Origin of the sequence: Agromyces humatus (assembly GCF_021228295.1) — a bacterium.
Classification (GTDB): Bacteria; Actinomycetota; Actinomycetes; order Actinomycetales; family Microbacteriaceae; genus Agromyces; species Agromyces humatus.
The window spans coordinates 339,766-455,108 of the sequence record NZ_JAJQPD010000001.1 but is presented as its reverse complement, the minus strand read 5'-3'; the positions used below and the strand labels follow the sequence as shown (position 1 = coordinate 455,108).

99 protein-coding genes, 1 pseudogene and 1 riboswitch (1 of these 101 running past the window's edge) are annotated in these 115,343 nt (G+C 69.6%); of the genes and pseudogenes, 60 read left to right on the top strand and 40 right to left on the bottom strand.

The window, feature by feature from the left end:
• The 5 genes from LSF15_RS02080 to LSF15_RS02060 form a co-directional block, all read left to right on the top strand.
• A protein-coding gene (locus tag LSF15_RS02080; RefSeq protein WP_232496859.1) for an ABC transporter permease crosses the window boundary here: on the top strand, positions 1-942 show its 3' portion. 18 nt of this gene lie to the left of the window's left edge; only the last 942 of its 960 coding nucleotides appear in the window; the start codon falls outside the window, past its left edge; its stop codon occupies positions 940-942.
• On the top strand, positions 939-1,811 hold the full coding sequence (cobA, locus tag LSF15_RS02075; RefSeq protein WP_232496858.1) for a uroporphyrinogen-III C-methyltransferase: 873 nt from the start codon (positions 939-941) through the stop codon (positions 1,809-1,811). Before LSF15_RS02080 ends, cobA begins: the two co-directional genes overlap by 4 nt.
• Positions 1,812-1,878: 67 nt before the next feature.
• Positions 1,879-3,291 (top strand): FAD-dependent oxidoreductase, encoded by a 1,413-nt coding sequence (locus tag LSF15_RS02070; protein WP_232496857.1) that lies wholly within the window; start codon positions 1,879-1,881, stop codon positions 3,289-3,291.
• Positions 3,288-3,629 carry a ferredoxin gene (gene fdxA / locus LSF15_RS02065; protein ID WP_232496856.1) on the top strand — a complete coding sequence of 114 codons (342 nt, stop codon included), beginning with the start codon at positions 3,288-3,290 and terminating at the stop codon, positions 3,627-3,629. Before LSF15_RS02070 ends, fdxA begins: the two co-directional genes overlap by 4 nt.
• A gap of 116 nt (positions 3,630-3,745) precedes the next feature.
• Positions 3,746-4,099, top strand: coding sequence for a hypothetical protein (locus LSF15_RS02060; protein WP_232496855.1), 354 nt, complete (start codon positions 3,746-3,748; stop codon positions 4,097-4,099).
• 53 nt (positions 4,100-4,152) lie between these two features.
• Here the strand turns inward: LSF15_RS02060 and LSF15_RS02055 are convergent, their stop codons facing one another.
• Positions 4,153-4,578, bottom strand: coding sequence for a four-helix bundle copper-binding protein (locus LSF15_RS02055; RefSeq protein ID WP_232496970.1), 426 nt, complete (start codon positions 4,576-4,578; stop codon positions 4,153-4,155).
• A 189-nt stretch (positions 4,579-4,767) separates the two neighbouring features.
• Positions 4,768-6,135, bottom strand: a complete 1,368-nt coding sequence (locus LSF15_RS02050) for an MFS transporter (RefSeq protein WP_232496854.1) — start codon at positions 6,133-6,135, stop codon at positions 4,768-4,770.
• Positions 6,136-6,443: 308 nt separating this feature from the next.
• Between LSF15_RS02050 and LSF15_RS02045 the strand changes: the two genes are divergently transcribed.
• Positions 6,444-6,893 (top strand): DUF2269 family protein, encoded by a 450-nt coding sequence (locus LSF15_RS02045; RefSeq protein WP_232496853.1) that lies wholly within the window; start codon positions 6,444-6,446, stop codon positions 6,891-6,893.
• A 42-nt stretch (positions 6,894-6,935) separates the two neighbouring features.
• Here the strand turns inward: LSF15_RS02045 and ribH are convergent, their stop codons facing one another.
• From ribH to LSF15_RS02020, 5 genes are all read right to left on the bottom strand, one after another.
• Positions 6,936-7,403 carry a 6,7-dimethyl-8-ribityllumazine synthase gene (gene ribH / locus LSF15_RS02040; protein ID WP_232496852.1) on the bottom strand — a complete coding sequence of 156 codons (468 nt, stop codon included), beginning with the start codon at positions 7,401-7,403 and terminating at the stop codon, positions 6,936-6,938.
• Positions 7,400-8,698, bottom strand: a complete 1,299-nt coding sequence (gene ribA, locus LSF15_RS02035) for a GTP cyclohydrolase II (RefSeq protein ID WP_232496851.1) — start codon at positions 8,696-8,698, stop codon at positions 7,400-7,402. Before ribA ends, ribH begins: the two co-directional genes overlap by 4 nt.
• Positions 8,695-9,360, bottom strand: coding sequence for a riboflavin synthase (locus LSF15_RS02030; protein WP_232496850.1), 666 nt, complete (start codon positions 9,358-9,360; stop codon positions 8,695-8,697). Before LSF15_RS02030 ends, ribA begins: the two co-directional genes overlap by 4 nt.
• Before the next feature lie 11 nt (positions 9,361-9,371).
• Positions 9,372-10,457: a bifunctional diaminohydroxyphosphoribosylaminopyrimidine deaminase/5-amino-6-(5-phosphoribosylamino)uracil reductase RibD gene (ribD, locus tag LSF15_RS02025; protein ID WP_232496849.1), complete on the bottom strand. Its 1,086-nt coding sequence runs from the start codon at positions 10,455-10,457 to the stop codon at positions 9,372-9,374.
• Between the two features lie 72 nt (positions 10,458-10,529).
• Positions 10,530-10,675, bottom strand: a riboswitch (FMN riboswitch).
• Between the two features lie 61 nt (positions 10,676-10,736).
• The gene (locus LSF15_RS02020; RefSeq protein ID WP_232496848.1) at positions 10,737-11,723 is read right to left on the bottom strand and encodes a sugar-binding transcriptional regulator; all 987 of its coding nucleotides are present in this window, start codon (positions 11,721-11,723) and stop codon (positions 10,737-10,739) included.
• A gap of 153 nt (positions 11,724-11,876) precedes the next feature.
• On the opposite strand from LSF15_RS02020, the gene LSF15_RS02015 reads away from it, so the two are divergent.
• From LSF15_RS02015 to glpK, 3 genes are all read left to right on the top strand, one after another.
• Positions 11,877-13,634, top strand: a complete 1,758-nt coding sequence (locus LSF15_RS02015) for a glycerol-3-phosphate dehydrogenase/oxidase (RefSeq protein WP_372459877.1) — start codon at positions 11,877-11,879, stop codon at positions 13,632-13,634.
• Between the two features lie 229 nt (positions 13,635-13,863).
• Positions 13,864-14,637, top strand: a complete 774-nt coding sequence (locus LSF15_RS02010; RefSeq protein ID WP_232496847.1) for an MIP/aquaporin family protein — start codon at positions 13,864-13,866, stop codon at positions 14,635-14,637.
• Positions 14,638-14,699: 62 nt separating this feature from the next.
• The gene (gene glpK / locus LSF15_RS02005) at positions 14,700-16,214 is read left to right on the top strand and encodes a glycerol kinase GlpK (protein WP_232496846.1); all 1,515 of its coding nucleotides are present in this window, start codon (positions 14,700-14,702) and stop codon (positions 16,212-16,214) included.
• Positions 16,215-16,380: 166 nt separating this feature from the next.
• Here glpK and LSF15_RS02000 read toward each other — a convergent pair whose 3' ends face one another.
• Genes LSF15_RS02000 through sdhC form a run of 9 tightly spaced genes read right to left on the bottom strand, consistent with a single transcriptional unit; the run spans position 16,381 to position 24,379 of the window.
• Complete coding sequence (locus LSF15_RS02000) at positions 16,381-17,136, bottom strand: HAD family hydrolase (protein ID WP_232496845.1); 756 nt, start codon at positions 17,134-17,136, stop codon at positions 16,381-16,383.
• Positions 17,133-17,711, bottom strand: a complete 579-nt coding sequence (locus LSF15_RS01995; RefSeq protein ID WP_232496844.1) for a GNAT family N-acetyltransferase — start codon at positions 17,709-17,711, stop codon at positions 17,133-17,135. Before LSF15_RS01995 ends, LSF15_RS02000 begins: the two co-directional genes overlap by 4 nt.
• A gap of 1 nt (position 17,712) precedes the next feature.
• Positions 17,713-18,723 (bottom strand): tryptophan--tRNA ligase, encoded by a 1,011-nt coding sequence (trpS, locus tag LSF15_RS01990; protein ID WP_232496843.1) that lies wholly within the window; start codon positions 18,721-18,723, stop codon positions 17,713-17,715.
• 32 nt (positions 18,724-18,755) lie between these two features.
• On the bottom strand, positions 18,756-19,595 hold the full coding sequence (locus LSF15_RS01985; RefSeq protein WP_232496842.1) for an exodeoxyribonuclease III: 840 nt from the start codon (positions 19,593-19,595) through the stop codon (positions 18,756-18,758).
• 10 nt (positions 19,596-19,605) lie between these two features.
• Positions 19,606-20,886 carry a YihY/virulence factor BrkB family protein gene (locus LSF15_RS01980; RefSeq protein ID WP_232496841.1) on the bottom strand — a complete coding sequence of 427 codons (1,281 nt, stop codon included), beginning with the start codon at positions 20,884-20,886 and terminating at the stop codon, positions 19,606-19,608.
• A gap of 27 nt (positions 20,887-20,913) precedes the next feature.
• The gene (locus LSF15_RS01975; protein ID WP_232496840.1) at positions 20,914-21,672 is read right to left on the bottom strand and encodes a succinate dehydrogenase iron-sulfur subunit; all 759 of its coding nucleotides are present in this window, start codon (positions 21,670-21,672) and stop codon (positions 20,914-20,916) included.
• Between the two features lies 1 nt (position 21,673).
• On the bottom strand, positions 21,674-23,482 hold the full coding sequence (gene sdhA, locus LSF15_RS01970) for a succinate dehydrogenase flavoprotein subunit (RefSeq protein ID WP_232496839.1): 1,809 nt from the start codon (positions 23,480-23,482) through the stop codon (positions 21,674-21,676).
• Positions 23,483-23,489: 7 nt separating this feature from the next.
• Positions 23,490-23,942, bottom strand: coding sequence for a succinate dehydrogenase hydrophobic membrane anchor subunit (locus LSF15_RS01965; RefSeq protein WP_232496838.1), 453 nt, complete (start codon positions 23,940-23,942; stop codon positions 23,490-23,492).
• 14 nt (positions 23,943-23,956) lie between these two features.
• The gene (gene sdhC, locus LSF15_RS01960) at positions 23,957-24,379 is read right to left on the bottom strand and encodes a succinate dehydrogenase, cytochrome b556 subunit (RefSeq protein WP_232496837.1); all 423 of its coding nucleotides are present in this window, start codon (positions 24,377-24,379) and stop codon (positions 23,957-23,959) included.
• A gap of 181 nt (positions 24,380-24,560) precedes the next feature.
• Between sdhC and LSF15_RS01955 the strand changes: the two genes are divergently transcribed.
• The 10 genes from LSF15_RS01955 (at position 24,561) to LSF15_RS01910 (ending at position 36,051) form a co-directional block, all read left to right on the top strand.
• Entirely contained in the window at positions 24,561-25,682 is a 1,122-nt protein-coding gene (locus LSF15_RS01955; protein ID WP_232496836.1) for a mannose-1-phosphate guanylyltransferase, read from the top strand.
• Positions 25,683-25,715: 33 nt separating this feature from the next.
• Positions 25,716-26,777, top strand: a complete 1,062-nt coding sequence (locus tag LSF15_RS01950) for a BMP family lipoprotein (protein WP_232496835.1) — start codon at positions 25,716-25,718, stop codon at positions 26,775-26,777.
• 254 nt (positions 26,778-27,031) lie between these two features.
• On the top strand, positions 27,032-28,123 hold the full coding sequence (locus LSF15_RS01945; RefSeq protein ID WP_232496834.1) for a BMP family lipoprotein: 1,092 nt from the start codon (positions 27,032-27,034) through the stop codon (positions 28,121-28,123).
• A 166-nt stretch (positions 28,124-28,289) separates the two neighbouring features.
• Positions 28,290-29,807 carry an ABC transporter ATP-binding protein gene (locus LSF15_RS01940; protein WP_232496833.1) on the top strand — a complete coding sequence of 506 codons (1,518 nt, stop codon included), beginning with the start codon at positions 28,290-28,292 and terminating at the stop codon, positions 29,805-29,807.
• Positions 29,804-31,186, top strand: a complete 1,383-nt coding sequence (locus LSF15_RS01935; protein WP_232496832.1) for an ABC transporter permease — start codon at positions 29,804-29,806, stop codon at positions 31,184-31,186. The genes LSF15_RS01940 and LSF15_RS01935 overlap by 4 nt, the downstream gene beginning before the upstream one ends.
• Positions 31,183-32,472 carry an ABC transporter permease gene (locus tag LSF15_RS01930; RefSeq protein ID WP_232496831.1) on the top strand — a complete coding sequence of 430 codons (1,290 nt, stop codon included), beginning with the start codon at positions 31,183-31,185 and terminating at the stop codon, positions 32,470-32,472. The genes LSF15_RS01935 and LSF15_RS01930 overlap by 4 nt, the downstream gene beginning before the upstream one ends.
• A gap of 58 nt (positions 32,473-32,530) precedes the next feature.
• Entirely contained in the window at positions 32,531-32,950 is a 420-nt protein-coding gene (locus LSF15_RS01925; RefSeq protein WP_232496830.1) for a cytidine deaminase, read from the top strand.
• Positions 32,947-34,248 (top strand): thymidine phosphorylase, encoded by a 1,302-nt coding sequence (locus LSF15_RS01920; RefSeq protein ID WP_232496829.1) that lies wholly within the window; start codon positions 32,947-32,949, stop codon positions 34,246-34,248. The genes LSF15_RS01925 and LSF15_RS01920 overlap by 4 nt, the downstream gene beginning before the upstream one ends.
• 161 nt (positions 34,249-34,409) lie before the next feature.
• The gene (locus tag LSF15_RS01915) at positions 34,410-35,522 is read left to right on the top strand and encodes an adenosine deaminase (protein ID WP_232496968.1); all 1,113 of its coding nucleotides are present in this window, start codon (positions 34,410-34,412) and stop codon (positions 35,520-35,522) included.
• Between the two features lie 64 nt (positions 35,523-35,586).
• Positions 35,587-36,051, top strand: coding sequence for a PTS sugar transporter subunit IIA (locus LSF15_RS01910; RefSeq protein ID WP_232496828.1), 465 nt, complete (start codon positions 35,587-35,589; stop codon positions 36,049-36,051).
• 126 nt (positions 36,052-36,177) lie between these two features.
• Here the strand turns inward: LSF15_RS01910 and LSF15_RS01905 are convergent, their stop codons facing one another.
• Positions 36,178-37,899 carry a phospho-sugar mutase gene (locus LSF15_RS01905; RefSeq protein ID WP_232496827.1) on the bottom strand — a complete coding sequence of 574 codons (1,722 nt, stop codon included), beginning with the start codon at positions 37,897-37,899 and terminating at the stop codon, positions 36,178-36,180.
• A 21-nt stretch (positions 37,900-37,920) separates the two neighbouring features.
• Positions 37,921-38,748, bottom strand: coding sequence for a purine-nucleoside phosphorylase (locus LSF15_RS01900; protein WP_232496826.1), 828 nt, complete (start codon positions 38,746-38,748; stop codon positions 37,921-37,923).
• 84 nt (positions 38,749-38,832) lie between these two features.
• On the opposite strand from LSF15_RS01900, the gene LSF15_RS01895 reads away from it, so the two are divergent.
• The 4 genes from LSF15_RS01895 (at position 38,833) to LSF15_RS01880 (ending at position 43,589) form a co-directional block, all read left to right on the top strand.
• On the top strand, positions 38,833-40,263 hold the full coding sequence (locus LSF15_RS01895) for an NAD(P)H-quinone dehydrogenase (protein ID WP_232496825.1): 1,431 nt from the start codon (positions 38,833-38,835) through the stop codon (positions 40,261-40,263).
• Between the two features lie 227 nt (positions 40,264-40,490).
• A complete protein-coding gene (locus LSF15_RS01890; protein ID WP_232496824.1) occupies positions 40,491-41,525 on the top strand; it encodes a TRAP transporter substrate-binding protein in 1,035 nt (344 codons plus the stop codon).
• Between the two features lie 119 nt (positions 41,526-41,644).
• Complete coding sequence (locus LSF15_RS01885; protein WP_232496823.1) at positions 41,645-42,268, top strand: TRAP transporter small permease; 624 nt, start codon at positions 41,645-41,647, stop codon at positions 42,266-42,268.
• A 4-nt stretch (positions 42,269-42,272) separates the two neighbouring features.
• Positions 42,273-43,589, top strand: a complete 1,317-nt coding sequence (locus LSF15_RS01880) for a TRAP transporter large permease (RefSeq protein WP_232496822.1) — start codon at positions 42,273-42,275, stop codon at positions 43,587-43,589.
• Positions 43,590-43,733: 144 nt separating this feature from the next.
• On the opposite strand, the gene LSF15_RS01875 is transcribed toward LSF15_RS01880, so the two are convergent.
• The 3 genes from LSF15_RS01875 to LSF15_RS01865 form a co-directional block, all read right to left on the bottom strand.
• A complete protein-coding gene (locus tag LSF15_RS01875; RefSeq protein WP_232496821.1) occupies positions 43,734-44,804 on the bottom strand; it encodes a LacI family DNA-binding transcriptional regulator in 1,071 nt (356 codons plus the stop codon).
• Positions 44,805-45,124: 320 nt separating this feature from the next.
• The gene (locus LSF15_RS01870; RefSeq protein ID WP_232496820.1) at positions 45,125-46,894 is read right to left on the bottom strand and encodes an acetyl/propionyl/methylcrotonyl-CoA carboxylase subunit alpha; all 1,770 of its coding nucleotides are present in this window, start codon (positions 46,892-46,894) and stop codon (positions 45,125-45,127) included.
• Between the two features lie 176 nt (positions 46,895-47,070).
• Positions 47,071-47,721 carry a Maf family protein gene (locus LSF15_RS01865; RefSeq protein ID WP_232496819.1) on the bottom strand — a complete coding sequence of 217 codons (651 nt, stop codon included), beginning with the start codon at positions 47,719-47,721 and terminating at the stop codon, positions 47,071-47,073.
• A gap of 46 nt (positions 47,722-47,767) precedes the next feature.
• Here LSF15_RS01865 and LSF15_RS01860 point away from each other — a divergent pair, with 46 nt between their 5' ends.
• From LSF15_RS01860 to LSF15_RS01845, 4 genes and pseudogenes are all read left to right on the top strand, one after another.
• Positions 47,768-49,111 carry a class I SAM-dependent RNA methyltransferase gene (locus LSF15_RS01860; protein ID WP_232496818.1) on the top strand — a complete coding sequence of 448 codons (1,344 nt, stop codon included), beginning with the start codon at positions 47,768-47,770 and terminating at the stop codon, positions 49,109-49,111.
• Positions 49,112-49,118: 7 nt separating this feature from the next.
• Positions 49,119-49,828 (top strand): annotated as a pseudogene (locus LSF15_RS01855) (response regulator transcription factor).
• Entirely contained in the window at positions 49,815-51,059 is a 1,245-nt protein-coding gene (locus LSF15_RS01850) for a sensor histidine kinase (RefSeq protein WP_232496817.1), read from the top strand. The pseudogene LSF15_RS01855 and the gene LSF15_RS01850 overlap by 14 nt, the downstream one beginning before the upstream one ends.
• Positions 51,056-52,102 carry a DUF8320 family protein gene (locus LSF15_RS01845; RefSeq protein WP_232496816.1) on the top strand — a complete coding sequence of 349 codons (1,047 nt, stop codon included), beginning with the start codon at positions 51,056-51,058 and terminating at the stop codon, positions 52,100-52,102. Before LSF15_RS01850 ends, LSF15_RS01845 begins: the two co-directional genes overlap by 4 nt.
• Before the next feature lie 224 nt (positions 52,103-52,326).
• On the opposite strand, the gene LSF15_RS01840 is transcribed toward LSF15_RS01845, so the two are convergent.
• Both LSF15_RS01840 and LSF15_RS01835 read right to left on the bottom strand, forming a co-directional pair.
• Positions 52,327-52,578: an acyl-CoA carboxylase subunit epsilon gene (locus LSF15_RS01840; RefSeq protein ID WP_232496815.1), complete on the bottom strand. Its 252-nt coding sequence runs from the start codon at positions 52,576-52,578 to the stop codon at positions 52,327-52,329.
• Positions 52,579-52,588: 10 nt separating this feature from the next.
• Positions 52,589-54,187 carry an acyl-CoA carboxylase subunit beta gene (locus LSF15_RS01835; protein WP_232496814.1) on the bottom strand — a complete coding sequence of 533 codons (1,599 nt, stop codon included), beginning with the start codon at positions 54,185-54,187 and terminating at the stop codon, positions 52,589-52,591.
• Positions 54,188-54,294: 107 nt separating this feature from the next.
• On the opposite strand from LSF15_RS01835, the gene LSF15_RS01830 reads away from it, so the two are divergent.
• From LSF15_RS01830 to LSF15_RS01820, 3 genes are all read left to right on the top strand, one after another.
• A complete protein-coding gene (locus LSF15_RS01830) occupies positions 54,295-55,158 on the top strand; it encodes a biotin--[acetyl-CoA-carboxylase] ligase (protein WP_232496813.1) in 864 nt (287 codons plus the stop codon).
• Positions 55,159-55,165: 7 nt separating this feature from the next.
• Positions 55,166-55,729: a PH domain-containing protein gene (locus LSF15_RS01825; protein ID WP_232496812.1), complete on the top strand. Its 564-nt coding sequence runs from the start codon at positions 55,166-55,168 to the stop codon at positions 55,727-55,729.
• A 136-nt stretch (positions 55,730-55,865) separates the two neighbouring features.
• On the top strand, positions 55,866-56,699 hold the full coding sequence (locus LSF15_RS01820; RefSeq protein ID WP_232496811.1) for a DarT ssDNA thymidine ADP-ribosyltransferase family protein: 834 nt from the start codon (positions 55,866-55,868) through the stop codon (positions 56,697-56,699).
• Here the strand turns inward: LSF15_RS01820 and LSF15_RS01815 are convergent.
• Positions 56,657-57,232 (bottom strand): GtrA family protein, encoded by a 576-nt coding sequence (locus LSF15_RS01815; protein WP_232496810.1) that lies wholly within the window; start codon positions 57,230-57,232, stop codon positions 56,657-56,659. The genes LSF15_RS01820 and LSF15_RS01815 overlap by 43 nt on opposite strands.
• Positions 57,233-57,296: 64 nt before the next feature.
• On the opposite strand from LSF15_RS01815, the gene LSF15_RS01810 reads away from it, so the two are divergent.
• The gene (locus tag LSF15_RS01810) at positions 57,297-58,448 is read left to right on the top strand and encodes a 5-(carboxyamino)imidazole ribonucleotide synthase (RefSeq protein WP_308188400.1); all 1,152 of its coding nucleotides are present in this window, start codon (positions 57,297-57,299) and stop codon (positions 58,446-58,448) included.
• A gap of 262 nt (positions 58,449-58,710) precedes the next feature.
• On the opposite strand, the gene LSF15_RS01805 is transcribed toward LSF15_RS01810, so the two are convergent.
• Complete coding sequence (locus LSF15_RS01805; protein ID WP_232496808.1) at positions 58,711-58,995, bottom strand: GIY-YIG nuclease family protein; 285 nt, start codon at positions 58,993-58,995, stop codon at positions 58,711-58,713.
• A 523-nt stretch (positions 58,996-59,518) separates the two neighbouring features.
• On the opposite strand from LSF15_RS01805, the gene purE reads away from it, so the two are divergent.
• Positions 59,519-59,986 carry a 5-(carboxyamino)imidazole ribonucleotide mutase gene (gene purE, locus LSF15_RS01800; RefSeq protein WP_232496967.1) on the top strand — a complete coding sequence of 156 codons (468 nt, stop codon included), beginning with the start codon at positions 59,519-59,521 and terminating at the stop codon, positions 59,984-59,986.
• Positions 59,983-61,353, top strand: coding sequence for an LCP family protein (locus LSF15_RS01795; protein ID WP_232496807.1), 1,371 nt, complete (start codon positions 59,983-59,985; stop codon positions 61,351-61,353). Before purE ends, LSF15_RS01795 begins: the two co-directional genes overlap by 4 nt.
• Before the next feature lie 6 nt (positions 61,354-61,359).
• Here LSF15_RS01795 and LSF15_RS01790 read toward each other — a convergent pair whose 3' ends face one another.
• On the bottom strand, positions 61,360-62,496 hold the full coding sequence (locus tag LSF15_RS01790) for a glycosyltransferase (protein WP_232496806.1): 1,137 nt from the start codon (positions 62,494-62,496) through the stop codon (positions 61,360-61,362).
• 148 nt (positions 62,497-62,644) lie between these two features.
• Between LSF15_RS01790 and LSF15_RS01785 the strand changes: the two genes are divergently transcribed.
• The 5 genes from LSF15_RS01785 (at position 62,645) to LSF15_RS01765 (ending at position 69,811) form a co-directional block, all read left to right on the top strand.
• On the top strand, positions 62,645-63,595 hold the full coding sequence (locus LSF15_RS01785; protein ID WP_232496805.1) for a glycosyltransferase: 951 nt from the start codon (positions 62,645-62,647) through the stop codon (positions 63,593-63,595).
• A complete protein-coding gene (locus LSF15_RS01780) occupies positions 63,592-64,422 on the top strand; it encodes a glycosyltransferase (RefSeq protein WP_232496804.1) in 831 nt (276 codons plus the stop codon). Before LSF15_RS01785 ends, LSF15_RS01780 begins: the two co-directional genes overlap by 4 nt.
• Before the next feature lie 156 nt (positions 64,423-64,578).
• Positions 64,579-66,813 (top strand): LGFP repeat-containing protein, encoded by a 2,235-nt coding sequence (locus LSF15_RS01775; protein ID WP_232496803.1) that lies wholly within the window; start codon positions 64,579-64,581, stop codon positions 66,811-66,813.
• Positions 66,814-66,860: 47 nt separating this feature from the next.
• A complete protein-coding gene (gene galE, locus LSF15_RS01770) occupies positions 66,861-67,856 on the top strand; it encodes a UDP-glucose 4-epimerase GalE (RefSeq protein ID WP_232496802.1) in 996 nt (331 codons plus the stop codon).
• A complete protein-coding gene (locus LSF15_RS01765; RefSeq protein WP_232496801.1) occupies positions 67,853-69,811 on the top strand; it encodes a DUF6541 family protein in 1,959 nt (652 codons plus the stop codon). The genes galE and LSF15_RS01765 overlap by 4 nt, the downstream gene beginning before the upstream one ends.
• An 18-nt stretch (positions 69,812-69,829) precedes the next feature.
• Here LSF15_RS01765 and LSF15_RS01760 read toward each other — a convergent pair whose 3' ends face one another.
• Both LSF15_RS01760 and LSF15_RS01755 read right to left on the bottom strand, forming a co-directional pair.
• The gene (locus LSF15_RS01760; protein WP_232496800.1) at positions 69,830-70,261 is read right to left on the bottom strand and encodes a DUF2304 domain-containing protein; all 432 of its coding nucleotides are present in this window, start codon (positions 70,259-70,261) and stop codon (positions 69,830-69,832) included.
• Between the two features lie 3 nt (positions 70,262-70,264).
• On the bottom strand, positions 70,265-70,966 hold the full coding sequence (locus LSF15_RS01755; RefSeq protein ID WP_232496799.1) for a glycosyltransferase family 2 protein: 702 nt from the start codon (positions 70,964-70,966) through the stop codon (positions 70,265-70,267).
• A gap of 72 nt (positions 70,967-71,038) precedes the next feature.
• On the opposite strand from LSF15_RS01755, the gene LSF15_RS01750 reads away from it, so the two are divergent.
• The 10 genes from LSF15_RS01750 (at position 71,039) to LSF15_RS01705 (ending at position 82,929) form a co-directional block, all read left to right on the top strand.
• On the top strand, positions 71,039-71,650 hold the full coding sequence (locus LSF15_RS01750; RefSeq protein WP_232496798.1) for an acyltransferase: 612 nt from the start codon (positions 71,039-71,041) through the stop codon (positions 71,648-71,650).
• The gene (locus LSF15_RS01745; RefSeq protein ID WP_232496797.1) at positions 71,643-72,743 is read left to right on the top strand and encodes a DegT/DnrJ/EryC1/StrS family aminotransferase; all 1,101 of its coding nucleotides are present in this window, start codon (positions 71,643-71,645) and stop codon (positions 72,741-72,743) included. Before LSF15_RS01750 ends, LSF15_RS01745 begins: the two co-directional genes overlap by 8 nt.
• The gene (locus LSF15_RS01740) at positions 72,743-73,729 is read left to right on the top strand and encodes a Gfo/Idh/MocA family protein (RefSeq protein ID WP_232496796.1); all 987 of its coding nucleotides are present in this window, start codon (positions 72,743-72,745) and stop codon (positions 73,727-73,729) included. The genes LSF15_RS01745 and LSF15_RS01740 overlap by 1 nt, the downstream gene beginning before the upstream one ends.
• 10 nt (positions 73,730-73,739) lie before the next feature.
• Positions 73,740-74,933 carry a glycosyltransferase family 4 protein gene (locus LSF15_RS01735; RefSeq protein ID WP_232496795.1) on the top strand — a complete coding sequence of 398 codons (1,194 nt, stop codon included), beginning with the start codon at positions 73,740-73,742 and terminating at the stop codon, positions 74,931-74,933.
• Positions 74,930-76,387, top strand: a complete 1,458-nt coding sequence (locus LSF15_RS01730) for a glycosyltransferase (RefSeq protein ID WP_232496794.1) — start codon at positions 74,930-74,932, stop codon at positions 76,385-76,387. The genes LSF15_RS01735 and LSF15_RS01730 overlap by 4 nt, the downstream gene beginning before the upstream one ends.
• Positions 76,384-77,598: a glycosyltransferase gene (locus tag LSF15_RS01725; protein ID WP_232496793.1), complete on the top strand. Its 1,215-nt coding sequence runs from the start codon at positions 76,384-76,386 to the stop codon at positions 77,596-77,598. The genes LSF15_RS01730 and LSF15_RS01725 overlap by 4 nt, the downstream gene beginning before the upstream one ends.
• A gap of 135 nt (positions 77,599-77,733) precedes the next feature.
• Complete coding sequence (locus LSF15_RS01720; RefSeq protein WP_232496792.1) at positions 77,734-79,545, top strand: ABC transporter ATP-binding protein; 1,812 nt, start codon at positions 77,734-77,736, stop codon at positions 79,543-79,545.
• A complete protein-coding gene (locus LSF15_RS01715) occupies positions 79,542-80,636 on the top strand; it encodes a glycosyltransferase family 2 protein (protein WP_232496791.1) in 1,095 nt (364 codons plus the stop codon). The genes LSF15_RS01720 and LSF15_RS01715 overlap by 4 nt, the downstream gene beginning before the upstream one ends.
• A complete protein-coding gene (locus LSF15_RS01710) occupies positions 80,633-81,781 on the top strand; it encodes a glycosyltransferase family protein (RefSeq protein WP_232496790.1) in 1,149 nt (382 codons plus the stop codon). Before LSF15_RS01715 ends, LSF15_RS01710 begins: the two co-directional genes overlap by 4 nt.
• Positions 81,778-82,929 carry a glycosyltransferase family protein gene (locus tag LSF15_RS01705; protein WP_232496789.1) on the top strand — a complete coding sequence of 384 codons (1,152 nt, stop codon included), beginning with the start codon at positions 81,778-81,780 and terminating at the stop codon, positions 82,927-82,929. The genes LSF15_RS01710 and LSF15_RS01705 overlap by 4 nt, the downstream gene beginning before the upstream one ends.
• Here LSF15_RS01705 and wecB read toward each other — a convergent pair.
• Entirely contained in the window at positions 82,892-83,968 is a 1,077-nt protein-coding gene (wecB, locus tag LSF15_RS01700; RefSeq protein WP_232496788.1) for a non-hydrolyzing UDP-N-acetylglucosamine 2-epimerase, read from the bottom strand. The two genes, LSF15_RS01705 and wecB, sit on opposite strands and share 38 nt — an antisense overlap.
• Before the next feature lie 104 nt (positions 83,969-84,072).
• Between wecB and LSF15_RS01695 the strand changes: the two genes are divergently transcribed.
• On the top strand, positions 84,073-85,290 hold the full coding sequence (locus tag LSF15_RS01695; protein WP_232496787.1) for a glycosyltransferase family protein: 1,218 nt from the start codon (positions 84,073-84,075) through the stop codon (positions 85,288-85,290).
• Here the strand turns inward: LSF15_RS01695 and LSF15_RS01690 are convergent, their stop codons facing one another.
• Positions 85,291-86,466, bottom strand: a complete 1,176-nt coding sequence (locus tag LSF15_RS01690) for an acyltransferase family protein (RefSeq protein WP_232496786.1) — start codon at positions 86,464-86,466, stop codon at positions 85,291-85,293.
• Positions 86,467-86,517: 51 nt separating this feature from the next.
• Here LSF15_RS01690 and LSF15_RS01685 point away from each other — a divergent pair, with 51 nt between their 5' ends.
• The 5 genes from LSF15_RS01685 (at position 86,518) to LSF15_RS01665 (ending at position 94,080) form a co-directional block, all read left to right on the top strand.
• On the top strand, positions 86,518-87,600 hold the full coding sequence (locus LSF15_RS01685; protein WP_232496785.1) for a glycosyltransferase family A protein: 1,083 nt from the start codon (positions 86,518-86,520) through the stop codon (positions 87,598-87,600).
• A 65-nt stretch (positions 87,601-87,665) separates the two neighbouring features.
• Positions 87,666-88,967 carry a nucleotide sugar dehydrogenase gene (locus LSF15_RS01680; protein ID WP_232496784.1) on the top strand — a complete coding sequence of 434 codons (1,302 nt, stop codon included), beginning with the start codon at positions 87,666-87,668 and terminating at the stop codon, positions 88,965-88,967.
• The gene (gene glf / locus LSF15_RS01675) at positions 88,964-90,115 is read left to right on the top strand and encodes a UDP-galactopyranose mutase (RefSeq protein WP_232496783.1); all 1,152 of its coding nucleotides are present in this window, start codon (positions 88,964-88,966) and stop codon (positions 90,113-90,115) included. The genes LSF15_RS01680 and glf overlap by 4 nt, the downstream gene beginning before the upstream one ends.
• Positions 90,116-90,195: 80 nt before the next feature.
• Positions 90,196-92,118, top strand: coding sequence for a cell wall-binding repeat-containing protein (locus LSF15_RS01670; RefSeq protein ID WP_232496782.1), 1,923 nt, complete (start codon positions 90,196-90,198; stop codon positions 92,116-92,118).
• Between the two features lie 129 nt (positions 92,119-92,247).
• The gene (locus LSF15_RS01665) at positions 92,248-94,080 is read left to right on the top strand and encodes a cell wall-binding repeat-containing protein (protein ID WP_232496781.1); all 1,833 of its coding nucleotides are present in this window, start codon (positions 92,248-92,250) and stop codon (positions 94,078-94,080) included.
• A 60-nt stretch (positions 94,081-94,140) separates the two neighbouring features.
• On the opposite strand, the gene LSF15_RS01660 is transcribed toward LSF15_RS01665, so the two are convergent.
• Entirely contained in the window at positions 94,141-96,057 is a 1,917-nt protein-coding gene (locus tag LSF15_RS01660; protein ID WP_232496780.1) for a glycosyltransferase, read from the bottom strand.
• Positions 96,058-96,109: 52 nt separating this feature from the next.
• A complete protein-coding gene (locus LSF15_RS01655) occupies positions 96,110-97,393 on the bottom strand; it encodes a lipopolysaccharide biosynthesis protein (RefSeq protein WP_232496779.1) in 1,284 nt (427 codons plus the stop codon).
• A 115-nt stretch (positions 97,394-97,508) separates the two neighbouring features.
• Between LSF15_RS01655 and LSF15_RS01650 the strand changes: the two genes are divergently transcribed.
• Both LSF15_RS01650 and LSF15_RS01645 read left to right on the top strand, forming a co-directional pair.
• Entirely contained in the window at positions 97,509-99,068 is a 1,560-nt protein-coding gene (locus LSF15_RS01650) for a class I SAM-dependent methyltransferase (protein ID WP_232496778.1), read from the top strand.
• Positions 99,065-99,268 carry a hypothetical protein gene (locus tag LSF15_RS01645; RefSeq protein ID WP_232496777.1) on the top strand — a complete coding sequence of 68 codons (204 nt, stop codon included), beginning with the start codon at positions 99,065-99,067 and terminating at the stop codon, positions 99,266-99,268. Before LSF15_RS01650 ends, LSF15_RS01645 begins: the two co-directional genes overlap by 4 nt.
• Positions 99,269-99,323: 55 nt before the next feature.
• Here the strand turns inward: LSF15_RS01645 and LSF15_RS01640 are convergent, their stop codons facing one another.
• Genes LSF15_RS01640 through LSF15_RS01615 form a run of 6 tightly spaced genes read right to left on the bottom strand, consistent with a single transcriptional unit; the run spans position 99,324 to position 107,143 of the window.
• Positions 99,324-100,712 (bottom strand): bifunctional cytidylyltransferase/SDR family oxidoreductase, encoded by a 1,389-nt coding sequence (locus LSF15_RS01640; protein WP_232496776.1) that lies wholly within the window; start codon positions 100,710-100,712, stop codon positions 99,324-99,326.
• Entirely contained in the window at positions 100,709-101,416 is a 708-nt protein-coding gene (locus LSF15_RS01635) for an ABC transporter ATP-binding protein (RefSeq protein WP_232496966.1), read from the bottom strand. Before LSF15_RS01635 ends, LSF15_RS01640 begins: the two co-directional genes overlap by 4 nt.
• Positions 101,417-101,438: 22 nt before the next feature.
• Positions 101,439-102,308, bottom strand: coding sequence for an ABC transporter permease (locus tag LSF15_RS01630; RefSeq protein ID WP_232496775.1), 870 nt, complete (start codon positions 102,306-102,308; stop codon positions 101,439-101,441).
• A 56-nt stretch (positions 102,309-102,364) separates the two neighbouring features.
• Positions 102,365-103,642 carry an O-antigen ligase family protein gene (locus LSF15_RS01625; RefSeq protein WP_232496774.1) on the bottom strand — a complete coding sequence of 426 codons (1,278 nt, stop codon included), beginning with the start codon at positions 103,640-103,642 and terminating at the stop codon, positions 102,365-102,367.
• Positions 103,639-105,048 (bottom strand): O-antigen ligase family protein, encoded by a 1,410-nt coding sequence (locus LSF15_RS01620; protein ID WP_232496773.1) that lies wholly within the window; start codon positions 105,046-105,048, stop codon positions 103,639-103,641. The genes LSF15_RS01625 and LSF15_RS01620 overlap by 4 nt, the downstream gene beginning before the upstream one ends.
• Positions 105,049-105,058: 10 nt before the next feature.
• Positions 105,059-107,143, bottom strand: coding sequence for an acyltransferase family protein (locus LSF15_RS01615; protein WP_232496772.1), 2,085 nt, complete (start codon positions 107,141-107,143; stop codon positions 105,059-105,061).
• 161 nt (positions 107,144-107,304) lie between these two features.
• Here LSF15_RS01615 and LSF15_RS01610 point away from each other — a divergent pair, with 161 nt between their 5' ends.
• Positions 107,305-108,363, top strand: coding sequence for a class I SAM-dependent methyltransferase (locus LSF15_RS01610; protein ID WP_232496771.1), 1,059 nt, complete (start codon positions 107,305-107,307; stop codon positions 108,361-108,363).
• A gap of 143 nt (positions 108,364-108,506) precedes the next feature.
• Here LSF15_RS01610 and LSF15_RS01605 read toward each other — a convergent pair whose 3' ends face one another.
• Positions 108,507-109,010 carry a hypothetical protein gene (locus LSF15_RS01605; protein WP_232496770.1) on the bottom strand — a complete coding sequence of 168 codons (504 nt, stop codon included), beginning with the start codon at positions 109,008-109,010 and terminating at the stop codon, positions 108,507-108,509.
• Between the two features lie 39 nt (positions 109,011-109,049).
• Here LSF15_RS01605 and LSF15_RS01600 point away from each other — a divergent pair, with 39 nt between their 5' ends.
• Positions 109,050-109,553, top strand: coding sequence for a glycosyltransferase (locus tag LSF15_RS01600; protein ID WP_232496769.1), 504 nt, complete (start codon positions 109,050-109,052; stop codon positions 109,551-109,553).
• An 18-nt stretch (positions 109,554-109,571) separates the two neighbouring features.
• Positions 109,572-112,760: a glycosyltransferase gene (locus tag LSF15_RS01595; RefSeq protein WP_232496768.1), complete on the top strand. Its 3,189-nt coding sequence runs from the start codon at positions 109,572-109,574 to the stop codon at positions 112,758-112,760.
• Between the two features lie 16 nt (positions 112,761-112,776).
• Here the strand turns inward: LSF15_RS01595 and LSF15_RS01590 are convergent, their stop codons facing one another.
• The gene (locus LSF15_RS01590) at positions 112,777-113,955 is read right to left on the bottom strand and encodes an acyl-CoA dehydrogenase family protein (RefSeq protein WP_232496767.1); all 1,179 of its coding nucleotides are present in this window, start codon (positions 113,953-113,955) and stop codon (positions 112,777-112,779) included.
• A gap of 104 nt (positions 113,956-114,059) precedes the next feature.
• Between LSF15_RS01590 and manA the strand changes: the two genes are divergently transcribed.
• Positions 114,060-115,298 carry a mannose-6-phosphate isomerase, class I gene (gene manA / locus LSF15_RS01585; protein ID WP_232496766.1) on the top strand — a complete coding sequence of 413 codons (1,239 nt, stop codon included), beginning with the start codon at positions 114,060-114,062 and terminating at the stop codon, positions 115,296-115,298.
• Positions 115,299-115,343: the final 45 nt, after the last annotated feature.

Below are 115,343 nucleotides of genomic sequence, written 5' to 3'. Positions count from 1 at the left end.
ATCGAGACCGCCGACACCGAGGCATCCGCACCGGGTCTCGATACGCTCGCTGACGCTCGCCACTCGACCGACGACGACCACAACGACCTCCGCAGCCTCGAGGCCGGCCTCGACCGGCTGCAGACCGCCCCCGAGCGCCGGCCCAGTGCGTGGCGCCGCTTCACCACGAGCGTGCTGCCGCCCATCGTGTTCGTCGTCGCGCTCGTCGCCGCGTGGCAGCTCTACGTCGTGATCGCCGAGCCACGTCCCGACATCGTGCCGGGGCCGCTCGGCGTGGTCGCGGCGATCACGCAGGCCTGGGAGGCCGGGCGCCTGCAGGAGGCCGTCGTCACGAGCCTCGAGCGCGGCGTCTTCGGCTTCCTCATCGCGGTCGCGATCGGCACCCCGCTCGGCCTGCTCCTCGCCGAGGTGAAGCCGCTGCGGCGTGCGGTCGGTCCGATCATCTCGGGCCTGCAGGTGCTGCCGTCGGTGGCGTGGGTGCCCGCGGCGATCATCTGGTTCGGCCTGACGGATGCGACGGTGTACTTCGTCGTGCTCATGGGCGCGACACCGTCGATCGTGAACGGCCTCATCTCCGGAGTCGACCAGGTCCCGCCGCAACTGCGGCGGGTGGGCACCGTGCTCGGCGCAGGCCGTTGGCGGCTGGCGACCCACGTCGTCCTTCCGGCGTCGCTGCCCGGCTACGTCGCGGGCCTCAAGCAGGGCTGGGCGTTCTCGTGGCGGTCCCTGATGGCTGCCGAGATCATCACGACGGGTGGCGCGATCGGCTTCGGCCTCGGCTCGATGCTCGACCAGAGCCGCACGCTCGCGGACCTCGCGGGTGTGCTCGCGACGATCCTCGTGATCCTCACGATCGGCATCCTCATCGAGCTCGTGTTCTTCGCCCCCCTCGAGCGCCGGATGCTGCGCCGCCGCGGCCTGCTCGTGGAGCGTGGGCGATGAGCGGGTCTCGGCGGGCTGAGGAGGCGCGCAGCGCCGCCTCGAAACCGAATGCTGCACGTCCCGGTTTCGACACGCGCGCTGGCGCGCGCTCCTCAACCCGCGGAACGGTCACGCTCGTCGGCGCCGGCCCCGGCGACGCCGGACTGCTCACGATCCGCGGCCTGCGCGCTCTCGAGGCCGCCGACGTGATCGTCGCCGATCGGCTGGGCGCTCGCGGCGTGCTCGACGGCCTCGCCGCGGAGGGCGTCGTGATCGGCGCCGAGGTCGTCGACGTCGGCAAGCTCCCCGGCCACCACGCCGTGCCGCAGGACGCCATCAACGAGCTGCTCGTGACCCTCGCCCGCGACGGCCGCCATGTCGTGCGCCTCAAGGGCGGCGACCCGTTCATCTTCGGCCGCGGCGGCGAGGAGGTCGCGTTCTGCCGCGACCACGGCGTCGACGTCGAGGTGGTGCCCGGCATCACGAGCGCGATCTCGGTGCCGGCGATCGCGGGCATCCCGCTCACGCACCGCGGCCTCGCCACGACGTTCACCGTGGTCACCGGCCACGACCAGATCCAGGCGCTCGGCGGAGGACGCGACCACACGGTCGTGCTGCTCATGGGCATCGGCACGCTCGCGAATTCCGCGATCACCCTCGGACGAGGCGAGCGCGGCGCCGACTGCCCCGTCGCGATCATCGAGGACGGCTACGGACCCGCGCAGCGGGTCACCGTCGGCACGCTCGACACGATCGCCCTGCAGGCCGCGCGCCGTGGCATCCGATCGCCCGCCGTCGTCGTGGTCGGCGACGTCGTGACCCTCAGCCCGTATGCGCCACCCTCGCTGGTTGAGGAGGCGCCCCGGCGCCGTCTCGAAACCCGCCGATGAGGTTTCGAGACGGTCGCTCCGCTCCCTCCTCAACCCGCTCAGCCACCCACCGAAAGGCCCCGCAACCATGACGCTCTCCCTCCGTGTCGCGATCGTCGGCGCCGGTCCCGCCGGCATCTACGCCGGAAACATCCTCAATCGCCAGGTCGCCGAGGCCCGCGGAGAGGTCGCGATCGACCTGTTCGAGTCCCTGCCCGCACCGTACGGCCTCATCCGCTACGGCGTCGCACCCGACCACCCCCGCATCAAGGGCATCGTCAACTCGTTGCACGAGATGCTCGACGCGGGCACGATCCGGCTCATCGGCAACGTCGAGGTCGGCCGCGACGTCACGGTCGACGAGCTTCGCGAGCGCTACGACGCCGTGGTCTTCGCCACCGGTGCCCTGAAGGACGCCCCGCTCGACATCCCCGGCATCGACCTGCCCGGCTCCTACGGCGCGGCCGACCTGGTGGCCTGGTACGACGGGCACCCCGACGTACCGCGCGAATGGCCGCTCGAGGCCGAGCAGATCGCGGTCATCGGCAACGGCAACGTCGCGCTCGACGTTGCTCGCGTGCTCGCGAAGCACCCAGAGGACCTGCTGCCGACGGATGTCCCGGCGAACGTCGTCGCGGGCCTCGAGGCGTCGCCCGTGACCGACGTGCACGTGTTCGGCCGCCGTGGCCCGGGTCACGTGAAGTTCACGCCGATCGAGCTGCGCGAGCTCGGCGAAGTGCCCGATGTCGACGTGATCGTCTACGACGACGACTTCGAACGTGCCGCGGGCGACCCGCACGCTGAGCAGCTGCACGCCTCGAACAACCAGGTGAAGGTCATGACCCGCACCCTCAACGGTTGGCGCAAGCCCGCAGACCGGGTCTCGACCGCATCGCGGCGCCTGCACCTGCACTTCCTGCACTCGCCCGTCGAGGTGCTCGGCGACGGGCGCGTCGAGGGAGTGCGGTTCGAGCGCACGCGCCCCGTGGGCAACGGCTCGGTCGCGGGCACCGGCGAGTTCGTCGACGTGCCGGTGCAGGCGGTCTACCGTGCCGTGGGTTACGCGAGCTCCCCGCTCCCGGGCGTGCCGTTCGACGAGTCGAAAGCGGTCATCCCCAACGACGGTGGTCGGGTGACGGATGCCGCAGGCTCGCCCATCCCGGGCGTCTATGCGACCGGCTGGATCAAGCGCGGCCCAGTGGGCCTCATCGGCCACACGAAGGGCGACGCGCTCGAGACCATCACGAACCTGCTCGCCGATGCCACGGCCGGCGCGCTGCCCGCGTCTGCCGTCGAGGCGGCGGGCGGCGACGAGGTGCTCGAGCTCCTCGAGGCCCGCGAGGTGCACTACACGACGTGGGCGGGTTGGCTCGAGCTCGACGCGCACGAGCGCGCCCTCGGCGAGGCATCCGACGCCCCGGTCGTACGCGAGCGCGTGAAGGTCGTGCCCCGCGACGAGCAGGTGGAGATCTCGCGCGCCGGTTCCCTGGTCGGCTCGTGACCTACGTCATCGCGCTGCCGTGCGTCGACGTCAAAGACCGTGCCTGCATCGACGAGTGTCCGGTCGACTGCATCTACGAGGGTGAACGCTCGCTCTACATCCACCCCGACGAGTGCGTCGACTGCGGTGCCTGCGAGCCGGTCTGCCCGGTCGAGGCGATCTACTACGAAGACGACCTGCCCGAGATGTGGGCCGACTACTACAAGGCGAACGTCGAGTTCTTCGAGATCTCGACGGGCTCGGTCCCGGCGGTCGGCTCGCCCGGCGGCGCCGCGAAGGTCGGCGTCATCGCCATGGACCACCCCGTCATCGCCGCCCTGCCGCCGCAGGCGCACTGACCCTGCGCGGGGTCTCGACGGCACTGAAGCGGCGCACTGTTGCCGCGTGTGACGGCGGCCGCGACATCCGTTCGGCGCGAGCGTATCGTGGCGGAATCGAACCACGAGGAGCCATCATGTCGCACCGCGAGCCGCACGCCGCCACCGAGCCCCGCACGGGCACGGTCATGGGCATGCGCGGCTGCGAGTCGGCGACCGACTGCTCGAGCGACCGGCCCGGGCACGGGCTCCACGCGATGCAGCGACGACTCGCCGCGACCACGTCGAGCAAGTGGGTCGACGGATTCGTCGCGTCGACCGACGATGCGGGGTTCGCGACGGTCGCCGACTTCGACGGCGGCACGGTGCAGCGCGTCTGGCACCACGACGCGTTCGCCGGCGCATTGCGGGTCGGCGACCCGGTCGCCGTGCACGCGATCTACGGCGTGCTCGCCCGGGGCGCCGAGCGCTTCAGCGTCGCGTACGCCTGAGCGCGGGTCTCGAGACGCGTCGCCTTCGGCGGCGCTCCACGACCAGCGGAGCCTCACGCCACCGGCATCGCCTCGCTCATCGAGCCCATCATCTTCTCGAGCGCCATGGCCGCCTGGTCGCATGCCATCGCGCACATGCGGCAGTGTTCGCTCATCTCGGCGTGCATCATGCACTCGGCAGAGCATGCGCGGCACATCATGATCGTCGTCTGCATCATCGACGACATCACCGCCAGGTCCATGCCGTTCATGCGCAGCATCATGCGCATCATCGTGTCGCACATGTCGGCGCAGTTCGAGCACATGGCGGCGCACCGGCCCATGCCCTCGCCCGCGTCGGCGTCGGCGCACATGATGCACGCCTGCGCGCACGCGGAGAGGGCCTCGAGACACTCCTGCATCATCGCCGGATCCATGCCCTTCATCGGCATCTCCGACGACGACATGGCGCCCTTCATCATGTCCATCGTCATGTTCATCTGCACGCTCCACTGCTCTGGGCGGCCCAGCGTCGACGGTGCCGGCGGAGGACTCGGCAGCCCCTGATGCGGCCATGCTACGCCGCAGTCCTCGGCCCCAGAAGGGGCCCGTGTGACGTTCTCGTGAAGTTGCGCCGTCAGACGAGGGGCGGGATGTCGCGACATCCGGCCCCTCGTCTCGAACCGCACTCAGGCGTTCATGTCGACATCCTTCGTCTCCTTCGAGACGAGGAGTGCGATGAGCGTGAGCACCGCCATCACCGACAGGTAGATGCCGACCCAGAACGGGCTGCCGCCACCGGCCTGCCAGAGCGCCACCGCGATGAACGGGGCGACCGCGGCGCCGAGGATCGACGACACGTTGTACGAGATGCCCGAGCCCGTGTACCGCACGTTCGTGGGGAACAGCTCGGGCAGCAGCGCGCCCATCGGCCCGAACGTCAGCCCCATGAGCGAGAAGCCGACGACGAGCCAGAGCATGACGCCCCAGAACCCGGCGCCGAGCAGCGGCACCCACAGCAGGCCGAACGCGATGATGCCGAGCGTGACCCAGATGAGCGTCTTGCGGCGACCCCAGCGGTCGGCCCATGGGCCCGACACCAGCGTGAAGATGCCGAAGAACACGACACCGCCGATGAGCATCAGCACGAACGTGGTGTACGAGTAGCCGAGTCCGGGCAGTGCGCCCTCGGCGGCTTCGATCGGCGCCCGGCCGTACGACAGCGAGAACGTGGTCATCAGGTAGAAGAGCACGTAGGTGGCGAGCATGAAGAACGTGCCGAGGACGAGCTGCTTCCAGTGGTTCTTGAACACGCTCGCGAGGGGCAGGCGCGTGAGCTTGCCCTGCTTCGACGCGTTCGAGAAGGCGGTCGACTCGACCAGGCGCAGGCGCACCCAGAGGCCGACGACGACCATGACGACCGAGAACAGGAACGGGATGCGCCAGCCCCAGTCGAGGAACGCCTGCGACGGCATCGAGGGGTCGTCGGAGGGGAGCATCGCCGCGATGACGAGGAACAGGCCGTTGGCGATGATGAAGCCGATCGGTGCTCCGAGCTGCGGGAAGGTGCCGAACAGCGCGCGCTTGCCCGCCGGCGCGTTCTCGGTGGCCACGAGCGCGGCGCCCGACCACTCGCCGCCGAGGGCGAAGCCCTGCGCGATGCGCAGGATGACGAGGAGCAGTGGCGCGAGCCATCCGACCAGCGCGTACGTCGGCAGCACGCCGATCAGGAACGTCGCGATGCCCATGGTGAGCAGCGCTCCGACGAGCGTCGCCTTGCGACCGTGCTTGTCGCCGAGGTGGCCGAAGATGACGGCGCCGAGCGGACGCGCGATCATCGCTGCGCCGAAGACGGCGAACGACGAGAGCAGCGCGGTCGTGGCGTCGCCCGTCGGGAAGAACAGGTGGGGGAAGACCAGCACCGCGGCGGTCGCGTAGACGTAGAAGTCGTAGAACTCGATCGTCGTGCCGATGAGGCTCGCGAGCGCGACGCGGCTGCGCGGATTGGCGGGTGTGGCGGTGACTGGTGCGGCCGGGGCCGCGGTTGGTGCAGACATTGCTGGCGAAGACTCCAAGAGGGGTGCGAAAGAACGCTGCGCCCCGAGGCACGTCGGTCGGGCGTTCGAACCGGAGGCAGTGCAGGAATCGTCGCTTGTGGCAACCTCTCCACCGTACGCGGCACCGGGTCGGGCGGGGCCGATGTCGGGTGCACGGTGCGGTGAGCGGCTGCCTCGGTGCGGTGAACGGCGCATCGCCGGTCGAGTGGCGAAGCCGATCGCGATCCGACGGGGCCGAGAACGGCGACGTGCCGGATCGATCGAAGGTTCGATGCGACGCCGGATGCCGCGTGGCTAGGCTCTATGGCATGGATACCCTGATCTCGATTCTGCACGTCACCACGGCCGTCTTCATCGTCGGGCCGATGGCGATACTGCCCATGACCGCGATGCGCGCGGTGCGTGCCGGCAACGGAGGTCAGGTCGCCGTGCTCGCGAAGTCGACCATGGTGTTCAGCTGGCTCTCGCTCATCGTGTTCCTGCTCGGCTTCGGGGCGATGGGCATGGCCGACGAGGAGTTCGGGCTCACGTTCACGACGCCGTGGATCCTCTGGTCGATCATCCTCTACGTGATCGCGTTCGCACTCAGCGTGTTCCTCGTGGTCCCGTCGATGCGCAAGGCCGCCGAGGCGCTGTCGGGCGACGCCGGATCGGGCGGGGGCGCGGCTGCGGCCGGCTATCCGGCCATCGCGGCCGGCAGCGGCATCGTGTCGTTGCTGCTCGTCGCGGTGGTCGTGCTCATGGTCTGGAAGCCGTAGTCACGCCCTCGCGCGGAACGCCGGGTGCGGGCGCCGCAGGAATCACCCGACCGAGCGCAGTGCGCGGGCGGTCGCGATCGCCGCTTCGGCGGCCTCGCGGCCCTTGTCCTCCTTGGAGCCGGGCAGTCCGGCACGATCGATGCCCTGCTGCTCGTCGTCGAGGGTGAGCACCCCGAAGCCGACCGGCTTGCCCGTGTCGAGGGCGACACGGGTCAGCCCGTCGGTCGCCGCCGCCGACACGTACTCGAAGTGCGGGGTGCCGCCGCGGATGATCACGCCGAGCGCGACGACCGCGTCGGCGCCCGCCTCGAGGGCGGCCTTCGACACGACGGGCAGCTCGAAGCTGCCGGGCACGCGCACGAGCGAGAACGACGCGCCCGACGCCTCGAGCGTGCGGGTCGCTCCGGCGATGAGCGCGTCGGTGATCTGGTCGTGCCAGCTGCCGGCGACGATCACGACCGAGAGGCCGCGGCCGTCGACGTCGAGTTCGGGGGATCCTGCTCCGCTCATGATGCGTGTCCTTCCAGGAGGGTCTCAGCCGCGGCGTCCGCGAGCTGCTGGTCGTCGATCGTGTGGCCCATGCGATTGCGCTTGGTCTCGAGGTACCCCGTGTTGACGTCGACCACGCCCACCACGAGCGGCAGCCGCTCGACGACGTCGATGCCGTGCGCCTCGAGCTGGCGCACCTTCTCGGGGTTGTTCGTCAGCAGCCGCACGCGGTCGATGCCGAGGTCGGCGAGGATCCCGGTCGCCGCGCTGTAGTCGCGTGCGTCGATCGGCAGGCCCAGCGCCAGGTTGGCGTCGAGCGTGTCGAGGCCGTCCTCCTGCAGGCGATACGCCCGCAGCTTGTTGATGAGCCCGATGCCGCGACCCTCGTGGCCGCGCAGGTAGACGACCACGCCGCCGGTGCGCTGGATCGTGTCGAGCGCGGTATCGAGCTGCGGCCCGCACTCGCACTTGAGCGATCCGAACGCCTCGCCGGTCAGGCACTCGGAGTGCACCCGCACGACCGCGCCGGCGGGATCGGCGGCCGGATCGCCCGCGATGATGGCGACATGGTCGGCCCCGGTGCTGCGGTCGCGGTAGGCGCGCACGGTGAACTCGCCGCGGTCGGTCGGCAGGGTGGTCTCGACCTCGAACGCGACGGGCGAGGATTCGGGCACGATCGCGGCCGCGGCATCGGCCCAGGGATCGCGACCGGTGTCGCGCAGCCAGTCGACGAGTGCCGCCACGGTCGTGACGGGCAGCCCCGCGCGCTCGCCGAGCGCGATGAGCGCGGGCAGCCGCATCATCTCGCCGCTGTCCTCGACGAGTTCGCCGATGACGCCGACGGGTGACAGGCCGGCGAGGCGCATGAGGTCGACCGTGGCCTCGGTGTGACCGGCGCGCTCGCGCACGCCGCCGTCGACGGCGCGCAGCGGCAGGATGTGCCCGGGGCGCTGCAACGAGTCGGGCGTCGAGGCCGGTTCGGCCAGCACGCGCAGGGTGTGCGCGCGGTCGGAGGCGCTGATGCCGGTCGTGGTGCGGTCGGCGGCGTCGACCGAGATCGTGTAGGCGGTCGAGCGCGGGTCTTCGTTGCGCTCGGTCATGAGCGGCAGTTCGAGCCGGTCGGCGACCGAGTTCGGCATCGGCGCGCAGAGGTAGCCGCTCGTGTGGCGCACCATCCACGCGATCCATTCCTGGGTCGCGAACTGCGCCGCCATGATGGCGTCGCCCTCGTTCTCGCGTCCCTCGTCGTCGGCGACGATCACGGGCTTGCCCGCGCGCAGGGCGTCGAGGACCTCGGGAATGGTTGCCAGGCTCATTCGGCACCTCCGGTGCTGTGGATGGAAGACGGGATCTCGACCGACTCGGTGCCGAGGCGGCCGGCGAAGCGCAGCATGCGCTCGACCTGGCGCGCGAGGATGTCGGTCTCGATGTTCACGCGGTCGCCGACGACGCGGTCGCCGAGGGTGGTGGCGCTGAGGGTCTCGGGGATGAGCGACACCTCGAACCACGACCCGTCGGGTTCGTCGCCGATCGCGCTCACCGTGAGTGAGACGCCGTCGACCGCGATCGACCCCTTGTCGACGACGAGCGGCGCGTGCATCGCATCGAGCGAGAAGCGGATGACCCGCCACGCGTCGCCCGGACGGATCTCGAGCACCTGCGCCGTGCCGTCGATGTGGCCCTGCACGATGTGTCCGCCGAGCCGGTCGCCCACCTGCGCGGCGCGCTCGAGGTTCACCGCGAGCCCCTCGCCGGCGCCGTCGAGCGTCGACATCGCGAGCGTCTGGGCCATCACGTCGGCGGTGAAGCCCTCGGTGTCGAACTCGATGACGGTGAGGCACACGCCCGAGACCGAGATCGAGTCGCCGTGCTTCACGCCCTCGACGACGAGCGGCCCGCGGACGCTCAGGCGCGCGGCGTCGTCGGTTCGCTCGACGCGCGTGATGGTGCCACGCTCCTCGATGATTCCGGTGAACATGTCGGTTCCTCTCAACGGTGCTGGTCGGGGCCGGGATCGAGTCGCGCGGGGCGCGAATCGGTGTCTGCGGCCTGTTTCGGGTGCGCGACGAGCAGTACGTCGTCGCCGAGTCGTTCGATGCTGGTGAAGTCGAAGCGCTGCGCGCCGTCGATGGATGCGATGCCGAGGTCGCCGAGCGCGAGCCGAGGGCCGCCGAGCAGGGCGGGTGCGAGGTAGACGAGCAGTTCGTCGACGAGGCCGGCTGCGATGAAGGCGCTCGCGAGCGTCGGCCCGCCCTCGATGAAGAGCGATCGGATGCCCCGCCGCTGCAGTTCCTCGAGATCGGCGGTCAGGTCGGTGCCGGTGAAGAACATGGGCGCGTGCGGGTGACGGGTGATCGACGCGTCGGCGGGCACGGCGCGCCGGCCGAACACCACGGGCGTTGGCTGCGCGTCGTAGAACTGGCCGCCCGGATCACGCGCGGTGAGCGCGGGGTCGTCGGCGAGCACCGTTCCCGTGCCGACCGCGATGGCGTCGGCGCGGGAGCGGCGGCGGTGCACGTCGGCCCGCGCGGCCGGACCGGTGATCCACTGGCTCGTGCCGTCGGCCGCTGCGGCGCGACCGTCGAGGCTCGACGCCCATTTCACGATGACCCGGGGGCGGCGGTTGCGGGCGGCGAACAGCCAGTCCTCGAGCAGGGCCTCGGCCTCGTCGACGAGTACGCCGCCGGTGACCGCGACGCCCGCGTCGCGCAGGCGTTGCGCACCGCCCGCTGAGTGGTCGCCGGGGTCGGCCACCGCGTACACGACGCGGGCGACGCCGGCCTCGACGAGGGCCTCGGCGCAGGGGCCCGTGCGCCCGGTGTGATTGCAGGGCTCGAGGGTCACCACTGCGGTGGCGCCCTCGGCGGCACCCGGCGCCAGCTTCGAGAGCGCGTCGACCTCGGCGTGGGCCGTGCCGGCTCCACGGTGCCAGCCCTCGGCGATGACGTCGCCGGCGTGCGAGAGGATCACGCAACCGACCCTCGGGTTCACCCCGCGTGAGGGGCCGCGCGTGGCGAGCTCGAGCGCGCGGCGCATCGCCGCGGCATCCGCCATCGTGTGCGCTCCCGTGGTCATCCCTCGTCCTGTCTTCAGGTCTCCGGGGATGCTCGGCGCAGCCGAACAGGTCGACGACGCTGCGCGTCGCCGACACGTGCCGCCTCCCATCCGGACTTTCACCGTCGGTACCGGAATTCCACCGGTTCAACTGCACGCGCCCGATCTCTCGATCGAACGCACCCAGCTCGCGGACTGTAACCGCCGGTTCGGAATTACACCGACCCCGGAGCACGTTTGTCGTGTCGATTCTACGTCAACGCGTGCGACGGCGAAGTATTCCCGCGTCGCCGCGAGTCATCAGGCACGTGACTCGATCAGGGCGCGGGCCGTGCCCTCGTCGACGATGAGGTCGGTGATGAGCCCTGCGGCGAGCGCGCCGCGCAGGCTGTCGAGCTTGGCCTTGCCCGAGACCACGCAGACCCGGCGCGGGGCACGACGCAGCACCGAGAAGTCGGGTCCGGTCGCACGTTCGTTCAATGCGATGCCGTCGGTCGTGCCGTCGGCGCGATAGAACACCGTGGCGACGTCGCCGACGGCGCCGTCGCGGCTGAGCGCCTCGTAGTCGGCTCGTTCGAGGTATCCGCCCTGGTAGACGTGACTGGGAACCTCGGCGAACGGGGAGCCGAGGCCGAACAGGGCCACGTCCATGCGGCTCTGCAGGTCGAGCAGACGCCGAGTCGAGCGTTCGCGCCAGAACGCCCGCCTCGTCTCGGGGTCGTCGAAGAATGCCGGAACGGGGAATTGCTGCACCCGGGCGCCGAACGCGTCACCGAACCGTCGCAGCAGTTCGCTCGCGTAGAGGATTCCGGTGGTGCGCACGTTCCCGGCGCCGTTGAGCTGCACGATCTCGGTGTTGTGCGTCGCCTTCGGGACGAGGTGGCGACTCATGGCCGTCATCGTGGATCCCCACGCGACGCCGATCGTCTGGTTCGAGTCCACGTACTGGCCGAGAATCCGTGCAGCCGAGAGGGCGACACGGTCGAGGCGGTCGACGTCGCTCGCATGGTCGGGCACGGGCACGACCTGCGCATGCACCTCGTGGCGTTCGAGGATCTCCTGCTCGATGCGGCTCGGCAGGTCGAGCGGCGAGTGGATCGAGATCTCGACAAGTCCGCTCGCCCGGGCATGGCTCAACAGGCGTGAGATCGAGGATCGCGAGGTGTGCAGCTCGTGCGCGATCGCATCCATCGTGAGGTCCTGCATGTAGTAGAGGTGCGCCGCACGCAGCGCGTCGCGCATCCTGCCCGACACGGTTCCGGGCTCGCCCGGCTCGTTCTCGATCATCTTCGTCTCCGTTGCACGTATGTGCACACGGCTTGCAATAGCGTGCGCGCATGCACACCATGTATTCATCCACACCGGACCCGTCCGGCGCAAGCCGGCCGCGGCCGATGGATTCGCATTCGAGTACCCACCCGCATCGAGAAGAGGACAGCGATGTCTGCGAACCCCACGACCATGCAGCGACACGACCGCGGCGGTGCCCCGCGCCTCCGACCCGAGGTCGCCGACCTCCGCGACCGGCCCACCGCCGACGTGGTCATCATCGGTGCCGGCATCAACGGCATCGCGACCTTCCGCGACCTCGCGCTGCAGGGCGTCGACGTGGTGCTCGTCGAGCGTGACGACTTCGTGTCGGGCGCGTCGTCGGCCTCGTCCCACATGATCCACGGCGGCATCCGCTACCTCGAGAACGGCGAGTTCCGGCTCGTCAGGGAATCCGTGCAGGAGCGCAATGCCCTCATCCGGATCGCGCCGCACTACGTCAAGCCGCTCGAGACGACCGTGCCGATCTTCTCGACCTTCTCGGGCATCGTCTCAGCGCCGCTGCGCTTCCTGACGCACCGGCAGGGCAAGCCCACCGAGCGCGGCGCCGCGCTCATCAAGGCCGGCCTGACCATCTACGACGCCTTCTCGCGCGACGGGGGAGCCGTGCCCCGCCACCGCTTCCACGGCCGCACCCGATCGCTCGCCGAACTGCCGGCGCTCAACCCCGAGGTGAAGTACACCGCGACCTACTTCGACGCGAGCATGCACGACCCGGAACGGCTCGCCCTCGACGTGCTCTTCGACGGTCTCGTGACTGGCCCCCACGCGCGGGCCGCCAACCACCTCGAGGCCGTCGGGCTCGATGCCGACGGTGTGCGGGTGCGTGACGGGATCACGGGCGAGGAGTTCGCGATCGCCGCGGACGTCGTCGTCAACGCGTCGGGACCCTGGACCGACCTCACGAACGCGCAGCTCGGTCGCGCGTCGCGGTTCATGGGCGGCACGAAGGGATCGCACATCGTGCTCGAGCACCCCGAGCTGCTCGCGGCGACCGCGGGGCGCGAGATCTTCTTCGAGCACGAGGACGGACGCATCGTCCTCATCTACCCTCTGAAGGACCGCGTCATGGTCGGCACGACCGACCTCGACCACGACATGCGCGAGCCCGCGGTGTGCACCGACGACGAGGTCGACTACTTCCTCGAGCTCATCGCGCACGTTTTCCCAGCCATCAGCGTCGAGCGGTCGCAGATCGTCTACCGATTCTCGGGCGTCCGCCCGCTGCCGCGTCACGACGACACCCAACCCGGTTTCGTGAGCCGCGACTACCGCATCGAGCGGGCGGATGTCGCGGAGCGGCCGGGCACCACGCTGCTGAGCCTCGTCGGCGGCAAGTGGACCACGTTCCGAGCCCTCGCCGAGCATCTGTCGGACGAGGTCCTGGGGCTCCTCGGGCGGGAGCGTGTGCGTTCCACGAGGGGACTCGCGGTCGGTGGCGGTGCAGGGTACCCGGCGACCGACGACGCCCGTCGCGTGTGGATCGTGTCGCACGGCGATGAGGTCGGCAACGCCCGCGCCGAAGCGCTCCTCGAGCGGTACGGCACCCGCGCCGCAGACCTCCTCGGCGAGGTCGAAGGTGCCGAGGACCTCGCGCTCGAGCACCACGCCGGATACACCCGCGGCGAGATCCAGTGGCTCGTGCGCAACGAGCGCGTCGTGCACCTGCTCGACCTCGTGCAGCGCCGCACCAGCATCGCGTTCACCGGCACACTGACCGCGCCGCTCCTCGACGAGCTCGCCGACCTCGTCGCCGCGGAACTCGGGTGGGACGACGCACGTCGTGCCGCCGAGGTCGCGGAGGCGCGTCGCGTGCTCGCCGAGCGCCACGGCGTCGCGCTCGCCCAGCTCGAGATTCCGGTGGGTTGAGGAGCACCCGACGAAGGAGGACGCGTCTCGAAACCCTCGCCCACAGGCCGGCGGGTCTCGAGACGCTCCTGCGTCGCTCCTCGACCCACGCCCGAATCTGCACGGATGTGCACCCTGAACGGCCTGATCCGGCCCCGATAGCCCGGTAGCTTCATCGGGGCCGGCCAAGTCCGGTGCTCTCGGCGGGCGGAAGCGACATCCGCCCGCTCACTCTCGAAGGAAGGTCAACGTGGACAATCTCGGAATCGTGTTCCTCTCGGAACTCGTCGGCACGGCGCTGCTCGTGCTGCTCGGCTGCGGCGTCGTCGCCAACGTCGCGCTCGCGAAGAACAAGGGCTTCAACGGCGGGTTCCTGATGGTGAACTTCGGCTGGGGCCTCGCGGTGTTCGCCGGCGTCATCGTCGCCTACGCGTCGGGCGCGCACATCAACCCCGCCGTCACGCTCGGACTCGTCGCGAACGGTGCCACCGAGTTCGGCAACCCGGCGTTCGGCGCCGTCGTTCCGGTCGGCGTCGTCTCGGTGCTGACCTACATCGGAGCGCAGCTGCTCGGCGCGTTCCTCGGCGCCGTCGTGGCCTGGCTCGCCTACAAGCAGCACTTCGACGCCGAGCCCGAGCCCGCGAACAAGCTGGGCGTGTTCTCGACCGGCCCCGCCATCCGCTCGTACGGCTGGAACCTCGTCACCGAGATCATCGGCACCTTCGTGCTCGTCTTCGTCGTCATCGGCTTCGGCCGCCAGGGCGACGCCTCGGGCCTCGCCGCGCTCGGCGCCCTGCCCGTCGCACTGCTCGTCATCGGTATCGGCGCGTCGCTCGGCGGTCCGACCGGGTACGCGATCAACCCCGCCCGCGACCTCGGTCCGCGCATCGCCCACGCCGTCCTGCCCATCGCGGGCAAGGGCGGGTCGGACTGGGCCTACGCGTGGGTTCCCGTCGTCGGTCCGATCATCGGCGGACTGCTCGCCGGCTGGGCCGCGATTCCGCTGCTGCCGCTCCTCGGCTGAGTCGCGGCATCCGCTCACCATCACCGCTCACCACCCATTCACTGAAGCAACGGAGTTCTCAGATGGCTGACTACATCCTCGCGATCGACCAGGGCACCACCTCGTCGCGCGCGATCATCTTCGACAAGGCAGGGTCGATCGTCTCGACCGGCCAACTCGAGCACCAGCAGATCTTCCCCCGGGCAGGCTGGGTCGAGCACGACCCGGCCGAGATCTGGCGCAACACCGGGGAGGTCATCGGCCAGGCGCTCGGCAAGGCCAACCTCACCCGGCACGACATCGCCGCGGTCGGCATCACGAACCAGCGCGAGACCGCCGTGGTCTGGGATCGCACCACCGGCGAGCCCGTGTACAACGCGATCGTCTGGCAGGACACCCGTACGCAGGCGATCGTCGACCGGCTCGCGACCGACGGCGGCGTCGAGCGGTTCAAGCAGCAGGTCGGCCTGCCGCTCGCGACCTACTTCTCGGGCACGAAGATCGTCTGGATCCTCGAGAACGTGCCCGGCGCACGCGAGAAGGCCGAGGCGGGCGACCTGCTGTTCGGTACGACCGACACGTGGGTGCTCTGGAACCTCACCGGCGGTGTCGAGGGCGGCGTGCACGCGACGGATGTCACGAACGCGAGTCGCACGATGTTCATGGACCTCGAGACCCTGCAATGGGACGACGAGATCCTCGCCGCGTTCGGCGTGCCACGCTCGATGCTCCCCGAGATCCGGTCGTCGTCCGAGGTCTACGGCGTCGCGAACGAGCACTCGCTGCTGCGCGAGACGCCGATCGCCGGCATCCTGGGCGACCAGCAGGCCGCGACCTTCGGCCAGGCCGCGTTCGACGCGGGCGAGGCCAAGAACACCTACGGCACCGGCAACTTCCTGATCTTCAACACCGGCGAGGAGATCGTCCACTCGAAGAACGGCCTGCTCACCACCGTCGGGTACAAGCTCGGCGAGCAGCCGGTGCACTACGCGCTCGAGGGATCGATCGCGGTGACGGGGTCGCTCATCCAGTGGCTGCGCGACAACCTCGGGCTCATCTCGTCGGCGGCCGAGGTCGAGGAACTCGCGAAGTCGGTCGAGGACAACGGCGGCGCATACTTCGTGCCGGCGTTCTCGGGGCTCTTCGCCCCGTACTGGCGCCCCGACGCGCGCGGCGCGCTCGTGGGCCTCACGCGCTACGTGAACAAGGGGCACATCGCACGTGCGGCGCTCGAGGCGATCGCGTTCCAGACGCGTGATGTGGTGGAGGCGGTGAACGCCGACGCGGGGATCGACCTCACCGAGCTGCGCGTCGACGGTGGGGCGACCGCCAACGACACCCTGCTGCAGTTCCAGGCCGACATCCTCGGGGTGCCCGTCGTGCGACCGGTGGTCGCCGAGACCACGGCACTCGGCGCGGCCTACGCCGCCGGTCTTGCGGTGGGCTTCTGGTCGAACCTCGACGACCTGCGCGCGAACTGGCAGGAGGACCGTCGCTGGACGCCCTCGATGGAGGCGGGCGAGCGCGAGCGTCTCGACCGCAACTGGAAGAAGGCCGTCTCGAAGACCCTCGATTGGGTCGACGACGACGTCGCATAGGATCTCACCGCACGTACGGTGAGGGGGCGGGTCGGTGCGCATGGGGGTGCGCCCGACCCGTTCTCGTCGCGCTGTGCGCTGTGCGCTGTGCGCTGTCCGACCGCAGCGCGCCCCGCGGCCCCGCGTGCCGCGCCCGCCGTCCGGCTGCGCGTGCCGCGCCCGCCGATCAGACGGCGAAGCGCTCGGCGAGGAGCGGCGCGAGTTCGGTGAGCGAGGCGATCTCGACGACGCCGACCGACGCTGCCGACTCCGCTTCATCGTCGGCCATCGCCGCGCCCGAGCGATTCAGCCACACGCCGAGGAGCCGTGCCGCGGCTGCGCCGATGGCATCGGTCACGAGCCGGTCGCCGACATAGGCCGCGGCGCTGACGGGCGCGTCGGCCTCGAAGCGCGCGATGGCGAACTCGAAGATGCCGGGGTCGGGCTTGGCGATGCCGACATCGCCCGAGGCGATGACATGGCCGAATCGGTCGAGGATGCCGAGCCGCTCGAGCTTCGCCCGCTGGAAGTCGAGCTCACCGTTCGTGATGATGCCGAACCGCACGCCCGGCAGCGCGTCACCGATGGCGTCGAGTGCCGGGAGCGCGTCGTCGTGCAGCGACCACGACTCGCGATAGCGCTCGAAGTAGCGGGCGAACCACGCGCCCGCGGCGAGCTCGTCGAGTTCTTCACCGTGCGCGAGCGCGAAGTCGCGTGCTCGCGCCCTGCGCTGGCCCTCGAAGGTCAGCCGGCCCGCCAGATAGGCGTGGTAGTGCTCCTCTTCGAGATCGTGCCAGAGCTGTTGCGCCCGGGCGTGCTCGGCCTCGTATGCCCGTTCGGTCATATGCAGCGCGATGCCCGCGTCGACGGCGGCGCGATGTGCCATGAGGGTGTCGTCGAGGTCGAACAGCACGATCGGCGACCCCGCGGCGGCGCCCGTCATCGGGTGCGCCCGAGGATCGGCTCCCAGCTCGCGTACGCGTCGGGGTCGGCGACGGCTCGGCGCTCGGCGCACCAGCCCGCGAGGGTCGCGCCGTCGCGGCCGGGAACGGTGCTGTCGGCAGGCGTCGTGCGACGGAATCCCGCTGCGCGCGCCACCATGGCCGACGCGATGTTGCCTTCGTTCGCCCGCCAGAGGACGACCTCGAGGCCGCGCTGGCCGCCGTCGAGCGCCCACTCGCACACGGCATTGGTCGCCTCGGCCATGTAGGCCGAACCGCGGTGCTCGGCGCCGAGCCAGAATCCGAGCTCGCCGCGCTCGGCGCGCAGGCTGATCACGCCGATGAGCGGCGCGCCGTCGGCGGTGCGGACGGCCCAGGTCAGTTCGGACCCGGACTCCCACGCGGCGGGGACGTACTCGGTGAGGAACCCACGCGCATGCTGCTCGGTGTACGGCCAGGGTGTCGTGAGGACTCGCTCGAAGAGCGGGTCTTGACAATGCCGGGTGACCGGCCCGATGTCGCGTTCGACCGGGAGGTCGAGCACGAGTCGCGCCGTGCGCAGGGTCACCGGAAGCATGTCAGCCCCGACGCACGAAGCCGACACGGTCGTAGACCTCGCGCAGGATGCGCTCCGCGCGCGCGCTCGCGCGCTCGGCACCGACCGCGAGCAACCGGTCGAGCTCGGCAGGGTCTTCGAGCAGCTCGAGCGTGCGGGCACGGATCGGCGTGAGCCGGTCGACGACGACCTCGGCGAGCTCCTTCTTGAGGTCGCCGTACCCGCGGCCGGCATAGCGCTGCTCGAGGTCGGCGATGGACTCGCCCGTCGTCGCCGCGTAGATGTCGAGCAGGTTCGAGATGCCGGGCTTCGTCGCCGGGTCGTACCGGATGTCGCGCTCGGTATCGGTGACGGCGCTCTTGAACTTCTTCGCCGTGACCGCGGGGTCGTCCATGAGCTTCACGAGACCCGCCTCTGAGGCCGCCGACTTCGACATCTTGGCCCTCGGCTCCTGCAGGTCGTAGATGCGGGCCGACTCTTTGGGGATCAGCGCCTCGGGCACGACGAACGTCTCGCCGAAGCGCGAGTTGAAGCGCCCAGCGAGGTCGCGCGTGAGCTCGAGGTGCTGGCGCTGGTCGTCGCCCACGGGCACGAGCTCGGTTCCGTAGAGCAGGATGTCGGCTGCCATGAGCACGGGGTACGTGAACAGGCCGACCGTGGTGGCGTCGGCGCCCTGCCGTGCCGACTTGTCTTTGAACTGCGTCATGCGGCTCGCCTCGCCGAAACCGGTGATCGTGCCGAGCACCCACGCCAGCTCGGTGTGCGCCGGGACGTGCGACTGCACGAACAGCGTCGAGCGCTCGACGTCGACGCCCGCGGCGATGTACTGCGCGGCCGTGCGACGGACGTTGTCGTGCAGCGCCTTGGGGTCTTGCGCAACGGTGATCGCATGCAGGTCGACGACGCAGTAGATGGGGTCGTACTCGTCTTGCAGGGCGACCCAGTTGACGAGCGCGCCGAGGTAGTTGCCGAGGTGGAGCGAGTCGCTCGAGGGCTGCATGCCCGAGAAGACGACCGGGGGGATGGAGGTCATGTGTTCAGCGTCCTAATGCGTGGGAGGGATGGTCAGATGGCGTAGTCGACGACGACCGGGGAGTGGTCGGACCATCGCTCGTCGTAGGCCGCGGCACGGTCGACCGTGTACGTCTTCACGGTCGCGGCGAGTGCCGGTGACGCCAGGTGGTAGTCGATGCGCCACCCGGTGTCGGTGTCGAACGCCTTGCCGCGCATCGACCACCACGTGTAGGGGCCGTCGACCTCGCCCGCGGACCTGCGGCCGACGTCGACCCAGCCGAGGCCCGCGCCCGCGTTGTAGTCGGGTGCGTCTTCGGCACCCACGAACCGGTCGAAGTACTCGCGCTCGCGCGGCAGGAAACCGGCCTTCTTGACGTTGCCCTTCCAGTTCCTGATGTCGAGCGTGCGGTGGCCGACGTTCAGGTCGCCGACGATGACCGCGAGCTCGGCGTGCTCGACGAGCCGCGGCATGCGCGCTTCCATCGCATCGAGGAATCGGTACTTCTCGACCTGCTTGGGCGTGCCGTCTTCACCCGAGTGCACGTAGGCCGACACGACCGTGAGCACCCGCCCGCCCACCTCGTAGTCGGCTTCGAGCCAGCGGCCGGCGCTGTCGAAGTCGGGGGCGCCGAGTTCGACCCGATGGATGTGGGCGCGGTTGCGGCTCGCGATCGCGACGCCGGCGCGACCCTTCGCGGTCGCGGGATCGTGCAGGATGTCCCAGTCGTCGCCGAGCAGGCCCTGCAGATCTTCGATCGACGCGCGCACCTCTTGCATGGCGAGGATGTCGACATCGCGAGCGGCCAGCCACTCGCCCATGCCCTTTCGGAACGAGGCGCGCACCCCGTTGACGTTGACGCTGGCGAGACGGAGGGGCTTCGCAGAGGGCATGCATTCGATCCTAGGGGAGGCCTCCGACGTGCTTTCGCGGCGGTTCGGCGGGTGCGGATGCCTCGAGCTCGGCGAGTTCGGATTCGGCCCGGTCGAGGCGACGCTTCGCCGCGAACCGCCCCATCCAGTTCGCGGCGGCCGCGTCGGCGGCGGCCTCGCGAACGCGCACTCGCGCCGCCGTGACGAGCGCCTCCTGCTCGCGCTCGAGCTGTTCGGCGGCGAGCTGCTCGGGGGTCACCTTGCGCAGCGACTCATGGGCATCGGCGGCCTCGACGGCGATCCAGCTCGCCGCGACCAGGATGATGATGCTCGTGATGCGGAACCAGAGCAGCATTCCGATGAACACGGCGAACGTCGCGAGCAGCGGGTTGGTGGAGGCCCGGCCGAGCAGGAACCCTCCGAGCAGCTGCAGTGCCGACAGCGCCGCCGAACCCAGCAGCGAGCCGACCCACACGCGCCGCCACGGCATGGCCGCTCCCGAGAGGAACCGGAACATGACGGCGAGGGCCAGCGTGTCGATCGCGAACACGACGAGGAACGCGCCGGCCTGCACGAGGAAGTCCGACCAGCCAGAGCCGCTGTCGAGCCCCACGAGTCCGAGCAGCCAGTCGAGGAACGACGTCGTCGCGACCGACAGGCCCGTGGCGATCAGGAGGATCGTGCCGAACGCCAACCCTGCGAGGAAGTCCCGCGCTTTCAGCAGCACGTAGGCTCGCGTGTCCTTCGGCAGTCCGAAGATGCTGCGCACGGCGGTTCGCGCGTAGGTGATCCACGCGATGGCCGTCCAGATGAGGCCCGCGAGGGCGACGGCGCCGGTCCAGCCGAACAGGCTCGTGCTCTGGGTGGCGATCTCGGTGAGCTCGTCGGTCGTGAGCACGCCGGTCGGACCGATGAGCCCGGGCGCGTAGGTGTTGAGCAGCGTCACGAACGCGTCGAGCGTCGCCTCATTGCCCGTCAGCCAGATTCCCGCGACCGCGAGCACGACGTACAGCGCCGCGAAGATCGCGAAGAGCGCCTGGTAGCTGAGCCCCGACGAGAGGATGAACCCGTTCTGGTACAGGAAGTGGCGCCACACCCGCACGGGGAACAGCGAGAGCGTCTTCTGCGTGATGGTGCCGACCGTGCTGATCGGCTCCTCGAAGCGTTCACGGATGGGCTCGGTGAACGCGTTGAATCGCTCTTTGGCCGACGCGGCGGGTTCGGCACCGTCGGGTGCCGCAGCGGATGCCGCGGGCGGCGCCTCGAGCGGGCGACCGTGGTCGCCCGACCGGCTCCCCGTGCGCTCGCTCACGCTGCCTCTCCCGCCGAGCGCGGAAGCCTACGGCTTGCCGCGCATGACGGCCTGCTTGACCTCGGCGATCGCCTTCGTGACCTCGATGCCGCGCGGGCATGCGTCGGTGCAGTTGAAGGTCGTGCGGCAGCGCCACACGCCCTCGGTGTCGTTGAGGATGTCGAGGCGGGTCTGTGCGTTGTCGTCGCGCGAGTCGAAGATGAAGCGGTGCGCGTTCACGATCGCGGCGGGGCCGAAGTACTGGCCGTCGGTCCAGAACACGGGGCACGACGAGGTGCACGCGGCGCAGAGGATGCACTTGGTGGTGTCATCGAAGCGGGCGCGCTCAGCGACCGATTGCACGCGCTCCTTGCCCGGCTCAGGGGCGCTGTTCGAGACCAGGAACGGCTGAACGTCGCGGAAGCTCGCGAAGAACGGCTCCATGTCGACGATGAGGTCCTTCTCGAGGGGCAGGCCCTTGATGGCCTCCACGTAGATCGGCTTCGAGATGTCGAGGTCCTTGATGAGCGTCTTGCAGGCCAGCCGGTTGCGGCCGTTGATGCGCATCGCATCGGAGCCGCAGATGCCGTGCGCGCAGGAGCGGCGGAACGTGAGCGAGCCGTCCTGCTCCCACTTGATCTTGTGCAGCGCGTCGAGCACGCGGTCGGTGGCGTACATCTCGACGTCGAAGTCCTGCCAGCGCGGCTCGGTGTCGACATCGGGGTCGAAGCGGCGGATCAGGAACGTGACGGTGAACGACTGGACCGCGGCTTCGGTCGATCGGGCCTCGAGCGTTGCAGTGCTCACGTCAGTACTTCCTCTCCATCGGCTGGTAGCGCGTCACGACGACCGGTTTCCAATCGAGCCGGATGTGGTCGGCCGCATCGGACGAGTGCGCATCGCCCGAGAGGTAGGCCATCGTGTGCTGCATGTAGTTGGCGTCGTCGCGGTCGGGGAAGTCGTCGCGCATGTGGCCGCCGCGGCTCTCTTTGCGATTGCGCGCCGAGTACACCACGACCTCGGCGAGGTCGAGCAGGAACCCGAGCTCGACCGCTTCGAGCAGGTCGGTGTTGAACCGCTTGCCCTTGTCGTGCACCGCGATGTTCCGGTAGCGCTCGCGCAGGCCGGCGATGACCTGCGTGACGTGGGCGAGCGACTCGTCGGTGCGGAACACCTGGGCGCTCTTGTCCATCTCGTCCTGCAGCTCCTTGCGGATCGTGGCGATGCGCTCGGTGCCGTCGGAGTCGCGCAGCTGCGCGAGCAGGTCGCGCACGGCGCGGGCGGGATCGTCGGGCAGGGGGGTGAAGTCGACGGTCTTGACGTATTCGACGGCATTGTTGCCCGCGCGCTTGCCGAAGACGTTGATGTCGAGCAGCGAGTTGGTGCCGAGGCGGTTCGAGCCGTGCACCGAGACGCAGGCGCACTCGCCCGCCGCGTAGAGGCCGGGAACGACCGTGGTGTTGTCGCTGAGCACCTCGGCCTTGTTGTTGGTGGGGATGCCGCCCATGGCGTAGTGCGCGGTCGGCATCACCGGCACCGGCTCGAAGACCGGGTCGACGCCGAGGTACGTGCGCGCGAACTCGGTGATGTCGGGGAGCTTCGTCTCGAGCACCTCGGCGCCGAGGTGGGTGCAGTCGAGGTAGACGTAGTCCTTGTGCGGGCCGGCGCCGCGGCCCTCGGCCACCTCTTTCACCATGCAGCGGGCGACGATGTCGCGTGGTGCCAGGTCTTTGATGGTGGGGGCGTAGCGCTCCATGAAGCGCTCGCCCGAGGCGTTGCGCAGGATGGCGCCCTCGCCCCGCGCGCCTTCGGTCAGCAGGATGCCGAGGCCGGCGAGACCGGTCGGGTGGAACTGGAAGAACTCCATGTCCTCGAGGGGCAGGCCCTTGCGCCAGATGATGCCGACGCCGTCGCCGGTGAGCGTGTGCGCGTTCGAGGTGGTCTTGTAGATCTTGCCGAAGCCGCCCGTGGCGAAGATCACGGCCTTCGCCTGGAAGACGTGAAGCTCGCCGGAGGCCAGGTCGTAGGCGACGACGCCCGACGGCTTCTGGACGCCGTCGACCTCGGTCATGACGAGGTCGAGCACGTAGTACTCGTTGAAGAAGTTGATGCCGAGCTTGACGCAGTTCTGGAAGAGCGTCTGCAGGATCATGTGACCGGTGCGGTCGGCCGCGTAGCAGGCTCTGCGCACGGGCGCCTTGCCGTGGTCGCGGGTGTGACCGCCGAACCGTCGCTGGTCGATCTTGCCCTCAGGGGTGCGGTTGAACGGCAGGCCCATGTTCTCGAGGTCGATGACCGCGTCGATCGCCTCTTTCGCGAGGATCTCGGCGGCGTCCTGGTCGACGAGGTAGTCGCCGCCCTTGACGGTGTCGAACGTGTGCCACTCCCAGCTGTCTTCCTCGACGTTGGCGAGCGCGGCGGCCATGCCGCCCTGCGCCGCACCGGTGTGCGACCGGGTGGGGTACAGCTTGGAGATGACCGCGGTCTTCGCGCCGGGGCCCGCCTCGATCGCGGCACGCATGCCGGCTCCGCCGGCGCCCACGATGACGATGTCGAACTGATGGTGGTGGACGCCGTCGATGACCTGGGTCTCGGCGTCGGCGGTCTGGGTGTTCACGGATCTCCTATGCGGAACAGAACGAGGGGAGCAGGTCGGCCGCGTCGGCTGCGACGGGCGGGCACGGGTCGAAGGTGAAGACCACGAGCGTGCCGAGGACGATGAGCACGGCCGCGGCCGCGAACAGCGCGCCCTTCAGCACCTTCTGCACCGTTCCCGGGTTCGTGTAGTCGTTCACGATCGTGCGCATGCCGTTGGCGCCGTGGATGAGTGCCAGCCAGAGCATCAGCACGTCCCACCACTGCCAGAACGGGTCGGCCCACTTGCCGGCGACGAAGCCGAAGTCGATGGCGCTGACGCCGTCGCCCACGATGAGGTTCATGAACAGGTGGCCGAAGATGAGCACGATGAGCACGACGCCCGAGGCGCGCATGTAGATCCAGCCCCACTTCTCCCAGTTGGTGCCGCGCTTGCGCGCGGGCCGTGCCGGGCTCCGGGGTGCTTCGATGGTGTTCGTCACTGTCGTTCCCCGTACTAGTGGCTGAAGACGTTGATGAGGTGCCGCGGCGTGAAGGCGAGCATCGTGATGAGCCAGAGCGCGACGACGATGTAGAAGAGCACCTTCTGGTTGCGCGTGGCCCACGACCAGAAGTCGACGAGGATGATGCGCAGCCCGTTGAAGGCGTGGAACACGATGGCGCCGACCAGTGCGACCTCGCCGAGGCCCATGATGGGCGTCTGGTAGGTGCCGATCACGGCGTTGTACGCCTCGGGGCTCACTCGCACGAGTGCCGTGTCGAGGATGTGCACGAGCAGGAAGAAGAAGATGGCGACACCCGTGATGCGGTGCAGCACCCATGACCACATGCCCTCGCGACCGCGGTAGAGCGTGCCGCCCGGCTTCTCTTTCGCCGGCTTCGCGGGTGTGACCAGGGTTCCTGCCGAGTTCTCTGGCATGAACAACCCTCCCTGGGATGAATCCTGCCCGGCTCGAGCGGGCATCTGGGGGCGCAACGGCCCGATCCCGAGTGTAGTCCGACGTTCCGGACCGCGGCGCCCCTGTGGTCCGCCTGATGTCTTGACGTCGAGACATCCATGCCGTCGACGGAGGTGCGCCGACGCCCGCTATCCTGAGCGGATGCATCTGGACCAGCCTCTCGACCGGTTCTACGCGGTCATCCCCGCGGGCGGCGTCGGCTCCCGCCTCTGGCCGCTCTCCCGTGCCGACGCGCCGAAGTTCCTGCACGACCTGACCGGCTCCGGGCAGACCCTGCTGAAGGACACGTGGGACCGGCTCGCTCCGCTCTCGGGCGAGCAGCGCATCATGGTCGTCACCGGCCGCGCCCACCGCGCCGCGGTCGAAGCCCAGCTCCCCGGGCTGTCCGACGCGAACATCGTGCTCGAGAGCGAGCCGCGCGACTCGACGGCCGCGATCGGCCTCGCCGCGGCGATCCTCGAGCGCCGCGAGCCCGGCGTGATCATCGGCTCGTTCGCCGCCGACCACGTGATCTCGGGCGATGCGCTCTTCCGGCAGGCCGTCACCGAGGCGGTCGCCGCCGCCGCCGCCGGCTACATCGCCACGATCGGCATCACCCCGACCGAGCCGGCGGTCGGGTTCGGGTACATCGAGTGCGGCGCGGCGCTCGACATCGCCGGAGCCGAACACGCCGAGGCGGTGTCGAGCTTCGTCGAGAAGCCCGACCTCGCGACGGCCAAGCGCTATCTCGCCGGCGGACGACACCTCTGGAACGCCGGCATGTTCATCGCCCGCGCCGACACGTTGCTCGCCGAGATCGCCCGCAACAAGCCCGAGCTGCACGCGGGGCTCGTCGAGCTCGCGGCCGCCTGGGACGACCCGGCGACCCGCGGCCCGGCCGTCGACCGCATCTGGCCGAGACTCGAGAAGATCGCGATCGACTACTCGGTCGCCGAACCGGCGGCGGCGGCCGGCCGCCTCGCCGTCATCCGCGGCCACTTCCAGTGGGACGACGTGGGCGACTTCGCCTCGCTCGCGAAGCTCAACACCGCCGGCCGGTCGGGCGAGCTCGCGATCCTCGGCGAGAACGCTCGCGTGCTCGCCGACGCATCCAGCGGCATCGTCGTGAGCCGGTCGAAACGGGTCATCAGCCTCATCGGCGTGCACGATATCGTCGTGGTGGACACGCCCGACGCGCTCCTCGTCACAACGAGCGAGCACGCGCAGCGGGTGAAGGCGGTCGTCGACGCCCTGCGGCTCGGCGGCTCGAGCGACGTGCTGTAATTCAGCATCCCGGCGGAGAGAACGAGGTAGCGGATGTCCCAGGGTCGGCGTTTCTCCGTCGGGGCCGTGCTGGTCGCGACATCCGCACTCCTCGTCTCGTGCGCACCCGCGCCCGACGCCGGCGACGGGGTCGCTGCATCCGAGACCTGCGTACGCATGGTGACGAATTCGGGCGGTCTCGAGGACCGCTCGTTCAACCAGTCGACGTGGGAGGGGCTGCAGGCGGCCGAGGCGGAGTTCGGCGTCGAGGCCGAGGCGCTCGTCTCGACCGGCGAGACCGACCTCGCCCCCAATGTCGAGCAGGCCGCCGGGTCGGGCTGCGAGCTCGTCGTCACGGTCGGGTTCGAGCTGGCCGAGTCCACGCTCGACCAGGCCGGCAAGAACCCCGACCTCGCGTTCGCGATCGTCGACGAGATCGTCGAGGCGCCGAACGTGAAGCCGGTCATCTTCGACACCGCGCAGGCGTCGTACCTCGCCGGCTACCTCGCGGCGGGGGTGTCGAAGACCGGCGTCGTCGCCACGTTCGGCGGCGGCAACCAGCCGCCCGTGACCCTGTTCATGGACGGCTTCGTCGACGGCGTCGCCGAGTACAACGAGGTGCACGGCACCGACGTGCGCGCACTCGGCTGGGACAAGGCGACGCAAGACGGGGCGTTCACCGGCGACTTCGAGGACATCAACAAGGGCAAGGCGCTGAGCGAGGGGTTCATCGACCAGGGCGCCGACGTGATCCTCCCCGTGGCCGGGCAGGTCGGCGAGGGGGCGGCGTCGGCCGCCGTCGAGCGCGGCGGGGTCTCGGTGATCTGGGTCGACAGCGACGGCTACGAGACCCTGACCGAGGCGTTCCGGCCCGTGGTCCTCACGAGCGTGCTGAAGAACACGCAGGACGCGATGGTCGAGATCGTCGGGGACGTCGTCGACGACTCGTTCGTGAACGAGCCGTACGTCGGCACGCTCGAGAACGGCGGCGTCGAGATCGCGCCGTACCACGACCTCTCGTCGCTCGTCTCGGCCGAACTCGACGCCGAGATCGAGGGGCTGCGGGCGTCGATCATCGCCGGCGACATCGTGGTCGAGTCGCCGAGCACGCCCTGAGCGAGCGCCGGTCGAGGAGCGCGAAGCGCGCATCGAGACCCTGACGTGCGAGGTCTCGATACGCCGTTGCGCGGCTGCTCGACCAGCGAGACCCCCGTTCGAGGGGCCTCCGTCCTGCTCATATGAGCAGAAGATCGCGTCTTCATAACCATTGGGCTTCACCGGCGCAAACCACGATGGCGCGCGATGCAACTTTCGGTAACGTGACCACAACGCCCCCGGACCGATGGGGCTGCAGGACTTTGGAGGACACTGTGAAGGTCATGACCAAGAAGGCGGCCCTCGGCGGGCTCTCGCTGTTGGGCGCAGCCGTGCTGCTCGCCGGCTGTGCGTCGGCCCCCGAGGAAACGACTGAGACCGGGGCTGCCGTACCCGACTTCCAGCCGTGCATGGTGTCCGACGCCGGCGGCTTCGACGACAAGTCGTTCAACCAGCTCAGCTTCGAGGGTCTCACGCAGGCATCCGAAGAGCTCGGCGTCGAGCCGATCACGGTCGAGTCGCAGGCCGAGACCGACTACGCGCCGAACCTCGTCAGCCTCGTCGACCAGGGCTGCGACCTGATCGTGACCGTGGGCTTCGCCCTCTCGGCCGCCACGGTCGAGTCCGCGCTCGCGAACCCCGACCTCGAGTACGTCATCATCGACGACGCGGCCGACAACGACTTCAACGGCGAGATCGACGCGCCGAACATCAAGCCGATCCTCTTCGACACGGCGCAGGCGGCGTTCCTGGCCGGCTACGCGGCGGCCGACTTCACGACCACGAACACGGTCGGCACCTTCGGCGGCATGAACTTCCCGACCGTGTCGATCTTCATGGACGGCTTCAAGCAGGGCGTCGACTACTACAGCTCCGAGAAGGGCAAGGCAGTCACGGTCCTCGGCTGGGACGGCACCGACGGCCTCTTCACCGGTGGCTTCGAGGCCAACGACACCGCTCGCCAGACCGCGCAGAGCCTCATCGACCAGAACGTCGACGTGCTGCTGCCCGTCGGCGGCCCGATCTACCAGTCGGCCGCTGCGGCCATGCGCGAGGCCGGCCGCGACATCGCGATGATCGGCGTCGACGCCGACTTCACCGAGACCGACCCGTCGGTCGCCGACCTGATGCTGACCTCGATCCTCAAGGGCATCGACGTCGGTACCTACGAGGCCGTGCTCGCCGCGGGCAACGACGAGTTCGACCCGACCCCGTTCATCGGCACGCTCGAGAACGAGGGCGTGGGCGTCGCACCGTTCCACGACTTCGAGTCGCAGGTCTCCGACACGCTGCAGGGCGAGCTCGACGACCTGCGGGCCGCGATCATCGCGGGCGACGTGACGGTCAACTCCTACCTCGCGGGCTGAGTCGAGGGCATGCGAGCGGGGAGGTCGGCGGCTGCCGGCCTCCCCGCTCCGCGTGTCGGGCCACGCGCTCGGGTATCGACCCCACATCTGAGCATGCGACATCCGACACGTTCAACATTCGCGCAGCGACTGCAACGGATGCAGTCGAATCACTAGGATCGGGAACATGAAGCTCCAACTTCGCGGCATCACGAAGCGTTTCGGAAGCTTGGTCGCGAACGACCACATCGACCTCACCGTAGAGGCTGGAGAGATCCACTGCCTGCTGGGTGAGAACGGTGCCGGCAAGTCCACGCTCATGAACGTGCTCTACGGCCTGTACCAGGCCGACGAGGGCGAGGTGCTCCTCAACGACGAGGTGCAGCACTTCGAGGGCCCTGGCGACGCGATGGCGGCCGGCATCGGCATGGTGCACCAGCACTTCATGCTCATCCCCGTCTTCACCGTCGCCGAGAACGTCATGCTCGGCAACGAGTCCACCCGGGCGGGCGGCCTGCTCGACCTGCCTGCCGCACGGGCGAAGGTGAACGAGATCGCGGCGCGGTTCGGCTTCCACGTCGACCCCGACGCGCTCGTCGAAGACCTGCCGGTCGGCGTGCAGCAGCGCGTCGAGATCATCAAGGCGCTCTCGCGCGACGCGAAGGTGCTCGTGTTCGACGAGCCGACCGCCGTGCTCACGCCGCAAGAGACCGATGAGCTGATGGCGATCATGCGGCAGCTCAAAGCCGAGGGCAAGTCGATCGTGTTCATCACGCACAAGCTGCGCGAGGTGCGCGAGGTCGCCGATCGCATCACCGTGATCCGCCTCGGCAAGGTCGTCGGCGAAGCCTCGCCGACCGCGTCGAACGCCGAGCTCGCCTCGCTCATGGTCGGTCGCGCCGTCGAGCTCACCGTGCAGAAAGACGAGCCCAAGCTCGGCGACGACGCGCTCGTGGTCGATCACCTGACGGTCGTCGATCCCATCGGGCAACTCGTCGTGAACGACGTGAGCTTCACGGTGCGTCGCGGCGAGATCCTTGCCGTCGCAGGCGTGCAGGGCAACGGCCAGACCGAGCTCACCGAGGCGCTGCTGGGGTTGGCGCACCACGTGCAGGGGTCGGCCGTGCTCGACGGCACCGAGCTCGTCGGCCAGAGCGTCCGCAACATCCTCGAGTCGGGCGTCGGCTTCGTGCCAGAAGACCGCACCGAAGACGGCCTCGTCGGCGAGTTCACGATCGCCGAGAACCTCATGCTCGACCGCAGCGAATCGCCGCCGTTCGTTCGCGCCGGCAACCTGCAGCGCTCGCATCTCGCCGACTTCGCGCGCGAGAAGGTCGAGGAGTTCGACATCCGCACCCAGGGCATCAACGAATACGTGCAGCGACTGTCGGGCGGCAACCAGCAGAAGGTCGTGCTCGCTCGTGAGCTCAGCCGCGACCTCAGGCTCCTCGTCGCCGCGCAGCCGACCCGCGGCGTCGACGTCGGCTCGATCGAATTCATCCATAAGCGCATCGTGGCGGCCCGCGACAGCGGCGTACCAGTCGTCGTCGTCTCGACCGAGCTCGACGAGGTCGCGGCGCTCGCCGATCGCATCATGGTCATGTACCGCGGTCGCATCGTCGGCATCGTCCCCGGTGACACCCCCCGCGACGTCCTCGGCCTCATGATGGCCGGAGAAGTCCCCGCAGAAGGAGCCGCCGCATGAGCGACCCCCAGCCGCCGAAGGGCGACGCCCCCGGCGCGAACGAACCCGACGCCGACGTCGCCATCGAAGAGCCCGCCGCAGCCTCGCCCGAGGGCGGCACCGCGACCGACGACGTCCGCGCGACCGCATCAGGGCCCGGCATTCCGGCCGAGCCCGGCGAGGTCCAGCCGCCGTCGAAGTGGCAGACCATGCTGCGCCAGATCGCCACCGGCAATGCGATCATCTCGGTGCTGGCCGTGGTGCTCGCCCTTCTGGTGGGGGCGATCATGATCGCGTTCACCGACGAGCGCGTGCAGGCGGCGAGCGGCTACTTCTTCGCCCGGCCGGGCGACACCCTGCTGGCCATCTGGGAGTCGGTGGCGGGCGCGTACTCCGCCCTCTTCCAGGGATCGGTCTACAACTTCCGTCGTGACGACTTCCTCGCCGGCATCCGCCCGCTGACCGAGACGCTCACGTTCGCGACCCCGCTCATCGCCGGTGGACTCGGCGTGGCCCTCGCGTTCCGCGTCGGCATGTTCAACATCGGTGGTCGCGGCCAGATGCTGATCGCGGCATCGGTCGCCGGCTGGATCGGCTTCGGCTTCGACCTGCCGTGGGGCATCCACATGATCGTCGCTCTCATCGGCGGCCTCGTCGGCGGCGCGCTCTGGGCCGGCATCGCCGGACTCCTCAAGGCCCGCACCGGCGCCCACGAGGTGATCGTGACGATCATGCTCAACTACGTCGCCTTCTACCTGGTGTCATGGATGCTGCGAACCCCCGGCCTGCTGCAGGCGCCGGGCTCGTCGAACCCCAAGACCCCGGCGATGAACCCGAACGCGGTCTTCCCCGACCTCCTGGGCCCGCAGTTCAACCTGCACTTCGGATTCATCCTCGCGATCCTGGCAACGATCGTCGTGTGGTGGATCCTCAGCCGCTCGAGTCTCGGGTTCAAGTTCCGTGCCGTCGGCATCAACCCCAACGCGGCACGGGTCGCGGGCATCAACGTGAAGGGCATGTACTTCTACGCGATGCTCATCTCCGGAGCGCTGCTCGGCCTCGCGGGCGTGAGCCAGGTGCTCGGCACGGTCACCACCGGATTCACCGCGGGCATCGACGCGGGCATCGGCTTCGACGCCATCACGGTCGCCCTGCTCGGCCGCTCGACCCCGTGGGGCACCTTCGCCGCCGGCATCCTCTTCGGCGCGTTCAAGGCCGGCGGGTTCTCGATGCAGGCGGCAGAGGGTGTGCCGATCGAGATCGTGCTCGTCGTGCAGTCGCTCATCGTGCTCTTCATCGCGGCGCCGCCGCTCGTGCGCACGATCTTCGGGCTGCCCCAGCCCGGCTCCAAGCCGAAACGATCACGCAAGCCCGACACGAAGGGGGTGAAGGCGAAGTGAGCAGGACCGTAGAGCACCACCGCGTCGCGCCGCAGCCCGACGCCCTCGCCACGACCGTCGTGACGAGCTGGAAGGCCCCGATCGCCTTCGCGATCTTCACGCTCATCGCGCTCGCCCTCGCGGTGTTCGCGCCTCGGCCCGGCGAGACGACCTACCGGTGGTCGCGCGAGACCGACGCCATCCAGGTGCCCGACCTCACCGTGCCCGCGATGCAGGCGCTGTGGGCGGTCGTCGCGCTGCTCGCCGTGAGCACGCTGTACTCCGTGCTGCTCGTGCGTTCGAAGCGCCGCGTCCCGCTTTGGCTCATCGTCGTCTTCGCGCTCCTCTTCATGTTCGGCTTCCTCACCTGGGCGGGTGCCGGCTCGTCCCTGCCGATGATCGGCCTGCTGTTCGGGTCGCTGAGCCTCGCCGTTCCGCTCATCTACGGCTCGCTCGCGGGCGTCATCGGCGAGCGCGCCGGCGTGGTGAACATCGCCATCGAGGCCCAGCTCCTCTCCGGCGCGTTCACCGCCGCGGTCGTCGCCTCGATCACCGGTCAGCCGTGGCTGGGACTCATCGCGGCGATGGTCGCCGGCATGCTCGTCGGCATGGTGCTCGCCGCGTTCGCGATCAAGTACTTCGTCGACCAGGTCATCGTCGGCGTCGTGCTCAACGTGCTCGTCGTCGGCCTCACGAGCTTCTTCTTCTCGCAGGTGCTCGCACCGAACGCGGCCGCGCTGAACACGCCACCGAGGTTCGACCGGCTGCACATCCCGGTGCTCGGCGACATCCCGATCATCGGTCCGGTGTTCTTCCGTCAGACGATCATCGTCTACCTCATGTACATCGCGGTCGCCCTGGTGTACATCGGCCTCTTCCACACGAGGTGGGGCCTGCGCGTTCGGGCCGTGGGTGAGCACCCGCAGGCCGCCGACACCGTCGGCATCAGGGTCAACAGCACGCGCTTCTGGAACGTCGCGCTGGCCGGGGCGATCGCCGGACTCGGCGGCACCTTCTTCACGATCGGCTCGGGGATCGCGTTCAATAAAGAGATGACCGCGGGTGCGGGCTTCATCGCCCTCGCCGCCGTGATCTTCGGGCAGTGGGATCCGATCAAGGCGACGCTGGCGGCGCTGCTGTTCGGCTTCGCGTCGAACCTGCAGAACACGCTGTCGGTCATCGGTTCGCCGGTGCCGAGCGAGTTCATGCTCATGTTGCCGTACGTCGTCACGATCTTCGCCGTTGCCGGGCTCGTCGGAAAGTCGCGCGCGCCGGCCGCCGACGGCAAGCCGTACATCAAATCCTGACGGGCGGCCCCGGCCACGGGGCATCCGTCGCACCGATCGCCTGAACGGGAGCAGAACCATGACCGCAACGGATCCGATCGACTGGGCAGACCTGCGCGAGCGCGCGCGCGAAGCCATGGCGAAGGCGTACGTGCCGTACTCCGAGTTCCCGGTCGGTGCGGCCGCCGTCGTCGACGACGGGCGCGTCGTGAGCGGGTGCAACGTCGAGAACGCGTCGTACGGCGTGACGCTGTGCGCCGAGTGCTCGCTCGTATCGGCGCTCATCATGTCGGGCGGGGGCCGGCTCGTGGCGTTCACGTGCGTCGACGGCCACGGTGCCACGCTGATGCCGTGCGGCAGGTGCCGGCAGCTGCTCTACGAGCACTCGGCCGAGGGCATGGTGCTCGACACCGTCTCGGGCTTCAAGACCATCGACGAGGTGCTGCCCGACGCGTTCGGCCCGCGCCAGCTCGCCGACTACCGAGGAGACCACGCATGAGCGCCATCGAAGCCTTCGACGCCGTCGACCTGATCCGCGCGAAGCGCGACGGTCGCGAGCTCGAGACACCCGAGATCGACTGGCTCGTCGACGCGTACACCCGCGGCTACGTCGCCGACGAGCAGATGTCGGCGATGACCATGGCGATCTTCCTCAACGGCATGTCCCGACGCGAGATCCGCGACCTGACCATGGCGATGATCGCGAGCGGCGAGCGCATGGACTTCTCGGGGCTCGGCAAGCCGACGAGCGACAAGCACTCGACGGGCGGGGTCGGCGACAAGATCACCCTGCCGCTGATGCCGCTCGTGGCGTCGTTCGGCGTGGCAGTGCCGCAGCTCTCGGGCCGCGGGCTCGGGCACACCGGGGGCACGCTCGACAAGCTCGAATCGATCCCGGGTTGGCGGGCCGACCTCACCAACGACGAGATGTTCGCACAGCTGCGCGACGTCGGCGGCGTCATCTGCGCCGCGGGTGCGGGCCTCGCCCCCGCCGACAAGAAGCTCTACGCACTGCGCGACATCACGGGCACCGTCGAGGCGATCCCGCTGATCGCGTCGTCGATCATGTCGAAGAAGATCGCCGAGGGCACGGGCGCGCTCGTGCTCGACGTGAAGTTCGGATCGGGGGCCTTCCTCACCGACATCGAACGCTCCCGCGAGCTCGCACGCACGATGGTCGAGCTCGGCGAAGACGCGGGGGTCGCGACCTCCGCCCTGCTCACGAACATGAACGTGCCGCTGGGGCTCACGATCGGCAACGCCAACGAGGTGCGCGAGTCGGTCGAGGTGCTCGCCGGCGGCGGGCCCGCCGATGTGCGCGAACTCACGATCGCGCTCGCGCGCGAGATGCTCGACCTCGCCGGGCAGCCCGACGCCGACGTCGAGTCGGCCCTCGACGACGGCCGGGCCATGGACACCTGGCGGCGCGCGATCGCGGCCCAGGGCGGCGACCCCGACGCCGCACTGCCGGTCGCCCGTGAGCAGCACGTCGTCACCGCCGACCGCGACGGCGTGCTCGTCGAGCAGCAGGCACTGCCGTTCGGCATCGCCGCGTGGCGACTCGGCGCGGGCCGCGCGCGAAAAGAGGACCCGGTGCACCACGCCGCGGGCATCGACCTGCACGCGAAGCCGGGCGACACGGTGCGCAAGGGCGAGCCGCTGTTCACGCTCCACGCCGACGACGCCGCGCGCTTCGGCCGCGCGCTCGAGGCCGTCGACGGCGCTTGGCGCATCGGCGCGGCAGGCGACCCCGTCGACGACGGCGGGCCGCTCATCGCCGACCGCATCACCCGCTGAGCGCGTGTCGATCGAGCAGTGAGCTCCGGCGAGCGTATCGAGATTCCGCAACAGGTCTCGATGCGCTCGTTCCTCGCTCCTCGACCGACGCGCCGCGTCATTGCTTCGAGAATGCCGAGACTTCGCGGCGTCCGTGTCGCTATCGTTGAGTCGTGAACACGATTCCGACGGAGTACCGGCTCGAGGGCGACGGCGCCGACATCCAGACGCTGCCGAAGATCTCGCTGCACGATCACCTCGACGGCGGGCTCCGCCCGCAGACGCTCATCGAGCTCGCCGACGAACTCGGGCTCGAGGTTCCCGCCGCCGATGCCGAAGCGCTCGGTGCGTGGTTCACCGAACAGTCGAACTCGGGCTCGCTCGTCGAGTACCTGAAGACGTTCGACCTGACGACGGCGGTCATGCAGACCCGTGCGGGCCTCAGTCGCGTGGCTCGCGAGTTCGTGCAGGACCTCGGCGCCGACGGTGTCATCTACGGCGAGATCCGCTGGGCACCCGAACAGCACCTCGCTCGCGGCCTGAGCCTCGACGAGGCGGTCGAGTCCGTGCAGGCGGGCATCGAGCAGGGCCTCGACGACGTGCAGGCCCAGGGGCACCGCATCCGCGTCGGCCAGCTCGTCACCGCGATGCGGCACAACGACCGCGGACTCGAGATCGCCGAACTCGCCGTGCGCCACCGTGAGCGCGGCGTCGTCGGCTTCGACATCGCCGGCCCCGAGGCCGGCTTCCTGCCGAGCCGGCACCGCACGGCCTTCGACTACCTTGCGGGCCAGTTCATGCCGGTGACCATCCACGCGGGCGAGGCAGACGGGCTCGAGTCCATCCGCAGCGCCCTGCTCGACGGCCGCGCGCTTCGACTCGGCCACGGCGTGCGCATCGCCGAAGACCTCGTCATCGAGCGTCAAGACGACGAGAACACGTACGTCTCGCTCGGCCCGATCGCCCAATGGGTGCGCGACCGCGAGGTCGCGCTCGAGACGAGTCCGTCGTCCAACGTGCAGACCGGTGCCATCGCGGCATGGGGCGACGAGCTCGTGGATCACCCGTTCGACCTGCTGTACCAGCTCGGGTTCCGGGTCACGGTGAACGTCGACAATCGCCTGCAGAGCGGCACGTCGCTCACGCGCGAGCTCGCGCTGCTGGCCGACGCGTTCGGGTACGACCTCGACGACTTCGAGACCTTCCAGTTGAACGCCGCAGCGTCGGCCTTCCTCCCGCTCGACGACCGCGAAGAACTCGCCGAGCTCATCCAAGACGGCTTCGACGAGGCCTGAACCCCGCCGAACGACGCATGCCGCGACCCGGCTCGCATCCGACCGCCGCGTGAATGGACTCCAGATGACCTTCCCTCCGCTGGCCGACGCCGCGATCATGCTGGGCGCGCACGCGACCGATTGGCGTGACGCCGTGCGCCTCGCCGGGCGTGCGCTGAGGTTGTCGGGTTCGACGCGGGCCGAGTACTCCGACCGCATGATCTCGGTCATCGAGGAGTTCGGCGCGTACGTCGTCATCGCGCCGGGCCTTGCGCTCGCGCACGCGAGGCCGGGGCCCGACGTGCGCCGCGAGGGGCTCGCGGTCGTCACCCTGGCCGAGCCCGTGGCGTTCGGACACCCGCACAACGATCCTGTGCGGGTCGTCGTGGGGCTCGCCGTCGCGAACGCCGAAGACCATGTCGCATCCGTGGCGTCGCTCGCCAACGTCTTCAACGACGGCGGAACGGTGGCGCGGCTTGCGCGCGCGACGACCGCGGCCGAGGTTCGCGGCCTGCTGGGCATCGGTTCGAGCGGCGAGACCGCAGTCTAAGGATCACGCTCCGCGCCACTTCTGCATCCTCTGCGCCATTCGAACTGGCGCGCAGCCCGTCGAAGTGGCGCAGACATCGCACCAGCGGAGCTGCCGAGCAGCCGAACAGCAATTCCGGTCGACGGGCTACTCGACGAGTTCGCGCATGCCTGCGTCGAGCGCGGCGACCGCAGCGGATGCCGCAGCTCGCCGCTCGGCCACCGTTCCGTCGACCGAGACGGCGTCGATGTAGACCTTGAGCTTCGGCTCGGTGCCGCTGGGGCGCACCATGACTCGTGCGCCGCCCTCGAGCACGATGCGCAGCACGTCTGACGGCGGAAGGGCGCCGAATCCGTCGGCGAGGTCTTCGATGCGCTCGACCCGGATGCCGCCGACCGAGGCCGGCGGTTCGGTGCGCAGGCGCGCCATGACCTCGCCGATGCGCGAGAGGTCGGTGACCCTGATCGAGACCTGGCCCGAGGCGTGGCATCCGAATCGCTCGACGAACTCGTCGAGGTGGTCGGCGACCGTTCGGCCCTCGGCCTTCAACTCGGCGGCGAGCGTGAGGAACGCGAGCCCGGCCGAGATGCCGTCTTTGTCGCGCACGGTGCCAGGGTTCACGAGGTAGCCGAGGGCCTCTTCGAAGCCGAAGACGAGGCCGGGGGCGCGCGAGATCCACTTGAAGCCCGTGAGCGTCGCCTCGAAGTCGAGGTCGTGTGCCCTCGCGACCGCCTCGAGCCCGGGCGACGAGACGATCGAACACGCCAGCGCCCCGTTCGCGCCGGAGTCGCCGGGCGCGTCGGCGGCGCGGCGGGCAGCTTGCCAGCCGAGCGTCAGCCCGACCTCGTTGCCGGTGAGGCGCCGGTAGCCCTCGGTGGCGGCGGAGTCGGGAATCGCGATCGCGAGCCGATCGGCGTCGGGGTCGTTCGCGACGATGAGCTCGGCGTCGACGGCGCGGGCTCGTTCGAAGCTGAGGTCCATGGCACCCGGCTCTTCGGGGTTCGGGAACGCCACCGTGGGGAAGGCCGCGTCGGGAGCGATCTGCTCGTCGACGAGCGTCGGCGTCTCGAAGCCTGCCGTCTCGAGCACCCGCGACATCGTCTGCCAGCCCACGCCGTGCATCGCCGTGTAGACGACCCGCGGCTGCGCGGCGGGTGCCGCGCCGGTCGGCGAGGCCACGAGTGCCGTCTGCCGCACGTACTCGTCGATGACCGACTCTGCCGCCGTCCAGAATGTGCCGCGCGGCAGGTCGGGGACGGCTCGGGTCTCGGCGATGCGGGTGATGTGCGCGGCGATCTCGGCATCGGCGGGGGCGACGATCTGCGAGCCGTGGTCGTCGCCGCCGAGGTAGACCTTGTAGCCGTTGTCGTTCGGCGGGTTGTGCGAGGCGGTGACCATGACACCGGCCGACATGCCGAGGTGGCGCACGGCGAACGCGAGCACCGGTGTCGGCAGCAGGCGGGGGAGCAGCACGGCACGCAGGCCCGCGCCCGCCATGATCTCGGCCGTGTCGCGAGCGAACACGTCGGAGTTCTTTCGGCCGTCGTAGCCGACCACGATCGACGGCGTCGAGCCGGGCGTCGCCCGCTCGACGAGATAGGCCGCGAGTCCCGCGGCCGCCTGGGCCACGAGCACACGGTTCATGCGGTTGGGCCCCGCGGCGATCGCACCGCGGAGGCCGGCGGTGCCGAAGGCGAGGCGGGTGTCGAAACGGTCGGCGAGGTCGGCGGATGCCTCAGGGTCGCCGCCGCGCACCGCCACGATGATCGCGGCGAGTTCGTCACGCGTCTCGGGGTCGGGGTCTTGGGCGATCCACGCCTCGGCGAGGGCGACGCGCTGCGCGTCGCGGGGGTCGATGTGCTGCGACATCCGCTGGTCCCTTCCGATCGCCTACAGGGCCGCGACGATGTTCGCGAGCAGCCGGGTGATGACCGGCTCGGCGGCCTGACCGGCCTCGATGACCTCGCCATGGCTCAGCGGCGTCTGCTGGATGCCGGCGGCGAGGTTCGTGATCAGCGACATGCCGAGGATCTCCATGCCGGCCTGACGCGCGGCGATGGCCTCGAGCGCGGTCGACATGCCGACGATGTGACCGCCGATGGCCTTGGCCATCTGCACCTCGGCGGGCGTCTCGTAGTGCGGTCCGCGGAACTGGCAGTAGACGCCCTCGTCGAGCGTGGGCTCGATCGAGTGGGCGAGGTCGCGCAGTCGCTTCGAGTATAGGTCGGTGAGGTCGATGAACGTGGCGCCCTCGAGCGGCGAGTCGGCCGTGAGGTTGATGTGGTCACTGATGAGCACCGGAGTGCCGGGCGTCCAGTGCTCCTTGATGCCGCCGGCGCCGTTGGTCAGGATCATGACGGATACCCCGGTGGCGGCGGCCGTTCGCACCGAGTGAACGACCCGGCGAACGCCGTGGCCCTCGTAGTAATGGGTGCGGGCGCCGATGACGAGCGCGCGCTTGCCGCTCGGCAGCAGCACCGAGCGCAGCGTGCCGACGTGCCCTTCGAGTGCCGGCTTCGAGAAGCCGGGCACCTCGGTGGCCGCGATCGTGTGCGTGGTCTCGCCGATGAGCTCGGCGGCACGGCCCCAGCCGCTGCCGAGGGTGAGGGCGACATCGTGATGGTCGACACCGGTGAGTTCGGCGATCTTCGCGGCCGCCTCGGCGGCGATGGCGAAGGGGTCTGCATTGGGGTCGTCGAGCGGGTTCGCGTCGTGCATCACACCACTCTAGGGCGCAGCGGATGTCGCGGCGCGGTCGTGCTCGAATGCGGGCGGCGGTGCCGGGACTGACAGAATGTGAGCATGGCCTACGAGTTCGAGCGCACACAACGCATTGCCGTCCTCGGAGGAGGGCCCGGCGGGTACGAGGCCGCGCGCGCGGCCGCGCAGCTCGGAGCCGAGGTGACGCTCATCGAACGTGCCGGGGTCGGCGGTGCCGCGGTGCTCACCGATGTGGTTCCGTCGAAGTCGCTCATCGCGACGGCCGAGGCCTCGAACGCGGTCAAGGAGGCAGGCGATCTCGGCGTGCAGTTCTTCGCGAAGGGGTCGGGCGACAAGGCGGTCAAGCCCGAGGTCGCCATCAACCTCGCTGCGGTGAACAAGCGGCTCCTCGGTCTCGCCGCCCAGCAGTCCGACGACCTGCGCAGCAACCTGCTCGAAGCGGGCGTGCGCCTCGTGCAGGGCGAGGGGCGCCTCGACGGGCCGAACGCGGTCATCGTCTCGACAGCCAGGGGCGGCACCGACTTCGATCGCATCGAGGCCGACACGCTCGTCATCTCGGTCGGCGCGAGCCCGCGAGTGCTGCCGACGGCCGTCCCCGACGGCGAGCGCATCCTCACGTGGACCCAGCTCTACCAGCTCGAGCGGGTGCCCGAGCATCTCATCGTCGTGGGTTCCGGAGTCACGGGCGCCGAGTTCGCGTCGGCGTACCGCGCGCTCGGAGCCAAGGTGACGCTCATCTCCAGCCGCGACCAGGTGCTTCCGGGTGAAGACCAGGACGCGGCATCCGTCATCGAGAAGGTCTTCAAGCGCAACGGCATGAAGGTCCTGAACAAGTCGCGCGCCGAATCGGTCGTGCGCGACGGCGACTCGGTGGTCGCGACCCTCACCGACGGACGCGAGGTGCGGGGCAGCCACTGCCTGATGGCGGTCGGCTCGGTGCCGAACACCGCCGACCTCGGCCTCGAGGCCGCCGGCGTCCAGCTCGCCGAGAGCGGACACATCCGCGTGAATCGTGTCGCCCGCACCTCGATGCCGAACATCTACGCCGCCGGCGACTGCACGACGTTCGTGCCGCTCGCCTCGGTCGCGTCGATGCAGGGGCGCACGGCCGTGTTCCACGCGATGGGAGACATCGTGAACCCGCCCGAGAATCGCAACATCACCTCGAACATCTTCACGCAGCCCGAGATCGCCACGGTCGGCTGGACCGAGAAGGAGATCGACGAGGGCGTCGTTCCGGGTGTGGTCTACAAGCTGCCGCTCTCGTCGAACCCTCGCGCGAAGATGATGGGCATCCGGGACGGCTTCGTCAAGCTCTTCGCCTCCAGCGGCTCGGGCGGCATCATCGGCGGAGTGATCGTCGCGCCGAAGGCCTCCGAGCTCATCTTCCCGCTCGCGCTCGCGATCGAGCACCGCCTCACGGTCGACCAGTTCGCCGAGGCGTTCCCCGTCTACCCGTCGCTCACGGGCTCGCTCACCGACGCCGCCCGCGCCATGCACATCGTGCGCTGAACCGCGCCCTCGCGCTCCCGCCGGGGTCGGCGGACAACATTTGGCAACTGGTTGCCAGCGCGGTGACCGCTGCGTAGATTGATGCAGTCGAGAGGCCTCATGGGCGCTCGGCGACATCACACAGCACATCGCGCCCGACCGGGCGCGCAACGCCGCATGCGACCCCCGACGGCCACCCGAGACTCGGCCGGCACGGTGTTCGTCTGCCATGCAAAGGAGCATCAGGAATGAAGATCACACGTCTGTTGCAGGCCTCCGCGATCGTCGGAGTGGCGGCGCTCACCCTGGCCGGGTGCGCCGGCAACTCGGGAGGCGCCGGCGAGGCGACCGACGGCGGCAACGTCGAGCCCACGACGATGAAGCTCGCCCTCAACCAGACGCAGGAGCACCCCTCGTTCATCGCGCTGCAGGCCTTCGGCGAAGAGCTCAGCGAGGCCACCGATGGCCGCTGGAACATCGAGGTGTACCCCGACTCCCAGCTCGGCGACCAGGCCGAGTACATCCAGTCCGTGAAGGACGGCGTGATCGACCTGGCGATCGTCTCGGCCCCGCAGCTCGAGAACGTGAACGACGACTTCGTCATCTTCAGCCTTCCCACCGTGTTCGACTCGATCGACCACCAGATGTCGGTGCTGAGCGACGACGCGGTGGTCGGCGACGTCTACGCGTCGCTCGAGGAGAGCGACAACATCACCGTCGTCGGCGGACTGACTCAGGGCGCCCGCAGCAGCTACACCAAGGACAGCATCGCCGACACGCCGGCCGACCTCGCGGGCAAGAAGATCCGAGTTCAGGAGAGCCCGGTCTTCATCTCGATGATCAACGCGCTGGGCGCATCGCCCACCCCGATGGCGTTCTCCGAGGTCTACACCGGCTTGCAGTCGGGCGTCATCGACGGCGCCGAGAACAACGAGATCTCGTACTTCACCCAGAAGCACTACGAAGTCGCGCCGTTCTTCTCGTACACGCGTCACCTGATCGGTGCCGACTTCCTCATCAGCAACACCGACACGCTGGCTGAGATGTCGGAGGAGGATCGCGCCGCGTTCGACGAAGGCTGGACGACGGCCTGGGAGAACCACACCGACCTCTGGAAGACCGAGACCGAGGAAGCCATCGCCGGTGCCGAGGCCGGCGGCGCGACCTTCGAAGAGGTCGACGGCGAGGCGTTCACTGAGGCGCTGACGCCCCTGCTCGACGAGTTCATCACCACGGACTCGCAGCAGACGCTCTACGACGCGATCCGCGCGTCGGGCGAGTAGATCCCGCTGCACCACCGACGAGGGCGCCGATGGTCGATGACCACCGGCGCCCTCGCGCGAGACCGCCCGAAGGCGTGCGCACTTACGACAGCTCCCTCAGGGAACCAACGGAGGACAACGTGAACACCCAACCACTGGATCCCGGCGAGAATCCGCCGGGCGGGAATCCGCCCGCCGATGCCGAACCTTCCGATTCGGCCGGACCCGCCCGCTGGGGCGGCCTCCTCACGGTGCTCGGGTTCATTCGCCGAATCCTCGACCGAGTGCTGGCGGTGCTCTGCATCATCGCGTTCGTGGCGCTCGTCGCCATCGTCTCGTGGCAGGTCTTCACCCGCGAGATCCTCAACAACTCCGCGCCATGGACCGAGGAGGCCGCTCGCTACACCTTCATCGTGCTGGCGGTGCTGGCCGCCGCGTACGTCTTCTCGGAGCGGGGTCACATCGCGGTCGAGATGCTCGTCGAGAAGCTCCCCCTCGGCGTCCAGAAGGTGATGGGCATCGTCATCGAGCTGATCGTCATGATCTTCATCCTGCTCGTCTTCATCATCGGCGGTTCGCGCGTCGCGGAGAACGCCTGGAACCAAGACATCGCGACCCTTCCCCTGAGCGTCGGCCAGGTATACCTAGTGCTTCCGATCGCCGGGGTCATCATCCTCTTCTTCTCCCTGGCACACATCATCGGCATCCTCGCCGGAGCTGAGAAACCGGTGCCCGAATTCGACGAGAACGCAGAGGCGATCTGAGGCCATGGACACCAACACCATCATCGCCGTCGTCGTCCTGGTGGGCGGCATCGCCGTCGGCATCGCCATGGGCCTTCCCGTCGCCGTCGCCATGGGCCTGCCATCCGTGCTTGCCATCGTCATCCTGTTGGATGTCGAGGGCGCGGCACTCACCGGCGCGCAGCGCATCTTCGCCGCCAGCAATAGCTTCGCCCTGCTCGCGATCCCGTTCTTCATCCTCGCGGGCGGTCTGATGAACACCGGCGGCATCGCGTCGAGGCTTATCGACCTGGCGCTCGTGGTCGCCGGCCGGCTGCCGGCCTCGCTGGCCCAGACGACCGTCGTCGCGAACACCCTGTTCGGTACGGTGTCGGGCGCTTCGGTGGCTTCGGCCGCCGCCGTCGGCACAGTGCTGTCACCCCGGATGCGCAAGGAGGGCTACGACCCCGCGTTCGCCGCCACCGTCAACGCCGCAGCCTCGCCGACCGGTATGCTCCTTCCCCCGAGCAACACGTTCATCGTGTACTCACTGGTGTCGGGCACCTCGATCGCCGCGCTGTTCATGGCAGGTGTCGGCCCGGGGCTCCTGTGGGCGCTCGTCTGCGTCCTCATAGTGGCCCTGTACGCGCGCAAACACCCCGAACTGCGTGCCCCCGGGCCGCGGCCGACCTTGCGCCAGGCGCTCGTCGTCTTCCTGAAGGCGCTCCCCGCGTTGCTCATGATCGTCGTCGTGATCGGCGGCATCCTCGTCGGCATCTTCACCGCCACCGAGTCGGCCGTGATCGCCGTGCTCTACTCCTTCGCGCTGGGCCTCGTGCAGCGCACGCTGCCGCTGAAAGCGCTCCCGAAGATCATCCTCGAAGCTTCGAAGGTCACCGGCATCATCATGCTCCTGATCGGAGTGTCGGGAATCCTCGGCTACGTGCTCGCCTTCGCGCAGATCCCGCAGCTCGTCACCGCGGGCCTGCTCGGCCTGACCGACAATGTCGTGATCATCCTGCTCATCATCATGGTCGTGCTGCTGCTCGCGGGCACCGTCATGGATCCGACCCCGGCGATCCTGATCTTCACGCCGATCTTCCTGCCCGTGGTCACCGCCCTCGGCGTCAGCCCGATCCACTTCGGCGCGATGATGGTCTTCAACATGTGCCTCGGCAACATCTCGCCGCCGATCGGCAACAACCTCTTCGTGGCCGCCCGAGTCGGCAATGTGCGGATCGAAGCGGTGATGGGGCGCATCTGGCCGTTCTTCTGGGCGCTCTGCATCGGCCTGCTCCTCGTCACGTTCGTGCCGGCGATCTCGACCTGGTTGCCGACGACGCTCGGGTTGATGCAGCCGTGACGCTCCGCCATTGATCAGGTGACGAAGCGCGGCCGGGCAGTGATGCCCGGCCGCTCCGTCGCTGTTCGCGCGATCTCGTCGTGTGCCCGACCTCGTCGGGTGCGTCAGGCAGAACCGTCGTGCGTCAGGCAGAACCGCCGTGCGTCAGGCCGCGCGTTCGCCCGAACCTGGAGCGTTCGAGTCCCGTCGGGCGCGCGGGGCGGTCGAGGACCGCACCACCAGTTGCGCGGGCAGCCGAGTGGGACGCACCGCGCCAGGGGCGTCGGGGCGACCAGGACGAGCGGCGGCGATCTGACGCATGAGCGTGCGGACGGCCTGCCCGCCGAGGTGCGGCAGGGGTGCCGCGATGCTCGTGAGCGGCAGGTTGCTGAAGCCGGCGGCGGTGTTGTCGAAGCCGATGACGCTCACATCGTCGGGCACGCGCACACCGAGGCGCGAGAGGCCGCTCACGAAACCGACGGCGATGAAGTCGTTGAAGGCGATGACGCCGCTGGTCATCTGTTCGGCGAAGGTCGACGCCGCCGCCATGCCGGCGGCCTGGGTGGGCGCGATCGGCCCGATGCGACGCGCGCGCAGGCCGAGACGCTGTGTCTCGACCTTGAAGGAACGCCACCTCATGCCGTCGGACCACGAGGCCTCGGGGCCGGCGAGATAGGTCAGTTCCCGGTGGTCGAGCGCGGTCAGGTGCTCGACCGCCTGCCGCATGCCGTCGGCGCTGTCGGTGAGCACGCTTGCGACATCGGTCATCGCGCGGTTGAGCACGACGGTGGGACGCTGCTTGGCGGCGACCCGGATCGATGAGTCGGGGAGCAGCGAGCCGGCGAGGATCACGCCGTCGACGACGGGGATCAGGCGGTTCACCGCCGCTCGCTCGGCGTCGGCTGAGAGCCCTGCGTCGGCGACGACCAAGGTGTACCCCGCCGCGATCGCGGCGGCCTTCGCGCCTCGGATGACCTCGATGAAGAATCGGTCGGGCACGGTCGGCACGACCATCGCGAGCAGGGCGGTCTGCGAGGTCGGCAGCGCTCGGGCCACCGTGTTCGTGCGGTATCCCATCTCAGCGGCGACCCGCCGGATGCGGTCGGCGGTCTCGACGTTGACACGGCCGGGACGTGAGAAGGTGCGCGACACCGTCGAGGCTGCGACTCCGCACGCCCGGGCGACATCGTAGATCGTCGGGCTCGTCGAGTTCGATGCATCCTGCTCGTCGGCCATATGTTTCAGCGTACGTGTGTTCGATAGTTTTGGCAACCGATTGTCGGCCCGTGGGAGCGGGGGCGCGCAGGCGGCGGCGAACTTCGCCGCCCCAGCGTGATCATCTCGTTCGACCTCGCGGCCGTCGGCATTCGTGCTGGTGGGTCTCGGCATCGTCGTGCTTCGGCGCTCTCGTCCCGACCTGCCCCGCGGGTTCCGCGTGCCCGCCGCTCGCGGATCGGACTGGACCGTGTGAGCGAGGTCGACCTGCCCACGCCGCAGGGCGCGCTGTGATCTGATCGCCGCGCCGTGCGCCGCGGTTCGCGTGCGCGTGGCGAGTCTCAGGCGTCGGTGATGGCGAGCAGCAGGTGGCCGCTCGAGACGGTGGCCCCGGCCTCGGCGTTGACGGTGCCGACGACGCCGTCCTTGTGCGCGACGATGGGCTGTTCCATCTTCATGGCCTCGAGCACGAGCACCAGGTCGCCCTTGACGACCTTGTCACCCTCGGTGACCGCGACCTTCACGACCGTCGCCTGCATCGGCGCCTTCACGGCGTCGCCGGTGCCGGTGTCGACCGAGTGCGCCGCGGTGCGGCGGCGCGGAGCGGGTCCGGCGGTGCGAGTCGCGGAGGTGCCGCCGGCGAGCCGCTTCGGAAGGCTGACCTCGACGCGACGGCCGGCGACCTCGACGACCACGTTCGCGCGCGCGGCGGCACCCGACGCCTCTTCGATCTCGCCCGACCACGGCTCGAGCTGATTGTCGTACTCGGTCTCGATCCAGCGGGTGTAGATCGAGAAGGGCTCGTCGCCGTCGGGTGCGAAGGCCGGATTGCGCACGATGTCGCGGTGGAAGGGCAGTACGGTCGGCAGCCCGGCGACCTCGAACTCGTCGAGTGCACGGCGGGCGCGCTCGAGCGCGTCCTTGCGGGTCGAGCCGGTGACGATGAGCTTCGCGAGCAGCGAGTCGAATGCGCCCGAGATCTCGTCGCCCGAGGCGACGCCCGAGTCGATGCGGATGCCGGGACCGCCCGGAAAACGCAGCTGGTGCACTGGGCCGGGCGCGGGGAGGAAGTTGCGGCCCGGGTCTTCACCGTTGATGCGGAACTCGATCGAGTGGCCGGTCGCGACGGGGTCGGGGTAGTCGAGCACGCCGCCCTCGGCGAGTCGGAACTGCTCGCGCACGAGGTCGAGTCCCGTGATCTCTTCGGAGACGGGATGCTCGACCTGCAGGCGGGTGTTCACCTCGAGGAACGAGACCGTGCCGTCCTGCCCGATCAGGAACTCGCAGGTTCCGGCACCGACGTAGCCGACCTCTTTGAGGATGGCCTTGGACGCCTCGTAGAGCGCACGGTTCTGCTCGTCGGTGAGGAACGGTGCGGGCGCCTCTTCGACGAGCTTCTGGTGCCGGCGCTGCAGTGAGCAGTCGCGGGTCGAGACGACGACGACATTGCCGTGCTGGTCGGCGAGGCACTGGGTCTCGACGTGGCGCGGCTTGTCGAGGTACTTCTCGACGAAGCATTCGCCGCGGCCGAATGCCGCGACGGCCTCGCGGGTCGCCGAGTCGAACAGCTCGGGCACCTCGTCGCGGGTGCGGGCGACCTTGAGGCCGCGTCCGCCGCCGCCGAACGCGGCCTTGATCGCGACGGGCAGGCCGTGCAGGTCGACGAACTCGAGCACTTCCGAGGCGTCGGCGACCGGGTTGAGCGTGCCCGGCGCGAGCGGCGCGCCGACCTTCTCGGCCACGTGCCGTGCCGAGACCTTGTCGCCGAGGCGCTCGATGGCTTCGGGGGAGGGGCCGATCCAGATGAGGCCTGCGTCGATGACGGCCCGAGCGAAGTCGGGGTTCTCGGCGAGGAAGCCGTACCCGGGGTGCACCGCGTCGGCGCCCGAGCGGCGCGCGACCGAGAGCAGCTTGTCGATGACGAGGTAGGTCTCGGCACTCGTGACGCCATCGAGGGCGTACGCCTCGTCGGCGAGCTTGGCGTGCCGTGCGTCGCGATCCTGGTCGGCGTACACGGCGACGGAGCCGAGACCGGCGTCGCGTGCGGCGCGGATGACGCGGACGGCGATCTCGCCACGGTTGGCGATGAGGACCTTGGTGATGCGCGGCATAATCGTCAAGCCTATTGGCCGGGCCGGGCACACCTTTGGGTGACCCCCACAAAATGAACGCGAGACTCTTGAGGTCGGCGACAATCGCGTGTTGAGGAGCGTCCGACGAAGGAGGGAAGCGTCTCGAACCCGGTAGCGCGGCGGATGGGTGTCGAGACGGTCGCTTCGCTCCCTCCTCAACCCGCTTGGTCGCGACGGTTCCAGAGCGACGGCCAGTCGCCGCCGAGTTCGCGCACGAGGTCGCGCAGCGTCGAGAGCGAGAGCCCGACGACGGTCGACGGGTCGCCCTCGACGCGGCGGATGAACGGCCCTCCGAGGCTGTCGATCGTGAACGCCCCGGCGACGAGCAACGGCTCTCCGGACGCGATGTACGCGTCGATCTCGGCCTCGTCGAGTGCGGCGAAGCGCACCGTCGCGACATCCGCTCGCCCGACGGCGCCGCGCACCCGGCCGCCACGGTGGTCGATGAGCCAGTGTCCCGACCAGAGATCGCCGTGCGCGCCGTTCTGCGCGAGCCAGCGCGCCTTGGCGACCGCGGCGGTGTGCGGCTTGCCGTAGATCGACCCGTCGACGACGAACGCCGAGTCGCCGCCGAGGATGAACCCGTCGATCGGCTCACCGCCGGGCGAGGTGCCGATGAGGGCCTCGGCCTTCGCCTGGGCGAGCAACTGCACCATGTCGGGCGGCGAGAGTGGCCCGGCGACCGCCTCGCGCGCCGCCACCGCAGCCTCCTCATCGACCCCCGGCGGCACCGCGACGGGCTCGACGCCCGCGGCGCGGAGCGTCTGCAGGCGGGCGGGCGACGTGGAGGCGAGGTACAGGCGCATGTCCCCATCCTGCCCCGCTCGCGCGGCGCTGTGGAATGCTCGAACCATGGCACAGTCCCGTCGACCCCGCCGCGTCCCCCGCACCGGAGGTCGCGGCGGTACCCAGCGGCCCGAGCCGAAGCCGCCCAGCACCGATGGGCCGGTCGTGACCCTCGACGTCGAGCGCGTCGCCCACGGCGGCATCTTCGTCGCCCACCACGAGGGGCGGGTCGTGTTCGTCGCCGACGCGATCCCCGGTGAGCGCGTCGTCGCGCGCATCTTCGATCAGTCGAAGGACCGGTTCTGGCGGGCCGAGACCATCGAGGTGCTCGAGGCGTCGCCCGACCGTCGCCGGCATGTCTGGGCGGAGGCGTCGGTCGAGCGCGCTCCCGAGCACCGCGCCGGCGGCGCCGAGTTCGGCCACGTCGAGATCACCCGCCAGCGCGCGTTGAAGGCCGAGGTGCTCGTCGATGCGCTCGCGCGGTTCGGCGGTGTCGAGCGCGACGTCGTCGTCGAGCCGGTCTCCGCATCGCTCGCTCCCGACGTCGACCTCGACGCCGGCACCGGATGGCGCACTCGCGTGCGCCTGCACGTCGCCGCCGACGGCTCGGTCGGGCCGTACGCGGCCCGCAGCCACACGGTCGTCCCCGTGGCATCCCTGCCGCTCGCCGTGCCCGCCCTCACCGCCCTCGCCCCGCTCGGCGAACGGTTCGCGGGCGCTCGCGCGGTCGACCTGATCGCTCCCAGCGTCGGCGACGCCGCGCTCGTGGTCGTCGACGACGAACGGATGCCCCGTGCCCCGCGCCCGACGATCGTCGAGCGGGTCGGCGACCGTGACTTCACGCTCGACCGCGACGGCTTCTGGCAGGTGCACTCCGGCGCCGCGGCCACGCTGACGTCCGCCGTGCACGACCTGATCGATGCCGAGGGCTTCGATCCGCGCGCGGCGAACCACGACCTCTACGGGGGCGTCGGACTGCTCGCCGCCGCGGTTGGCGACCGCTTCGGCGATGCCGTGCGCATCACCTCGGTCGAGTCGGACGCCCGTGCGACCGAGCATGCCGGGGCGAACCTCGCCGACTGGGTCGGCGCCCGAGCCGTCACGGCGCGCGTCGATCGATACCTCGACGAGCTCGCGACATCCGCCGGACGCGCCGAGCTCACGCGACTCGCCGACGCGACCATCGTGCTCGATCCGCCGCGCTCGGGTGCCGGCCGCGCGGTCGTCGACCGGCTCGCCGAGTTGCGGCCGCGTCAGCTCGTCTACGTCGCCTGCGACCCTGTCGCGCTCGCGCGCGACGTCGGTCTGCTGCGGGCGCACGGCTACGAACTCGAGGCGCTGCGGGCGTTCGACCTCTTCCCGAACACGCATCACGTCGAGGCCGTCGCGCGCCTGCGCGCTATCGTGTGAGACGAACGTGAAGGGGGGCCGCGTGGCAGACGCGAACGACCGCACGGGCGAAGGCACCGCGGCGACGGTGGCGATCGTCGACGATCACGAGGCCGTCCGACTCGGGCTCCGTGCGGCGTGCGAGGCGGCGGGGTATCGCGTCATCGCGACACACCCGACGTCGTCCGCCTGCTCGGTACGCTCGACGGTCAGCGATGCGATGTGGTCGTGCTCGACCTGTCGCTCGGCGACGGCACCTCGGTGACCGAGAACGTGCGGTCGGTGCTCGCCACCGGCAGCGCCGTGCTCGTGCACAGCATCGCCGATCGCGTGGCTGCGGTGCGCGAGTCCCTCGCGGCGGGTGCGGCGGGGGTCATCCCGAAGTCATCGCCGATGTCCGACGTGATCCGCGCCATCGCGACGGTGGCCGGTGGCGGCGTGCTCAACAACGTCGAGTGGGCGAGCGCGATCGAGGCCGACAGCGATTTCGCGCGCGCACAGCTCGGGCGTCGTGAACGCGACGTGCTGCATCTCTACGCGTCGGGATTGCCCCTGAAGCTCGTGGCGTCCCAGCTCGGCATCGCCCATTCCACGGCGCGCGAGTACCTCGACCGCATCCGGGCGAAGTACGTCGAGGTCGGGCGGCCGGCGCCGACGAAGGTCGACCTGCTGCGTCGGGCCGTCGAAGACGGGATCCTCCCGGGCCTCGACACCGAGGGTGGAGATGCCCGCCGCTGAATGGCTCGTGCCGCGTATCGTGCGGCGCCGAGCCACCGTGACGAGCGGCCAGGTCGAGACGATCTTCGCGCGGGCGCTCGGGCTCTTCGGGCTCGTGTTCGGGGCGCAGACGGTGCCGCTCGCACTGCAGGAGGTCGACGCCCTCGTCCCCGGCTCGGGTGCTGCGCTGATGGCAGTGCTCTACGGGGCGATCGTCGCGCTCGCGGTGGCGACCGTCACGAAGGTCGCGGTGCGTGTCGCCTGCCTGGGCTTCGCCGCGATCTATGCCGCATCGCTCGTCACATGGCCGTTCCTCGTCGTCGACCCGGCGGCCCTCGACGATTCGCCGCCATGGCTGTACTACCTCTGCACCGTCGCGACGACGGCCGCAGCACTCGCCCTTCGGCCGCTCTGGGCGGCTGCCTACACCCTGGTCGTTCCGGCGGTCTACGGCGTGATCCGGCTCACGCCGGCCGGCGGCGAAGCCGATCCGCTGCTCGCCGTGCTCGACGCGCTCTACGCGGTCGTGCTCGGCGTGGTCGTCCTCGCGATCGTCATCATGCTGCGGCAGGCCGCCGTCGAGGTCGACACGGCGCAGGAGGCCGCGCTCGAGCGGTACGACGTGGCCGCCAGGCAGCACGCCACCGAGATCGAGCGGGTCAAGGTCGACGCGCTCGTGCACGACAGCGTGCTCACGACGCTGCTCTCGGCGGCCGCGGCGACCACCTCCGATCAGCAGTCGCTCGCCGCGCGCATGGCACGCGACGCACTGCTGCGGCTCGACGAGGCCGGCGCCACGGGCGCGAGTGCGCTCGACCAGGTGGGACTGCCGGTGCTCGTGCGCCGCCTGCGCGCCGCGTTGACGACGTTCAACACGCCGTTCATCGTGCGAGTGGTGAACGCCGGTGGCGTCGAATTGCCCGTCGACGTCGTCGACGCGCTCTACACGGCCTCGGTGCAGGCCATGGTCAACAGCCTGCAGCACGCCGACGAACCCGGGCGACGGGCTCGTCGCGAACTCCGGGTCCGCGGAGTGCGAGCCGGCGGGTGCGTGATCGAGGTCTCCGACGACGGCGTCGGCTTCGATCGCGCGGCGGTACCGGCAGAACGCCTCGGGCTGCGCGTCTCGATCGAGGAGCGCATGGCGAACGCGGGCGGCAGCGCGCGCATCGAGTCGCAGCCCGGTCGAGGCACCACCGTGACGGTGGCCTGGCCCGTGGGAGCGGCCGGCAGCGCGGGGGACGACGCATGATCACGATCCCGCGCTGGCTGCTGCTCCTGCTCGGTGCGCTCTTCTCGAGCTACCACGTCGTGCTCGGCATCTACTCGCTCGACATCCCGGTCTCGCCGTGGCCGGCCGTGGCAGCGCTCGCCGTCTACACGCTCGCCACCGTGCTGAGTCTCTGGCCGGGCAAACGGGTGCGCATGCCCGACTGGCTCGCCGCGTTCGACCTCGCCGTCGCGATCGTGCTTCCGCTGCTCGTCACGAGCCAGCTCGATCCCGACGTCGACAACGGGTACGCCACCTGGTACGCCGCGGCCGTGGGCACCCTCATGACCATCGCCGCGGCGCGCCGGCAGCTCCTCGTGGCGTGGGTGGGGGTGATCGCGCTCGCCGTGCAGACGGTCGTGTGGGCGGGGCCGCTCGCGCTCGCGGTGCTCGGCGTGATCGGCAGCATCGTCTGGGTCGCGATCGCGCACACGCTCACGAGCGCCCTGACGAGCGCCGGCCGTGAGACCCGTCGCTACGCGCAGGCGGAGCGCGAGGCTGCCGCGTGGCAGGCCGCCCAAGACGCGCACCTGTTCGAGGGCCGCATGCGGCTGAACCAGACCGAGCGGCTCGCTGCACCGATGCTGCGCCGCATCGCCGACCGCGACGGACGTCTCACCGACACGCAGCGCGACGAGTGCCGCACGCTCGAAGCCGCGATCCGCGACGAGATCAGGGGGCGGATGCTGCTGACCGACGGCGTTCGCACCGAGGTCCGGCGTGCGCGTGAGCGCGGCATCGTCGTCACGCTGCTCGACGAGGGCGGCATCGACGATCTCGACGAGGCCGCGCGCGACCGCGTGCTCTCGCACCTGGCCGAGGCGATCGCGGCATCGAACGCGGACCGCATCATCGCGCGCACCGCGGCCGCCACCTCACCCGCGGCGGTCACCGTGGTCGGGTTGGTCGACCCGTCCGACGACGCTACCGAGACCGACGAGGCCGAGGTCGAGCTCTGGCTCGAGATCCCGCGCGTGCATGTACCCGGCGATGCCGAGGCGACGTCGGCGAAGGCGGGGGAATGAGAGAGGGGGACCGATCCCCGATCGGTCCCCCATCAAGCCCGAGCCACGGCGACAACCCGAATATCGCCTTGGCTCGCCCCCAACAGCCACCGGTACCCGACCGGCGGCGGTGGCGACTCACAAGGAGCCTGCATGACCATCATGCAGCGCGCGGTGCGCGCGCGCCTAGTCAGCATTTCGGGGGACACGCGGGTCCCCCTCGCACGGGCGTGCGCAACAGGGGGTCAGCGACCGGAGCGCACCCAGCGACCGGGTCCGACCTCGATCGGCCGGCGCATCGCGCCGCTGCTGCGCACCCACGGGGCGCGACCGGGTTCATCGACGGATGCCGCGACGGCGGCGGCCTCGTCGACGGACGCGAGGATCACCGCGGTGACGGCGGCGGCCTCCTCGTGGCCGATGTTCCGGCTGATGATGCGCAGGTCGGCTGAGCGCTGATCGGCGCCGGGCTCTGGAGTCTCGCTCGGGTCTGACACGTCGGGCTCCTTAAAGCGGGATGTTCCCGTGCTTCTTCTGCGGCAGGCTCGCACGCTTGGTGCGCAGGTTGCGCAGCGCCTTGACCACGGCCACGCGGGTGGCGGCCGGCTCGATGACGCCGTCGAGCTCGCCGCGTTCCGCCGCGAGGAACGGCGATGCGACGTTGTAGGTGTACTCGTTCGCGAGCTTCGTGCGCACCGCGGCCACGTCTTCGCCGGCGTCTTCGGCGCGCTTGATCTCACCGCGGTACAGGATGTTCACCGCACCCTGGCCGCCCATGACCGCGATCTCGGCGGTCGGCCACGCGAGGTTGATGTCGGCGCCCAGCTGCTTCGAGCCCATCACGATGTAGGCGCCGCCGTAGGCCTTGCGGGTGATGACGGTGACGAGCGGCACGGTCGCCTCGGCGTATGCGTAGAGCAGCTTCGCGCCGCGGCGGATGACGCCGGTCCATTCCTGGTCGGTGCCGGGCAGGTAGCCGGGCACGTCGACGAGCGTGAGGATCGGCAGCGAGAACGCGTCGCAGAACCGCACGAACCGGCTCGCCTTCTCGCCGGCGGCGATGTTGAGCGTGCCGGCCATCTGGCTCGGCTGGTTGGCGATGATGCCCACCGATCGGCCCTCGATGCGGGCGAAGCCCACCACGATGTTCGGCGCGAACAGCGGCTGCACCTCGAGGAAGTCGCCGTGGTCGACGATGCCCTCGATGACCGAGTGCATGTCGTACGGCTGGTTCGGCGAATCGGGGATGACCGTGTTCAGTCGACGGTCGTCGTCGGTGATCTCGAGCTCGACCTCCGAGTCGAACACCGGGGCATCCGTCATGTTGTTGTCGGGCAGGAACGAGACGAGCGTGCGCGCGTAATCGAGCGCGTCGGACTCGTCGCTCGCGAGGTAGTGCGCGACACCCGAGATCGTGTTGTGGGTGAGCGCCCCGCCGAGCTCCTCCATGCCGACGTCTTCGCCCGTGACGGTCTTGATGACGTCGGGGCCGGTGACGAACATCTGGCTCGTCTTGTCGACCATGATCACGAAGTCGGTGAGCGCGGGGGAGTACACGGCGCCACCGGCGGCCGGGCCGCACACGATCGAGATCTGCGGGATGACCCCTGAGGCCGCGGTGTTGCGGCGGAAGATCTCGCCGTACTTGCCGAGCGCGACCACACCCTCTTGAATGCGCGCGCCGCCCGAGTCGAGGATGCCGATGATCGGCACGCCGATCTTGAGCGCGAGCTCCATGACCTTGATGATCTTCTCGCCCGCGACCTCGCCGAGCGACCCGCCGAAGATCGTGAAGTCCTGCGAGTACACGGCGACCTGGCGGCCGTGGATGGTGCCGGTGCCGGTGACGACGGCGTCGCCGTAGGGGCGCTTGGACTCCATGCCGAACGCGTGCGTGCGGTGACGCACGAACTCGTCGAGCTCGACGAACGAGCCGGGGTCGAGCAGCTCGGCGATGCGCTCGCGGGCCGTCATCTTGCCCTTGGCGTGCTGCTTCTCGATCGCCGCCTCGCCGCTCGCCGTCACCGCTTCGTGGTAGCGCAGCTTGAGGTCGGCGAGTTTGCCGGCGGTCGTGGAGAGGTCGGGGCCGTCAGTCGCTTCGGTCACGCCGTTCACTCTACCGGCGAGGATCCGGCCCGCTTCGTTGAGGGATTCCACAAAGGCGGCCCGGCCATTCGTGATGTCCTGTCGCTCCTGCTGGGTAGGGTGATGCCATGGAATGGCAGCGATCGCGCGCGGCGGTGCCGCGCTTCGAGTTCCTGACCGAGGCGGGATCGACGAACGACGAACTGCGCGAGGCGGCGAGCGGTGCGGATGCCGCATCCTGGCCCCACGGCTCGGTCATCGTCACCGACAACCAGACGCACGGCCGCGGCCGGCTCGGTCGCAGCTGGCTCGCGCCGACGGGCAAGACCCTCGCGATCTCGCTGCTGCTGCGCCCCGAGTCGCCCGAAGGCGAGCCGTTCGCGGCCGACGCCTACGGGTGGATTCCGCTCATCGCCGGTGCCGCCATGACCGAGGCCGTTCGGCGAGCGGTCGACGCGGCATCCGCACTCGACGACGATCGCGACGACGACGACGAGAGCGGCGGTCTCGAGGTCGAGCTCAAGTGGCCGAACGACGTGCTGGTCTCGGGCTTCAAGATCTGCGGCATCCTCTCCGAGCTGCTGCCCCCCTCGACGGGGGCGGCGACCGGTGCGGTCGTGGTGGGCGCGGGCCTCAACCTCACGCTCGACGAGCACGACCTGCCGACCCTCACGTCGACCTCGCTGCTGCTCGCGACCGGCCGGGCACCCGACGCCGACGCGGTGCTCGCCGACTACCTCGCGGGATTCCTCGAGCTGTTCCGCGTCTTCGCCGAGGCGGGCGGCGATGCCGTCGCGAGCGGGATCGACCGCCGGGTGAGCGCCCTCTGCGGCACCCTCGGCAGCGATGTGCGCGTGGAGCTCCCCGGCGAGCGTGAGCTGCTCGGCCGTGCCGAGCGACTCGATCGCGACGGCCGGCTCATCGTCGTCGATCGCGAGAACGGCGAGCCGCAGGCCGTCGCCGCCGGAGACGTGACCCATCTGAGGTATTAATGAGCGTATGACGAGTGCCTCGACGCCCGGCCCGGCCGCGCCGCCCGCGCATCCGGCGGAGCGGGTCGTCGCTCGCGTGCGCCGTCATGCCCGGGTCCTGATCCTGCCCGCACTGCTGCTCATCCTCGTGGCCGGGGCGACCACCTACGCCGTCGGCATCCTCGGCGAGGCGTGGCAGCAGCTCACGGCGGTCGGTGCGGCGTTGTTCGTGGTGCTGCTCGGCTGCCTGCTGCCGTTCCTCGCCTGGCTCACGCGTCGCGCGACGATCACCACGCGCCGGCTCATCCTGCGCAGCGGCATCTTCGTGCGCGTGCGCGAAGAGGTGCTGCACAACCGCGCCAACGACGTGACCGTGCGGCGCACGTGGGGCCAAGGCGCGTTCGGCTCGGGCGACGTGCGCATCGACATCGGCCGCGAGCGCCCCGTGGTGCTGAAAGACGTGCCCAAGCCCGACCTCGTGCAGGCGGCCCTGCACGAACTCATCGAAGACGCGCACGCCACGTTCACCGAGCGGCACCGCGCATCGCAGCAGATCATCGACGGCGACACGGTCGCATGGGGCCGCCGCTGACGCGTGCGGTCGCAGCCCGGCCCGAGCGGCGGGCCGATCCGCCGGGTCGCACGCCCAGCGGGCCCCCGGCCTGAGCGCGTAGTGTGGTGGGTTGGGCTCGCGCATCCCGAGCGCGTCCCACGATGAAGGGTTCCACTTGGCCGACGAATGCATCCACGGTTTCGAAGACGGCATGTGCGCCATCTGCTTCCCGCCCAAGGAGCCGGCGCCGAAACCCGTCGCCGCCCCGAAGCCGCGCGGATCTCGCGCGGGTGTCCGCGCCGCTCGGCCGGCCGCGCGGGTTCCTGGCGCGCCGCACCCTTCGGCCGACGCGGCGATCGACGCCAAGGCGATGCGCATCTACCATGTCACCCACCTCGACAACCTCGGCCGGATCCTCGGGTCCGGTGCGCTCCTCGCCGACGCCGCCGACCCGGGCGCGCGACCCGAGGTCGACATCGCCGCTCCAGCGGCACGTGAGTTCCGCCGGGCGGCGGAGGTCAGCGGCACCGACGCGGTCGTCGCCGACTACGTGCCGTTCCTGCTCACTCCCGACGCCCACGTCTGGGACGCGGTGCGCACCACGACCCCCGACCCCCGACTCGACGCCGCGGCCGTCGAGCGACCCGCCGCCGACTACGTCATCTTCGTGAGCTCGGTCGGCGTCGCGCTCGGTGCACGCACCGAGGTGCTCGGCGAGGTGGTGCTCAGTGACGCCGACGCGGCCGTCGCCGGTGCCCGCACCGCGGCCGAATGGCCCGAGATCGAGCGGATGCTCCGTCGCCTCGCACGTGACGACGACGGGTCGGCGATCGCCTCGGCGGAGTTGCTCGTACGCGAGGCGCTGCCGATCGAACGGGTCTCGCTCATCGCCGTCTCGAACGAGAAGGTCCGCGATCGCGTCCGCGACGCGCTGCGCGCCGTGGGTCTGCGTACCCGCGTCGCGGTCTACCCGCCGTGGTTCCTGCCGGGCACCGACGCCGCCGAGTGACGTTCGGCGGCGGGCTCCTCGAAGAGCGTGCGCTGCGCCTCTTCGACGCGCGCGAGGTTCGACAGCCCGTCGGCCCGGTGGTGGCCGAAGACCCAGTAGCGGTACAGCACGAAGCGGAACGCGGTGCCGAGCGCGAGTCCCACGACGTTCGTCGAGATGTTGTCGGCGACGAGGCTCGTGTATCCGAGCAGGTGATGACTGACCCAGAGGCAGATGAGCGCGATCGCCATGCCGCCGAGCGACACGATGACGTACTCGGCGAACTCGCGGAAGTAGTTGCGCCGACGATGCTTCCGGAAGGTCCAGTAGCGGTTTCCGAGCCAGTTGAAGATGATCGCGACGCTCGTCGAGATGACCTTGGCGCCGATCGCGGACTGGGCCCAGTTGTCGTCGCCGAAGACGCCGAGCCGCAGCAGGTTGAAGAGCGTCACGTCGATGACGAGGCCGATGAGCCCCACGATGCCGAACTTCACGGCGTATGCGAGCAGGCCGTTCCACAGTCGAGAGGCGACGCTCGCGAGGGTCGTGGACACCGGGACATCCTATGCCGTGCCGCCCGGCCTAGACTGAATCCGGCGCCGCATTCGGCGCCGAACGGTGGCGAATGGGGTACCTGAGGTGCGGGTCGGTGTGATCGGCGGCGGACAGCTGGCTCGAATGATGATTCCCGCGGCGATCGAGCTCGGGGTCGAACTGCGGGTGCTCGCCGAGCAGGGCGGCATGTCGGCCGAGCTCGCTGCCGACCGGGTCGGCGACTACACCGACACGGCGACGGTGCTCGACTTCGCGCGCGGTGTCGACGTGATCACCTTCGACCACGAGCACGTGCCGCAGGACGTGCTGCACGCGCTCGTCGACGCGGGGGTGCGCGTGCACCCCGGGCCCGACGCGCTGCGCTTCGCCCAAGACAAGCTGCTCATGCGCGAGCGGCTCTCCGAGCTCGGCCTGCCCGTGCCCGACTGGGCCAGGGTCGAGACGCTCGGCGAGCTCGACGACTTCATCGCCGGTCACGGGGGAGCGGCGGTCGTGAAGACCCCGCGCGGCGGGTACGACGGCAAGGGCGTCCGCGTGGTGCGCAGCGGCGCTGAGGTGGCCGAGTGGTTCGCCACGATCGCAGAAGACGGCCGGTCGGGCGCCTTGCTCGTCGAGGAGCTCGTGGACTTCCGGCGTGAACTCGCGCAGCTCGTCGCGCGTCGGCCGAGCGGCGAGGTCGCCGCCTGGCCGGTCGTCGAGACGCTGCAGGTCGGCGGCGTGTGCAGCGAGGTCATCGCGCCCGCGCCGCGGTCGGCCGGCAAGCTCGCCGACGTCGCGGCCGATGTCGCACTCACGATCGCCGAGGGACTCGGCGTCACCGGGGTACTGGCGGTCGAGCTCTTCGAGACCACCGACGACCGCATCCTCGTCAACGAACTCGCCATGCGACCCCACAACAGCGGGCACTGGTCGATGGACGGGTCGACGACCGGTCAGTTCGAACAGCATCTCCGTGCGGTGCTCGACCTGCCGCTCGGCGGCACGGGCAGCTACGGCGAATGGTCGGTCATGGTCAACGTGCTCGGCGGCCCCGTCGAGGGGTCGCTCACCGATCGCTACGCCGAGGCGATGGCGGGACATCCGACCGTGAAGGTGCACAACTACGGCAAGGCGCCGCGACCCGGCCGCAAGATCGGCCACGTCACGGCCACCGGCGACGATCTCGACATGGTCGTCTACGAGGCGCGGGCCGCGGCGGCGTTCTTCCAGGACTGACCCACGAGGTGGGTTGAGGAGCGACGTAGAACGTGGGTTGAGGAGCGACGTAGGAGCGTCTCGAAACCTCGTGGGTTGAGGAGCGACGCAGAACGTGGGTTGAGGAGCGACGTAGAACGTGGGTTGAGGAGCGACGTAGGAGCGTCTCGAAACCTCGTGGGTTGAGGAGCGACGTAGGAGCGTCTCGAAACCTCGTGGGTTGAGGAGCGACGCAGAACGTGGGTTGAGGAGCGACGTAGGAGCGTCTCGAAACCCGGGTGCCCTAACCCCGTCGCGCACGGCTGCTCAGCCGGGCGAGCTTTGCCGTCTCGCCGCTGATGAGCGCCTCGCGTTTGCGCCGGCTCCATCCCTGCACCTGCTTCTCGCGGGCGTACGCATCATCGATGCGGCCGTACTCCTCGACGTAGACGAGTTCAACGGGGAGCCGCGTGCTCGTGTACGAGCGGACGGCGCCGGCTGCATGCTGTTCGAGCCTTCGTTCGAGGTGACGGGTGCTCCCGACGTAGTAGCTCGCATCACTGCATCGAAGGATGTACATGTGGGCCATGAATCGAGTCTGCGCATCGCTGCGCTCGCGCCGGCGCGTCGCGTTCGATTGGTGGATCAGGGTGGTTGGGGTGAACGTGGGGAGGAGGAGTTGAGGACCGGAGCTTCGAGATGCTCGCAGTCTTCGACCCGCGAGGGTTTCGAGACGCTCCTGCGTCGCTCCTCAACCCACGCTCCTGCGTCGCGCCTCGACCCGCGAGGGTTTCGAGACGCTCCTGCGTCGCTCCTCAACCCACGACCCGCGTCGCGCCTCGACCCGCGAGGGTTTCGAGACGCTCCTGCGTCGCTCCTCAACCCACGTCCCGGGTCGCGCCTCGACCCGCGAGGGTTTCGAGACGCTCCTGCGTCGCTCCTCAACCCACGTCCTGCGTCGCTCCTCAACCCACGACCCGCGTCGCGCCTCGACCCACGCCTTGCGTAGCTGCTACCTCCGTGTGCGGCGGGGCTGCGGCGATCTCACAGCGCCCGGCCGTACACTCGATCAAGTGACTGAGACGAACACCAGCCCGCTCGTCGGCGTCGTCATGGGTTCCGACTCCGACTGGAACGTCATGAGCGAGGCCTCGGCCCTGCTCGACGAGTTCGGGGTCGCCCACGAGGTCGAGGTCCTCTCGGCGCACCGCACGCCCGAGAAGATGATCGCCTACGGCAAGCAGGCGTCCGCGCGCGGCCTCAAGGTCATCATCGCCGGCGCCGGCGGCGCCGCCCACCTGCCCGGCATGCTGGCCTCGGTCACGACCCTGCCGGTCGTGGGCGTCCCCGTGCCGCTCTCGCGCCTCGACGGGCTCGACTCGCTGCTCTCGATCGTGCAGATGCCCGCCGGGGTGCCCGTCGCGACCGTGTCGATCGGCGGCGCGAAGAACGCCGGCCTCATCGCGGTGAAGATCCTCGCGACCGCCGACGCGTCGCTCACCGACGCGCTCGCCGCCTATGCCAGCGACCTCGCGGCCCTCGTCGAGCAGAAGAACGAACGGCTGAAGCACTCCCGATGAGCCTCGCCGCCAGCCCGATCCGCTACCCCGACGTCGCCTCACGGTCGCTGATGACCCGTCGCGGGTGGTGGCTCGTCGTGCTCAACTTCCTGATCCCCGGTTCACCGCAGGTGCTGGCCGGCAGTCGTCGGCTGGGCAGGTTCGGGCTCGGCGCCACGCTCGTGCTCTGGGTGCTCGCCGTCGTCACGCTCGTGGTGTGGCTGCTCTGGCCCGCCGTGGTACTCACCGTGGTCTCGATGTCGTGGACGCTGTGGATCGTCGCCGCACTCCTCGCGTTCTATGCGGTGGTGTGGGTCATCCTCACGCTCGACACGCTGCGCCTGGTGCGCATCGTGAAGACGGCGCCGTCGGCGCGCGGGTGGATCGCCGGACTCACCACCCTCGTGCTGGTCGTGCTCTCGGGCTCGGCCGCCTACGGCGCCTATCTCGCCACGACCGCGAGCGGGTTCCTCAACTCGGTGTTCATCGCGGGCCCCACCGAGCCGCCCGTCGACGGGCGATACAACATCCTGTTGCTCGGCGGCGACTCGGGGCCCGACCGCGAGGGCATGCGACCCGACAGCATGTCGGTCATCTCGATCGACGCCGACACCGGGCAGGCGGTGACCATCGGCCTGCCGCGCGATCTCGAGTACGTGCCGTTCCCCGCGGACTCGCCGCTCGCCGCCGTCTACCCCGAGGGTTACGGGGCCATCGACGGCTGCAACGTCGACGTCTGCCTGCTGAACTCGATCTACACCGAGGTCGAGCTGAAGAGCCCCGAGATGTACCCGAACGCCGTCGACGAGGGCTCCGAGCCCGGCATCGAGGGCATGCGCGACGCGGCCGAGGGCATCACCGGGCTCGAGATCCAGTACTACGTGCTCATCGACATGCAGGGCTTCGAGCAGCTCATCAACGCGCTCGGCGGCGTCGACATCAACGTTGAGACGCGCATCCCGATCGGCGGCGACGAAGACAACAACAACGTCGACGGGTGGATCGAACCGGGCCAGCAGCACCTCAACGGCTATCACGCGCTGTGGTACGGCCGTGCGCGCTACGGCGTCGCAGGCGGCGATTACGAGCGGATGGCCCGCCAGCGAGTGCTGCAGGAGGCGATCCTCACCCAATTCACGCCGACGAACGTGCTCGGCAAGTTCCAGGAGGTCGCGAGCGCGGGCGCCGACACGGTGAAGACCGACATCCCGCAGTCGATGCTCGGCTATTTCGCGAGCCTCGCGATGAAGACGAAGGAACTGCCCATGACGCATGTCGAGCTCGTGCCCGACAACGGCGTCGATCCCACGGATCCCGACTGGGAGTACATCGCGTCGCTCATCGATGCGGCGCTCGCGCCCCCGGCGACCGAGGAACCGGCCGGCTGACGGTCGTCAGAGGTCGGCGTGCAGCTGCCACACCCGCTCGGCCGAATCGCGCCAGCTGAACGCGCGGGCCCGGTCGGTGCCGGCCACCGACATGCGGTCGGCGAGGTCGCTGTGCTCGACGACGGTCGTGACGGCGCCGGCGAGCCGGTCGACGTACCCGCCGGTGCCGACGGGAACGCTCATGCCGGCGTCGCCCGACACCTCGACGTATGCGGGGGTGTCGGAGTGGATCACGGGGACGCCGAGGCTGAACGCCTCGATGAGCGACGTGCCAGCGCCCTCTTCGTGGCTCGGTGCGATGAACGCGGTGGCGCCGGCGAGCACGGCTGCGAGGCCGGCGGGGTCGCCCGCTTCGATCGCCTGGACGCGGCTCGGCGCGACCCCTGCCTCTTCGGCGACCGCGGCGAGGTGGAGCTCGCCCCAGGTCTCGGGGCCGATGACGACGATCGGGATATCGGGCACCCCGGCCCGGCCGAGCGCCTCGAGCAGGTCGACGACGCCGCTGCGGGGCTCGAGCGACCCGACCGTGACGAGGTAGTCCTTGGGCAGGCGCAGCGCCTGCACGCGGGCGGCGGCGTCGGCCTGCAGCTTGAGTCCGGGGCGCGGTGCGGTGCCGATGACCCTCACGCGGTCGCCGAAGTCGGCGACCATCGCGAGGCGTTCGGCCAGCGCGTGGGTGGGCACCACGACGGCATCGGCGTGCTTGCGGGCGCGCTTCATCATGCCCTTGTGCCAGGCCACCGTGGCGGAGGTGAGCGACTCGGGGTGGGTCCACGCGAGCAGGTCGTGCACCGTGACGACGGTCTGGTCGAGGCCGGCCTCGCGGTCGTGTCGCCGCAACGGCGCGAAGAGTCCGGGAGCGTGGACCATGCCCCCGCCCGGCGAGGTGGTGAGCCCGAACTGCCACGCGGCCGCGAGCTCGCGGCGCGCGAGGCTCGTCTTGTAGAGGCCGGAGAGCCCGGGGAACCGGCGCATCAGCGCGTCGTAGTCGGTCGGCGGGGATGACGAGACGATGCCTTCGACGTCGCAGCCGGGGGGTGCCGTCGCGATGAGGGCCCCGGTCAGGGCCTCGGTGTACCGGCCGAGCGGGCCCGGCGCCGGGGCGACGACCTGGTCGACGACCATGCGAAGCGTCGTGGGCATGCCCCTCCTTCGAGTGTCGTGGTGTCGGGTTCCCAATCTAGCCGTCCGGCCGTCGGTGAAAGCCCTGAGTGCGGTGCCCTGTGGAGAGTCGGCCGGCCCGGACAGGGCAAGATAGGGGAGAGCCTTCCCCACCCTTCTGCGAGAGTCGATGAGTCCGTCACCTGAGCCAGCGCGCGTCGTCGCGGTCGTCGTCGCCTACAATCGCGCCGAGCTGCTCGCCGAGGTGCTCGCATCGCTCGCAGCCCAGCGCACCCCGCTCACGCGGGTCGTCGTCGTCGACAACGCCTCGACCGACGGCTCGGCCGAGGTCGCGCGCGCCGCAGGCGAGCTCGTGGACCTCGTCTCGCTGTCGCGCAACACCGGCGGTGCCGGCGGCTTCGCCGCAGGCATGGCCGTGGCGCTCGCCGACCACGAGCCCGACTGGCTGTGGCTCATGGACGACGACACCGTGCCCACCGAAGGCGCGCTCGCCGAACTGCTCGCGGCGGTCGAGGGCACCGACGCCGTCGTCGCGGGCTCGCGGGTCGTCTGGCACGACGGCAGCGAGCACCCCATGAACACGCCCCGCCAGAAGCCGTTCGTCTCGCGCGACGAACGCATCGCCGCGGCCCGCCACGGAGGCATCGCGATCCGCAGCACGTCGTTCGTGTCGATGCTCGTCCGCGCCGACGTCGTCCGAGAGATCGGCCTTCCCATCGCCGACTACTTCATCTGGAACGACGACTTCGAGTACTCCACGCGCGCCCTGCGCGGGCGGCGGGGCATCCACGTGCCCGCGTCGGTGGTCGTGCACAAGACCAAGGTGCTCGGGTCGACCGACGCCGACCCGGGGCCGCGGTTCTACTACGAGGTGCGCAACAAGCTCTGGATGTTCCGGCGTTCGTCGAGCCTCTCCACGGGCGAGAAGGTGCTGTACGGCGCCTCGAGCGTGCGCCGGTGGATGCGGGCGATCGCCCGCTCGCACGAGCGCCACGTGCTGCGCGACGGCTGGAAGCGCGGGTACCGTGACGGCACCCGCACGCGGCCGCGGCCCAACGCCATGGCGCTCGCGGGGCTCGGTCGCGCATCCGACGCCGTGCAACGGGTGGAGCCGTCGTGAGCGACGGGTTCGCGCTGCTGATGCCCGTCTACCGCGGCGACGATGCCGCGCACTTCGCCAAGGCGTTCTCGTCGAGCGTCGACGAGCAGTCGCTGAAGCCGTCGCAGGTCGTGCTCGTGCAAGACGGGCCGGTCGGCGACGACCTCGCCGCCGCGATCGACCGTGTCGTCGAGGCGAGCCCGGTTCCCGTCACCCGTCACGTCATCGACGAGAACGTCGGGCTCGCCCGAGCGCTGTCGATCGGGCTCGAGCTCGCCGAGCACGAGATCGTGGCCCGCATGGACGCCGATGACATCTCGCTGCCCGAGCGGTTCGCGAGGCAGCTGCCGGTCATCGACGCCGGCGTCGACCTGGTCGGCACCGGCATGTTCGAGTTCCTCGACGACGGCGGGGCCATCGTCGGGCGGCGCACCCCTCGCACCGGACACGACGAGATCGCGCGCTACGCGCGGTTCCACGACCCGTTCAGCCACCCCACGGTGATGTACCGCAAGTCCGCCGTCGCTCGGGCGGGCGGCTATCAGCCCCTCGGGCTGATGGAGGACTACTGGTTGTTCGCGAGGATGATCGACGCCGGGGCATCCGTCGAGAACATCCCCGACCCGCTCGTGATGTACCGCGTCGGCGCCGGGGCGTACGCCCGCCGCGGCGGGCGAGCGCAGTGGCGCAGCGAACTCGCGCTGCAGCGCGCGCTGCGGGGCATCCGCTTCACCACGCGGTGGGAGTACCTGCGCAACGTGACCGTGCGCGGGGTGTACCGGTTCGTTCCCGAGCGCTTGCGCAAGGTCGCCTACCGGCGGCTGATCGCGGGGCGCGCGCCGAGCTGACAGCGGGCGAGACCGCGTCGACCGGGCCGACGGGGTGCGTGATGACTCGCGGACGCCGATCCGCGGCGCGCGGTGCGAACGACTGCGGCCGCGACCGATTGCTCTTACCATGGTGCCGTTGCGCCAGCCGACGGCGCATCGGTTCGGGGGCTCGGCATGAACGGCGCGCGGAGGTGGTTGGGGGCGGTGCTGGCTGCGCTGCTCATCGTCGGGGGCGTCGGTCTCAACGCTACCGTGTCACCGGCGACGGACGCATCGGCGGCCGACGGACGCGATTTCAACCCCGGCATGATCATCAGCGACGCCGTCTTCTACGACAGCAGCACGATGACGGTCGCGCAGATCCAGTCGTTCCTGAACGCGCGGGTGCCGACGTGTCGCGTCGGATACGTCTGCCTGAAGGACTACCGACAGACGACGACGTCGCAGCCCGCCCGCAGCGAAGGATGCGCGGCCTACGCCGGCGTCGCGAACGAGAGCGCCGCGCAGATCATCTCCAAGGTGGCGCGGGCCTGCGGCATCAACCCGCGTGCGTTGATCGTGCTGCTCGAGAAGGAGCAGGGACTCGTCAGCGACACGTGGCCATCGGCCCGCCAGTACCGGTCGGCGACCGGGTACGGATGTCCCGACACCGCCGCCTGCGACACCGCATACTACGGCTTCTTCAATCAGGTGTACCAGGCGTCGTGGCAGTTCAAGAAGTACCGGGCCAGGCCCGCGGGACGTGCCTACCAGGCCGGACGGACGAACACCATCCTGTGGCATCCGAACGCCGGCTGCGGCTCGTCGCAGGTGTACATCCAGAATCAGGCGACCGCCGGGCTCTACCTCTACACGCCGTACCGGCCGAACGCGGCCGCGCTCGCGAACCTCTACGGCACCGGCGACGCATGCTCGAGTTACGGCAACCGCAACTTCTGGCGCATGTTCACCGACTGGTTCGGGTCGGCGAACGCTCCCGTCGTCGATCCCCGGCTCGCCGCGCTGTTCGCGTCGACGGGTGGGGCGGGCGGAATCCTCGGGCCCGCGACCGACCCGCCGGTGAACTACGCCGACGGCGGCGTCGGACAGGAGTTCCAGAAGGGCTGGGCGTACTGGTCCTCGCCGACCGGCGCGCACCGCACGGCGGGTTCCATCGGCAAGTCCTTCATCGCGCTCGGAGGACCTCCGGGAACACTCGGCTATCCCCTGACCGACCCGAGGGGCGAGCCGAGGTCCGGCTCGAGCCAGGCCTTCCAGCGGGGATCGCTGTACTGGTCGCCGACGACGAGCATCCACCTCGTGTCGGGCAGGATCCTCAATTCGTACGTCGCCCTCAACGGTCCGTCCGGCGTGATGGGGTTCCCGCTCGATCGCATTATCGGCGGGCCGAACAACGGCATCGGCCAGAGTTTCGTGGGCGGATGGCTGTGGGCCTCGCCGACGACGGGCATCCACCGGGTCTCGGGGGCGATCGCGAGGTCGTACCAGGCACTCCAGGGGCCCGCGGGCACGCTCGGCTACCCGATCGCCGCCCAGAAGGCGGGGAGCGGCGACTGGGTGCTGCAGTCGTTCGAGCGAGGCGTGCTGTACCACTCGCCCACGGGGGGCACCCATTTCGTGCTCGCCTCGATGCACAGCGGATACGCGAGCCTCGGCGGCGCGGGGGGCGCGCTCGGCGCACCGGTCGACAGCACGAGGTCGTACGCCGACGGGCAGGGCCAGCGATTCCGCAACGGCTGGCTGTACTGGTCGGCGGCGACCGGGCACGACCAGACGGTCGGTCGGCTCGGCGCATCGCACTGGGCACTCGGCGGGGCCGGCGGCCTGCTCGGCTATCCGGCGGCCGCGCAACGCGCCGAGCCGGGCGGGGGACTCAGCCAGCAGTTCACCCGTGGCGCGCTGTACTCGTCGCCGACCAAGGGCATCCACTACGTCTCGGGCGCACTCAACGGGGAGTACCAGCGGCTCGGGGGTGTCGGCGGAACCCTGGGACATCCGCTCGACAGCACGAAGACCTACGCGGGCGGCGCGACGCAGCGCTTCGAACGGGGGTGGCTGTCGTGGACCGCGAGCACCGGGTTCGTCACGACGGGCGGCGTGATCGCCGCGTCGTACACGGCGCTCGGCGGGCCTGCCGGCGTGCTCGGCCACCCGGTCGCGGCCCGTGCACCGGGGGCAGGCGGCGGCTACAGCCAGGAGTTCCAGAACGGCTGGCTCATCTGGTCGCCGGCCTCGAGCATCGATCGCATCGCGCGTCCGATCGGCGAGTACTACTTCGCGAACGGCGCCTCGGCGACGCTCGGGTACCCGAAGGACAGCACGCGTCAGCTCGCCGGCGGCGTGCTCGAGCAGGAGTTCACGCACGTGCGGCTGCGGTGGACGAGCGCAACAGGGGTCGTGCGGTACTGACCGGGCGCACAGCGAAGCCTCCGACCTGCCCGGGTATGCTGTGCGACGTGTCTGTCCTCATCACCGGCGGAGCCGGCTACATCGGCGCGCATATCGTCAGGCTGCTCCGCGAACGGGGCGACGACGTGGTGGTCGTCGACGACCTGTCGAGCGGTGACCCCGCCCGACTGGGCGACACCCCGCTCGTCACGTTCGACCTCGCGGCAGCCGACGCGGTCGACCGGCTGCGAGCGACCATCGAGCGGTACTCGGTCGAGAGCATCATCCACCTTGCGGCCCGCAAGCAGGTCGGGGAGTCCGTCGCGCACCCCGCCATGTACTTCCGCGACAACATCGGCTCGCTCGCGAACGTCGTCGAGGCGTGCGCGCTCGCGGGCGTGACGCGACTCGTGTACTCGTCGTCGGCCGCGGTGTACGGCATCCCGAGCGGCGCACCCGTCACCGAAGACGCGGCGACCGAGCCGATCAACCCCTACGGCGAGACCAAGCTGGTGGGCGAGTGGCTCGTGCGCGACGCGGCCCCGGCCCACGGACTGCGATCGGTCACCCTTCGCTACTTCAACGTCGCCGGCGCCGGATGGGACGACCTCGGCGACCCGAACGTGCAGAACCTCGTGACGATCGCGATCGACCGCACCGTGCGCGGGCTCGCCCCGGTCGTCTTCGGCGACTCGTTCGACACCCCCGACGGCACCGGGGTCCGTGACTACGTCCACGTGATGGACCTCGCCGAGGCGCACCTCGCATCGCTCGACGCGCTCGACGCCCTCGGCGCGGCCGGCGGCCCCGCAGACGCCACGGTCTACAACGTGGGCACGGGGCAGGGCGCGAGCGTGCGCGAGGTGCTGGCGAGCCTCGCGGGCGCCTCGGGCGAAGCATTCGACCCGATCGTCGACCCGCCACGGCCCGGGGACCCGCCCTCGGTCGTCGCCGATGCCAGTCGCATCGCCGCGGACCTCGGTTGGCGGTCGTCCCGCACCCTCGACGAGATGGTCGTCTCCGCCTGGCGCGCGCACGAGTGGCGTTCGCGGACGCCGGCATGACCTGGCTGGAGTTCGCGCCGGTCCTCCTGCTCGCGGTCGCGGTGCTCTACGTGCCCGGCCTCGCGCTCGGCCTCGCGATCGGTGCGCGCAGGTTCACGTTGTGGGCGACGGCGCCGGCCATCACCGTGGCGTTCGTGTCGATCGCGGCGATCGTCTTCGGCCGGCTGGGCATCGACTGGTCGCTGCTCACCGTCTCCGCGGCCGCCGGGGCGGTGGCGATCGTGGCGGGGACCGCACGGCAGCTCGTGCGGCGTCGGGCAGCCAAGGGCCCCGCACCCGAACCGCTCTTCACCTGGTGGACCATCGGGTCGCTCACGGTCGCCGCGCTCATCATCGGCGTGCAGCTGGTCATCGGATTCCAGCGCCCCGACAGCATCTCGCAGACCTTCGACGCGTTCTTCCACCTCAACGGCATCAGGTACATCGTCGAGACCGGAAGCGCCTCGTCGTTCGACATCCAGGGGCTCGTGCTCCCGGCAGGGCAGACCGCGTTCTACCCGGCCGGATGGCACGGCGTGACCTCGCTCGTCGCCGCATCGGCCGACGTCGCGATCCCGGCCGCCGTCAATGCGGTGAACCTCGCGGTCGCCGCGCTCGTCTGGCCGGCCGGCTGCATGCTGCTCATGCGGTCGCTGCTGCCGAAGAGCCGCGCGGCCATCGCCGCGGTCGGGGTATTGAGCGCCGCCTTCCCGGCGTTCCCGCTGTGGATGCTCACGTTCGGCGTGCTCTACCCCTACTTCCTCGGGCTGGCACTGCTGCCGATCGCCCTCGCGCTGGGATTCTCGCTCGGCCAGGAGCGCGTCTGGCACCGCCGCGGGCTCATCTTCCGTTCGGTGCTCCTCGTGATCGCCCTCGTCGCCATCGCGTTCGCGCAGCCGGCCGCCGCCTTCGGCTGGGCGGCGATCACGCTGCCGCTCGCGGTGTTCAGGATCGTGGGCGCCGTGCGCACGCAGTCGGGTTGGCGGCGAGCGGCCGGATGGCTCGTGCTCGCGCTGGCCCTCATCGTGTTCGCCGCCGCGTGGGTCTGGTTCGGCCGCATCGGCGAGAACACGCCATGGCCCGCGTACACGAACGCGTTCATCGCCCTGTTCGAGGCAGTGACGTACGGCTTCGACGGCCGGGTCATCGCGATCGTCGCCGGCGTGCTCACGATCGTCGGCGTCGTCGACCTGATCCGCCGTCGGGACAAGCTGTGGTTCGTCGCCGGCTGGGCCATGGCCGTGCTGCTGTTCGTCGTCGCGGCGGGCGGGCCGTCGTGGCGGCTTCGAGCGCTCGTCACCGGCATCTTCTATCGCGACCCGCCTCGACTCGCGGCGCTGCTCATCATCGTCGCCGTGCCGATGGCCGTCTTCGGTGCGCTCGCGCTCTGGCGGGCGGTGCAGCGCTTCGTGCTGCCGAGGATCGGCGTGCAACCGGCGACCGCCCGGGCGACCGTGGTCGCGGCCGGCCTGCTCGCGCTTCTCGTCGTCGGCACGCAGAGCGCTGCCGTCTGGGGTCAGCTCGCGTTGACCGCCCGCGCGTACACCGACGCCGAGGACGCTCCGATCCTGTCCGGCAGCGAGCGGGCGCTCATCGAGCGGATTCCCGAGCATGTCGCCGAAGACGCGGTGATCGCCGGCAATCCGTGGACGGGCGCGGCGTTCGCGTATGCCCTGACGGGCCGCCACATGCTCAACCCGCACTTCAACTCGTACGTGTTCCCGCAGGCTCCGCTCATCAACGAGAAGCTGAACGAGGCACTCGACGACCCCGCGGTGTGCGAGGCGGTGCGCGAGGCGGGTGTGACCCACGTGCTCGACTTCGGCACCTACTTCCGCGACTCCGGCGAGACCGGGGTCCGGATCGACGGGTCGACGCCGTTCGTGGGCCTGAAGGACCTCGAGGAGGCCGGCGTCGCCGAAGCGGTCGACCGTGAGGGCGATGCCGTGCTCTACCGGATCACGGCCTGCGACTGATCAGTCGGCGGTTCGGGCTCAGCCGACCTGGTCGGCGGCGTCGTCACGACGCGGCGCGTCGACGACCGGGGGGCGGTCGCCACGCGTCGCCGTGTCGACCGCGGCGGCGCGGCGCAGCGCGTCTTCGGCCTGGGCGCGGGCGAGGGTGATCTCACGTGCGAGGTGGGTGATGCGGCGGTTGAGCTGCACGTTGCGCCGGTAGGTCGTCGCGACCGAGATGAGGAACGCGAGCACGAGCGCGTACAGCAACAGGTCGGCTCCACGGCCCACCCCGATGAGGTTGGCGATGTAACTCAGCCACTGGGGGAACAGGATCGACACGATCGCGACGAGGACGAACGCGAACATGAACAGTCGCCGGATCGCGAGGTGGCTGTCGCCGCCCGCGGGGCGGGCGAGGAACAGGCCGATCACGATGACGGCCACGACGAGGAGGATCTGGATCCACATGGGTCACTTCACCAGCAGGTCGACGAGGATGTTGACCGAGTTCAGCACGGACTGGCCCTTCGATTTCGAGTAGTCGGTGTACAGGAGCTCGACCGGGAACTCGCGCCACGGCAGACCGGTGCGGCCGAGCTTGAGCACGATCTCGGTGGCGTGCGCCATGCGGTCCTGTTCGAGGGTGATGCGCGACGCCGCATCGGTTCTGATCACGCGGAGCCCGTTGTGCGCGTCGGTGAGTTCGAGGCCGGTGGTGCGGTTGGTGACCCATACGGCCGTCTTCAGCACGACTCGCTTGACCCAGCCCGGGTTCGTGCGGTCGTCGAGGAATCGCGAGCCGAAGACGATGGCCACGTCGTCGCGCTCGGCGAGGTCGAGCATGAGCATCGCGTCTTCGATGCGGTGCTGGCCGTCGGCATCGAACGTGACGATGTAGCGGGCGTCGGGTTGCGTGCGCACGTACTCGAAACCGGTCTGCAGGGCGGCGCCCTGGCCGAGATTGACGGGATGCCGCAGCACGCGTGCTCCGGCCGCCTCTGCCGCGGCGATCGAGCCGTCGGTGCTGCCGTCGTCGATGCACACGATGTGGTCGAAATGCTCGCGGAGCTCTGCGACGACGCGACCGATGACGGATTCTTCGTTGTACAGCGGGATCACGATCCAGGTGTCGCGTGAGTGGCGCCGCGGGTCGACCTGGGCGGAACTGTCCATCAGGCCATTCTTGCAGAACAGGATAGGCTGGGCGCGCACCCGCGACCGCCGTTCAGGCATAGGAGTCCCCGCTTGTCACCCACTTCGCGCATTCGCGTCGCCGAGTCCGCCGATGTCTCCGCTGAGGCGACGATCGGCGACGGCAGCTCCGTCTGGCACCTCGCACAGGTGCGCGAATCGGCGGTGCTCGGCGAGAACTGCGTCATCGGCCGGGGAGCCTACATCGGCACCGGAGTGCGGCTCGGTGACAACTGCAAGGTGCAGAACTACGCACTCGTCTACGAGCCCGCCGTGCTCGGCGACGGGGTGTTCATCGGCCCGGCCGTCGTGCTCACCAACGACACCTACCCGCGTGCGGTGAATCCCGACGGCACGCTCAAGAGCGCCCACGACTGGGAGGCCGTCGGAGTCACGATTCGCGAGGGGGCGTCGATCGGCGCGCGCGCGGTATGCGTCGCGCCGGTTACCATCGGTGCGTGGGCCACGATCGCGGCAGGTGCCGTGGTCACGAAAGACGTGCCCGACCACGCCCTCATGGTGGGCGTCCCCGCCCGGCGCATCGGCTGGGTCGGACGGGCCGGTCAACCGCTCGAGCGCGATGGCGACGAATGGCGGTGCCCCGTGACGTCCACGAGATACGCAGAGGCCGACGGAGCCCTGAGAGAGGTAACAACGAATGACTGACGCGTTCATTCCCCCCGCGAAGCCGATCATCGGCGATGACGAGCGGGAGGCAGTCGATCGCGTGCTGCGCTCCGGCATGGTCGCGCAGGGACCCGAGGTCGCGGCGTTCGAGCAGGAGTTCGCCGACGTGCTCGTGCAGGGTCGTGCCTCGGTGGCCGTGAACTCGGGCACCTCGGGCCTGCACCTCGGCCTGCTGGCGGCCGGCATCGGCCCGGGCGACGAGGTCATCGTGCCGTCGTTCACGTTCGCGGCGACGGCGAACTCGGTCGCGCTCACTGGGGCCACCCCCGTGTTCGCCGACATCGAGCCCGAGCAGTTCAGCCTCGACCCCGCGGCCGTCGAAGCGGCGATCACCGAGCGCACGGCGGCGATCATGCCCGTGCACCTGTACGGCCACCCGGCCCGCATGACCGAACTCGGTGAACTCGCCGAGCGGCGCGGCCTGGCCCTGTTCGAAGACGCCGCGCAGGCGCACGGGGCCTCGCTGCACGGCCGCAACGTCGGCACGTTCGGTCGGTTCGCGATGTTCAGCCTCTACCCGACCAAGAACATGACCAGCGGTGAGGGCGGCATGGTGAGCTGCGATTCGGCAGAGCTCGTGCGCGCGGTCAAGCTGCTGCGCAACCAGGGCATGGAGGCGCAGTACCAGAACGAGGTCGTCGGGTTCAACGCCCGCATGACCGACATCCACGCGGCGATCGGCCGTGTGCAGCTGACGAAGGTCGGCGCATGGACCGCGGCGCGGCGGGCGAACGCTGCGACCCTCGACCGCGAGCTGCGCGGCGTGACGGTGCCGCCGGTGGCCGACGGCGCCGTGCACGTCTACCACCAGTACACGATCCGGGTTCCCGAAGACCGCGACGGGTTCGTCGCCGCCCTCAAGCAGCAGTACGGCGTCGGCAGCGGTGTCTACTATCCCGTCCCCAACCACCGGCTCGCGTCGCTCGAGCACTTCGCACCGGGGCTTCACCTCGAGCAGACCGAGCGTGCCGCGGCCGAGGTCGTCTCCCTGCCGGTGCATCCGTCGCTGAGCCGACGCGACCTCGAACGCATCGTCGAAGGCGTGAACGCCCTCGCCGGAGCGGGCGCCTGATGGCCGAGCTGCGCGCCGGCCTCCTCGGCGTCGGCATGATGGGCCGCCACCATGCCCGAGTGCTTCGCGAGCTCCCGGGTGTCGACCTTGTGGCCATCGCCGACCCGGGCGGCGACCCGCACGGCGTCGCCGGCGACCTCGCGATCCTTCCCGATGTCGAGGCGATGATCGCGACCGGCATCGACATCGCGGTCGTCGCGATCCCCACCCGCTTCCACTACGACGCGGCGATGAAGCTCGCCGAGGCCGGTGTGCACACGCTCGTCGAGAAGCCCATCGCGCAGACCGTCGAGCAGGGGCGCGAGATGGTCGAGGCGTTCAAGGCCCGCGGCCTCGTGGGTGCCGTGGGGCACATCGAGCGATTCAATCCCGCACTCCAGGAGCTGCGCCGTCGTATCGCGGCCGGTGACGTGGGCGAGGTGTACCAGATCGCCACTCGCCGTCAGGGTCCGTTCCCGGCGCGCATCGCCGATGTCGGCGTCGTGAAAGACCTGGGGTCGCACGATGTCGACCTCACCGCGTGGGTCGCCCAGAGCGAGTACGCGTCGATCGCCGCGCAGACGCTGCACAAGAGCGGCCGCGAGTATGAAGACATGGTGCTCGCCACCGGGCGGCTGCAGAACGGGGTGCTCGTCAGCCACATCGTGAACTGGCTGAGCCCCATGAAGGAGCGCGTCACCATCGTCACGGGCGAGCTCGGCTCCTTCGTCGCCGACACCTCGACCGGCGACCTCACCTTCTTCCGCAACGGCACCGTGCCGACCGAGTGGGAGGCCGTCTCGGCGTTCCGCGGTGTGAGCGAGGGCGACATGACGCGGTTCGCTTTCGCGAAGCGCGAGCCGCTGCGAGTCGAACACGAGGCGTTCCGCGACGCGGTGCTCGGCGAGCGGTTCGAAGTGGTGACGATGGACGAGGGGTTGCGCACGCTCGAGGTCGTCGAGGGGGTCATCCGCTCGGCGACGACCGGCGACTCCGTCGAGTTCTAGCATCAGGTACGTGAAACGAGGCACCTCGCCGATGCGAGTCGTGATCACCAGCCGCATCTACGCGCCCGAGCCGGCTGCCGCCGCATACCGGCTCTCGGCGCTCGCCGAGGCGTTGGCCGCGCGGGGCGATCGGGTGACGGTGCTCACGACGAAGCCCTCGGCACGTGCTGGCGACGCACGGATCGACGATGCCGTGCACGAGCTGCCGAACGTGTGGGTCAGGCGAGCTCCGGTGCTGCGCGATCGCACCGGGCAGGTGCGCGGGTACCTGCAGTACCTGAGCTTCGACGTCCCGCTCTTCTTCCGCCTGCTCTTCGCGCGCCGCAGCGACGTCGTCGTGACCGAGCCGCCGCCCACGACCGGGTTCGTCGTACGACTCGTGTGCGCGCTGCGGCGCACGCCGTACGTCTACTACGCGGCCGACATCTGGTCGGATGCCGCGGAGTCGACCGGTGCCCCTGGGTTCGTCGTCCGTGTCGTGCGCGGGCTCGAGCGCTGGGCGTTGCGGGGCGCTCGTCACGTGATCGCGGTGACCGACGGCGTGGCCGAACGCGTGCGGAATCTCGCCGGGCATGAGCGGGTGACCGTCGTGCGCAACGGCATCGACACCCGGGTGTTCACGCCAGACGGTCCGGTGGTCGATGCGCCGCCGACCGCGGTGTACGCCGGCACGACGTCGGAGTGGCAGGGCGCCGACCTGTTCGTTCGAGCCTGGCCGACGGTGCTCGCTGCGATCCCCGGGGCCCGGCTCGTGTTCCTCGGCCAGGGCAGTGCCTGGGAGGAGCTCCGGCAGCTGGCGCGGGCGCACGCGCCCGAGTCGATCGAGTTCCACGACCTGGTTCCGCCTGCCGAGGCGGCGACGTGGCTGCGCTCGGCACGCGCGGGGCTCGTCAGCCTGAAGCCCGGACAGGGATACGACTTCGCCTTTCCGACGAAGGTGTACGCGGCGCTCGCCTGCGGAACACCGGTCGTCTACGCGGGTCCCGGCGCCGCGGTCGCGGTCATCGAGGACGACCGGCTCGGTCACGCCGTCGACTACGACGCGGTCGAGGTCGCCTCCGCACTCATCGAGGCACTCGGGCGCGACCGGGGCAGCGATGCTGCACGGCTCGCCGCGTGGACGACCGAGCATGCGTCGATCGCCGCGACCGCGCGCGTCGCCGCCGACATCGTGCGACAGAATGCGAGGGAACGATCGGCATGACGACTCCACCGACCTATGAGGCGAGCGGCGTCACCGCTCCGCGCATCGCGTTCGTCGTCTACAACGACGTGCACCGCGACACCCGCGTGCGACGCATCGCGAAGGCGGCGGTCGACGCCGGTGCCGAGGTGCGGATCTTCGCGTTCGGCGGGGCGCGCGTGAGCCAGTACGCGGTCGGGGTCGAGCGCGACGATGCGGGGTACGAGATCGAGCGCGTGCCGATCGCGTCGATCGGTCACGTGCTCGTCGACGCCGGGCAGGCGGTCAGGCGGATGCTGCGTCGCGGGCGTCGCGCGTCGCCGCAGCGCCCGGCCGGCTCGAGCGTGCAGGCCGCCCCCGCCCAGCAGTCGCCCACGGCAGAGGGCGTTCCCGCGATCGATCCCGGCCCACGCGCCGGTGAGCCGGCCGGGCCGCGGGGTGCCAAGGGCTGGGTGATCACCCAATGGCGTCGTGCCGACCGCACGGTGCGGCAGTTCTCGTTCTGGCGAAACGCGCGACGTGCCGTGAAGCGATGGAACCCGGTGCTCGTGCACACCCACGATGCCAACACGCTGCGCGTGGCGACGCACGTCGCACGTCGCCTGCGCATCCCGTTCGTCTACGACTCGCACGAGCTGTGGACGCACCGCAACGTGAGTGCCGATCGTCCCGTGGCCAAACGACTTGAGGGGCCTATGGAGCGCCGCGGCGCACGCCGTGCCGCCGCGGTCATCACGGTCTCGCCGAGCATCGCCGAGTGGCTGCAACGCAACTACTCGCTGCGAGAGCTGCCCACGCTCGTGCGGAACATCCCGCCGTTCGACGGACGCGGGCCCGACCCCTCGTCGGGGCGGCTGCACGAGCTCGCGGGCCTGCCGGCCGATGCGCGTGTCGTCGTCTACTGCGGCGGCATCACCTTCAACCGCGGAATCGAGCGCGTCATCGAGGCCGTGCCGCATCTGGCGCAGGGCACGCACTTCGTGCTGCTCGGTGAGGGCACCGAAGTGTACGTCGGCGGGCTGCGTCGGCTCATCGAGCGCGTCGGCGTCGCCGATCGCGTGCACTTCGCCGGCGCCGTCGACTCCGCAGCGGTGTCCGCCGCGCTCGCTGACGCCGACGTCTCGGTCGCACTGACCCAGCCGACCGTGCTCTCGTACGAGTACTCGCTGCCGAACAAGCTCTTCGAGTCGGTGCATGCGGGCCTGCCGGTCATCACCTCGAACACGAAGGACGCCGCCGCGATCGTCAGGGAGTACGGACTCGGGCAGGTGGTTGATCCGAACGCGTCACCGGTCGAACTCGCGGCCGCAATCGAGTCGATCGTGCCCGACGCCGCGCGGTACCGCGAGGCCGCTCGTGCGGCGGCACGAGAACTGACCTGGCAGCACGAGGCGGCCCGGCTCATCGACCTGCACAATCGGGTTCTCGCGGAATCGAGAGCAGGTCGACGAGCAGGAAGGACACCGCGATCGTGACCGATGAGCAGCCTGCAGAGTCCGGCGAGGTGCGCGCGAGCGCGCTGCGCCGCGCGACCTGGCGTGCGCTGGGTGCGATGCCCGAGGCCCTGCAGTTGCGGGTCAACCCGCGCAAGTACGGGTTCGCTCCCCGTGATCGGCCGACGCCGCCGGTCGCGCCCGCGACGCCCGTACGCCTCTACATCGGTCCCGTGAACTCGGCCGCCCAGGGGTACGCGTGGGCGCGTGCCGCCGAGCGCCTGCCCGGTGTCGGGGCCGTCGACATGCAGCATCGCGGCACGAGCGGGTTCGGGTTCCCGAGCGACTACAGCGTGCCGTCCACCGTGTTCGTCCGATCCGAGGCATGGCAGAAGGCGCATTTCCGGGCCGTCTCCCGATCGTTCTCGCACGTCATGATCGAGTCGGTCTGGCCGCTGTTCACCTCGCGGTTCGGCAATGACGTGGCGCGCGAGGTCGACGCGCTTCGCGACGTAGGGGTGCGCGTCGCGATGATCGCGCACGGCAGCGACATCCGCCTTCCCGATCGGCATGCCCGCATCGACGAGTGGTCGCCGTTCCGCGACGGCGTGTGGGAGGCGACGCCCAGGCTGCAGGCGCAGGCGGAGGCGAAGCACGACGTGCTTCGGCGAGTGGGCGCACCGGTGTTCGTGTCGACTCCCGACCTTCTGCTCGACTGGCCAGGGGCGACGGTGCTGCCCGTCGTCGTCGACCCTGCCCGATGGCAGTCGGCGATCGCGCCGCTCGAGCGGCGTGTGCCCGTCGTCGTGCACGCGCCCAGTCGCGCCGCGGTGAAGGGGACCGACCTGATCCGACCGGTCGTGCAGTCCCTCGCCGACCGCGGGCTCATCGACTATCGCGAGTTCAGCGGCATCCCGGCCGCCGAGATGCCCGGTCACGTCGGTGACGCCGACATCGTGCTCGAGCAGTTCCGCATCGGCACCTACTCCGTCGCCGCGGTCGAGGCGATGGCCGCGGGCCGGGTCGTGGTCGGCCATGTGCATGACCAGGTGCGCGAGCAGGTCGCAGCGCATCATGGGCTCGAGTTGCCCGTCGTCCAGGCGACCCCGCACACGCTCGAGGCCGTGCTGCTCGACATGCTCGATCGCCGCGACCACTATCGCGGCGTCGCCGCAGCCGGAGCCGATTTCGCCCGTTCGGTGCACGACGGGCGGGTTTCGGCCGATGTGCTGCGCGGCTTCCTGCTCGGCTGACCCGCCCTCAGCATACGGACATGACGGCTGTGGGAGGATTGACGATCGATCGCCCACTGCGGAACCCGCCGCCTCGAATGGACGACCCGGTACCCTGGCCCGGCATTCGCGAACACCAGTGAGAAAGAACCGACAGTGAAGGCTAACCTGCAGACGTTCCGGCGCATTCTGCCGCTCCTGCCCGCGAGAGCGCGTGTGTTCCTGTGGACCTACGTGGGGCTTTCCAGCGCCCTCGCCATCCTCGACATCGCCGCGCTCATGCTGCTGGCCGTCTCGCTCACCGGCATGGTCAACAACCAGCCCATCAACCTTCCGGTCATCGGCACCGTCGAGCCCGACGGGTACGCGTGGATCCTGCTGGTCGTGTGCGGCCTGATCATCCTCAAGTCGGTGCTCGCGGTCGGGCTGCAGTGGATGGCGACCCGGCGATTCGCGTCGTACGAGCTCGAGATCGGCGACCGCCTGTTCGACGCGTACATCAAGGCGCCGTGGACCGAGCGACTGCGCCGCAACACGTCGCAGCTCATCCGCCTCGCCGATGTCGGCATTGCGAGCGTCGTCGGCGGATTCATGCTGCCCCTGCTCTCGCTCCCGACCATGATCACCACCCTGATCGCCGTCGTCGCCGTACTCGTGATCGCACAGCCGGTGACCGCTGCCATCACCCTCGGGTACCTGGGCCTCATCGCCTTCGTGCTGTACTTCGTGGTCGCCCGCAAGTCGATCGAGGCCGGCCGGGTGAACCGCACCTACTCGTTCAAGGTCGCCGGACTGATGACCGACATGGTCAACGCCCTGAAAGAGATCACGCTGCGCAACAGCGCACCGACCGTCGCGCGAGCGGTGCACGACAACCGCATCCACACCACGCGGGCCCGGTCGAACCTGAGCTTTCTCGGCCAGCTGCCGAAGTTCGTGTTCGATGCGGCACTCGTCGGCGGGTTCCTGCTGGTCGGCGGCGCGGCGTTCCTCGGCAGCGGGGGCAACATGGCTGCAGCGTTCGCGTCGGTCGCGCTGTTCGGCGTCGCCGGCTACCGCCTCGTCCCGTCGCTGACGGGCTTCCAGGCCGTGATGATCCAGACGCACGCCAACGTGCTGATCGTCAACGACGTCATCAACGACATCGAGAAGTCGGTCGACTACGTGCGGTACGCCGACACCGTCGGCCGACAGCCGATCGTCGGCGAGCCGCAGCGTCTCGTGCTGAGCGATGTGCGCTTCACCTATCCGCAGCGCAGCGAGGCCGCCCTGCAGGGTGTCGACCTCGTCCTCCCGATGGGCACGACACTCGGCATCGCCGGGGCGTCGGGGGCGGGCAAGACCACGCTCGTCGACCTCGTGCTCGGGCTGCTCACCCCATCCCAGGGCAGCATCAGGCTCGACGGCGTCGACCTCGAGGACGTGCTGCTCGACTGGCGCTCACGCGTCGGGTACGTGCCCCAAGACGTCTCGCTGTTCGACGGCTCGGTGGCGCAGAATGTCGCGCTCACCTGGAGCGACGACGTCGATCGCGACAAGGTTCGCGAGGCGCTGAAGCGCGCACAGCTGTGGGACACGATCGAGCAGCGACCCGGCGGCATCGATTCGCGCATCGGCGACCGCGGCATGGCGCTCTCGGGCGGCCAGCGGCAGCGACTCGGCATCGCGAGGGCGCTCTACGGCGACCCGCTCGTGCTGGTGATGGACGAGGCGACGAGCGCGCTCGACACCAAGACCGAATCCGACGTGGCCTTCGCCATCCGCAACCTGCGCGGCCAGGTGACGATCGTCTCGGTCGCGCACCGCCTGTCGACGATCCGCGACAGCGACCAGGTCGTGTTCATGCGCGACGGCAGCATCCTCGCGAGCGGCACCTTCGACGAGGTCGTCGACGCGGTCCCCGACTTCGCCGTGCAGGCCGCACTCGCGGGCCTCGCCGACGAGGCCCGGGCCGGGGAGCGTCGATGACCCCAGGGGTCTCGGCGCCCGAACCGATCGTCGATGTCGTCGTCCCGATCCATGACCCGACGCGGCGCCTCGACCGTGCTGTCGCGTCGTTGCTGCACGGCGACGAGCCGATTCGCGTCACGGTCGTGTGCCATGGGATCGCGGCGACCACCATCGACTCGCAGCTGCCCGACGACCGTGCCCGCGTGCGGGTCGTCGAGTTCGCCGACGGCATCGCCTCGCCGCAGGGGCCGTTCAATCACGGCATCGACCTCGCGACCGCGCCGTTCGTCATGATCATGGGTTCCGATGACTACCTCGAGCCCGGTGCCGTCGCAGCATGGCTCGAGCATGTCGAGGCGGGTGGCGCCGACATCGTGCTGGCGCCGCTGCGCCACCAGTCGGGCGAGCTACTGCTGAATCCGCTGTCGCGCCCCCGGCGCCGCACCCGTCTCGACCCGGTGCGCGACCGCATGTTCTACCGGTCGGCCCCGCTCGGCCTGATTCGCCGGGACGTACTCGACGAGCGCGGCCTGCGCTTCACCGAGGGCGCGCAGACCGGCGGCGACCAGGCTGTCAGCCTCGCCCTCTGGACCGGCGGTCTGCGCATCGACTTCGACCGCCGCGCGCCGGCGTACGTGATCGGCTCCGATGCGCGCACGCGCGTGACCACGACGCCCCGGTCGATGCGCGTGCTCGCCGGGCCCGTGTTCGAGCTCCTCGCGTCCGAGCGTGCGCGCGCCCAGCCGGCACGCGTCCGTCGTTCGCTCGCGACCAAGCTGCTGCGCATCAACGTGCTCGGCTCGATCGTGCCCCGCACCGGGGTCGACGCGTGGTCGGCCGACGACATCGCGGCGACCCGCGAGGCCATCTCGTCGATCGTCGGGTTCGCGCCCGGCGGGCTCGACGACCTCTGCCGGGCTGATCGTGCGCTCATCGACGAGATTTCGCGTCCCGATGTCGACACCGAGCGCATCGTGGCCGCGATCGCCCGCCATCGGAGCGCAGGCCGCTTCGCGCGAACGTTCCCCCGCACGCTGTCGCGGTCGCTCTCGCGTGAGAGCGTGCTGCGCCGCTACGCCAACTACGCCGTCGTACGGTGGCGACCATGACGACCCCGGAGGTTCCATTGGCCCGCAGACGTCTGCTCATCCTGTCGTTCTCGCCGATCGCGTCCGACGCTCGTGTGCTCAAGCAGGTCGAGCTCTTCCGGCACGAGTACGACGTGACGACCTGCGCGATCGGGGAGTTCTCGGCTGACGGCATCGACCACATCCGGATTCCCGACGGATTGCCGGCGCGCGAGCTCGACGGGCGACTGATCACGCTGCGACAGTACCGTGCGGCGTACCGGCGAATCGGCGCAGTGGCGTGGAGCCGGCAGGCCTTGCGCGGCCGCGAGTTCGACGCCGTCCTCGCCAACGATGTCGAGGCGGTTCCGGTCGCGCTCGAGCTGCGCCCCCGCTTCGGCGTGCACGCCGACCTGCACGAGTACACCCCGCGGCTCCATGAGGAGAATCCCGCATGGAAGCGACGCATCCAGCCGTTCTGGGAGTGGATATGCCGTCGCTACGTGTCGCGCGCCCAGTCGTGGACCACGGTCGGCGAGGGCCTGGCCCGCGCGTACGAACGCGAGTTCGGCTTCGCACCCGAACTCGTCGTCAATGCGGCGCCGTTCACCGACCTGAAGCCGAGCGCCGTCGAGGATCCGATCAGGCTCGTGCACAGCGGCGCCTGCCTTCGTTCGCGGAACCTGATCGCGCTCATCGATGCCGTCGAGGCATCCGACGGTCGGTTCACCCTCGATCTGTTTCTCACGCCCAACGACCCCGGTCACCTCGCCGAGATCGCGGAGCGTGCCGGTGCCTCTTCGACGGTGCGCCTGAACGACCCGGTGCCGTACTCGCGGCTGCTGGCGATCCTCAACACGTTCGATGTCGGCGTTCACGTACTGCCGCCGCTGAACTTCAACAACGAGTGGGCGCTGCCCAACAAGCTCTTCGACTACATCCAGGCCCGGCTCGGCGTGATCGTCGGCCCGTCCCGCGAGATGGCCTCGTACGTCGTCGAGTACGGCATCGGGCGCGTGGCCGACGGATTCGATGCGACGGCCATCGCCGAGGTGCTCGCCGGGGTGCGCACCGACGAGGTCGCCGCATGGAAGTCGAGTGCAGGACTCGCCGCCGACGAGCTCTCGGCCGAGCGGCAGAACATCGTCTGGGCCACGGCGGTCGAGCGATTGATGCAGCGATCGTGACGCCTCGTCCGAGCCTCGCGATCATCTCGTTCTCGGTGATCGCGTCCGACGCGCGGGTGCTGAAGCAGGTCTCGGCGCTGCGCCATCGCTATGCCGTCACCGTCGTCGGGTACGGCCCGAAGGTCGAGGGGGTCGAGGAGTTCATCGCGATCCCCGACGACCGCGTGTACTGGCGGTACAACCGGGCCGCGCTGATCCTGCGGTCGTATCGCCTCGCGTATTGGCGCAACCCGGCCGTCGCATACGCGCGACGCGCGCTTCGCGGGCGGGAGTTCGACGTCGTGTTCGCGAACGATGTCGACACCGTCGGGCTGGCGCTCGACCTGAAGCCGGCGGGCGGGGTGCACGTCGACCTCCACGAGTACGCGCCGCGGCAGAAGGAGGAGGTGCCGCGCTGGCGCCGATTCGTGGCGCCGTTCGTCCGCTGGATGTGCAGCACGTTCGTGGCGAAGGCGTCATCGTGGACGACCGTCGGCAACGGTCTCGCCCGCGAGTACGAACGGGAGTTCGGGTTCCGCCCCGACGTCGTGACCAATGCCGCGCCCTACGCGCCACTGACGCCGCAGCCCGTGGCGACGCCGATCAGGCTGGTCCACAGCGGCGTGTGCCTGCGCAACCGCAACCTGATGGCCCTCATCGACGCCGTCGGCCTGGCGCGCGCGCCGGTCTCGATGGACCTGTACCTGACGCCGAACGATCCGGCGCATCTCGAAGAGCTGCGCGAGCGTGCCCGGGCCGTCGGTTCCGTCGTCGTCCACGATCCCGTGCCGTATCGCGAGCTGGTCGAGACGCTGAACGCGTACGACGTGGGGGTGTTCGCCGGTCCGCCGGTGAACTTCAACGCCGAGTGGGCGCTGCCGAACAAACTGTTCGACTTCGTGCAGGCACGGCTGGGGGTCGTGGTCGGGCCGTCGCCCGAGATGGCGGCGTACGTCGAATCGCACGGCTTCGGCCGGGTCACGGCGGGATTCGATGCGGCGGAGATCGCCGACGCCTACGATGCGTTGACCACTGCCGACGTCGAGGCCTGGAAGGCACGCTCGCACGCGGTCGCCGAGGAGCTCTCGGCCGAGCACCAGGTGCTGATCTGGCAGAGGGCTGTCGATGAGCTCAGCGCGCGTCGGCGACCCGGGCAGCGAGCTCGCTGATCACGAGCTGCGCCGCGGTGCCCTGACCGTATGGCGTCGCGTCGGTCGGCTGGGGAGCCGCGCGCCGCAACGAGCGCGGAACATCGGCCGGATCGTCGATCAGCACGTTCCAGCCGAGCTCGACCGTCTCGACCCACTCGGTCTCGGTTCGGATCGTCGTGCACGGCACGCGCAGCAGGAACGCCTCCTTCTGCAACCCGCCCGAATCGGTGACGACCGCACCGCCGGCCATCACGGCGCTGATCAGCTCGGGATAGCCGAGCGGCGCGTGGGCGACGAGGTTTCCCGAGTCGAGTGCGATGCCCGCCGCGTCGGCACGGGCGCGCAGTCGCGGATGCGCGAGCAGCACGACCGGACGGTCGGCCGCGGCGAGCCCCGCGACGATCGCCCTCAGCCGATCGGGGTCGTCGGTGTTCTCGGCCCGGTGGATCGTCGCAACGGCGAAGCCGCCCGGTTCGAGCCCCAGCTCTTCGACGAGTCGTGACGGCGTGCCCGACACCTCGTCGCGCACGCGGTACAGCACGTCGGTCATCACGTCGCCGACCACGACCGTGCGGTCGGCGAGGCCTTCGCCGGCGAGATGACGGGCCGCGACCTCGGTGGGGGCGAGCAACAGGTCGGCGGCGTGGTCGGTGAGCACCCGATTGTGCTCTTCGGGCATGCGCCGATTGAACGAGCGGAGCCCGGCCTCGAGGTGCGCGACCGGCACGTGCATCTTTACGGCGCTGAGGGTCGCGGCAAGGGTCGAGTTCGTGTCGCCGTACACCAGCACCCAGTCGGGCCGGTGCTCGTCGATGACCGCGTCGAGCGCGGCGAGCATGGCGCCCGTCTGCACCCCGTGGCTGCCGGAGCCGACGCCGAGGTGCACGTCGGGGTTCGGGATGCCCAGCTCCGCGAAGAACACGTCCGAGAGCATCGGGTCGTAGTGCTGCCCGGTGTGCACGATCACGTGTTCAGCGCCAGCAGCGATGGCCGCTTCTGCGATGGGGGCGAGCTTGACGAACTGCGGACGGGCGCCGACGACGCTCAGAATCTTCACCCCGAGATCGTACCCGAGCCCCGGGAGATGACACTGATAACGTCATACGAGCGACCGGCCCTGCCCGAGGCGGTCGGCGAACCCCGACCCTCGAAGGAGGCACCGTGCTGCCGAAGGGCGTGACCGCGGTCGGAATCTCGGTGCTTCGCCACGTGCCCGACGGCGTGCTCCGGGTGGTGCTCCCGCGTCGACTGCGGTTCGATGCGCGGTCGATTCCGGTTCCCGCACCCGATTCGGATGCCCCGATCCGGCTGTTCATCGGCCCGGTCAACTTCGCGGGCCAGTCCTTTCAGTGGGCCCGGGCGGCCGAACGCGGCGTCGAGGGGGTCTCGGCGGTCACCATGGCGTACTCGGCGGGCTCCGAGTACGGCTTCCCGATCGACGTCAGGGTGCCGGCCTCGGCGTACCTGATGAGCGCGGCCTGGCAGCGGCGCGAGCGCGAAGCGGTCCGCAGCCGTTTCACCCACGTCATCTACGAGGCCGGCCGGCACCTCTTCGGCAACGTGTATCGCGAGACGGTGGCCGATGAGATCCGCTGGTTGCAGGCCGCGGGCGTTCGCGTCGCCATGCTCACCCACGGCAGCGACATGCGCGTTCCGAGCCGGCACGCCGAGGCGCACGCCGACTCGCCGTTCCGGTCGACCGACTGGCCGCTCGTTCCGGCGCTCGAGGCCGAAGCACGACGCAATCGTGCGCTCCTCGATGAGGTCGGAGTCCCCATCTTCGCCTCGACGCCCGGCATGCTCGACGACGTGCCCGAAGCACGGTGGCTGCCCGTCGTCGTCGACGCCGGGCGCTGGGCCAACGACACGCAGCCCATGCAGCGTGAGCGCCCGCTCGTCGTCCACGCCCCGACGAACTCGGTGATCAAGGGCACCGAGCTCATCGAGCCGATCGTGCGCGACCTCCATGATCGCGGCCTGATCGAGTACCGCCGCATCCAGGGCGTGCCGTCGGCCGAGATGCCCGCGCTGTTCCGCGAGGCCGACATCGTGCTCGACCAGTTCCGCCTGGGCGACTACGGTGTCGCGGCATGCGAGGCGCTCGCCGCGGGGCGCATCGTCGTCGGGCACGTCCACGAGTCGGTCCGTGCCGCCGTCGAGCGCGAGACGGGTCGGGCGCTGCCGATCGTCGAATCGGATGCCGCGAGCCTCGCCCGGGTGCTCGGTGACCTGGTCTCGCATCGTGATCGCGCTCGAGAGCTCGCCGCGCGAGGCCCCACCTTCGTGCGCGAGGTGCACGACGGCAGGCGGTCGGCCGAGGCGATGCGACCGTTCCTGACCGGACGCGATGGCGATGGCGGCTCGTCGCGCCCGCGCTGATCAGGCGACGGGTGCCTTCGCGCGGCGTGCCGCGCGGGTGTCCCACCAGCTGCGCAGGCGCCGTTCGAGCGGACGCTCGACGAGGTAGTGCAGCGCCGCGGCCGCGGCGATCGACACGATGAGCAGCGCGCCGTACCAGATGAGGTTCGACCACCCGACCGGCTGCGCACCGGTGATCGAGAGCACGCCGTAGATGATCGTGGCGTGCACCAGGTAGAAGGCGTACGACCACTCGCCGAGCAGCACGAGCGGGCGGGAGCGCAGCAGCGAGAACCGCTTCGAGACGTCGCGCCACGCGACGGCGGCGATCGTCACGGCGAACAGCAGGATGATCCACTCGTTCGACGTCGCGAGGAAGAACGACGCAGCTGAACCGGGTGTGGCGATTCGCGGTGCGAGCACGATGGCGGCGAGCAGCGCCCCGCCGACGAGGTAGCAGTACAGCGGCTTGATGTGCACCCGCCAGCCCATGCGCATCGCGTGGGCGATGCCGATGCCGATGACGAACTCCGAGAGCCGCGAGATCGGGAGGGGGAGGTCGCCGAGCCAGGAATCGGGGAGCAGGATCACCGCGATGCGATAGGCGAGGGCGGCGGCGAAGACGGCGCCCGTGAGAATGAGCGCGCCGCGCACCCGCAGCCCGACGAACAGGCGATACAGGGCCGGGTGCAGCGCATAGAAGAACGCCTCGCAGGTGAGGGTCCAGGCAGCGGGATTGCCCGAGAAGAGGATCGTGGGATCACGCGACCAGCCCTGCAGCAGCACGACCGAGAGCAGCAGGATTCCGAGGTCGAACGGCTTCACCCACCAGTCGGCCGGATCGGGGTTGAAGCTGTAGAAGACCGGAATCGCGAGCAGCAGCGCCACGAAGTGCGACGGGTAGATGCGTGCGAACCGACGCCACCAGAACGTCGATTTGGGCGTCTCGGGGCGGGCCGACCAGGTCAGCACGAAGCCCGAGAGCACGAAGAAGAACGTCACGCCGTAGTTGCCGTAGGCGAGGGCGTGGTGGATCGGCAGGGGTGCCAGGTTCGTCATGTGGTGTGCGAACACCGCGAACGCGGCCCACCAGCGCAGTCCGGTGAGCGAGTCGAGTCGCGGCATGCGCGCAGACGGCGCGGCCGTCGCCGGCGAGTCGGTGCGCGTGAGCGCTGCCTGAGCCGCCGGAGAAGTCATATTGAGGGATTCTAGACTGTCGGCTCGCATGCGGCCTGCTACCGTCGCCTTGTGCCGGATCCTGACGTCGATCACATCATCGCGGTACACGACCCGTCGCGCCCGATCGCGCGGGCGGTGGGCTCGGTGCTCGATCACACCCGGTGCCGCGTTCGCGTCACGGTGGTCTGCCACAACACCGACGGCGCCGAGGTGCGTCGACTCCTCGGCCGCCGCGGCGACGATTCCCGGCTGCGGTTCATCGACCTCGACGACGGGATCGCGAGTCCGTCAGGCCCGTTCAATGCGGGATTGGATGCCGCGACGGCGAGCTATACGTCGATCATGGGGTCCGATGATGAGCTCGAACCCGGGGCGATCGATTCCTGGCTGCGCCTCGCACGCGACGTCGGCGCCGATGCCGTGATCCCGCGGGTGCGCCACGCCGCCGGGCCGTTCGTGGCCACGCCGCCGACCCGGCCCTGGCGACGTCGCCGCCTCGATGGCGTGCGCGACCGTCTCGCCTATCGGAGTGCGCCGCTCGGCCTCGTCGCGAGAGCACGCTTCGGGGCGATGCGGTTTCCGCCGAACCTCGGCTCCGGCGAGGACGTGCAGTACGTCGCGGGGCTGTGGTTCGCGGGTGCGAACATCGCGTTCGACCGCTCCGGACCGGCGTACCTCGTGCACGCCGACTCGGCGAACCGCGTGTCGACGCATCGGCGGCCGATGAGCGTCGACACCGCGTTCGTCGGGCCGCTGCTCGAATCGACGGAGTTCTCGGCGCTGTCTCCTCGGCAACGCGAAGCGCTCGTCGTGAAGCTGCTTCGGGTGAACGTGGTCAGCTGGGTCGTCAATCGCCCTCGACCCGACGACTGGACGGGCGACGACCGCACCGAACTGGCCGACTGCGCCAGTCGTTGCATCAGCGCCGCACCGTCATCGCTCAGGGCGCTGTCGCGGGCCGATCGAGATCTGCTCGACGCGGTCGTCGATCCTCGAGGCCCGCTCGAGCGGGTGATCGAACTCGGTCGCGCGCGCGGCCGGTTCGCGAGCGCCGCCGCATTGTTGCCGCGCCGCATCGTCGATTCCCTGCACCGCGAGGCCCCGCTCCGCTTCGGTGTGGCGTCGGTGCTGGTGCGAGGCCGTTCGCGCTGACGCCGGCGCGGCCGCTCGCGCCGGCGCGGCCGATCCGTCGTCCGCCGCATCGTAGACTTGAGCCCATGCGTATCGCCGTCGTGGCCCTCGGAAAGATCGGCCTCCCCCTTGCTGTGCAGTTCGCCGATCAGGGCCATGAGGTCGTCGGCGTCGACGTGAACCAGGCGGTCGTCGACCTGGTCAACACCGGCACCGAGCCGTTCCCGGGCGAGGCGCACCTGCAAGAGAAGCTCACCGAGCTCGTGCCCGCCGGCCGCCTGCGCGCCACCACCGACTACGCCGACGCGATCCCGGGTGCCGATGCCGTCGTCATCGTCGTGCCGCTCTTCGTGAACGACACCACGTGGGAGCCCGACTTCGGCTGGATGGACGCCGCGACCCGTTCGCTCGCCGAGCACCTCACGCCCGGCACACTGGTCTCCTATGAGACGACCCTCCCGGTCGGCACCACGCGAGGCCGCTGGAAGCCGCTCATCGAAGAGGTCTCGGGCCTCACCGAGGGCACCGACTTCCACCTCGTGTTCTCGCCCGAGCGCGTGCTCACGGGGCGCGTGTTCGCCGACCTCCGCAAGTACCCGAAGCTCGTCGGCGGCCTCTCGCCCGCCGGCGTTGCGCGCGCGATCGAGTTCTACGAGTCGGTGCTCACCTTCGACGAGCGCCCCGACCTCGCCCGCCCCAACGGGGTCTGGGACATGGGTTCGGCAGAGGCATCCGAGATGGCGAAGCTCGCCGAGACGACCTACCGCGACGTCAACATCGGCCTCGCCAACCAGTTCGCCCTCTACGCCGACGAGGTCGGCATCGACGTCTACGCCGTCATCGAGGCGTGCAACTCGCAGCCGTTCAGCCACATCCACCGCCCGGGCATCGCGGTCGGCGGCCACTGCATCCCCGTCTACCCGCGGCTGTACCTCTCGACCGACAACGACGCCGAGATCGTGCGCACGGCGCGGCTCCTCAACGCATCGATGCCCGACCGGCTCGTCGCGCAGGCCGCCGGCGTGCTCGGCGACCTCACCGGCCTCACCGCCGTCGTGCTCGGTGCCGCGTATCGCGGTGGCGTGAAAGAGACGGCGTTCTCGGGCGTGTTCGCCACGGTCGAGGCGCTCGAGTCGCGGGGTGCGATCGTCGCCGTGCACGACCCGCTGTACACCGACGCCGAACTCGAGCGCTTCGGGTGGACCCCCTTCCACATCGGCGAGTCCGCCGACCTCGCGATCGTGCAGGCCGACCACGCCGACTACGCCGGTCTGTCCGCGGCCGATGTTCCCGGCATCCGCCTGCTCGTCGACGGCCGCAACGCCACCGCCGCCGACCGCTGGGTGGGCACACCGCGGCTCGTGATCGGCGCGGGCGGCGTGCGATGACCGACCTCGTCGTCGTCGGGTCGGGGTTCTTCGGCCTGACGATCGCCGAACGTGCCGCGACCGAGCTCGGGCTCACTGTGCAGGTCATCGACCGTCGCGACCACATCGGCGGCAACGCGTTCAGCGAAGACGACCCGACCACGGGCATCGAGGTGCACAAGTACGGTGCGCACCTGTTCCACACGTCGAACGAGCGTGTCTGGGAGTACGTCAACCGCTTCACGGCGTTCACTTCGTACCAGCACAAGGTCTACACGAACCACAACGGCGTCGTGTACCCGCTGCCGGTCAACCTCGGCACGATCAACCAGTTCTTCGGCGCCGCCTACTCGCCTGCCGAGGCACGCGACCTCATCGCCTCGCAGGCCGGCGAGTTCGACACGAAGTCGGCTGCGAACCTCGAAGAGAAGGCGATCTCGCTGATCGGCCGCCCGCTCTACGAGGCGTTCATCCGCGACTACACGGCGAAGCAGTGGCAGACCGACCCGACCGAGCTGCCCGCCGAGGTCATCAGCCGGCTGCCGGTGCGCTACAACTACGACAACCGCTACTTCAACGACACCCACGAGGGCCTGCCCGTCGACGGCTACACGGCGTGGATCGAGCGCATGGCCGACCACCCGAAGATCGACGTCAAGCTCAGCACCGACTTCTTCGACGCGTCGCAGCCGGTCAACAGGTCCGCGACCGTCGGCAACGTGCCCGTCGTGTACACCGGGCCGGTCGACCGGTACTTCGACTACTCCGAGGGCGAGCTCAGCTGGCGTACCCTCGACTTCGAGCGCGAGGTCGTCGCGGTCGGCGACTACCAGGGCACCTCGGTCATGAACTACGCCGACGCCTCGGTTCCGTACACGCGTATCCACGAGTTCCGGCACTTCCACCCCGAGCGCGAGTACCCGGCCGACAAGACCATCATCATGCGCGAGTTCTCGCGGTTCGCCGACCGTGGCGACGAGCCGTACTACCCGGTGAACACACCGCACGACCGCGCGGCGCTGCTCGCCTACCGCGAGCTTCAAGACGGCGAGCACGACGTGTTCTTCGGCGGCCGACTCGGCACCTACCAGTACCTCGACATGCACATGGCGATCGGTTCGGCACTCAGCATGTGGGGCAACCGCCTCGAAGCGCACCTGTCGCGCTGACCTTGGTCGGGCGATCTCGCTGCATTGGTGTGCGGCGATGTGCATGACAGCGGCGCGCGCCGGTGATTAGGGTGGGCTGCATGAAGAGGCTGGTCGTCGGAATCGCGGCAGGAGTGCTCGTCGCGTCGAGCCTCGTCCTTCCCGCGCAGGCATCCGAGAATCCCGTGGCGTCTGCCGCGACGGCGGGTGCCTCCACGCCGTCCGCGCCGTCTGCGCCGTCTGCGCCGACGCTCGGCGACGGCGACGACACCGTCGACGAACTCGCCCTGCACGAGGCGCACATCGCCCAGCAGGCGGCGACGGCAGCCGAACCCATCCCAGGCGATGCGGTGGCACGGCAGGCGGCGGCGAAGCGCGCCGAGCTCGATGCCGTCATCGTCGACGACGGCTTCGCTGCGGCGGCGGTGGCTCCCTTCTACGCGGGCAACCTCATCTCGGGCGCGAACTTCAACAATGGGTCGGCGATGACCGAGGCCGAGATCCAGGCATTCCTGAAGCGCATGGTCGGCACCTGCGCGACTTCGTCGTGCCTGGCGAACCTCAAGATGAACACGCCGACGCGCACTTGGAGCTTCGGCACGTGCGCCACCTACCGCGGGGGCACCGCAGAGTCGGCGGCGCGCATCATCTACAAGGTGCAGCGCGCGTGCAATCTCAGCGCGAAGGTGATCCTCGTCACACTGCAGAAGGAGCAGTCGCTGCTGACCGACCCCGCCCCGACGGCGGGCGTGCTGCGCAAGGCGATGGGGTACGGATGTCCCGACACCGCAGCCTGCGACTCCACGTACTACGGCTTCTTCAACCAGGTGTTCGCCGCGGCGCGGCAGTTGACCTGGTATGGCAACCCCGGTGGATCGTTCACGTGGTTGAAGGTCGGCCAGCCCAACCACATCCTGTTCCACCCCGATTCGGCCCGCTGCGGGGGGTCGAGCGTGACGATCCGCAACGCCGCCACGGCGGCGCTCTACTACTACACCCCGTATCAGCCGAACTCCGCTGCCCTCGCGAATCTCTACGGCACCGGTGATGCCTGTTCGTCGTACGGCAACCGCAACTTCTGGCGCATGTACAACGACTGGTTCGGCGACCCGCGCGTGAGCACGGCGATTCCGATCACGAGGATGTCGGGCGAGGATCGCTTCGCGACTGCCGCCGCGATCTCGAAGCGCAGTTATCCGAACCCCGGTGTGCCGGTCGTCTACATCGCGTCGGGTCTCGACTTCGCCGACGCCCTCGCCGCGGCACCCGCCGCGGCGCATCAGGGCGGGCCGCTGCTCCTGACCACGAAATGGACCGTCCCGAGCGCGACGCTCGCCGAGCTGAAGCGGCTGGCACCCCGGCAGATCGTGATCTCGGGCGGCGGGGGAGCGATCGGAGGGGCGGTGGCGAGCGCCCTCGCCGCGATCGCACCCACGGTGCGGGTCGGCGGGGCCGACCGGTTCGAGACGTCGCGCCTGCTGGCCGATCATGCCTTCGACTCCGCCGCTGCCGCGTACCTGGCGACGGGGCACGACTTCCCCGACGGGCTCTCGGCAGGTGCTGCGGCAGGTGCGCTCGACGTCCCCGTCGTGCTCGTCGACGGCAGGGCCGGGCAACTCGATGCGGCGACGTTCGCGACGCTCGGCGCGCTCAACGTGCCCGAGGTGCGCATCGCGGGCGGCACGAGCGTGGTGTCGGCGGGGATCGCGTCGAGCCTCACCGCCGCATCGCTCGTGGTGAAGCGGTACGGCGGCGCCGATCGCTACGCGACCAGCGTCGCGCTGAACCGGGCGGCCTTCGGCATGCGCGCCAACGTCTTCATGGCGACCGGCGCACTGTTCCCCGACGCCCTCAGCGGGGCGGCTGCGGCGGGTGCCGCCGGCGACCCGCTGTACCTCGCGCGCCCGAACTGCGTGCCGAGCCCGGTGCGCAGCGCCCTGATGGCGCACGGCGCCACGTCGCTCACGCTGCTCGGCGGCCCCGGCGCGCTGAACGACGGGGTCGCGTACCTTCGGCTCTGCTGAGCACCGTCGACGAATCGGGGGATGACAGGGCATGTGATCCCCCGTTAGGGTGACATCCGGACCCCTACGTCCGCAGTTGCATCGGCCCGAACCCGGCGCCACCGTGGGGTGCGCCTCGGAGGTGCATGCATGAAGAAGCTCGCGATCGGTCTCGTCTCAACCCTGCTCCTCAGTGCAGCCTTCGTGTCGCCGGCTCACGCCGCCGGCTCCGGCGCGCTCGACGACGCAGCGGCCCAAGCAATGCACCTCGAGGGCCAAGCGGCGAACGCCGGTGAAGCGGTGCCGGGCGATCCCGAGGCCGTTGCCGACGCCGAGGCACGCGCCGCAATCGATGAGGCCGCCGGCGAGGCATCCGGTTCATCGTCGTTCCAGACCGCCGCGGCCACCGGATTCACGGCGGGCAACCTCATCGCCGACGCCAACTTCTACAATGGCAACGCGATGAGCGAGGCGGCGATCCAGGCGTTCCTCGTGAAGATGGGCGGTGGGCTCGCGAAGCTCGCGATGCCGACCGAAGACATCAACTGGAGCTATGGCACCTGCGCGGGGTACGTGGGGGCCGCGAGCGAGTCCGCCGCACGCATCATCTTCAAGGTGCAACGCGCATGCGGGCTGAGCGCACGGGTCATCCTCGTGACGTTGCAGAAGGAGCAGTCGCTGCTCACGAACAAGGCGCCGTCGGCTGACACGCTCAACAAGGCGATGGGGTACGGATGTCCCGACACCGCCGCCTGCGATCCCGAGTACGCCGGGTTCTTCAGGCAGGTGGCATTCGCCGCACGACAGCTGACCTGGTACAACAACCCCGCGGGCTCGTTCACGACGCTCAAGATCGGGCAGCCGAATGCGATCGCCTACCACCCCGACTCGGCGTGCAAGAGCGCGAACGTGACGATCGCGAACGCCGCGACCGCCGCGCTCTACTACTACACGCCGTTCCAGCCCAACGCCGCCGCGATCAAGAACCTCTACGGCTCGGGCGATGCCTGTTCGTCGTACGGCAACCGCAACTTCTGGCGCATGTACACCGACTGGTTCGGCGACCCGCGAGCGGGTGCCGCGCTCACGTCGACGCGGTTGCAGGGCGCCGACCGGTACGCCACCGCCGCCGCGATCTCGCTCGCTGGATTCCAGGAACCCGGGGTCCCGGTCGTGTACGTCGCCTCGGGGACGCAGTTCGCCGACGCGCTCGCCGCAGCCCCGGCCGCGGCGCACCTCGGCGGGCCGATGCTGCTGACCGAGAAGTGGTCGGTTCCCACCGCGACCCTCGCCGAGCTCAATCGCCTCGCCCCGCAACGCATCGTCGTGGTGGGCGGCACCGGGGCGATCGGCGGATCGACTGCGAACACGCTCGCGAAGATCGCGCCGGTCCGGCGCATCGGCGGGGCCGACCGCTACGAGACCTCGCGCAACATCGCCGCCGATGCGTTCCGCGGCGCGTCCGTCGCTTCGGCGTATGTCGCCACCGGTCGAGACTTCCCCGACGGCCTCAGCGCCGGTGCTGCCGCCGGTGCGCTCGACGTTCCCGTCGTGCTCGTCGACGGCAAGGCGGCTCGGGTCGACGGGCCGACCACCACGGTGCTCCGCAATCTCGGCGTCGGCGACGTGCGCATCGCCGGCGGCACGGGCGCGGTGTCGAGCGGCCTGCAGTCGAGCATCGGCTCGGCAGGGTTCACGGTGCGCCGGTACGCCGGCACCGACCGGTACTCGACGAGTGTGGCGATCAACTCGGTCTTCCGCACGACCGAGAACGCCTATGTCGCGACGGGCGCCGCGTTCCCCGACGCGCTCACCGGTGCCGCCGCAGCGGGCGCCGCCGGCGATCCGCTCTTCCTGTCGCAGTCGACCTGTGTGCCGCCGTCGACGCGCGTCGCGGTGTTCGCGAAGGGCACGACGCACCTCACGCTGCTCGGCGGCACCGGCGCGCTCAGCAGTCGGGTCGCCTCGCTGCAGTCGTGCTGAGCCTCGATCGGGCGCGGCGTCGCCGCGTCCGGTCGGGTGCGGCCCAGCGTGACGCCGACGCTACTTCGGGAAGTGCTCGCGCCACGCCTCGGGCGAGGTGATCTCGGGCAACGCCGCGCGGTACTCGCGAGCGAGCTCGGGCCAGCGCCGCTTGAGTTCGCGGTGCAGGCGCCGGCTGTCGGTGAGCAGCCGGCGGAACGTCTTGCGGTCGCGTGTGTAGCGCACCTTTCCGGCGCCATCGGCCGTCGAGACGAGCGCACTGTCGAAGTACGGCAGGCGGAACCAGGTGCCGTCGCGCTTGGCGAGTTCGACCTGGGGCTCGGCGACGTTCGCCGGGTCGGGATTCGTGAACCACTGGCGGGCCGTCATCTTCACGGTGAACAGGGCGAGCGGAATGCCCCGCGGCCCCTTCGGGCCGGCCGTGCCGCTCGGCACCGGGTAGACGCGCTTGCCCTCGACGGTCATCGGGATGTCGTGGTCGTCGCGCAGCACCGTCTTCTCGGGGAAGTCGGCCATTGCGGCGCGCAGTTCGCCGAGGATGGTGGGCATGCCCCGCTGCATGTGCGCAGGGCCTGAGAGGATGTCGCGAAGGGCGCGGTGCCGCATGGTCACCGGGTAGTACTGCATCGAGAGCAGGTGCTTGAGATCCCAGCGCTCGCTGTCACTGGTGAGCGACCCGCCACCGGCGTGGGGAGAGTGCAGCAGGGCGGCGACGATGCGGTTGCGCGCGTGGAAGTACGCCTGCCAGTCGATGGAGTCGTCCTTGTCGAGCCACGAGACATGCCAGAGCGCCATGCCCGGCAGCGTCACGGTGGGGTAGCCCGCGCCACGTGCACGCAAGCAGTACTCGGCGTCGTCCCACTTGATGAACGCCGGCAGCGAGAGACCCACGTTGCGCACGACCTCGGTCGGGATGAGGCAGAACCACCACCCGTTGTAGTCGGCGTCCATGCGGGCGTGCATCCAGGCGGTCTGGCGCAGGTTCGAGAACCTGAAGTCGTGCGGCACCGATTCGTGCGGCTGCGCTCGCCATACGAACGGCTTGAGGTCGACGGTCTCGGCGAACGCGTGCAGCACCGGGCGGTTGAGCAGGTCGAACATGTGCCCGCCCACGATCATCGGCCGGGTCGTGTGGCGCGCGAACCGCACGGCGCGTGCGATGCTCTCGGGTTCGATGGTGACGTCGTCGTCGAGCAGGATGATGAAGTCGCTCTCGCCCGCGTCGAGCGTCTCGGCCATCGAACGCGCGAATCCGCCCGAGCCGCCGAGATTCGGTTGTTCGATCACGGTCAGGGCGTCGCCGAGTTCGGCGGCGACGGCCTCGAACCCGGCCTCGTCGCGAACCTTCTGATTGCCCTGGTCGACGATGTACACGCGGTCGAGGACATCGCGAACGGTGGGGTCGGCCGCAAGGGCGTCGAGGGTGCGCACGCAGTAATCGGGCTTGTTGAACGTGGTGATGCCGATCGAGGCTGCGCCGGAACGCAGCTGCGGAGCATCCGTCGTCCAGCTGCCGCCCCCGACGACGACCTCGCTGTCGCCTGCGACGACCTCGAACCAGTACCAGCCGCCGTCGCCGAACGACGTGACCGGCAGCTCGATGTCGTGCACGACCGTGTCGGTGAAGGGTTCGGATGCCACGCGCTGCGGCACTCCCTGAGCGGTCGAACGGTAGACGAGCAGCGTGCCTTCGCCGCTCGTCTCGACGGTGAGGCGCACGCGCTCGACGTTCGTCCACTGCTGCCAGTACGACGCCGGGAACGCGTTGAAGTAGCTCGCGAACGAGACGCGCTCGCCCGCGCCGATGCGGAAGCGGTCGCGCGCGACGATGTCGTCGAGATGTGCACGGTCGCTGACGCGCACCTCGCGTTCGCCGACCTTGGCCCACACGTCGGCGTCGACGTACAGGGAGATGACGTCGGGATCGGCATCTTGCGGGAAGACGACGCGTTGGATCTCGTTCCAGGTCAAGCTCACGCTGTACTGCTCCGTAGGGGATCGATGGATCGCGCCAGCCCCCGTGACGCGACTATGAGCCTACTGTCTCTCGCCTGCGAAGTTTCGGAGCGAGCGTCACGAGCTGAACACCGAGCACGCAGAGCTCGGCGGCGGCGAGGCCCCAGGCGACGCCGGGCGCGCCGATCCAGAGCAGCAGCGGCAGCATCAGGGCGGTGCCCACGACGGCGCCCACGATCGTGCTGGTCGCGAGGGCACGGGTCAGGCCGAACGCCGTGAGACAGGCGAATCCCGTGAGCTGCGACGCGAGAATCGCGGCGAGGTTGACCGCCATCGGCACGGCGAGGGCGAGGGGGATCGACAGCGTGCCGCCCGAGAGCACATCGCCGATCCACGGGCCCGCGACGGCGTAGACGATGCCGCCGAGCGCGCCGAGGCCGAGCGCGATCGCGGTGACACGTCGCGCCCGCCCGGCCAACTCGGCGGGGTCGGGGGATGGGACCCAGCCCTGGGCGATCTGCACGACCGGTCGCGTCGAGTACAGCGCGAGCCGCACGATGCGTTCGGCGAGCGCGTAGACGGCGGTCGCCTGCGGCAGGAAGAGGTCGATGAGCACGATCGGCACGTTGACGTAGATCGACGACGTCGCCGACATCGCAACCGGACTCGCCTGCCCGCGAAGGTTGCGCATCGCGCGAATGGGCGACAGCGTCAGGTGCCAGCCGCGGTACCGCGAGAGGATGTTCCAGGTGCTGATCACGGCCGAGACGACGACGCCCGCGAGCTGCAGGGCGGCGAAGGCGATGACGTCGCCGGTGGCGATGAGCACGAGCGCCCCGGCGACCGTGCCGGCGATGCGCGGGACCGTGTCGATGAGCAGGAACCGCAGCGGACTCGCCTCGCCGACGAAGAACCACCCGGCGCCGAGCGCCACGAGTACGCCGCTCGCCACCGTCAGGCCCGCGAGCAGGGCATCATCGCCGATGATGACGATGGCGATCGCGATCGAGGCGGGAAGGATCACGACGCACAGCCAGGCCCGGCTGAGCAGCGACTCGAAGTAGTATGCCCCTCGTCGGTCGTCGGCGAGGCTCGCGACCTCGGTCGGCCCGACGACGCCCCACCCGTAGACGGCGAAGACGAACGCGAACCCGGCCACGGCCTGCGCCACTGCGATGGTCGCCCAGGCACCGGCTCCGGCGGCGACGATGATCGCGGGGATGACGGCGAGGCTCACGACGCCGCTGATCGCGACCGACAAGCCGTAGCCCCCTGCGAACCGCAGCGCAGTCTTCGTTCTCACGCGCTCGCGACCTCCGTCGGACTCGGGCTCTGGCGCCCGGGGTGTCGTGCGCATTCCCCGACATTCTTCCCTATATACACGAAGAGTAGGAACCCGGGGTTTCACATAGAATCGGGGCGCCCCCATGCCAACCGTCGCCATCAGTCCGTCGAACGAAGGAACCCGCCCCGTGACTCCACTCAGGCGCGGCCCGAGGCGTTCGTCGCTCCGGGTCCTGCACCGGGGGCTCCGTGTCGGGTTCGACTCGCAGGCGATCGGCAGGACGGTCGACATCGAGGTCGACGGCCGTCGACTCTGGACCGCGACCGTGCCGCTCGCGAACGGCCACGTGGCTCGTGTGGGCTGGCCGACCGCCCTCGGCGGCCACCTCGTCGGCAGCGGCCGCATCACCCTGCGCGACCCGCGATCGGGCATGGCACTGGCCGAAGGGCGCTACTCGTGGCCCACCCGCAGCGGCGTGGTCGGCCTGGCAGAGCTGGCCGCAGCCGGCCAGGTGGTCGACAAGTGGGGAAAGCTGACCTCGGCACCCTCGAACTCGTTGCATCAACGGCTGCTCGAGGCGATGACGCTCGTGCTCGCCGACCTCGACGAGCTCGGCTACACGGCGGCGATCACCGGAGGAAGCCTGCTCGGTGCGGTGCGCGAGGGCCGCATCCTCGCCCACGACGACGACATCGACCTGCTCGTCTACCTGGGTGAAGCGGCTCCGCCCGACGTGTCGATCGCGTCGTACGCGCTCGAGCGCAGCATCCGCGCCCGCGGGCAAGAGGTGATCCGGCACAGCGATGCCCACCTGCAGGTGCTGTTCCCCCACGACGCACCCGGTGCGGCCGCCCACGTCGACCTCTTCCTCGGATTCCACGACAAGGGCGTCTACAACCAGCCGATCGCCGTTCGCGGGCCGTTCGAGCCGACGTCGCTGCTGCCGCTCACCGAGATCGAGCTCGAGGGCATCCGAGTACCGTCGGTCGCCGACGCCGAGGAGTGGTTGGCGCTCTGCTACGGCAAAGGGTGGCGTGTCCCCGACCCGACGTTCCGCTTCCAGACTCCCGCCGTCACGCGTCGACGATTCGAGAACTGGTTCGGTGTCTACGACCTCAATCGCCACTTCTGGGAGCGCCACATCCGTCTCGGCCGGTCGCGGCACTGGCGCCGCGATGCGACGCAACTGCTCGCCGCCACCGCGCCCGGCGACCGGGTCATCGACCTCGGCTGCGGCGACGGAACGCTGAGCGAGATGCTCGCAGACGGTGGCCGCCAGGTCATCGCCGTCGACTATGCGCGAAGCGCCGTCGAGGCCGCGGGCTCACGCAATGGCGTCGTCGCGCAGCGACTGAACCTCTCCGACCGGCGAGCGGTGCTCGACTTCATCGCCGACGAGCTGGCACGGGGAGGCACGCGCCATTTCCTGCTCTCGAACGTGCTCGCCTCGCTCACCCGCGAGACCAGGGAGAACGTGTTCCTGTTGCTGCGCGCCCTGCTCGGCGCCGGTTCGGTCGCGCTCGTCACGGTGCCGGTCAACCCATCGGTGGTGTACGACCATCACCGTCCCGACACGTGGCATCTGCCCCTGAACTGGCTGCGCGACGAGGCATCCGCTCACGGCCTCTACTGCGTTGCCGACTCGCGCAGCGTGCGCGTCACGTCATCAGGGCCCCGCGCGGTCGCCACGGTCAGGCTCTACAGTACGAAGGGGGCCCAGAGCGTGCCCCGCGGAAGGACACGGTGAATCGATTCGAAGCCGCCATGCGCAAGATGGTGCGGGGCAAGCCCGTCGCACCGCAGTCTGCCGACATTGCGCGACTCGAGGCTGAGATCGCACGGCTGCGCGCCGAGATCGACGAGCTGCGGGTCGACTCGCGACGCATCGCCGAACTGTACGATCTCGTCTTCGAACGACTCGCCGAGCAGCAGCGCGACGACCGCTGATCAGCGCGGCGCGCGCTGATCGCGCGGCGACCGTTGATCGGCGCGACGCCTGCGATCAGCGTGGCGCCGCCGCGACCCGAACGTCGACGACCTGGCCGGTGAGGTCGGACTCCAGCACCCGCAGCGCGACCGCGGCGACGTACTCGGGGTCGAGCAGCGAGTCTGCAGGCTCCTCCCCGAACGCCTGCGTGCGCATCGGCGTGCGTGTGCGCTGGGGGTTGAGGCAGTTCACCCGGATGCCGCTGTCGGCCCATTCGTCGGCGAGTGCCTGAGCGAGGTTGACCACGCCCGCCTTCGTGGCCGAGTAGAGGCTGTACCCGGCGCGGCCGCGCGTGTACGAGCTCGAGGTGAAGAGCAGCAGCTGACCGCCCGACGCGGCGAGGTGGTCGTGCGCCTCCTGCGCGATCATCGCCGGGGCGAGCAGGTTGGTCTCGAGGGTCGCGCGCAGCAGCTTCTTGGGGGTGCGCACGAGCTCGGATATCGAGAGCACCCCGGCGGTGATGACGACGTGGTCGATGCCGCCGTGGGCTGCGGCGCGCTTCAGCGCACGGCGGATCTGCGAGCGCGAGGTCACGTCGGTGCCGGTGCCGGTGCGGCTGAAGGCGTGCACACGGGCGCCGGCGGCCTCGGCCTGGCGGGCGATGCTGGCGCCGATGCCGTAACTGCCCCCGAAGACGACGACCGACCGGCCGCGGAGCGCATCGGCGGCGGCGGGATCGGCGAGCCCCGAGGTCAGTTCGGTCGACTGCAGCTGGAAGATCTTGTCGGCGATATGGATGTCGAGGGGCTCGGTGACCTTCATGTTCTCGGCCGTGCCGGCGATGACCTTGATCTTCACCTCGGGCAGGTAGGTGAACACCACGCCGCAGTCGTCGGTCGCCGAGAACGCGGGATCGCCGTCGGCCAGCTCGTAGGCGCGGCGGATGACGCCGAGACGGAAGCCCTGCGGCGTCTGCCCGCGACGCAACGTGGCGCGCGGCGGGATACCCGCGATGGTCGAATCGGCCCCGACTTCGATGATGGTGTCGGCCGAGGGGATCGCCGTATCGACGGCGTCGTAGTCGTCGAGCGCGCGCACGCAGTCCTCGATGATGCGGTCGTCGAGGAACGGGCGCACCGCGTCGTGGAAGAGCACCTTGGTCGAGTCGTCTTCGACCAGCGCCGACAGCGCGAGCTTCGTGGAGTCGTTGCGGGTCTCGCCGCCCGGCAGCACGGCCGAGAGCTTCGTGAACCGGGGGTCGGCCATGAGGTGATCGAGCTCTCGAATACTCGCGGCGTTCATCATGACGATCACCTCGTCGATGAGCGCGCTCGCCTCGAGGCGCTCGAGCGTGTGCTCGACGATCGCCTTGCCCGCGATGCGGATCAACTGCTTCGGCATGCCGAGTCCGACCCGCACGCCGACGCCGCCCGCGAGGACGACGGCGACGGTGCGCGCGCTCACCGGGATCCCTTGAGCGCCGCGATGGCCTCTGGCATGGCGCCGTCGAAGATCAGCTCGCCCTGGCGCAGCACGATGCCCCGGTTGCAGATCTCGGAGACCATGCCGAGGTCGTGGGTCACGATGAACAGCGTCTTGCCCGCGGAGACGAGCTCGCGGATCTTCGCGTTGCACTTCTCGCGGAAGGGCGCGTCGCCGACGGCGAGCACTTCGTCGACGAGCAGGATGTCGAGCTCGGTGTGGATCGCCACCGCGAATGCGAGTCGCACGAACATGCCCGAGGAGTAGTGCTTGACCTCGGTGTCGATGAACTCGCCGATCTCGCTGAACGCGACGATCTCGTCGAACCTGGCGTCGATCTCCTCTTTCGCCATGCCGAGGATCGCGGCGTTCAGGTAGACGTTCTCGCGGCCCGAGAGGTCAGGATGGAATCCCGCGCCCACCTCGATGAGGCCGGCCACGCGCCCACGTGTGCGCACTCGGCCCGCGTCGGGTCGCAGCACGCCCGACACGAGTTTCAGCAGCGTCGACTTTCCCGAGCCGTTGTAGCCGATCAGCGCGATCGCCTCGCCCTCGTGCACGGTGAGGGTGACATCGTTGAGTGCCGTGAACGACGTCGACGTGCGCTTGCGCCGCAGCCGTGCGACGAAGCTCTCCTTGAACGAGTTGCTGTGTCGCAGCGTGTAGGTCTTCTGCACGCCTTCGATGATGATGCGGGGGAGCGGGGATTCAGAGGTCTTGCGCAAAGCGTCCCTCGAGTCTTCTGAAGACGAGCTGGCCCGCGATGAGGCACAGCACGGCGATGACGAGTCCGATCAATGTGAACAGCCAGAGGGATTCGGGTCGCTCGGCGGTCTCGCTCGTCGTCGGGAACCAGAACGCGGTGTGGAACAGCTCGACGGCGCTCGTCAGCGGATTGGCCATGTAGATGTCGAAGAGCCAGGTCGGCGCCTGGTCGCGCACCATCGTCCAGCTGTAGAGCACGGGCGAGGTCCAGGTGGCGAACAGCAGGATGAGCTCGACGACGTTCTGCGCGTCGCGGTACGCCACGTTGATCGCGCCGAACAGCAGGCCGAGCCCGGTCGCCAGCACCGCGACGATGAACACCGCGAGCAGTGCACCGAGCAGTCCGAGCGGCGTCGGCACCCAGCCGACGAAGAGGCACACGACGAGCAGGATGCTGAGTTGCGGCAGGAAGTGGACGAGCGCGATGAACACGTCGGCGATCGGGAAGAGCTCTCGCGGCAGGTAGATCTTCTTGACGAGCGCCTTGTTCGAGACGATCGAGCGCGTGGCGTTGCCGAACGCCTCATTGAACAGGTTGACGACCACGATGCCCGAGAACAGGTAGATCGGGTACGACTCGATGCCCTTCGTGAGGTTCAGGAACAAGCCCATCACGACGTAGAAGACGGCGAACTGGGCAGCCGGCTTCACGTACGACCACACCCAGCCCAGCACCGAGCCGTGATACCGCGTGATGATGCCCTTGCGGATCAGGAGGCGCAGCAGGTATCGATACTTGACGACGTCGAGGATGCCGCGGCCCGCACCGGGGACGGCGAACGCGCTGACGTCCACCGATTCCGCTCTGCTCATTCCAACGATTCTATGGTCGTGATCGGGCGCATTCGCGCCACCCGTTCGGCGTTCGCTCAGGTTCGTTTGAGCGCGTCTCGCCAACTCATGTCGCGAGCCGCCTTGACCGCGCAGATCACGACGAGCATCCAGCCGCCTTCTGAGAGCGCGAAGCTCTCGGCAGCCGAGGTCACCGCGATCGCCACGAGCATGAGCGCCGGCCACAGGTAGACCACGCTTCGACGGTTCGATGCGAGCAACCAGGCGCGCACGAGGGCGACGCCGATGAGCGCGGCGAAGAGCACGGCGCCGATGACGCCGACCTGGAAGTAGGCATCGAGATAGGCGTTCAACGCCGACTCGTGCGCACGCCCCGTGCCCGCCTCGATCCAGGTGTACGGCGGGGCGTCGGGCCACTTTCCGACCCAGCCCCAGCCCTGAAGCGGGTTCAGGCTCAAGTAGCGCGAGAGCTCGCGCCAGACGTCGAGTCGCACGTCGAACTCGGCACGGGCGTCGAGCAGCTCGATGATGCGCACCCGCAGGATCCAGCCGGTGATGAGCGCGGCGGCCGCGGTGATGAGCAGGGCGAGCTGCCAGCGCCATCGGGTGTCGGGCGAGACCCGTCGCAGCCCGTAGAGCGCGGCGAGGGCGAGCAGCGCGGCACCGAGCGCGATCCAGGTCGTCGGCGAGCCGGAGAGCGCGAGGATGATCAGCGCGAGCGCGAGCGAGGCAATGGCCTTCGTGCGCGTGACGATGTGGGTGCGCCATTCGACGATGAAGGTGATGAGCGCGATGAGCGCCACGAATCCGAGCATGTTCCGTGAGCCGAACACGCCCTGGATCGGGCCCAGCGCGGCGAGGTTGCCCTCGATGCCGAGGAATCTGATCGGCACGTCGAACAGGATCCCCGAGAACACCTCGAGCACGATCGAGACGCCGAGCAGCACCCGCATGGTGTCGCCGAAGGCGCGCACGATCTGGATGGTGTCGCGCATGAGTGCGACGTAGACGCCGAGCACGCCGAACGCGATCAGGTAGGCGACGCGAAGCACCGACAGGCCCGGATTGCTGCTCCAGATCACCGAGGCCGCGCACCAGCCGACGAAGACGAGGATGCTGATGGGCAGGATGCCGTACCACTCGATCGCCCGCCACCGGGTGACGAGCGATGCGCCGCAGAGCACGAGCAGCGCCGCGAGCGCGGCGAGCAGGCCGGGCCAGCCGATGACCGCGCGAATCGCGTGCGCGCTGAACGCGAGTCCGACCGCGAGCAGCGCGAGCGCTTGCGCGAACCGGGCGGAGCCCACGAACTCCCGCACGGCCTCGACGCGACCGGGCGCTCCGCTCGAGGTCATCGTGCCTCGTCGCCGGTGGTTGCGTCAGGCGCTGCCGGCTCGGGCGTCGGCGGCTCGTGCGTCGGTCGTACGAGCGCCGACCGGTTGGCCGGCAGAGCGGCCGGCAACGGCTCGTGTTCCCATTGCCGTCGCTTCGTCGCCCAGGCGATCGCGATGAGCAGCGCCCACCCGCTCTCGACGAGGATGCGGCTCTCGGCGAGGCTCTGCCCGATGAGGGCGACGAGCACCAGCATCGGCAGCAAGGCCGCCGCCGAGTACGGGAGTGCGCGGCCCGAGGCATCCACCGGTCGATCGACGGAGAGGAACCACGACCGCCACAGCGCGCCGATCACGATCGCCGCGAACGCCAGCAGGCCGATGATGCCGACCTGCATCCAGACGTCGAGCCACGCGTTGTGCGCCTGCAGGTAGACGACGCCCTTGCGCACCGCGAGGTCGTCGAACGGTTCGACGAACGGATTCCAGTAGCCGACCCAGCCCCAGCCCACCCACGGCCGTTCGGCGGCCAGGCCGATCACCGAGTTCCAGATGTCGAGGCGGCCGGTGAGGTCTTCACCCTTGCCGAAGAGTTCGAGCAGGTTGTTCCAGAACACGGCGAGCAGGGTCACGGATGCCACGAGCACGCCGGCGGCCGTGACGTAGACGCCACGGCGACGGTTCGGCCCGACCCGTCGCGTCCACAGCGCGAACGCGAGGGCGATGAGCACGATCACCGCCACGACGATGATGGTCGCCGATCGCGTCAGTGCGAACGTGAGGCCGGCAACGACGAGCCACGTGATGCCCCACCCGCGGCGCATGCTCCCGGCCGCGAGGAGCGTGCCGAACACGATGAGCCCCAGCAGGGCGACCATGCCGAGCAGGTTGCGGCTCGCGACGATGCCCTCGATGGGACCGCCGTCGAAGAGCAGCGAGCGCGACCAGTAGAACGCCATGGGCAGCTTGCCCTCGGGTTCGAAGTCGGGGAAGTTCGGCAGCAGCGGCTCGCGGATGAAGATCGCGACCCAGAGTTCGAAGAGCAGCGAGAGCGCCAGCACCCACTTGATCGCTGCGCTGAGCGCGCGAACGAAGCGGGCCCAGGGGAGGCAGAGCACCAGAGCCACGGCCACGAGGGTCGTGACCAGCGTGAGCAGCACACCGAGTGCGGATGCCCCGGGGTAGAACGACCACGCGATCGAGAGCGTTGCGATGAAGAGGAAGACGAAGGTCGACTTCGGCACGCGCCGCCACTTCCAGGTCGGCTTCGTCTGAACGAGGAGCACGACGGCTCCGGCGATCACGAGCGCGGCGACGATGCCGAAGCCCCACCAACCCAGCAGGTTTCGCCAGAACTGACCCGCGAGCAGCGTGAACAGTGCGAACGTCGGGTACGCGCCGATCAGTGCGTTGCGTCGCCCGGATGCCATGCGCTCAAGGCTACCGTTCCGCGCTCGCGGCGTTGATGCGCTCGATGAGGTAGGGCGCCATGGTCTTCATGTACGTGCCCGAGATGTGGCCGGCAGCGTCGCGGTAGACGATGGCGCCGCCGATCACCGCCGGGCACCGCGCCTCATCGCAGTAGTAGTCGGTCATGTCGACGACGGCGGCGCCCGAGTCAGCAGCTGCGGCGAGTTGCACGTCGTCAGGTTGCGTAGCCTCGGAGCGGGGAGTGCCGCAGTCGTTCAGGTTCGCGCCGACACGTGACAGGCACGCGAAGGTGGACTCGGGCACGAGCGGCACGGAGCCGACGACCACGACCTCGGCTCCGGTCGCCTTCACTGCGGTCCAGCGTTCGCTGAACGAGTCAGGTGAGGCGTCGGCGATCGCCCATCTGGCGGCGGTCGTGATGACGAGGTCGTACTCGCCGTCGACGAGGTGTTGCTGCACCTGATCGGCAACGGCGTCGCAGTCGCTGCCGTCGGGCTGGTCGCGCCATTGGCACCCGAATCCGAGGTAGGCGTCGAGCGACCAGCCGAGGGTCTCGGCATTCTCGAGGAAGGCGGGCAGCAGCGCCGCGGCATGACTGTCGCCGACGAGCGCAACGCGACGGGCATCGGGTGCTGCCGACCCGAACGTACACGTCGTGAGGTCGCCGCCCTTGGGCCGCCAGCACGAGTAGCCGCCCGCGGTGTCGGTCGGCAGGGCATCGAGCGTAGGCGTCACCTCGTCGATCGAGACGGTCTCGGGGAGGGGGCAGTCATTGCCCGCACCCGGCGCCGCCGCGGCCCCGAAGCAGTCGGCGGTCATCGCGGCGGGCGCGCCCTGCGGCTCGGGCAAGCTGAGTCGAGCAGCACCGAGCCCGACGACGATGAGCAACGCCGCGCCTGCGCCCGCAGTGATCAGCAGCGGCATCCGTCGGCGCGTCGGCGCATCGGAATGCGGGGTCTTGGGCATGAGCCACCTCGACCGCCGCACGGGCTCCTCGACCAGGTGGTACGACAGCACCGACGCGACCGCGGTGATGGCGATCGCCAGCACGTGGTAGCGGCGGGACTCGAGCGGCACGAACGAGGCGAGCAGCACGATCACCGGGAAATGCCAGAGGTAGAGCGAGTACGAGATCGCGCCCACGTAGGTGCTCACCCGGTTCGTCAGCGGCCAGAGCAGGCGGCTGTACCGCGGCGAGTGTTCGCCGATTCCCGCCGCGATGACGGCGACCGTGGCGAGTACGGGGAGGGCGACGGTCGGCGCGGGGAAGACCGACGCGGCGTCGATCCAGAACACACTGACGACGAGTCCGGCGACGCCGAGCCACGCGAGGGCGACGCGTGCCGCGAACGGAATGCGCCACGCTCCCAGTGAGACGGCGGCGAGCAGGGCGCCGACGCCAAGCTCCCACGCGCGGGTGAAAGTCGAGAAGTACGCGGCGGTCGGGTTCGCGCCCGTCTCGATCATCGCCCACGCGAACGACAGCGCGATGAGCGTCGAGAACACCGTGATCGTCGCGATGCGCGAAGCTCGCGGCGTGCCCCAGCGGCGCATCGCCGCCATGAACACGAGCATGGTGAGCAACGGCCAGACGAAGTAGAACTGCTCCTCCACCGAGAGCGACCAGTAGTGCTGCAGCGGGGACGGCAGCTGACCGAGCTGGAAGTAGTCGGTGCCGACCAGCATCGATCGCCAGTTCGCGCCGAAGAGGAACGCCCAGAGGCCGTCGACGGCGACCGAGAGCGCGCGACCGCGGGGCAGCAGCAGGGCGCAGAACGCGACGGTCACGACGATCACGAGTGTCGCCGCGGGCGCGATGCGGCGGATGCGTCGCCGATAGAACCCCGAAAGCGAGAGCTTGCCCGTGCGATCGAGTTCACGCAGCACGTGCGACGTGATCAGGTAGCCCGAGATGACGAAGAACACGTCGACGCCGACGAAGCCGCCCGACGGCCAGCGGAAGAGGTGGTCGAGGATCACCACGATGACGGCGAAGGCGCGCAGGCCCTGGATGTCGGCGCGGAATCCGTCGCGGCGCTCGCGACGCGGTTCGATGACCACGCCGGGGGCCGACCGCTCTCGAGTCGTACTCATGGCGCGGCGAAGTCGAACCGATATTGTGAGGGCTCGTCGGACTCGATGTCGCCGGCGGTCCCAGTCCCACCCAGACCCCTCATGGAACCCATTCCTCGCGTCGATCCCGCGTCGACGTCACAGGAAGCGTGACCCATCATAGACAGCTGAAGGATGCTCGCATGATCACGAAGGTGCTCGATCCCGCCGCATACTGGCAGCCTCCGGTGCTCGTCCTCTCGGCATGGCTCGAGCACGCCCCGTTCGCGTACTCGTTGGTCGCGATGCACCGACCGAATTCGATCGTCGAGCTCGGCACTCACAGCGGCTACTCGTTCTTCGTGTTCTGCGAGGCCGTCAAGCGCCTGGGACTCGAGTCGCAGGTCACCGCGACCGACACCTGGCAGGGCGACGAGCATGCCGGCTTCTACGACGACGATGTCTACGAATCTGTTCGACGGGTCGCGGACGCCGACTACTCGGGCATCGCCAGGCTCAACCGCGGCTACTTCGACGATTTCGTCGAGTCGACCCCAGACGGGAGCATCGACCTCCTGCATATCGATGGCCGGCACCGCTACGAAGACGTACGCCACGACTTCGAGACCTGGCTGCCGAAGCTGTCCGATCGGGCAGTGGTGCTCTTTCACGACACGTTCGAGCGCAAGAAGGACTTCGGCGTGTACCGCTATTGGGCCGAGATCGCCGATCGCTGGCCGTCGTTCGAGTTCGAACATGGGCATGGACTCGGCGTGCTTGCCGTCGGCGAGAACGTGTCGGCGGAAGTGCTCCGATTTCTCGCCGACGCGAACGCCGACCCTGACGGCACCCGGCGGCAGTTCCATGGGCTCGGGCGCCGGATCCGGGCCGCGTGGGACGCGACCCTCGCGCTCGAGGACGCCACGCGGCACGCTGCAGATGCGCAGTCGCGAGCTGACGCGCTCGACGGTCGACTCCGCGAGGCCGACCTCCTCGTCGCGGAACTCCGCGGCGGGCTCGAGGCTGCGTCTGCAGATGCCCGTACGGCAGCCTCGGAAGCGGACGTCGCGCACCGCCTGATCGCCGAGGTCGGGGAACGTTCAGCCGAGACGGAGCGCAGGCTCCGCGAGACCGAGCGACGGCTCACGGCCGCCGACCTGCGTATCGACGAACTCACGACGAGTCGGAGCTGGCGGATGACCGCACCCTTCCGTGGCGCCGGTACGCTCGCGCGCCGCGCTCGTCGACGCTCGGGCGGGTAGCAGATCGACGGGTGCTCGCGCACCGGCCGTGCCGCCGAGCCTCATCGACTGGCCGGATCCTCTGGTGAGGCAGCGATCCTTACGCACAGTTTCGCTTTGCTAGAGTCGTCTGATTGTCCAATTCCGAATCCGAGGGTATTTTTTCAGTGGTTGCACGGAGACGCATCCCGCGCATCGCCTATGTGGCGCACGGCGTGAATGGGAAGCACCCCGGATCCGCGCACGTCAGGGTTATCCGACGTGCGCGCAAGGCGCTTCGCGACGGAGACGCTTGGGTCGTCCAACTCGACGTCGATGCCTTCATCGCCAACGCCGTCGACCATGAATTCGATGCGATCCTCGTGCAGCGCGACGCGGTCGAGCCAACGAAGGTGGAACCGCTCATCACCGCGGCCAAGAAGCGCCACATTCGTCTCGTGGCCGAGATCGATGACGATCTCCTGAGCGCCACGGCCGTCGAGCGGTTGATCGACCAGGGCTATGATCCGGTCCGCCTCGAGCGCATGCAGCGACTGATCAGGTTCGCCGACCGAGTCGTCGTGAGTACCAAACCGCTCGCGGGAATCGTCTCCACGGTCAATCGCAGTGTGCGCGTCGTGCCGAATGTCGTCGACCCCGAACTCTGGACGCGTCTTCGCACGGCGCACGACGTCGCCGAGCCGCGAGAGCAGTTGCGGGTGCTGTACATGGGAAGCTCGACCCACGCCGAGGACGCCGAGTTGCTGCGCGAACCCTTCGAGCGACTCATCGCCGAAGAGGCGCCGATCGCGCTCGAGACCGTCGGCATCTCCGAGCGTGACGAGCCATGGCGAGAGCGGTTCGACATTCCCGGCGACAAGACGAACTATCCCGCATTCGTAGCGTGGCTGCTCGACAACCGCGACCGCTGGGATCTTGCCGTTGCGCCGCTGGCACCAACGGCGTTCAACGAACACAAGAGCGACCTGAAGTTCTTGGAGTACTCCATGCTCGGACTGCCCACGGTCGCCTCCGACTTCGGCCCGTATCGCGGACATGGGCAGCACGGCCTGACCTTGGCTCGCACCCCCGACGACTGGTACTCGGCGCTCCGGTCGGTGCTCGCAGCGCCCGACGCGCTCGCTTCGGCGGCAACCACTGCGCGCTCCTATGTCGAGTCCGAGCGAACGCTGACGGACTCAGGCGCGTGGATCCGCGCCATCCTGAACTGAATCGGAACGGATGAACGAATGATGTCCACCGAGGACAGCCGCGGCGGCGCGGCACGGCGTGCTGCGGCAGGAGTACCTGCGCGTCTCAAACCGTTCGTGCGCGAGAACTTCGAGCGTTTCGCCAACGAGCTCGGTCGTTGGCCGACCGCCGAGGCCGCGCTTCGACGACGCCAGCGTATACATGGGCTCATCTCGAGCGGACTGATCGATCGCGAGTACTACTCCGCCCAAGCCGGACGCGTCTTCACGACCGACGCCGAGGTCGCCGAGCACTACGTGTCGACGGGTTCGAAGGCAGGCCTCGTCCCGTCGCCGCTCGTCGAGAACGAGTGGTTCGCGTCGAAGGCCGGACGACGCGGCCCCGCCGTGCTGTCGATCCTGTTCGACGCCACGATCCCGATGGTCGAAGTCAGTCCGGTCTTCGACACCGCGCGTTACGCGCGTGAGACTCGCGCAGGCTTCCGCACGCCATTGCAGGCCCTGCAGCACTTTCTCGCGAATGCCGGGCCCGACACCTTGCTTCCGGTGTCGCCCCAGATCGAAGCGCTGATCGGGGACCGGCGCTGGCGAACTGTTCGGCGCGCACTGATCGATGAGGCGGTGCGGCTGCAGAAGGCAGTGGAGTATCTTGCGCCGCGCCTTCGGCCCGCGTCAGCCGACGACGTCGAGCGTTCGGCCGCCTTCCTGGCGTCGTCCAGGGCTGAGGCGCGCAGTCGTCCGAAGGTGGAACCCCTCGTCTCGGTGATCATGCCGGTGAAGAACCGTGCCCACCGGCTCGACGAATCCGTGCGATCGGTGCAGCGCCAGACCTATGCGAACTGGGAGCTCGTGATCGTCGATGACGGTTCCGTCGACGCGACGCCGGCGGTGCTCGCCGAGTGGGCCGCGTTGGAGCCGCGGATTCGCGTCGTCCTGAGGGAATCGGGAGGAGTCTCGGCCGCTCGCAACACCGGCATCGGTGAGGCCGGGGGCGAGGTCGTCGCGTTCCTCGACTCCGACAACGCCTGGTCGCCGGAGTTCCTCGAGGTCGCGGTCGGCTGGATGTCACGACATGACGAACCGTTCGTGCACACCGCATTGCTCCGGCATGCGGGGAGCGCGAAGATCCTGTACCAGGGCGCCCAGACGAACGGATTCGAGCAGCTGCTCGAAGGCGGGAACTCGGTCGATCTGAACGCGCTGGTCGTCCGAGCCGACCTCTTGCACGAGATCGGGGGATTCGACGAGTCGCTGCGGCGGTGGGTCGACTACGACCTCGCCCTCCGCCTGAGTCGACTGGCCCAGCCGAAGTTCATTCCGTTCATCGGCGTGCACTACGACGACATGGGTGACGGCGACGAACGCATCAGCACGACCGAATCCCCCACCTGGGAGAAGGCGGTCCTCGAGAAGTTCCTCTGCGAGTGGGATGTCGTCGAGTCGCACCGCGATGAACGTGTCCCTGGTCGAGTGAGCGTGGTCGTGCGGTGCGACAACCATGTCGTGCTGCTGTTCGAGGCGCTCGCAGACCTGTTCGCGCAGGCCGCCGACGAGGATATCGAAGTCGTCGTTGTGGCGAATGGCTCGAAGCGGGCGGTCGCGACCGCGATGGCGGGCGCATTCGCGGGCAACGAGCGCATCAAGGTGGTGCACCACGTGCGGCGGCATACGACCTCGCTCGAAGCGAATACCGGGTTCGTGCACTCGACGGGTCAGTATGTGTGCTTCCTCGAGACGGCCCTGCGCGGAAGCGGCGATTGGCTGCAGCGCCTTCGCCGTGAACTTGACGAACACGCCGACCTCGGCGCAGCGCAACCGCTGATCATCGCCGCCGATGGAACACTCGAGAATGCAGGGATCGCATTCGGCGGACCATACGTGGTGCCGTGGTCGAATCTTCGCGGACATCCCGTCGAGGATGCGCTCCTCGCGGGGGCGCAACTCGATGTGGCGGCTGCATCCGACTTCGCGCTGTTCGTGCGGGCGACGAGTTTCATCGCGGCTCGTGGGTTCGATGTGGTGTACGGCAACTCATTGGCCGACGCCGACCTTGGCATCCGGCTCGCGGCGATCGGTGCACGGTCGTCGACCCTCACGACGGCGCGAGCGCAGGTCAGGCCCAAGCAGAAGCTTCGGTCGAACCTCGAGGGGTTCGGCGCTGCGCGTCTGCTCGACGCCCATGGCGCGCTGCTTCCGAGCCCAGATCACAGCTTGTTCTCGCTGCTCGGCGCAGAGGTGCGCGGTCACGAGGTCGGCGAGCAGTTGCCGGGGGTCCTGGCGCGAGCAGGCGGCCCGATCGTCGTGCGCGAGCGCTCGGATCGTAGGCAGCGCTGGGCCATCAAGACCGCGGCTCCCGCGGGCGTCCGTGGCGATACCTGGGGTGACACGCTCTTCGCCGAAGACCTCGCCGAGGCGCTCCGGGCACGCGGTCACCTCGCCCACGTCGATCGCCGTGAGGCAGTCGCTCGGCCGAGTGCCCACCTCGACGACGTCGTTCTGGTGCTGCGCGGACTCGACAAGGTTGCACCGCAACCCGGCGCCGTCAATATCATGTGGGTGATCTCGCACCCCGAGCTGGTGACCGCTGAAGAGATCAACACCTACGATCTCGTCTATGCGGCGAGCTCTCCTTGGGCAGAGCAGGCGACGCGCCGGTTCGGCCGCGAGGTGCTGCCATTGCTCCAGGCGACGAACGCACGGCGATTCAATCCGGCCCGTCGCTCCGAACGGGCGTCATCCGACACGCTCTTCGTCGGTGCGACGCGCCGCACCTACCGACCCATCGTGCGGTGGGCGAACGACGTCGGTGCCGATCTCTCGATCTTCGGGCCCGGCTGGCAGGGGTTGGTCGACGCAGCGAACGTCAAGGACACCTCACTCGCCGGTGAACAGGTCGGCGAGTTCTACGCGTCGGCGCGCGTCGTGCTGAACGATCACTGGCGCGATATGGCCGACCAGGGATTCATCTCGAACCGCATCTTCGATGCGGTCGGCGCCGGGGCGTGGGTCGTGAGCGATCAGGTCGAGGGTCTGGATGAGCTCTTCGGGGAATCCGTCCAGGTCGTCGGCGACCGCGAGGAGCTGAGGAACGCATTGTTCGGCGCCGATGTGCGCCCTGACGACGAGACCCTCATGCGAGGCTCATCGCACGTGCTCGAGCATCACACCTTCGATGCCAGAGCCGAGCACCTCATCACCGCGGCGCAACGCCTTCGGGCCGAGCGTTAGCTCGCGCTCGCGAGTCTCAGACGAACGCTGCTCTGCCCGTGATCTTCCGCCCGACGATGAGGGTGTTCATCTCACGGGTGCCCTCGTACGAGTAGAGGGCTTCAGCGTCGGCGAAGAAGCGGGCGACGTCGTAGTCGAGCACGATGCCGTTGCCGCCGCACACCTCGCGCGCCCATGCCACCGTCTCGCGCATGCGAGCGGTGGCATACGCCTTCGCGAGGGCCGAGTGCTCGTCACGCTGCTCGCCGCGGTCGAGCATCTCGCTGACACGGACGACCATTCCCAGCGAGGCCGTGATGTTGCCGAGGCTCTTGACCAGCAGGTCCTGAATCAGCTGGTGCGAGCCGATGGTCGTGCCGAACTGCACGCGTTCGCCGGCGTACGCGACCGCCGCCTCGTACGCGCCGATCGCCGTACCCACCGCGGCCCATGCGACTTCGGCGCGGGTGAGGCGAAGCACGCTCGCAGTGTCGCGGAACGAGTTGGCGTTCTGCAGGCGCAACGTCTCGGGCACCACGACGTTCTCGAGGGCGATGTCGGCATTCTGCACGATGCGGAGGCTGGTCTTGCGCTCGATCTTCGTCGCGGTGTACCCGGGCGTCGAGGTGGGGACGATGAAGCCCTTGACCTGGCTGTCCTCGACGTCCTTCGCCCAGATGATCGTGATGTCCGAGAACGTGGCGTTGCCGATCCAGCGCTTCGAGCCGTTGATCACCCAGTTGTCGCCCTCGCGCTTCGCGGTGGTGCGCAGTCCCTGCGACGAGTCCGACCCCGAGAGGGGCTCGGTCAAGCCGAATGCGCCGATCGTCTCGCCGCTCGCAAGCCTCGGGATCCACTCATCACGCTGCTCCTTCGAACCGCAGACACTGATCGATCCCGTGGCGAGGCCGTTCTGCACGCCCACGAAGGTGGCGACCGAGGCATCGACGCGCGCGAGCTCGAGTTGCACGAATCCACGGAACACGGCGGAGTTCTCGAACGGCTTCGTCTCGTCCCAGGCATACGAGAGCGCGCCGAGATCGGCGAGCGGCTTCACGATCTGCATCGGGAACTCCGCGCGGTCCCAGTACTCGTTGGCGAGCGGCTTGACCTCGGTTTCGAGCCACGCGCGAAGCTTCGCAAGCGCCTCCTTCTCGGGATCGGCGAGAAGGGATCCGTAGGCATAGAAATCGCTGGCGAGCGGTTCGAAGGACATGACTGCTCCAATAGATCGTCGGATGCCCCGAGCCTAGGTTCGGGGCCGGCGGACGGTGAAGCCGTTGGTACGTTGGATCCAAGCTGACGAGAGGACCTTCCCCGATGTTTGTGGCGATCGACAACGCTCCGCGAGACTATGCGTGGGGTTCACGCGACGCCATCGCCGCGTACCGAGGTGTGCAGCCTTCGGGCGACCCCGAGGCCGAACTCTGGCTCGGGGCACACGCGGGTTCGCCCGCGAAGATCGTCGACGCGACATCCGTCGGCCATCCAGATCTCGCGCAATGGATCGCGGCGGATCCGGGCACCGCGCTCGGCGCTCGGCTCGCCGAGCGGGCGCGCCTGCCGTTCCTCCTGAAGGTCCTGGCGGCGGCTGAGCCGCTCTCGTTGCAGGCCCACCCGACTCCGCAGCAGGCGCGCGCCGGCTTCGAGCGCGAGGAGTCCGAGGGCGTGCCGATCGGGGCATACGACCGCAACTACAAAGACCCGTTCCACAAGCCCGAACTCATCGTCGCGGTGAGTGAGACCTTCGACGCGCTGTCGGGGTTCCGTCCACTCGATCAGGTTCGGGGGATGATGGCGGTGCTCCGCGCCGCCGACGCCGCGAGCGCGGCACCCGAACCTGGAGCGCTCGACCTCCTCGACTCGCATCTCGCAGGCGACGACCCGCTTCGCACGACCGTTGACTGGCTGCTGCGCGATGGGCGAGGCGAAGACACCGGAGAGTCTGCGTGGGTCATCGAGCGGGTCGTGGCACTCGCCTCAACCGAGACGGCACGTGACTCGGAATTCGCGCTGTCGTTCGAGACGGTCGGCCTGCTCTCGGAGTTCTACCCAGGCGACGCGGGGATCGTCATCTCGCTGCTGCTCAACAGGGTTCGCCTGAAGCGCGGCGAAGCGCTCTACCTCGCTGCCGGCAACATCCACGCGTACCTCGAGGGGCTCGGCATCGAGCTCATGGCCGCGAGCGACAACGTGCTGCGCGGCGGCCTCACTCCCAAGCACGTCGACGTCGGCGAGCTCCTCGAAGTGCTCGACTTCACACCGATCGAACCGCCGTACCTGACCGCGAGCAGTGTTGCGCCGGGCGTCGTCGGCTACCGCCCCGAGGTGCCCGATTTCGCCCTCTATCGAGTGGATGCCGGGTCCGCCGCAGCTGTGGTGCCTGTGCGCGGTCCCTCGATCCTCCTCGCCGAGGGCGACGTGGAGGTCGCCGGCGCTCACGGCTCGATCACGCTGGCCCGGGGCGGAGCGGCGTTCGTGACCCCCGACGAGGGTGCCCTGACCGTGCACGGGTCGGGGGGGCTCTGGATCGCGACGACAGCACCGACCGGCGCGTAGGGTCGCGACCGCCGACCGAAGCAGATCGACACGCGCCGGCCGCTC

Excerpts from the sequence above, each read along its gene's own strand:
- LSF15_RS01995 (WP_232496844.1), bottom strand. The coding sequence starts at position 17,711 with ATGCTTCCGGTGACCCTGCGCACGGCGCGACTCGTGCTCGACCTCCCG.
- LSF15_RS01950 (WP_232496835.1), top strand. The coding sequence starts at position 25,716 with ATGTCCCAGGGTCGGCGTTTCTCCGTCGGGGCCGTGCTGGTCGCGACA.
- LSF15_RS02050 (WP_232496854.1), bottom strand. The coding sequence starts at position 6,135 with ATGTCTGCACCAACCGCGGCCCCGGCCGCACCAGTCACCGCCACACCC.
- LSF15_RS01610 (WP_232496771.1), top strand. The coding sequence starts at position 107,305 with ATGATCACGAAGGTGCTCGATCCCGCCGCATACTGGCAGCCTCCGGTG.
- LSF15_RS01910 (WP_232496828.1), top strand. The coding sequence starts at position 35,587 with ATGACCTTCCCTCCGCTGGCCGACGCCGCGATCATGCTGGGCGCGCAC.
- LSF15_RS01925 (WP_232496830.1), top strand. The coding sequence starts at position 32,531 with ATGACCGCAACGGATCCGATCGACTGGGCAGACCTGCGCGAGCGCGCG.
- LSF15_RS01625 (WP_232496774.1), bottom strand. The coding sequence starts at position 103,642 with ATGACCTCGAGCGGAGCGCCCGGTCGCGTCGAGGCCGTGCGGGAGTTC.
- LSF15_RS01880 (WP_232496822.1), top strand. The coding sequence starts at position 42,273 with ATGGACACCAACACCATCATCGCCGTCGTCGTCCTGGTGGGCGGCATC.
- LSF15_RS01745 (WP_232496797.1), top strand. The coding sequence starts at position 71,643 with ATGACTGACGCGTTCATTCCCCCCGCGAAGCCGATCATCGGCGATGAC.
- LSF15_RS01890 (WP_232496824.1), top strand. The coding sequence starts at position 40,491 with ATGAAGATCACACGTCTGTTGCAGGCCTCCGCGATCGTCGGAGTGGCG.
- LSF15_RS01955 (WP_232496836.1), top strand. The coding sequence starts at position 24,561 with ATGCATCTGGACCAGCCTCTCGACCGGTTCTACGCGGTCATCCCCGCG.
- LSF15_RS01690 (WP_232496786.1), bottom strand. The coding sequence starts at position 86,466 with ATGACTTCTCCGGCGGCTCAGGCAGCGCTCACGCGCACCGACTCGCCG.
- LSF15_RS01830 (WP_232496813.1), top strand. The coding sequence starts at position 54,295 with ATGGAATGGCAGCGATCGCGCGCGGCGGTGCCGCGCTTCGAGTTCCTG.
- LSF15_RS01935 (WP_232496832.1), top strand. The coding sequence starts at position 29,804 with ATGAGCGACCCCCAGCCGCCGAAGGGCGACGCCCCCGGCGCGAACGAA.
- LSF15_RS02070 (WP_232496857.1), top strand. The coding sequence starts at position 1,879 with ATGACGCTCTCCCTCCGTGTCGCGATCGTCGGCGCCGGTCCCGCCGGC.
- LSF15_RS01655 (WP_232496779.1), bottom strand. The coding sequence starts at position 97,393 with ATGCGCACGACACCCCGGGCGCCAGAGCCCGAGTCCGACGGAGGTCGC.
- LSF15_RS01595 (WP_232496768.1), top strand. The coding sequence starts at position 109,572 with ATGATGTCCACCGAGGACAGCCGCGGCGGCGCGGCACGGCGTGCTGCG.
- ribD (WP_232496849.1), bottom strand. The coding sequence starts at position 10,457 with ATGACCACGGGAGCGCACACGATGGCGGATGCCGCGGCGATGCGCCGC.
- LSF15_RS01775 (WP_232496803.1), top strand. The coding sequence starts at position 64,579 with ATGAACGGCGCGCGGAGGTGGTTGGGGGCGGTGCTGGCTGCGCTGCTC.
- LSF15_RS01845 (WP_232496816.1), top strand. The coding sequence starts at position 51,056 with ATGATCACGATCCCGCGCTGGCTGCTGCTCCTGCTCGGTGCGCTCTTC.
- LSF15_RS01730 (WP_232496794.1), top strand. The coding sequence starts at position 74,930 with ATGACGACTCCACCGACCTATGAGGCGAGCGGCGTCACCGCTCCGCGC.
- glpK (WP_232496846.1), top strand. The coding sequence starts at position 14,700 with ATGGCTGACTACATCCTCGCGATCGACCAGGGCACCACCTCGTCGCGC.
- LSF15_RS01765 (WP_232496801.1), top strand. The coding sequence starts at position 67,853 with ATGACCTGGCTGGAGTTCGCGCCGGTCCTCCTGCTCGCGGTCGCGGTG.
- LSF15_RS02030 (WP_232496850.1), bottom strand. The coding sequence starts at position 9,360 with ATGTTCACCGGAATCATCGAGGAGCGTGGCACCATCACGCGCGTCGAG.
- LSF15_RS01805 (WP_232496808.1), bottom strand. The coding sequence starts at position 58,995 with ATGGCCCACATGTACATCCTTCGATGCAGTGATGCGAGCTACTACGTC.
- ribA (WP_232496851.1), bottom strand. The coding sequence starts at position 8,698 with ATGAGCCTGGCAACCATTCCCGAGGTCCTCGACGCCCTGCGCGCGGGC.
- LSF15_RS02015 (WP_372459877.1), top strand. The coding sequence starts at position 11,877 with ATGTCTGCGAACCCCACGACCATGCAGCGACACGACCGCGGCGGTGCC.
- LSF15_RS01760 (WP_232496800.1), bottom strand. The coding sequence starts at position 70,261 with ATGTGGATCCAGATCCTCCTCGTCGTGGCCGTCATCGTGATCGGCCTG.
- LSF15_RS01865 (WP_232496819.1), bottom strand. The coding sequence starts at position 47,721 with ATGCGCCTGTACCTCGCCTCCACGTCGCCCGCCCGCCTGCAGACGCTC.
- LSF15_RS01795 (WP_232496807.1), top strand. The coding sequence starts at position 59,983 with ATGAGCCTCGCCGCCAGCCCGATCCGCTACCCCGACGTCGCCTCACGG.
- LSF15_RS01870 (WP_232496820.1), bottom strand. The coding sequence starts at position 46,894 with ATGCCGCGCATCACCAAGGTCCTCATCGCCAACCGTGGCGAGATCGCC.
- LSF15_RS01740 (WP_232496796.1), top strand. The coding sequence starts at position 72,743 with ATGGCCGAGCTGCGCGCCGGCCTCCTCGGCGTCGGCATGATGGGCCGC.
- LSF15_RS02055 (WP_232496970.1), bottom strand. The coding sequence starts at position 4,578 with ATGAACATGACGATGGACATGATGAAGGGCGCCATGTCGTCGTCGGAG.
- LSF15_RS01850 (WP_232496817.1), top strand. The coding sequence starts at position 49,815 with ATGCCCGCCGCTGAATGGCTCGTGCCGCGTATCGTGCGGCGCCGAGCC.
- LSF15_RS01790 (WP_232496806.1), bottom strand. The coding sequence starts at position 62,496 with ATGCCCACGACGCTTCGCATGGTCGTCGACCAGGTCGTCGCCCCGGCG.
- LSF15_RS01785 (WP_232496805.1), top strand. The coding sequence starts at position 62,645 with ATGAGTCCGTCACCTGAGCCAGCGCGCGTCGTCGCGGTCGTCGTCGCC.
- LSF15_RS01860 (WP_232496818.1), top strand. The coding sequence starts at position 47,768 with ATGGCACAGTCCCGTCGACCCCGCCGCGTCCCCCGCACCGGAGGTCGC.
- purE (WP_232496967.1), top strand. The coding sequence starts at position 59,519 with ATGGGTTCCGACTCCGACTGGAACGTCATGAGCGAGGCCTCGGCCCTG.
- LSF15_RS01920 (WP_232496829.1), top strand. The coding sequence starts at position 32,947 with ATGAGCGCCATCGAAGCCTTCGACGCCGTCGACCTGATCCGCGCGAAG.
- LSF15_RS01630 (WP_232496775.1), bottom strand. The coding sequence starts at position 102,308 with ATGAGCAGAGCGGAATCGGTGGACGTCAGCGCGTTCGCCGTCCCCGGT.
- LSF15_RS02000 (WP_232496845.1), bottom strand. The coding sequence starts at position 17,136 with ATGACGGGCGCCGCCGCGGGGTCGCCGATCGTGCTGTTCGACCTCGAC.
- sdhC (WP_232496837.1), bottom strand. The coding sequence starts at position 24,379 with ATGCCAGAGAACTCGGCAGGAACCCTGGTCACACCCGCGAAGCCGGCG.
- LSF15_RS01670 (WP_232496782.1), top strand. The coding sequence starts at position 90,196 with ATGAAGAGGCTGGTCGTCGGAATCGCGGCAGGAGTGCTCGTCGCGTCG.
- LSF15_RS01895 (WP_232496825.1), top strand. The coding sequence starts at position 38,833 with ATGGCCTACGAGTTCGAGCGCACACAACGCATTGCCGTCCTCGGAGGA.
- LSF15_RS02020 (WP_232496848.1), bottom strand. The coding sequence starts at position 11,723 with ATGATCGAGAACGAGCCGGGCGAGCCCGGAACCGTGTCGGGCAGGATG.
- trpS (WP_232496843.1), bottom strand. The coding sequence starts at position 18,723 with ATGACCTCCATCCCCCCGGTCGTCTTCTCGGGCATGCAGCCCTCGAGC.
- LSF15_RS01680 (WP_232496784.1), top strand. The coding sequence starts at position 87,666 with ATGCGTATCGCCGTCGTGGCCCTCGGAAAGATCGGCCTCCCCCTTGCT.
- cobA (WP_232496858.1), top strand. The coding sequence starts at position 939 with ATGAGCGGGTCTCGGCGGGCTGAGGAGGCGCGCAGCGCCGCCTCGAAA.
- glf (WP_232496783.1), top strand. The coding sequence starts at position 88,964 with ATGACCGACCTCGTCGTCGTCGGGTCGGGGTTCTTCGGCCTGACGATC.
- ribH (WP_232496852.1), bottom strand. The coding sequence starts at position 7,403 with ATGAGCGGAGCAGGATCCCCCGAACTCGACGTCGACGGCCGCGGCCTC.
- LSF15_RS02060 (WP_232496855.1), top strand. The coding sequence starts at position 3,746 with ATGTCGCACCGCGAGCCGCACGCCGCCACCGAGCCCCGCACGGGCACG.
- LSF15_RS01755 (WP_232496799.1), bottom strand. The coding sequence starts at position 70,966 with ATGGACAGTTCCGCCCAGGTCGACCCGCGGCGCCACTCACGCGACACC.
- LSF15_RS01665 (WP_232496781.1), top strand. The coding sequence starts at position 92,248 with ATGAAGAAGCTCGCGATCGGTCTCGTCTCAACCCTGCTCCTCAGTGCA.
- LSF15_RS01615 (WP_232496772.1), bottom strand. The coding sequence starts at position 107,143 with ATGAGTACGACTCGAGAGCGGTCGGCCCCCGGCGTGGTCATCGAACCG.
- LSF15_RS01900 (WP_232496826.1), bottom strand. The coding sequence starts at position 38,748 with ATGCACGACGCGAACCCGCTCGACGACCCCAATGCAGACCCCTTCGCC.
- LSF15_RS01875 (WP_232496821.1), bottom strand. The coding sequence starts at position 44,804 with ATGGCCGACGAGCAGGATGCATCGAACTCGACGAGCCCGACGATCTAC.
- LSF15_RS01710 (WP_232496790.1), top strand. The coding sequence starts at position 80,633 with ATGACGACCCCGGAGGTTCCATTGGCCCGCAGACGTCTGCTCATCCTG.
- LSF15_RS01715 (WP_232496791.1), top strand. The coding sequence starts at position 79,542 with ATGACCCCAGGGGTCTCGGCGCCCGAACCGATCGTCGATGTCGTCGTC.
- LSF15_RS01985 (WP_232496842.1), bottom strand. The coding sequence starts at position 19,595 with ATGCCCTCTGCGAAGCCCCTCCGTCTCGCCAGCGTCAACGTCAACGGG.
- LSF15_RS01940 (WP_232496833.1), top strand. The coding sequence starts at position 28,290 with ATGAAGCTCCAACTTCGCGGCATCACGAAGCGTTTCGGAAGCTTGGTC.
- LSF15_RS01600 (WP_232496769.1), top strand. The coding sequence starts at position 109,050 with ATGGGAAGCTCGACCCACGCCGAGGACGCCGAGTTGCTGCGCGAACCC.
- LSF15_RS01590 (WP_232496767.1), bottom strand. The coding sequence starts at position 113,955 with ATGTCCTTCGAACCGCTCGCCAGCGATTTCTATGCCTACGGATCCCTT.
- LSF15_RS01905 (WP_232496827.1), bottom strand. The coding sequence starts at position 37,899 with ATGTCGCAGCACATCGACCCCCGCGACGCGCAGCGCGTCGCCCTCGCC.
- LSF15_RS01620 (WP_232496773.1), bottom strand. The coding sequence starts at position 105,048 with ATGGCATCCGGGCGACGCAACGCACTGATCGGCGCGTACCCGACGTTC.
- LSF15_RS01825 (WP_232496812.1), top strand. The coding sequence starts at position 55,166 with ATGACGAGTGCCTCGACGCCCGGCCCGGCCGCGCCGCCCGCGCATCCG.
- manA (WP_232496766.1), top strand. The coding sequence starts at position 114,060 with ATGTTTGTGGCGATCGACAACGCTCCGCGAGACTATGCGTGGGGTTCA.
- LSF15_RS02045 (WP_232496853.1), top strand. The coding sequence starts at position 6,444 with ATGGATACCCTGATCTCGATTCTGCACGTCACCACGGCCGTCTTCATC.